A 115343-nucleotide genomic window follows, 5' to 3' on the forward strand; every position below is an offset into this window, starting at 1 on the left:
CGTCATGCCACGAGCCTCCGCCGTTGCCGGAATCTGCTTTTCCACCAGCGGCGTCCAGACGTATCCGGGGCAGATGGCATTGACGGTGACACCCTGTTCGGCCAGTTCCAGTGCCAGTGTCTTGGTCAGACCGAGCAGCCCATGCTTGGCGGCAACATAAGCCGACTTGAAAGGCGAGGCCACCAGCCCGTGAGCCGAGGCAATATTGACGATTCTGCCCCACTGCTGTTGTTTCATGTGAGGCACTACCCCCTTGGCGGTATAGAAGGCCGCGGAGAGATTCAGGGACATGATGGCTTCCCATTTGTCATCCGGGAAATCCTCGACGGGCGAGACGAATTGCATGCCTGCGTTGTTGACCAGAATGTCCACCCCCCCGAAGGCCGAGGCAGCTGCATCCAGCATGCCACGAACTGCCGCAGGATCCATGAGATTGGCCGAACTGTAGATGACCTTGCCACCGGAGATACCTTCCAGACGAGTGCACAACTCCTGCACTTCATCAGCCGACTCCAGACCATTCAATACGATATTCATGCCCTTGGCAGCCAGTGCCTCGGCAATACCGAGCCCGATTCCGCTGGTTGAGCCGGTTACCAGCGCGGTCTTTGCATTACTCATGAAGTCATTCCTCGACGTAGATTGAAATTTCACGGAAGCCAGTGCTCTATTCTACCGGCAAACTGCCAGCGGGTAAGTGCCATGGCACCTTGTTCAGCCCCGGTTTACACTAGCGGTGTATCCACACCCCACACCGGCAGATCATGACAGGCAATCAGGCAACCGGCTCCGACCAGGACCTCGACATCATTCTCGGCACCATGACCTTCAGTGGTCAGGTCAATGCCGCCACGGCAACCGACATGATCACAGCCTTTCAACAGGCGGGGCACACGGCACTCGACACCGCTTATGTCTACAACAAGGGCGGTACGGAGACTTTGCTGGGCGAGCTCAATACCCAGGGTGTTCTGCAAGGGACTCATATGGCGGGCAAGGCCAACCCTGCCGAAGAAGGCGGGCTCTCGGCCGGTTCGGTACGGCGTCAGCTGGAAACCTCGCTGCAACGCCTGCGCATGGAGTCGCTGGATCTCTTCTATCTGCATTCACCAGATCTGAACGTCCCCATCCGTGAAACTTTGCAGGCGGTGGCGGATCTGCACCAGAAGGGTCGTTTCCAGCGCTTCGGCCTGAGCAACTACGCTGCCTGGCAAGTTGCCGAGATCAGCGAGATCTGCCGCGCCGAGGGCTGGATCATGCCCACTGTGTATCAGGGCATGTACAACGCACTGACGCGCGATGTGGAACGCGAGCTGTTTCCCTGCCTGCGCAACTACGGGATAGCCTTCTACGCCTATAACCCACTGGCAGGCGGTCTGCTCTCGGGCAAGCATCAGTCGGTGGATGAGATACCCCCCGGAGGCCGGTTTGCCGACTTTGCCGGTTATCAGAGTCGTTACTGGAAACCGGAATACTTCGAAGTCATCAATCGCCTGTCGGAGCAGTGCCGGGCCGAAGACATCGAACCGGCCGCAGCCGCACTTCGCTGGCTGTGCCACCATTCGGCATTGACTGGTCCTGCCACCGACTCGGCGGCAAGCAGCGACAGACGCACGCCACATGCACTGATCATCGGTGCCAGTTCCATGCGACATTTCGAGCAGAATCTGCAAGCCTGTGCCGCCGGTGCACTGCCATCAGCCCTGGTGAATGCGTTCGACGAGGGCTGGGAAGAAGTCAGACCTGCCTGCATCAAGTACTTTCGCCCGTGAGGAAGGCCAGAACTGCCAAGACCCGGACAAATTTCTGACGCCATCAGGACTGTCTTGCCGACAGGCGCTTCAGCTGGTAGCGCAGACGCAATCCCAGTAGCAGGGAGGCTACGCTCAACCCGGTTATCAGGCCATACCACAGGCCGAATGCCCCTAAATCCAGTACGTGGGCACAGAAAACGCCAAAGCCGAATGCCACGACCCAGTAGGAAAAGGCATTGATCAGCATCGGTACGCGCGTATCGTGCAGGCCGCGCAAGGCACCGATGAGCATGATCTGAGCGCCATCGGACAACTGGAATATGGCCCCGAGCAACAACAGACTACCCGCGAATTGCTGCAACTCGATGTCGGCCGTATAGATGCCGGCAATCTGATAGCGGAACAGGATCAGGGTCGACGCTGTGGTCAATGCCATGCCCAGCGTCAGTATGATGCCACTGGCCACACGCAGTCGAACCGGCGCGGCATGCCCCATCACCGACGCCCGACCGATACGCGCCGTCAAGGCGAAGGACATGCCCAGCGGCAGCATGAAACAGAATGCCGAGGCACTCAGGGCAATCTGATGCGCACCGGCTTCCAGCAAGCCGATGGTACCCATCTGTATCGAGGTTGCCACAAACAGACCTGCCTCGAACAACATGCCGAGAAAGATGGGGATGGACAATGACAGCATGGGTCCTATCTGATCCCAGCGCGGACGATCGAAGCGTGCGAACAATTCGAAACGCGCAAAACGCTTGCCACGCAGCAGTTGCAACAACATCAGAGCCATGCAGATGTTGACAATCGTGGTGGCGATACCGATACCGAAGACACCCAGTTGCGGCAGGCCGGCCAGACCGAGGCCCAACCCCATACTGCCGATGGCATTGATGAGCAGCCCCATGGCCGTGACCAACAGCACGGGACGTGTCACATTGGTTGCCTCGCAAACGTTGCGCGACGCCATCACGATGGCAAAGAACGGCAGACTCCAGCAGGCTCCCAACAGATAATCACGAATCAGCGGCGGCAGCTCGGGTTCAAAGGGAAAGCGGTGAACGTTTCCGGCAATCAGCAAGAGCAGTCCCAGAGCGACAGCGCCGGTAATCAGTCCCAGCCATAGACCCTGTCGGAACACCGCGCCGACAAATGCCCGACGACGCTGGCCGATCAATCCTGACAAGGTCGGCGACAAACCGGCCATCAATCCGATGCACGACAGAGAGACCACAAACCACAGGCTGCCGCCGATGCCGCCGGCTGCCAGCTCGCTGCGTCCGATCCGTCCGGCCACGATGGCATCGACCAGCCCGTTGCCGATCTGCAGCAATTGTGCGCCAATGAGTGGCAAGCCAAGTCGCAAGGTCCGCCGGAGATCGGCGCGCAGCGCAGGACTGCCCAACCAGAACAGGAATCCGGCAGATGAAGTCTCTTTGGGGTCTGGCAAGCTCAAGACGCTAGTCCCAGTCGATGATGTTGGCAGGAAACGGCACAGCGTGGACATGTAGCCGTCGCGCAGACGCGCCACGCTAGTGTATAGGCAAACTGCCCTGCCGTGGTCCGACTGTCTGGGCTTGCAACCTCCTCTGCCACTACGATGGCTTTCGACGCTCCAGCGCAAACTGCAATGGCGACACCGAGCAGGATCAGCCGGGGAGTGACCGGAAGAACACGACACATACCCTCAGCATTCCTGTGGAAATACGTGAAGATATCCTTACGCTGCTTGTGGGAAATACCGTGATTTTCAGCACTGCGTGCGCAGCGATGATTGAACATGCTCCCGATGTACTTGTGCAAACCGGGTTGATACCCACACATTTCGTACTGGATATGCCGCTGGAAAACCGCCTTTGGCAACTGGCTCGTTGGGAAACGGGTTCGGATACACAATGAGTGATACTGGATGACACTGGCCCTCTCGCTTCGTTTACCATTGCCGCATGAACTCGCCGATCAGCCAGGCCATGCCGGATAACAACAAGGACAACACTGTTCGCCGCATCGCTCTGCGCACCGTCACTGCGGGCATTGCGCTGAATCTGGCACTGGCCGTTGTCAAGGGAATCGCTGGTGTTGTCGGCAACTCCTATGCTTTGGTTGCCGATGCCATCGAATCGGCCACCGATGCCGTCTCCTCGCTGTTATTGCTGTTCGGTCTGCGCTTTGCCCTGCGGCCTGCAGATGACAACCACCCCTACGGTCACGGCCGCGCCGAGGCTCTGCTCACCTTTGTCATCGTCGCCTTGCTGGTCACAGCAGCCGCCGTCATTGCGGTCGAGAGCATCGACCATATCCGCACGCCACACGATACCCCGCACGCCTGGACACTGATCGTGCTGGCAGCCGTCATCGTCATCAAGGAACTCGCCTTCCGCCATGTGTCACACCAGGGTGACACCACCCGCAGCACCACGCTCAAGGCAGACGCCTGGCATCATCGCAGCGATGCCATCACTTCTCTGGCGGCCTTCATCGGTATCGCCATGGCGGTACTGTTGGGCGATGGCTGGGAAGCCGCCGATGACTGGGCGGCGCTGGTTGCTGCCGTTGTCATCATCATCAATGCCTGGCTGATTTTCCGGCCGGCACTGGGAGAATTGATGGACGAGCAGTTTCATCACGATCTGGTCGAGGAAATACGCGAAATTGCCGCACATCACAGCAGCGTGATCGACACCGAAAAATGTTTCGTGCGCAAGTGCGGCGTGGAGCACTTCGTGGATCTTCACCTGGTGGTCAATGGTGAACTGAGCGTACGCAAGGGGCATGACATTGCCCATCAGGTGAAGGAAGAACTGATGACTCGCTTACCCGAGTTGTCCGATGTGCTGATTCATGTGGAGCCTTCCGAACCCGAGGACGCATCGTTCGACTGACAGCTGCCGTAGATCGATGGTTCGCGTTGCGACCGTGGCCGCGCTTGCTGATGGCAGCCAGTCAATCGCGCCTCTGCTCACATCAGTTATCTTCTCCGAAATTCGCATTTTCGGCTTGATAGTTCATCTATAAAGCGTATGCTTGTCGGTCGCCTTTCCCGGACGCAGCGATAATTGCGCCCTCCGGGTATTGCATCCTCGGTTGATGTCGCACCGAACTCCCAACACTCCGGAGCATTGACGATGAACGGATTCTCAGACACGAAAACCACGACCTCGTATTCCATCATTCTCGTGGTCGCCGGCGCCCACCTGATCAACGACCTGATCCAGTTTCTGGTTCCAGCCCTGTACCCGCTGTTCAAGGACAATTTCGATCTGACCTATCTGCAGCTCGGTCTGATTACGCTGGCGCAGCAGATCACAGCTTGCGTCCTGCAGCCTGTCATGGGACTGTACGGTGACATGCGGCCAAAACCGCTGACATTGGCCGTTTCACTGGTCATCGTGGCAGCGGGTGTTCTACTTCTCGCCACTGCCAGTTCATTCACTCTGTTACTCGCAGCTGCAGCTGTCCTGGGCATGGGCTCGGCCCTGTTTCACCCGGAGGCGTCTCGTGTGTCCCGCATGGCATCGGGCGGCAAACTGGGTTTTGCCCAATCCACCTTTCAGGTTGGTGGTAATACAGGCACCGCATTGGGCCCGCTGGCCGTCGTGTTGCTGGTATTACCCATGGGCCAGTCCAGCATCCTGTGGTTCGGTCTGTTGGCAGCCCTGGGCGTCATCATGCTGGTCTGGGTGGCGCGTTGGTACGCCAACCACCAACGCAAGCTCAAGGCGATGGGACCTGTAGCGAAAATACGTTCGGAATTTCCACGCGAGACTCTGATCATCGCCTTCGCGGTGATTGGCGCCTTGTTGCTGAGTAAATTCGTCTACATAGAAACGTTCAAGAGTTACTACAACTTCTTCCTGATCGAAAAATTCGGTCTGGAAATCGGGGAAGCGCAAACCTGTCTGTTCATCTTCCTCAGTGCCGTGGCCGTCGGCACCTTCTTCGGCGGACCCGTGGGCGATCGCCTGGGTCATCTGAAAGTCATCTGGGTATCGATTCTCGGTGCCCTGCCATTTGCGCTGATTCTGCCGCATGTGGGCCTGACGGCCACCGTGATACTGAGCATACTGGTTGGTCTGATTCTGTCTTCGGCGTTTTCCGCCATTGTGGTGTTTGCCCAGGAATTGTTGCCGCAGAAAGTGGGCATGGTGGCAGGATTCGTATTCGGCTTTGCCTTCGGCATAGGAGCGTTGGGCGCAGCCGCACTGGGCGCGCTGGCTGACCATATCGGTATCCAGCAGGTATTCAGCTATTTTTCATTGCTGCTGTTGCTCGGATTCCTGACCGCCTTTCTACCAAAGTCCAGACGCCTGACAGGCAATTCCGCTGCCCCGGCAGTTCCGGGAACAGCAGAACCCAGTCAGGCTTGATGGTTTGCAGGTAGCCGTTTGCATTGAATGCTGCAATCCCCGTCATTCAGTGATATGGACATACACCGCGGACAGGCTATTCGGACGCGATGACAGGTTTGCTCACGGGCCTTCCGTCATCGCTGAAGAACGCGCTGGGCTTCTGCTTGCCCTGCAGTTTCCACAGCAGCAGTTGTCCGACAAGCCGCAACGTGACACCAAGCGGAAATTTCGCCGAGTGCTTCGGGTAATCGGGAGCGCCCTTGGCGTATTGCGTTTGCACCACAGCCTTGACAGGACCAAGCACCTTGTCCCTGTCCGCCTCGTCGATGAATGTGTGGATGACACCGACAAACGGCATCTTTGCATTTACCGTATTGCCGACCACCGTATTGCAACAACTCGTGTACCAGCGAAGCAGACCCTTTTCTGTCAATCGCATGGACTGCAGCTTGTCATGCCCTTGCTGAATGGTCAGTTGTGACTGGGGCATCTGGAAGAGTTCTGTTCCACCGAAAGCATCCAGCACCTCGTCCTCTCGGCCCAGAAAACGTGCAAAGGCCTGACAATCACAGCAGCAACAGATCACACGATTACCACTTGACGGACTGACATTCGTGGCAAGCGCGGTGACTTCACCGCAGCGGCATTTCAGAGGCAGATTTGTCACAGGCTATGGCCGTTGAGCTAGCGAGATCAGCAGTATGCCGTACTCGCGAAATAGGTCCAGCACTTTCGCACCTGTTCCCTTTTGATGGAGGTTGCCATGCATTGGCTCTCATTGCATCTGGCTTCGCGCGTCAATCCTCCTTCGACAGTTGTGAGAGGTCTTTTGCATTCTGCTACTTTGCAGCCAAAGCTTTCTCGAGTGCATGAAGCAAATCTTCACGCCCGATGGGCTTCATCAGGCGAATGTCATGTGGCTGTAGTCCACTGCCATGAACAGTGGCCTCCTTGGCGTACCCAGACATGTACACGACGGGCAGGCCTGGCCTCTTGATCCTGATTTTTTTGGCCAATGTGGTTCCCAGCAATTCACCGGGCATGACAATGTCGGTCAGGAGCAGATCAATCGTTGGCATCTGATCGAACTGGCTGAACGCATCATCCCCGGATATCGATGTGATGACATCATAGCCGGCTGCAACCAGAATTTGATAGAAGACGGCTAGAACATCAGGGTGGTTTTCAACGAGTAGAATTCTCGCACTCGCCTCACCGGGGGACTTTACGGCACTGGGCAATTTCGGTGACTTCTTGATCGCCTGGTCCTTGGCAGCAACAAAATAGAGTTTGATCGTGGTTCCAACACCGACTTCCGAATAGACGCGAACCAAGCCACCTGATTGCTTCATGAAGCCCATCAACATCGGGAGTCCAAGCCCCGAGCCGACATCCGCCTTCTTGGTGCTGTAAAAGGGTTCGAAAATCTGTTCCAGGTTTTCACGGGGAATCCCTATGCCCGTGTCACTCACAGCCAGCAACACATAGCGCCCGGGAGGGATATTCTCATCAAGCTGCCCGAGGTAATCTTCATCGATGCGTACATTGCATGTCTCTATCGTGAGTTTTCCACCTGCCGGCATCGCCTCCCGTGCGTTGAGAATCAGATTCAGCAGTACACTCTCAGCCGAGCTTGCGTCCAATTCCGTTACCCAAAGACCTGCCAGCAAAGAGGTTTCCACTTCGATTTGTGACGGGAGTGTGCGTCCTATCCAGGTACTCAAATGACGGGTAAGATTGTTCAGATCAATCAACGTCGGCGCCAGCGGTGCGCGCTGCGCAAAGCTCAGCATATTGCGAGTCAATTCAGACCCGCTCAGCACCGACCGAATGCTGGCGTGAATCAATGTCTTCTGATCGGTGTCACTGATCTTCTCATCCAGTAATTCAAGATTGCCGAGAACCACGGCCAGCAGATTATTGAAGTCGTGGGCGATGCCACCGGTCAGATTGCCGATTGCATCCATTTTCTGAACCTGAAACAACTTGTTTTGTGCGAGCCGAGTCTCTGTAACATCCTGGCAAATGACTAGATACTCTCCATTGAACGATCCGGACAGGCTCGCTTCGGAGAACGCTTTACGCAGATACCGAGTTTCACCGCCTGGCATGGAGTATCGGAGCTCACAGACCACAGACTCCTTCGACAACAGGCGTTGCCTGACCTTCATCGCGGCTTCCCGATCATTCTCGTGAATCAGCTCCTCGACTATCTCCTTGATTGTATCCAGGGCCATGAGACCAGCCACTGTGCGTCCATGCATATCGGCATAGCTGGTGTCGCATTCCACAAGTTTGCCCGTGTCCATATTCATCATGGCGTATCCCAGTTTGGCCAGGTTCGCCGATTCGGCGTAATGCCATTGCGATCGGCTCAGTTCCTCATTACGCTCGTTCAGCATGGTAATAGCAGCCAGGTAATGGCGATGGAGCAAACCGACGACAAGGATTCCGACTCCTGAGGCGGCCGCCACACTGAAAATCTGATCTCCCCAGAGGAATGCGCTTGAACCTGTATCCAGTGATACCCGCTTGCAGAACGGCTTCGTTGTCAATCGTGAACCAGGCTGCTGCCATGAGAACCGCAACACAGGCGACAAGCATTGCAAGCGCGGTGCGTATGCCTTCAATGGCACTGACCATAACCGGAATGACGGCGAGGAAGACAAATGTCGGTGATTCAAGCCCTGCGCGAAAGACATCTGATACAGCAGCCAGGCTGAACAGGCCTAGAACGGCAACGGCACGGTGTTGAAGAGAGATGGAATGTGTCACGCGTGACAGTAGAACGATCGTGCACAAGGCAATGCCTTGTATCAGGATAATAGCGCTATGGCCCTCATGGAACCCCGAGTACAGGACAATTCCCAGAATGGGCACGCTGATAACTGTGCTGGCGGTGAGAAGCTGCTCGAGAAGTGCAGACCTCGTGGATGCCGTTTTTTCCAGATAGCGACCCTCATTGGGGGGCGATGACAGATTCACGGGAGCACTCCATCAACAACAGTCATGTCAAGGATCTGCTTCAAGCGGCATGGTTGGGTCGCCCCTACTATAGCTGTAGCCCACCGGAAACGTGCGAGATGTCGATAAAATGACTCCGGTGAACCACCTGATCGGTCCATCAGATCCAGAGTGCCAGCATCCTATTCCATGGTGAAAACGCCGGCGAATCAATGAACATCAGTTTGATCGAGCACTTGTCCGTGGTATTCATCTGAGCTTGCCCTGCCGCCGACACGCTCCTCTCCGACTCCCCCTCCTGGAAGATTGCCTACCGACTCGGGCTCGTGAATCAGAAACCCTTGCGCATAGTCAATACCCATCGCCCGTACACACTGCAAGATTTCCGGACTGCTCACGTATTCCGCAATGGTTTTCAGCCCCATGACTCTAGCCACATCGATGAAGCACTTTACTGCAATATCATCCAAAGGGTCGCTCATCATGTTTTGAATGAATTGCCCATCAATTTTGAGAAAATCAACTGGTAACGATTTCAGGTATCCGAATGAGGAGGCACCAGCACCAAAATCATCGAGTGCTACTCGCACGCCCAGCGCTCGTACCTGTTCAATGAACGTTGCGGCCTTCGCCATATTCTTGACCGCCGCAGTTTCAGTGATTTCAAGGCACAAACGTTGACATATACGACGTCCTGACGATTTCAACAATGCCAGTGCGTCCTGATGAAACTCCGGATCCCCCACTGATTGCCCGGAGAGGTTCACGCAGAACAGCTCGACTGCAGTGTGATCAAGAAAGCTTCTCAGGGTTGAGAGCGCCTGTGCCAGAACCCGACGATCCATTCTCGTCACGAGGTTAAAGCGCTCAGCCGCAGGCATAAACAGCTCTGGCGGGATCACAATCCCGTCAGGGGTTCTCAAGCGAATCAGTATTTCGGCATGAATTCCTTGCCCTACGTGCGTCAGCGGCTTGATGTGCTGAGCATGGAGTTCAAAATGATCTTCGTCGAATGCCTGCTCCAGACGTCTCGCCCATTGCATATCCTCCTGTCGCAATTGCATGTCCTCATCGCTATCAAACCAGATATGCACACGGTTTTTCCCCGCCTCCTTTGCCGCATGGCAGGCGGTATCTGCCGCTTGAATCGCTGATGAGGTATCAGACCAACGCCTGTCCAACGGTACCAGTCCAATACTACTCCCGATTCGAAATGGCTGATCGTTGAACACAAAGCGGTACGCATCCACCTGGTAGCAGATCTGTTGCGCTATTCGGCTTGCCTGATCACCCCGACGGTGTTCGAGGATGATTCCAAACTCATCACCACCGAGACGCGCCAGCGTGTCGCCAGGGCGCAGCATGCTGCAAAGCAGGTTTGCTATTTTGACCAGAAGTTGATCTCCGGCCACGTGCCCCCCTGCATCGTTGATCAGCTTGAATCGATCGAGGTTCAAAAAGAGCAGTGAATGCTCACTGTCACCGTCGCCTTCATGGTTCATCAAACGCCCCAGGCGTGTTTCAAATTCCGTACGATTCAAAAGGCCGGTGAGCGCATCATGCGAGGCAAGGTATTTCATCTCGGCCGCCATGCGACGTTGTTCGGTAACATCGTGAAAAACAATCATTGCGCCCAGAATCGAACCTTGCTGGTCAAGAATGGGCGAGGCGGAGTTCTCGATACCGTACTCATGCCCATTACGAGAGATCAGCACCGTGCGACGGGTCAGTCCGACGATGTTGCCAAACTCCAGGCAAGTGGATATCGGACTGACGGCCATTTCCCGCGTGTTTTCATCGATGAGTGGCAAGACATGACTCAAGGGCTGACCAATGGCATCCTGCGAGAGCCATCCCGTAAGTTGTTCGGCGACGGGGTTTTGCCATGTCACCAACCCCATCGCGTCGGTCGTGATTACCGCCTCTCCGATGGTTTGCAACGTCACTCGTAACGATTCGGCCTGTGCGCTCAGCGTGCTATTCAGCTTGCGCAAGGTCGTGATATCCCAGCCGACTCCCAACAGTCGTATCGCCTGGTTATTCTCATCACGCACCACATGGGCAGCAACACGCAGGTGGTGAATATACTGGTCTGCCCAACGAATGCGGAACTCGATATCCAGATCGCCCTCCCCCTCGATCACCCCTTGTATTGTTCTCGCAACATACTCCCTGTCCTTTGTATATACATGATCAATCCACACGTCATAGGGCATATCACCCTGCTCAGCTGACAGACCATGGAGCGCAAACATGCGCTCCGACCACCTAATCCTGCCTTCATCAATATGCCACTCCCATACACCGATCTCACCACTGTCGGTCGCAATGGCAATCCGCTCATGCGCCTCGGCCAGGTGATGACGTTGCTGCACATGATCGGTAATGCTCTGCATTGCACCAAGCAAACGGACAGGCTTGCCGTCGCAATGTTCAACGTGCCCGACAACCCTGACCCAGATCGTTTCACCCATGCTCCTGACGACACGCAGTTCCAGATCCCAACCCTGTCCGGTATCAATGGCATCATCGATTGCTGCCTGAATCGTGGGGCGACCTTCGGGAAGATAGAAACTGAGCGCCTCGTGCAGATTCGGCTGATAGCCCGGACGCATGCCATGAAGAAGGCAGTATTGATCGGACCATCGAAGTTGGTCCGAACCGATGTCATACTCGAAACCGCCAACATCGGCCAGAACTCCGGTTTCATTCAAAAGCCTCTCATTTTGAAGCAGCGCGCTCTCTTGCTCTTTACGATGGCTGATGTCCTGAAGCGTACCGAACATCCATTCCGGTTGACCCGCAGCTGTCCGAGTGAGTATGCGCCCATGATCAGAAAGCCACACCCAACGCCCATCGCCGTGCCACATGCGTGCCTCGTACTCAAAGGCCTCCAACTCTCCGGCGATATGCCGGTTCATCATCGTCGTCATACGCTCGATGTCATCCGGGTGTCGCCGCTCTTTCCAGACTTCCCTGGTCGAGGATGTCGTGTCTTCCGGGCTCACTCCCAGCAGTTCCCACCATCGGGCATCACCGCGCATTTCGTCCGTCTGAAGATTCCACTCCCAGCACCCGACCCCGGTGCCCTTGATAACGGCCTCAAGGCGCCGATGCTCATCCTGCAGTGCCCGGTGGGCCTGCACGCGTTCACTGACATCTTCCACGGAGCCGATATGGCCTGATACCTCCCCGTTGTCCGTCAGAACGGGTCGTGAAACCCCCCGTACAGTCAGCACATCGCCGTTGTCATGCCGAAGTCGAAACTCCATATCAAAACAAGTCCTTTGGGACGTGTTTGCCTGCCATCGATTGACGATCTCCTCCCGGTCATCAGGGTGAATTGCACCACACCATCCGCTTCCCAGAGCATCCTGCTCTTCGATGCCGAAAATCGACTGCCAACGCTCGTTTACGTACGTGCAATCACCCTGACCGTTGGTGGAGAACACCTCAAGCGGCGACAAGTCACTCAGTGCCTGGTATCGACTTTGACTCTGGACAAGCTCATACGCAGCTCGCCTGGCGTTGAGCGCAAGTACGACTGCTCTGGACAGGTGCTGCAGAATGTGTTTCTGTCGGGAGCTCAGTTGCCGGGGTGCGTGATCAATCACGCATAACGTACCGACGCGAGCTCCATCATCCATTGTCAGGGGAACCCCCGCATAGAAGCGTATATGAGGTTGCCCAGTGACCAATGGACTGTTGGAGAACCGGGGATCCTGCGTGGCGTCGACCACCTCGAGAATGCCATCGCCGAGAATCGTGTGATTGCAGAACGCAGTGTCACGTGAGGTTTCGCTGATCTCGTGCAACCCTACACTGGCCTTGAACCATTGACGATCGGCATCAATCAAGGAAACAACGGAGACAGGTACATCGCAGAGCAAGGCCGCTGCCTGAACAAGTTCATCAAATGCCGGTTCAGGTGAGGTGTCGAGCACATCAAGGCTCTCCAGTGCGGCGATCCGTTCTACCTCACCCTGGGGAGACTGCCTCATGGAACGCACCCTGATTTCAACGTTTCTGGCCTGTACTCCTCATGCCAACGACCAAGCAAGCTGCAATGCGAGAGTCCGGCCATAGGGCTCATGGCGAATGGTCCGCTGCGACAGGCCAGGAGAAGGTCAGGGAATCACACTTGATGATCACGCTATAGGGATCGCGGTGCAGCCTGAACACTGACTGAAATGCCCGATCTCTGTGCGCTATTTTCCATCAGAATTGGCTGTTTTTCCTATCCTTGTCTCATCATACCCACAAGGTGTTCGGAACATCATTGCCACAGGTTATAAAGAGGGTGACAGCCTCAATCTCGCCATCGGGATGGCGAGCAGGCTCTAGCAAATATTCATGCTTGCCTTGATTATCCATAATTGTATTATCAGAGTGTGCATGCATGACCCTGTCAATAAATCATCGGGTCATGACGAGTCGATACTGAACAGTCGTCAATCGACAGTGCCATCACCAATAGGTCAGAAAAAGGCAGGCATTTTACCGGTCATATCCAACACGACACGATGACACGTATGCTTGTAACGGCTGGGAAGCCTCATGCTGATCAATTCCATTTCACCCAGCCGCATCCCGTCAACGCAAGGTCACTACAGGCTGTTCGGCAAATAACAATCATGTGGCAGAAACCTCTCGCTTCTAGCCACAGCAAATAGCGTGGATGCACTCTCGGAAATCGCACTGGCAGCGATCGAGCATGAATTTCACGACAATGGATTGGAGGGGTGCAACGCGAGACAATGGTGTCGCAATCATTTTCCGGCAAGGAATGTCAATGAGATTTAGTGCATCATGAATAGGCGCACTGTTTGCTACCTTCGAATCACGGCTCAAGCCGGCGATCTGCATTTTTCTGTTTTCTGTACCCGGCACAGTCTGGAATGTCGACGTATGGAGGTTTTCCGGTGGATAGAACGCCTGGCAGGTCAACTGCATTGGAGAACCTATGAACTCACCATCAGCGGCGCCTCCAGCATGGAAGCAAACGAGCGAAAGCACGCATTGTTCGAAAACCGCTACCCGGCCAGCTGACAGGGGATTGGGAGTCCAGCATTCCCAATGGTCTTCAGCGAAGTACACGATGCAATGGCATGACAGGGCACAGCCGTACACTCGGCTCTCTCTTCCCGCTACTCGAACTGGACGGTTTCACCGAAAGAGAGGCTTGAACAATCCGGATCATGATGTCATGGGCACAGTGAGCAGTGCACCTCAGGCGACTTTTTCCAATGGGTCGACAGGGGCTTGATTGATCGTGAACTGTGAGACCAGGGTATGCATCGATCCCGCCATGCTTTTCAACCTCGAAGCGCGCTCTTGTGAACGAACCGTTCCGGCCAGGGAGTGTTCTGAGACAGCGGATATTGTCGCCAGGTTCTCGATGATGTCAGCGGCACGTGTATCGGTTTGAACCGCTGATTGGCTGATGCCCTGTGTTGCCTGCTTCTGTTCCTGAATGCCCGCAGCGATCTGTCCCTGCAAGCAGCTGATGCTGACGATGATTTCACTGATCTCGGTGATTGCGGCCACCGCGCCATCACTGTCCTGCTGAATGGTATTGATTCTACGCCTTATCTCATCGGTTGCGTTAGCCGTTTCCTTGGCGAGCTCCTTCACTTCATTGGCGACAACCGCAAAGCCCTTCCCTGCATCGCCTGCCCGAGCCGCCTCGATGGTGGCGTTGAGTGCCAACAGGTTGGTCTGTTCCGCGATCGAGGTGATCACCTTGATCATGGCCCCGATGCCCTCCGAGGAGGCGCTCAGCTGACGCATCAGCTTGTCAGCCGATTGCGCAATGTTCACCGCATCGTCTGCCACAACAGTCGCTTGTTCCGAGTTCCTGGCAATCTCACGAATGGAGGCGTCCATCTGCGTCACAGCCACAGTGACACTGCTGATGTTGCTGCTGATCTCGTGGGACGCGCTCGACACCTCTCCGATCTGTTGAAAGGAATCCTTGGCCAGGTCATGCATTTGTGTGTTCAGAACGTCAAAGTCTTCAGAAAAATCAGTCAGCTCGTTCGCATTGATCGATATCTCACGAACGTTGTCGGCCAAAGAGGTAAAAAAGCGATCCAGTGCTGATCCGATCAGGTTCATCGCTTCATTGCCCTGGCTTGCAACCCGCTGGGTCAGATCACCCTTGAGCGCCGCATCTACCACACGCAACAGATCATTGGCACCAGCGCGAAGCTGCTCGGCCTGAACGAGTTCCCGTGCATTGGCTTCCTGGAGCTGCGCTTCTTTCGTCTTCTGTTGAGTGAGGTCTATCCACTCGAATACCAACCCGATCTGCTGATCGTTGCCGTCGTAGACGGGACTGATGATCTGAAGCAGTGACCACTTGCCCAGTTGCAATTCGGACTGGCTGATCTTGGGCGAAGTCAGAAGATCTGCCAGCGTCAGATCGTTCAGCAGCATCGCCAGATTCAGCCCATCATGACTTTCCGACACTTTCGAGAGCGGTAGTTTTGGCAGATGATCGGCAAGATCGTCCAACAAGCCCTTCATCGACTGGTTGACAAAGATGGCATCACCGTTCTCATCGGTGACGAGCAAATTGGTATTGGCGCTGCCTAATGCATGCCTGATGCGTTCACTGTTCTTCGCGGCATGGCTGGCCTCTTCAAGCTGTCTCTTTTCCTGCAATTGTTCTTTGAGATGCTCAACGGCCAGGGCCATGACACCGACCTCATCAAGATTGTGCGGGCCGCTGATGGGCACTTCGTAGTCGCCTTTTGCCAGACGGCCGATGATATGGGACAGTTTCTTCATCGGTACGACGATGGTCCTTCCAAACAGCAAGCCAACCAGCAGCGATGCCACGAAGGCAAACACGGACACACCGATTACGGTAATCAATGCTTTCTGCTTCAGAGCGATGGCCGTCTCTTCCAGTGTGTAGAGGTTGTCAGTGACAATGCGCTCAAGCTCGATGGCGCGTTGCAACAGATCATCATATGCCGGATAACTGCTGATCAACACGTTGGTTGATATGTAGGGATTGGACTCGATGACTTCAGCGGTCTTCATGAAGACCTTGCTGTATTCATCAAAGCTGTTTCGAAGGACACCGATCGCCTCTGTGCCATTGTCCTGAAACTCAGACTCGATAGCAGAAAGTGCCTGGTTGATGCGGTCAATATTGGCAACAAGACCAGCCATACCGCCTAGAGAGTCATCGATTTCCGTGCCCGTTTGCATCCAGCTGCTGTATCTGCCCAACAGTGCCTGTGTCAATTCAATCTGAGCCGACAGTTCACGGACACGTCCATCGTGTGCCAGCACCGTTGCGACAGCATCCGCCTTGTCTTCTGCCGTCTTGTAACTGGAATAGAAAACGGCAACCACCAGAGCGATCATGAAGCTCGAAAACAGGGGAGCCAGCAGGGCTTTTACCGATATGGACAGGTGCTTGAACATGTAAGGTTTATGTGAACTGGCGAAGCGTTAGTGTATCCACGGCCAGAGCCAACAAATCGATAGCCCGGCCCATGGAATGAGCGTTCATTATCTCGGTAGCGTCAACTCTGGAACGATCATTAGATGATTGTAATTTCTACCTGAAAATCGCTGGTCTCAGCAGGTTGAAACCTCTCACAATTGTCGATCGAATCATCGACTCGCAAATGATCCTTACACCGAATCAAGGGCTCTACCAAGACACGCCACTTTGGACCAATTTCACTGCAGAAAGCCGAATTGAATGATCTCTACCAATCTCAGAACAGCGTGCCTGTGCAACCCTCCCCAATACTGCTGGGCTCATAAGTAAATTTCTTGCACATTTGTCGCCGGAGGATTCGATGCGCAAGTTTCGACTTGCTCTCAGGCTGATCATGACAATCCTCAAGCAGAACGAAGAAGGCAGCACGGTGCCTGAGCTGCATTGTACGTGCTGTGACATTCTGTAAGTGACGATCCTGGCCAAGAGCAGACTCAAGGGGAGCAGCACACGATCGCCTTCATTCAGCTGGCTCAGCTCGTAGTGGTGGACAAGACCAGGGACATTACCGAGTGAGCAAGATACGAACAGCTCATGGTAGTAACTTGACGCCGACCTCCGCGAAGTTTGCATTTGCAGCTATGCCGTCGGCAAATTCAGTGCCTTCAAACCAGTTCACTTTCAGCCAATTGTACTTTTCCGTTAACAGTGGCTCGTTGGTCGCAGCTATCAGCTGACGAAACCGCTCGGGTTCTACTCGATAGCGCACCATGAAGCCAAGGAAGTAGTGCTCCGGGTCCCTGCAATCCAGGAACTGCAAGATGTCTATGTTGACGGCAACACCCGACCCGGGACACATCAGCATGGCATTTGAGTTGAACCCGGGCTGGCCGTTCAATACTTCAGTTTGAAAGATGGCCTTCCACTGATTGAACACATCATTGTTTTCACGGAAGCAATTGGCGAAGATCGAGTGCCCCACTTCCTGCAAGACGTGTCCTTCACGCCCCCCCATCCGAACGGAATGGTTCGTAACCGAGCCACCACCGCTTCCGGATGCTCCTAGCAACACGAATCGGTGGTTGCCCGCCAAACACGGCTTTGATCCGTTCCAGATCCACGTCGGGAACATCGCTGTACCTATGCCTTTCTCGGTAAACCACTTGTAGTTTTCCCACGGTGCACCAGAAGGCATTGTCGTGTTGCCAAGGCTTCGAGCTATTTGAACGGAAGCGTTTTCGGAGAACGCGACCACTGCGGGTATCAGCTTGTCTACATCATCGGGTTTGTCTGTGAAGGCGCTCAATCGCTGTCCGCTGGTGCTGCCAATCAACGGTAGTTGAGATTCTGATCCAAAGTTACTGAGATGAATGGTTGATCGCTCGAATCTGGAGCCATTCGAGAATGCAACATACACGTTCTGTTTGTGTTGTTGATTTTTCGGCTGGTCGTTGACAAAGGTCACGATGTCGTCAAGCCCGTCTGCATTCAGATCACCGATTCGTGGAACTTCCCCTTTCAGCGAGAAGAACGTATGCCAGACACGACTACCGCTGAATTGCCTGCCATCGGACAGGGACACCCAAACGGGTGCATTGCCGAGTATGGAGCCATCGGACTTGTTTTGGCGCTTCTGTACAAACGTTGCGATATCGTCTCTGTCATCTCCGTTGAAGTCACCAATGAGCGGAATTTCTCCCTTGAGTGAAAAGAACCTGTGCCAAACGCGGCTGTTCAGGAATTTCGTGCCATCGGACAATGCTACCCAGACAGGTGCCGGGCCGATCGGTGTACCGGCTGCATCCTTCTGTGCTGATTGAACAAAGGTTGCGATGTCGTCCTTGCCGTCGCCGTTGAAGTCCCCCACCATGGGTGTTTCCCCTTCAAGGGAGAAGAACTTGTGCCAGACACGGCTGCGTCCGAACTGAGATCCGTCAGATAGCGATACCCAGACAGGGGCAGGACCGATGGGCGTGCCATCCGCGTTCTTCTGCGCAGACTGCACGAATGTCACAATGTCATCCTTCCCATCGCCATTGAAATCCCCAACCAGGGGTATTTCACCCTTGAGTGAAAAGAAGCGGTGCCATCGTTGCGGGGCTGAGAACACGCTCGCGGCAGTAGCGGAAGCAACATGGACGGGTGCTGGACCATCCTGATCGTTGATCTTTTCCTGGGAAAACTTGATTAAGTCATCCATACCATCCCCGGTAACGTCACCAAGAAGTGGAATCTCGCCTGATTCTGGCAGGAATGGGTGTTGGCTTGGTCCCACCTTGAAGTTGGCAAAGCCACCAGGTATTGCCGCTGATATTCCGGCGCCAGATTCGCCCCAAAGTAGCCGGATACCGAGGCGTGAAACAAGGAAATTCTTCATCGCGGCACGACTGAAATTCATGATGTGACTCGAGTCCGTTGTTCCTGCATCATCGCTCGGCTCTCGAATACCGGCCAGGTAGATATCGCTATTGAAGGAAACAGTATCGATGCTTCTGAAACCGCTTGTTCGGTCAACGAGCCGCCCGGCTTGCAGCCACCTGTCAGCCAATGCGGCACCCGTCAGTTCATTACCGCGTGAATTAGGGTCCTTGCGGGAATACCGCACCCTCCCATCTTCGCCAACACCGATGACAAAAATGTTGTCGTTTACAAAGGCAATCTCGGGGCGTCCGCGTGCGACGATGGTGGTGTCGGAAAAACTCGCCCAACTCGACGGTTGGCCAAATTGCGAGCGCGCAACCGTGTAGAACAGTCTGGTCGGTCCACCACCGGCGTCATGGCGAGCCGCAACATGAAACCGCTGATTGAACACGATGACATCGAAATCGTCATCTTTGACTGACACCAGTGGCATGACGGTTTGTGATATTTCGAATTGTGGTGTCGGATCGGTGCGGATGATGCTGTGCTTCAACAGGCCACTGCGGCTGTGGACATAAAATACATTCAGTGAAACCCCATCCCAGATCAACTGTGGCCGCCCTCTTGCGGTCTCGATGCTCAGAACAGTGCCAGTCCAGCTATCTGTTGATGGTGAGAATACCTGGAGGCCAATGCGCTGAGACTGCAGGTCTCTCCACGCCATGGCAACATTCCCACCCTCTGCCTGCGCGAGGGATGGAGCGGATGCGGCGACGACGCCGGAATCGATCCATTGACCTCCCCAATTGCTGTTGTTGGATGTAGTGACGTCCCTGGAGGTAAATTGAAGTGTGTTGGTCGCATCTCTGGCAGCAACGAATATGGTCGTCGCGCCAAGCCCCTCGCCCACAACCGACACCGCTGGTTGTTCGGATCGAAGATCGGGGCCGGGGACAGTTCGCCATCCCGACTGTAGCGACCTTGCGTTATCGACAGTGTTCTGTGGCAGGTTTCGTCTGCTTGGAATGAGCTTGAAGCGAAGCTTCCTGTCGGTATCAAAGACTTGAAAAACCCACAGTGAATTGTTGATGTGTCCATAGTCACCGACGGTCGGCGACGTCATCGAACTTTCGAGAACACCGGCCAGGACGGGACCGGAGCCCCGCCCGCTCGTCATCTGTCGAAACGTGGTGAAAGGCAGATTGATGCGAAAATCCCAACCGTTGAGGTTAGGCAGGAACTCGGAGTGCTTGCGCAAATCCTCGGGAATTCCATCGCCAGCACGTTCGTTCCATGCGGCAAAAATTGCCTGACCACCCGTTGCGGCATGCCCGTTATCCCTGGATGTGCCCTGTGCCATGACCGCATTGGTGAACAATAGGGTAACAAGGCTCACTAGCGCCAGAATTGGATTCCGCATGAGTAAAGAGTCCCCGTTGAAGTGGTACCTATCCAGTCCATGGCCTAACCTGAGGCATCAGTTGGAAGCAGGTATACTCCGTAGAAAAACTGAGACGCTCGAAACTTCTGACTGTTCATTGCTCGGCGATCAGGCCAGAAACGATGATCAGTATGCGCCAACTCTTTGTTGCGTGCGATGAGACAAAAGTCGTGTCTGGCGCTTGTGCAGGGGAAGCTCAGACAGTGAAATGCGGCCAAACATGACGAGCTTTATCAGCAAGCCGCAGCTGTCAATCCGCCGGAGCGCAGGAGTTTCCACCCATTATCATTGCCCCTGACGCCCACAATCCCCACCCAGTCTTACCCGCCATGACAGACACCGACTTCCTCTTCCAGCAATCCGCTCACACCGGCGTCATCACCTTCAACCGCCCTCATGCCCGCAATGCACTGACTTATGGCATGTATGAAGCATTGGCGGAAGTCTGCGGAAGAATCCACGACAGCACCCTACCCCTGAGATCGCTGATCATCACGGGCGCGGGGGACAAGGCGTTTGCTGCTGGCACGGACATCTCGCAATTCCGCAAGCTCGGCTCTGCCGATGACGCCCTGGAGTACGAACGCACCATGGATCGCGTCATGGGCGCACTGGAGTCTCTACCCATCCCGACGGTAGCCGCCATCAGAGGCGCGTGTACCGGAGGTGGTGCAGCCATCGCGGCCTGTTGTGATCTGCGCATCGCCAGTGATGATATTCGCTATGGCTTTCCCATTGCCCGTACGCTGGGCAATTGCCTGTCCAGTGACAACCTGTCACGTCAGGTGGAGTTGCTGGGAGCCGCTCGTACCCGTGAACTGCTGCTGACTGCCCGCCTGATCGAGCACGAAGAGGCCTTGTCCATCGGTCTGGTGAGCGAAATCTCTGCGGACCCTATCAAGCGCGCGCATGAACTGTGTGAGCGCATGAATGAACATGCACCACTGACCCTGGCTGCGTCCAAGGAGGGTCTGCGCCGCTTGCGTGAACAGGCGGCCAACGTTGAAAGTGATGACCTGATTGTCGCCTGCTATACCAGTGATGACTTTCGTGAAGGCATCGAAGCCTTTCTGGGCAAGCGCAAGCCGCAGTGGAACGGACACTGACAGCCCCTCGCCAGCCCTGTTTCAGCCGCGTCGAGCAGCAGACACGTCAGGCCGACAACAACACCGGCCCGCGCTCCCGGAAATGCACACTGACCTCGGTGCCGGCAGCATGCACGGTGTCCACGTCATCACTGGTGGCAAACCATTCGCCCTGCGCCAGACGAACCACGTACTCCATGTGATTGCCCACATAGGTGCTCTTGAGGACCTTGCCCGGCAAGCCACCTGTTGCCTCAGGGCCTTTCAGTTGCAGACGATTCGGTCGTACCGCCAGCCTGGCAGGCCCCGCGGCCATGCCGCGAGAGGGCAATGAGATGCTCACTCCGGCCAGACTGACCCGAGCAGTGCCGGCTGCTGTGTCCACCTGTTCTATGTTCACATCCACCAGATTGGCTTCGCCAATGAAATCCGCAACAAAACTGTCCGCAGGTTCTTCATAGAGTTCCCTGGGGGTGCCAGCCTGAGCGATGCCGGCATTGCGCATGACAATGATGCGATCGGACACGGCGAGGGCCTCTTCCTGGTCGTGAGTCACGTAGACCACGGTCAGGCCCAGCGATTGTTGCAGTTCGCGAATCTCCTCACGCACCTGTCGACGCAACTTGGCATCGAGATTGGACAGGGGTTCATCGAACAACAGGACTTGTGGTTCCAGCACCAGTGCCCGTGCCACCGCCACCCGCTGCTGCTGGCCTCCCGAGAGTTCGCTGGGCAGACGATCTCCATAGCCGGTCAACCCCACCAGCTCCAGACCGTTCAGAGCTCGCACACGCACCTCCGGCTTCTTCATGCCGGACACCTTCAGACCATAGGCGACATTTTCCAGCACGGTCATGTGCGGAAACAGGGCATAGGACTGGAAGACCATGGAGACGTCGCGATCGGTTGCCGGCAACAGGGTCACATCGGCACCACCGATCAGGATACTGCCACTGCTGGCCATCTCCAGACCGGCTATCATGCGCAGCGTGGTGGTCTTGCCGCAGCCCGACGGGCCAAGCAAGGTCACCAGTTCCCCTGCCTCGACCTTCAGCGACACATCATCCACGGCGGTCACCGTTTCACCGTAGACCTTGCTGACGTTCCTGAACTCGACCGAAGCCGCCTTGCTGTGAATGGAGGTGGTTTGCATGCAGAGACCTGTCAACTGGAATGGGCTGGCTTGCCAAAAAGCAAGGACTGGCGCGTCATGGACAAGAGCACAGGCGGTCCGTCCACTAGCGAACCGCGACCGCATCGGGTGTGGCTGGAACCACCCCACCCTGTGTGCTTCGACGACTGGTTTTCGCCTTGCCGACCATCAACTGCATGATGGCGACAACGCTGAGCATGACGACGATCAGCACCGTGCTGTAGGCGATGGCAATGCCGTAGTCATTGTTCTCCACCCGGCCGATGATGTAGCTGGTTGCCATGTTGTGCTCGGCGCTCACCAGGAAAATCACCGCACTGATGGCCGTCATGGCACGCACGAAACTGAACACCAGAGCCGCCAGAATGGCCGGACGCATCAGCGGCAGGATGATCTGCCGAAAGGTGCGCCAGGTATTCGCACCCAGGGTCAGCGAGGCCTCATCCAGACTCTTGTCCAGCTGGGACATGGAGGCAATACCGGCCCGCACCCCGACCGGCATGTTGCGGAAGATGAAGCTGATCACCAGAATCACGCCGGTTCCGGTGAGCTCCAGAGGCGGCACATTGAACGCCAGAATGTAGGCCACCCCGATGACGGTTCCCGGAATGGCAAAGCTGAGCATGGTACCGAACTCGAAAGTACTCTTGCCCTTGAAGTTCTGTCGCACCAGCAGATAAGCCGTTACCAACCCCAGAGCCGCCGTCAGTGGCGCTGCCGTGGCCGCGATTCGCAAGGTGGTCCAGAAGGAATCCCAGGCAGAACCGCGCCAGTGAATGCCATGTTCGGTCATCGCCACGTCGAAGGCCGTGATGTAGTGCTTGAAGGTGAGGGTATGATCCAGACCCCACAGCTCCACGAAACCGCCGTAGACGATCATGCCGTAAACCACCAGCGTGAACGTGCCCCAGATCGCCACCAGCACATAGCAGGGATACAGCACACGCCGGGGCATCTGTGTCGGCACGCCACCATCGCCCTTGCCGGTACGTGTGGTGTAGGATTTCCTGCCCAACCAGCGACGCTGGGCGTAGAAGGCTGTGAGTGTGAATATCAGCAATACGATGGCCAGCACGGCAGCCTTGCCCTGATCATTCTGGGCGCCGACGATGGCAAAGAAGATCTCGGTGGACAGCACATCGAAATTACCGCCCAACACCAGTGGGTTGCCGAAGTCCGCCATGCTCTCGATGAACCCCAGCAGAAAGGCATTGGCAAGCCCGGGCCGCATCAGCGGCAGGGACACGGTGGTGAAGGTCTGCCAGCGGCTGGCACGCAGGGTCTGGGATGCCTCTTCCATGGAGGGAGACACCCCTTCCACGACGCCGATCAGCACCAGAAAGGCGATGGGCGTGAATGACAGCAGCTGTGCGATGAGAATACCCGGCATGCCATAGACCCAGCGACTGGGCTGCAGACCGAACAGATCAGCGACAAACTGCGTCACGGTACCGGACAGCCCGAACAGCAGAATGATGGCAAGACCGATGACGAAAGGCGGTGTGATGATGGGCAGCACGGTCAGGGGTCGCAACAGGTGCGCCTGTCGCAGGCCCGAACGAGTGGCCACCAGCGCGAACACCAGCCCCAGCAAGGTGGTCAGAGCCCCGACCAGCAAGGCCAGCGACAGCGAATTCCAGGCGACACCACAGCCCCGCGACGACACCAGACAATGCAGGCCCCAGATCTTGTCATCGAGGAATTTGGACAGAAAGACCACCAGGGAATACTGTCCCTGATCATCCTGCAGTGCACTGGCAAGCATCTGCAACACCGGCAGGAAGATGAACAGACCGACCATCGCGATCACGAGGCCAATGGAACCCACGACGAAGACATCGCCGTTGACCACGCCACGTGCCGCAATGCCGGTGGTCAGATAGAACAGGAAACAGGTGCCCAGCAGCATGGCACCATAACCGAATCCGAATTGCCGATCGTCCAGCTCACCCAGCAACGATGCCAGCAGCTCACTGTTCCATCCACGAATGCCGATGGCAAATCCCTGGGTCAACAGGTAGAACAGACCCAGGCCACCTGCCAGACACAGGACCTTGCTGAACAGAGGATCGCTCTTGTCGCGGAAGATCACCAGCACCGGCGCCAACAGAAGCAGCGGCAGCGGGCTCAACCAGAGCTTCTCGCCCTGCAGCAAAAGGAACGCGGCTGGTGCGTAGTCGGTGTCTGTCGGGTAACCATCGAAGAGCCACTCGAAGCTCCACAGCCCCTCTTCCAGCACATACCAGGGTAGCAGGCAGAAACCTGCCACCCCGACCATCAGCCACAGCAGAACAACACGATTCACGAATACCAGCCTCCGTTGAACTGCAACTCCGGACATTCAGGCATGAACGGATTACTGCGGCAGTACGGAGACCTCGTCGTCCCACTTCTTCAACAGACGTTTGCGCTCATCGGAAGAACCGTATTTGGAAAAGTCGTAATCGATCAGCGTCAGGCTATCCAGGTCGGGAGCCAGAGGCGAGCTTTCCGCGGCCTTGTTGGACATCACCTGAAATGCCTTGACTTCCAGCGATCGAGACTGCACGTCTGCCTGCAGAGCCCAGTCGTAGAATTTCTTCGCACTCTCCGGGTTACGTGCGCCCTTGATGATACTCATGCCTCCAATCTCGTAACCGGTGCCTTCACAGGGAGCCACCACCTTGATCGGAAAGCCCGAAGCGGCCTGAGCCACGGCGTCATGCATGAAGACAATGCCGATGGTGTTCTCGCCACGCGCTGCCGCCTTGATCGGTGCAGAACCGGACTTGGTGTATTGATTGATGTTGCTGTGCAAGCCCTTCATGAATTCGAACCCTTCCTCTTCACCGAACAACTGCACGATGGTGGCAAGCGTGGTGTAGGCCGTACCGGATGAATTCGGGTTGGCCATCTGCACATGTCCCTTGTACTCGGGCTTGAGAAGATCCTTCCAGCAGCCGGGTACCGGCAGTCCATTGGCTTCCAGCACTTCCTCGTTGTAGCCATAACCCAGGGCACCGGAATAGATGCCGATGGTGGCGTTGCCGCCGGACTCCGCCTGCTTGATGGCCCAATCGTACAGTTCACCGCGCATCGGAGACTCATAGGGCTCGGTGAGCCCTTCTTCGGCCGCTTGCAGATGCGGGTCACCGGTGCCACCCCACCAGATGTCACCCTTGGGGTTGTCGGCTTCGGCCTTGATCTGCGCCATGGTCTCACCCGAGGACTTGCGCGTCATGTTGACCTTGATGCCCGTGGCCTCCTCGAAGCCATTGGCCATCAGCTGACACCAGTCCTCTTGTGCACTGCAATAATAAGTCAGCTTGTCGGCAGCGTTTGCACTGCCGGACAGCGCGGCAATCAATGCAATCGTGGTACTTCCCAATGTGGTAAACGTGGCTTTCATGCGGTGTATTCCTCCAGTGGTACCGAACCCTTTTCAGGTGGTAGGCAACGCTTCGTTGTGGTGATGAAACGCTGTGCCTTCCCGCATCATGCCAGATCTGTCAGGCAGCCACCACATCCGAAGGAGACAGCGACGCCTCATCGCATGCCTGAGCCCCTGTCCCGATCACGATTGCTGACGCACGATGACCTCGACCCGCCGATTGCGCCGATGATCTTCGGCCTGATCGCCACTGTAGCGAAGCTCGGTTTCCCCACGCCCCTGAAACTGCAGTTCGGCAGTGCTGGCAGATTCTGCCTTCAGCAAGCCTGCCAATACATCGGCAACGACCTCTGCACGAGCGCGACTCAGATTCATGTTGTACGTTGCAGAGCCCCGTGAATCCGTGTGTCCGATCACCAGGACAGTATCATCCCTGTCGAGCTCCAGGCGGACCAGTGCCGCGGCCAGCTGCTCGATCGTGGCATGACTCTCGTCTGACAGCTCGGCGCTATCGAACTTGAACAGTACGGGAATGTTGAGTCGGGCTTCGCGAGGCTCCTGTTCCACCTTGCCGATCGCCTGTAGCTGCTGCGTACTCGGCTCCTCGCCAACCAGTGCCTCCGCCGAACGGAAGAACTCGACGCTCAGATCATTCGGGGACATCACCGGGTCTCCACTGTAATCCGACAGAAGGGCGAGCGTCTGGCCGACCGTTCCCGCACTCTCCACCGGTTCCAGCAGACGCGGATTGACACCGATTCCACGGCTGGCACGATCCTGCTGTATCTCGATGGAGCGCACCATGACATCGGCATCGGTCTGACTGATCGCATCGTCGATTCTGGCCTGCAGCTGTACCAGGCGCCGGGGAATGGGCAGGTCCAGGGCAGTAAAGGCAGCCACTGCCTCCTCTGTCGCCACCAGAGCCATCGCCAGCTCGCCACTGGCACGGTAGGCTTCCCCCAAACGCGCGTTGCCTATTGCCCTGCGCAGCAGCTGATCCGGCGTGACGGCGTTGCCGGCTCCAGGCTGGAAGTCGACAGCGTGTTCGAACGCATACACGGCGTCGAAGGGGTTCTCCAGCTGCATCTGCAACTGGCCCAATTCCAGCCAGACGGGGTAGGTGGAGCACTCATCAACCGAGCGTTTCAGCAACAGCAGTCGTACCGTGTCGTTGTCACTTGCAGCGGCCTTGCCTGCCAGATCCCGCGATATCAGCAGCGACTCTTCCGAACAGGCGGCATGCGCAAGCTGGCTGCCAATGATCAGTAACCAGGCGGCAAACACGACACGCAGGCCGAATGATCGGGCAACAGGACGGGCTCCGACGCGGCCGCTCATTGTGATGCTGGCAGCGGATTCGACCATCTGTTCTGAGTCTGTCTGTGGCATGTTCAACTTGATTTTCCGAGGTTCTACAGCTCGTGATGGCCCGGGTGCAACCAGCCTGCCAGACCCTGCCGGACAGCTTGGTTACGGTTCGGCGAATGATCCACAACGCAGCTTTGGCAGCGTCCGGGCCGAACACCGCCTTCAGGTCAGCAGTGCAGGCAACTCCAGGAAGGAATCGAGCACGGTGTCAGGCGCGTCCGCTGCATCCAGGCCGTCAATCGCCTGACCATGATTGTAACCGTAGCTCAGACCGACACAGTAGAATCCGGCTGCCGCTGCCGCCCTGAAATCGGAAATGGAGTCTCCGATGAGCAGACTGTGCTGCGGTTCGGCCGCACACAGGCGCGCGGCCACCAGCAAACCTTCCGGGTCGGGCTTCTTTGCACTGATGTCATCACCGCCAACCAGGTGCCTGAAGTAGTGCCGGATACCCAGTTGCTGCAACAGCGCGTTGGCAAATACCGAGTCCTTGTTGGTCACGACCACCAAAGGCACGGCCAGACTCGCCATCCAGTCCAGTCCTTTCAACACCCCCGGGTACAGACGGGAGTAGTGGCCAACCATGTTCCCGTACGCCTGCCGGAACGCTGCACTTGCACGCTCGAACAGCTCGGCGTCGGCATCGGCCTGCATGTCTGCCGTCAGAGCGCGGTGCACCAGCCGATCGATGCCATTGCCAACCCAGCCCAGCACCTCTGCCTCGGATGCCAGTGGCAGCGACAGGCCGGACTGCATGCGATTCACCGCCTGATGCAAGTCCTTGACCGAATCCACCAGAGTGCCATCCAGATCAATGGCAATCAGTTGCAGCGGTGCAGAGGTGCCCGGCACCCTGCCTCGAGTACGCTGCGGCAGGCGTCTTCCCTGCACGCGATCTGGGACACGCCCTGGCGGTCCTTCAATCCACATTGGCCAGCTCGGCCCGCATCGCATCGATCACCTGTCGATAATCCGGCTGATTGAAAATGGCACTGCCCGCCACGAAGGTATCGGCTCCGGCGGAGGCGACCTGCGCAATGTTGTCGACCTTGATACCACCATCCACCTCCAGACGGATATCACGACCACTGGCATCAATCAGCTTGCGCGTCTGTTCTATCTTGCGCAGCGTGTGATCGATGAAGCTCTGGCCACCAAAGCCCGGGTTGACACTCATCAGCAGGATGATGTCGAGCTTGTCGATGGTCCACTCCAGAATATCCAGAGGTACGGCCGGATTCAGTACCAGTCCGGCCTGACAGCCGGCATCACGTATCAGTTGCAACGTCCTGTCGACATGTCGTTCGGCATCCGGATGAAACGTGATCACATCGGCCCCTGCCTCGGCAAAAGCCAGGGCCAGACTATCCACCGGCTGCACCATCAGATGTACATCCAGGGGAATGGCCTTGCCATCGGCGCTGACACAATGCGGCTTGATGGCCGCGGCTACCGCCGGACCAATCGTCAGATTGGGGACATAGTGATTGTCCATGACATCGAAATGGATCCAGTCTGCACCTGCCGCAATGACCTGGTGAACCTCCTCCCCCAGCGCGGCGAAATCGGCTGACAGGATGGAGGGGGCAATTGTGTACATGGGACAATCCTCGGCAAGACAATGGCGCCTACTATATCGGACTTGACCCTCGACAGGAGCCGGCAGAGCCTCGAGCACTGACCCACGAACAGCCAGAACACAGTACTGCAACAGTGACTTCGGCGGACCTGCCGGCAATGACGCCCGTCGGCTTTGTCGTTACACTGACCGCACTATCACGCAGCATTCACCGGGACTTCATCCATGGCCAAGGCTATCCATTCCATGATCCGCGTGCTCGATGAGCAGCGATCCGTCGACTTCTATCAGCAGGCATTTGCGCTGTCCATCGCCGATCGACTGGACTTCGAGACCTTTACCCTGGTCTATCTGAGCAATGCGGAAAACAGTTTCGAACTGGAGCTGACCATCAACAAGGACACCACCGAGGCCTACGACCTGGGCAATGGTTATGGACATCTGGCTGTCTGTGTGGAGGATCTGGATGGCGAACACCAACGCTTCGAGCAGCTCGGATACGAGCCTCGCGACATCGTGGAGTTCGAACGTGACGGACAACTGTTCGCGCGTTTCTTCTTCGTCAAGGACCCCGATGGCTATTCCATAGAGGTACTGCAGAAACTCGGACGATTCCAATGATGATCAATTCAAGAACCAAAGTGGGCAAGTCGACACTGAACATTCCGGCGCTGTGTTTCGGCACCTCGGGGCTGGGCGACATGCCCGCGACCTATGGCTACAGTACGCCAGAGGAACGCGCCTTCGACACCATCAGACATATTCTCGACAGTGATTTTCCGTTTCTGGACAGCTCGCGCAATTACGGCGATGGCCGCAGCGAGGAACGCATCGGCAAGGTCATTGCCCAACTGGGAGGCCTGCCCGAAGGAGCCCTGTTATCCACCAAGCTGGATCGCGACATGCAGACCGGCAAGTTCGACGCGGCCCGAGCCCGGGAGTCTCTGGAACAGAGCCTGAAGGCGATGAACGTCGACCAGGTTGACCTGCTGCATCTGCACGATCCGGAACACGCAGCGTCTCTTGACGAGGTCTCCGCCAGTGACGGCCCCCTTGCCGAACTGATGAAGATGAAGGAAGAAGGACTGTGCAAGGCAGTGGGACTGGCCGCCGGCAAGGTCGACATCATGATGCCCCTGCTCCGGAACTGGGACTTCGATGCCTTGATCACCCATAACCGTTTTACCCTGGTCAATCGCAATGCCGAGGCCATGATCGAACTGGCACGTTCTCGCGATATCAGTGTGCTCAATGCCGCGCCCTATGCCGGCGGCGTGCTGGCCAAGGGTACGACCGAGCATCCGCGCTATGTCTACCAGGAAGCCAGTGACAGCATGCTGGACCCGGTGCGACACATCGAGACCCTGTGCGCCCGTCACGAGGTGCCGGTTGGTGCGGCTGCCCTGCAATTCTCGATGCGCGATCCGCGCATTGCCGCCACCATCTGCGGTGTGACGCGACCGGAACGTGTCGAGCAGACACTGGCCTGGGCCACCACGGAGATCCCGGAAGCCCTGTGGCAGGAACTCGATGCACTGACGCCCTCCAGCGATGACCCGGAGGCCAGCAGGGTGTATAAACCAGGTTAGCCCCGATGCAATCAGGGCTGCGCACGACACGCGACAACGACTCGACTCTGTCGTGTACAGCCCCGACCGGGCTTTCTCTGCGAGGAGCACGCACCCCATGATGGCAAGCCTGATCACTCCAACCATCCCGTTCGATGTCGACGGGGTCCATCACGGGTTTCTCAGGCTGCCCTTCAGTCGCGATGATTCTGCCTGGGGCAATGTAATGATCCCGATCAGTATCGTACGCAACGGAAACGGGCCGGTCGCACTGCTCACCGGCGCCAATCACGGTGATGAATACGAAGGGCCGATCGTGCTGCACGAGCTGGCTGCATCGCTCGACCCTGACAATATTCGCGGCACGGTCATCATCGTTCCCGCCTTCAACTACCCGGCCTTTCGTGCCGGCACCCGCACCTCACCCATCGACAAGGGCAACATGAACCGGCTGTTTCCGGGCAAGCCGGATGGCACGGTGTCCGAAAAGGTGGCCGACTACTTCCAGCGCACCCTGATACCGATGGCCGATGTGGTGCTGGATTTTCATTCCGGTGGCAAGACCCTGGATTTCCTGCCGTTCGCCTGTGCCCATGCACTGGATGATCCGCGACAGGAAGCTGCCTGCATGGCTGCCATGCAGGCCTTCAATGCGCCCTATTCCATGAAACTGCTGGAGATCGACAATGTCGGCATGTACGACACCGCCGTGGAAGAATCCGGCAAGGTATTCGTCTCCACAGAACTTGGCGGCGGTGGCACATCCACGGCGCGTTCCGTGGGTATCGCCAGAAAGGGGGTGCGTAACTTTCTGCAGCACGCCGGCATTCTCGATGGCGAACCGGTACTGCAGGACAGCGTGCAACTGGATATGCCCGACAGTGACTGCTATGTGTTCAGCGAACACGATGGCCTGCTGGAGCCCACGGTCGATCTGGGCGAGCGCGTCAACCGTGGCGACCTCATTGCCCGAGTCTGGTCAATCCAGCGTAACGGCCAGCCGCCGGTCGACTACCATGCCAGACGCAGTGGCATTCTGAGCGCTCGTCATTTTCCGGGGCTGGTGCAGACGGGAGATTGCGTGGCGGTCGTTGCCGTCGTGGTGGATGATCTGTTCCCAACGTGAATCGTATCGTCCCATGTCTCTGGACACCGGATGATGATGATGATGATGCGTTCCGCTCAGCTGTCTGATCGGGTATCAGCGATGCCGATTGACGATGTCACGCCGGCTCGTTTCTGGCAACGCGCCCGAGCTTGCGCTGGTACATGTCCTGGTCAGCTGCCTTGATCAGCGACTCCACGTCGTAACCGTCTTCGGGGCACAGGGCCAGTCCGATGGTGCCTCCCTGCGTCAGCTCCCATGCCGACTGCCCATCGAGCTCCGGCAATTCCAATGGCAACTTCAGGGCCACTTCGAACCGCTCTCGTGATTGCATGGCATCGTTTCTGCCGGACACTTCCTCGAGCAGCACCAGGAATTCATCGCCGCCATATCGTGCGGCCATGCCAGCCTGTTCAAGATTGTCATGCAGACGTCTGGCGAATTCGATCAACACCCGATCACCCACCTCATGCCCCCATCGATCATTGATGGCCTTGAAACCGTTCAGATCGACGAAAAGCACGGCAAAGGGATGGCTGTCACCACGTCGACGATGCTCGAGAATACGATCTTCGACTCGTCGCACGACGGCCTCGCGATTCGGAATGCCGGTCAGTCGATCCGTCAGCAGACGCTTCTGCATCGTGGCGATGGATCGAGCCAGTTCACCGATTTCGTCCTTCCGGTATGACGGCATGCTCAGGTCCATGATGCCGTCCCCCACTGATGTGGTTATCCGTGCCAGACGCCTCAAGTCTCGTGTGATCAGACTGAGCACGACAAAACCGATCAGCGCTATCAGGACACTGGCCAGCAGGCCCAGGAACACCGTGCGCTTGACATTGCGATTGACCTGAAACATGAAATCGCTTCTGGGCACGGCCACTGCGATGATCCAGTCCAGTCCCGCCGCATCCTGCAAACGGTAATAACCCGTCTGTACGATCTCACCGTCGGGTCCCTCGAAAGAACTGGTCAGAGGCCCCATCGTGTTGCCGGCATGCGCCGTCAGGTCGCGTACGGAGCGGTACGTGGCCGCAATCAGCGGATCGGTACTCTGCATGACATTGAGGCGGGTATTGTCATCCCCTACACCCTTGCGAATGTGAGGTCCACGGGACGTTGCCACCATGTTGCCATCGGGCTCGACGATGAATGCGAATCCATTGGCAGTCAGCGTCAGCCCCTTGAGAAACTCGTTCAGGAGTTGCAGTGACAGGTCCGTCGCCACAACGCCCTGGAATTCCCCGAGCGCATTGTTGACCCGGCGCGCACGGGTACTGACCAGCTGCAAGGTCTTGAAGTCGATGTAGATAGCCGTCCATGTCTGATTGCTGGTGCCCTGACCTGCCTTGTACCAGGGGCGTTCCCTGGGCTCGAATATCCGTTGCTCCAACACGGCCGGTCCCAGTTCGCCATTGATACGGGCATACTGGTGAATGGAACGTGGCGATTCACCGTCGGTGCGCAGGCGCAGTTCCGCTTCGGTCTCCGAGAAGCGGTAGATACCGAAGAACTGACCATGGCGATCACCATAGTAGGCATAATTGTTGGGATCGCGGTGGATGGAAGTGGCCAGCCAGAACCGTGTGCGTAGTTCATCCAGCTCGTCGGCGACTGACAGCGGAGCCGGTACATCGGGAGGAAACGCCGTTTCCAGCACGGCTTCCGAGCCCGCCACATGCTTGTCCACGGCCTGCGAGATTCGACTGACGGTTTCGTTCAGCACATGGTTGGACAGCGTATCCACGGCATCCCGACCCGCAGAATAGGACAGCAGGCCGATGACCGCCGCAGTGACGATGACCAGAACCACATAAGGCAGGGTCAGCATCTGTCGCAGGGAAGCGTCGGGGAGTCGTAACATGGTGGCCTTGATCAGCTGGACGAGTGGCGGTGCTCCAGACAGCATGTCATGTCAGAGCTGCTTCACCCCGTCAGCCAGGACACGCAATGTTCCATGGCATCGGGACGCGACGCATGACGTCGCCACGAGTATAGTTCGAATCCTGTAAAACGCCAGCCGCCCCCATGGACGCTCCAGCATTCGGGCAGCCGATTCTTCCGATACGTGACCGAACCGCCTGGCTTGCCATTGCAGGTACCGACAACCGGCCGGCAGCGAACTGACCCAGGCCTGTTCAGCTCTCGGCGTTGGCCGCCATCTGCCGTTCGATACGCTGACGTATGATGTCGTCTTCCACGCTGGACAACAATCTGTCACGCTTGTCTTCCCAGCCGGCTCGATCCAGCAGCAGTATGAGCGGCTGCAGCGCACTGGCCTTGAAGAACGGGTCGGTAATGCCACTGGCTGTCTTCATGCAGCTGTTGACGATGTGCTTGAACTGGCCGCGCTCGTAATCGTCGTCCAGTTGTTCCAGATAGAATTCGGCATAGTGACAGCGGGCCATGACCAGCTGCACTCGCTTGGCCTCCTCGATATTCGTCTCGGGTTCCACTCCCGGCATGTCCAGCAGTTCGCCATCCAGATCGGCCGCATCACTGGCCACCGGGTTGACCGCCGTTCGACTGCCAACGGCTGCCTGAGCCTTCAGAGCCGGGTTCGATGCCGCGGCTGGCGGCACTTCGCTCTGTGCCTGCAGCACATGCTCGAACTTCTGATACTGCTTCAGTTTACTGGCCAGCCAGATGATGGCGAACGCCTCGACAACCACGATGAAAATCAGTAAACCGTTACCCATAGCCCTATCCAGTATTGATCCTTGCCAAGCTGCGTCAGCAGACCGCCACAGTGTACGTCCATTGCAACCGAATCGCATCCCTGCGATGACGCTTCACCGGAAAAATGAGCGGTACACATGGCTCGAACAGCACTCTCGGGCAAAAATCGTACACCGATCCGGAATCACCTGCCCAGCTCTGTATCGCCAGGCAGGCTTCAGCCCGAGCATGAGGACGAGGCAGAGCCTCAGGCTTTCAGTCGTTCGTTCTGTGGAAACATGAAACGCAAGGCCTCGGCGTCCATTTCCTGCTTGAACTCGTGTTGCTGACTCAGTGCCAGTACCTTCTCGACAGCAGGACGTGCGTTGACGGCATCCAGTACGCGCTTGATATTCGGGTACTGTTCCCAGGGATTCTCGATCCCGAGTACATACGGCGCCATTCGAACCCAGCCCCACAGCGCCATGTCGACAATGCTGTAGTCCGCGCCCAGCATCCAGTCATGACTGGCCAGATGCTTGTCCAGTACCTCGTAGTGACGATGAGCTTCGAAGTCATAACGGTTCAGGGCGTAGTCCTTCGGCTCTGGAGCCGCATGCCGGAAGTGTACCGACTGCCCGGAAAATGGCCCCAGGCCACTGGCAATGAACATCAGCCAGGACAGCATCTGCCCACGGGTTGCATGATCGTCAGCAGGCGGCACGAACGAACCGGTCTTGTCGGCCAGATACAGGAGGATGGCATTGCTGTCGAATACGGTAGCTTCGCCATCTTCGATGACCGGAACCTTCGCATTGGGGTTGAGCGCCACGAATGCCTCGTTGAACTGATCTCCCTTGCGGGTATCAACGGGTATGGCTTCGAATTCCAGCCCACTTTCGAACAGAAAAAGGGCGACCTTCAAGGGGTTCGGAGCCGGGCTGTAGTGAAACTTGATCATGGTTGAACGCTATGGTCGATAAGAGAGGTAGTCGATGGACTGCGATGATACGCGATGGTTCCCGTCAGACGCTCGATATCGACAGACCGATGCGGTCAGCTGTCCGCTCGCAACGGACAGTTGACCGACTTGCCTTGCAGATCGGTCTATTTCTGCAGACGGTTTCCGCGATAGTCCATGTCCATGACGGACTGTCCGGCACTACGCTTGCGACCCGCCTGTTTGGCGGAAGGCATTGGCAGATCATTGACCGCCAACACATTGATGGCATAGGCCATGGCATCAGCCATCTCATCCAGCCCCTGATCATTGATGTTGTCGATGGTGTCACAGGCCGCGTGATAGCAGGCGTCATAAGCTTCACCGGCAACTCCGCCAAAGATACCCGCTTCCTCTTCCGTCTTCACACCTTCGGCGCCCGTGAACAGTCCGCCAGCCGGTATGCCGTACTGAATGAACGGACCATAGTCCGACCGACCGTCGAAGGCCGTCGGTGCCGTGGCCAGCCCCTGCTCCATGAAGTAGTCGTTGAATAACCACTCGATGAAGGCCGAGCCTTCCGGACCTGCTTCGGCGCTTGCTGATCCATCACCGTCGTAGACGAAGCGTACGTAGTTGGGTGAGCCAACCATGTCGAAGTTCAGATTGGCAACGATCTGCTCGAACTCAGCATCGGACACGGTATTCACGTAGTACTCGGAACCAAGCAGGCCTGCCTCTTCGGCTCCCCACCAGGCAAACCGGACGCGATTTCTGACGCCGGTGTCCTCGTTATCCAGAAAGCCCAGCGCGCTCATCTGCAAGGCCACTTCCAGCAGCACAGCCGAACCACTGCCATTGTCGTTGATACCCGGTCCCTCATCGACCGAATCCAGGTGACCTCCCACTACCACGGTCTCGTCAGGATTGCCGATGGGTGTATCGGCAAGTACATTGGCACTGATGCGTTCTTCGGTCAGGGCATCGACCATGACGCGCGCCGTGGCCTCGCCACCTGCCAGTTCGGTGCCAACGACATAGGAGGTACCGACAACCGGAATGGAGACGCCCGGCCCGCCCAGTGTTGCCGACAAGGCGGCTGTTCTACCCGGCTGACCTTCGTTGAAAATGATGACCGCACTGGCACCTGCCTCTTCTGCATTGGCCGCCTTCAGAAAGAAAGAGCACGCGCCACGCTGCAGCAGAGCAATGTTGCCGGCCGTGAATTGCGCAAAGTCCTCTGCCTCGCAGCCACTGGTCGAGGTATTGGCATCGGCCGCTGCCGGTATCAGCAAGTCCACACCTTCCACCGTGGCGGTGACGTCCCCGGACCCCGAATAGGTGGCTTCGGCAAAACCCTCCTCATCATCAAGCACGTAATCCATCGGCACGGGTGACACCTGAGCGAATTCGGCCGGTGAATTGTTCTCGAACACCAGATAGGGAAACAACTGGACATCGACCTCATAGCCCGCCAGCGCCATCAAGCGTCCGACATAGGCCACCGAATCGAAATAGCCATCAGACGACGCTTCCCGCGTGCCGCCATTGTCGTCGGCAATCTGCTGGAAAACTTCCAGGTGCGACCTGACACCTTCCAGTGTCACAGCCTCGTTCAATGCCGAAGTATCCACCCCGACGCCGGCCAGAGCCGGAGCGCCGCACATCACGGCCAGCGCCGTTCCACATGAGAGATGCCGGGCGGTGTTTACCATGGAAGAAAGGTCACGTGTCGTCATCGTTACTCCTTTTGATGGGGGTTACTTGAACCTCATCGTAAACTTTTGTGACTCACTTCATGGTTACATTGAGGACTAAATAGACACCCACTTATGAACAACAATCACAGCCCGCTGCTCCCTGATGGACAATAGCCAAGCGATCAGCCAATTGCCGAACGCTATACCCTGCGAAGCTCCACCACCAGACGCTCGAGTGCATCGTCAAGCAACTCGACCGGCTGTGCATAGCACAAGCGCAAGTAGCCTTCACCAGCAGTGCCGAAAGCGATGCCGGGGGCCAGCCCCACGCGTGCCGTATGCAACAGTGATCTGGCAAACTCCAGACTGTCTCGCATGCCGTTCACGGCAAAGAAGCAATAGAAGGCGCCATCGGGCTGCACGAAGCGCACCCCGGGCAGACTATTCAAGGCGTCCTCCACCCTTTCATAACCCGCCTGCAAGCGCTGTCTGAGCAGAGCAACTTCCGGTTCACCGGCGATGATCATGCGCTCACCAGCGTGCTGGATGAAGCCCGGTGGCCCGGCAATATTGAATTCCGTCAGCATGGCAAAGGTCGATTCGAGTTCGGCAGGCGCCGTGATCCAACCCAGTCGCCAGCCGGTCATGGACCAGGTCTTGGAGAAACTGTTGACCGACACCAGTCGATCCTCCGGTGTTGCCAATGCCAGCCACCCTGGCGCGACATCGCCATGGCGGTACAGGCGCGAGTAGACGTCATCTGCCACGATCCAGGTACCTGTTCGCCGACAGTGTTCGAGAAGCGCCTTCTGATCCTCTGCCGGCATGACCCAGCCGGTCGGGTTTGACGGTGAATTGATGATCACCACCTTGACGGCAGACGTGACGGCATCAATCAGGCGGTTCATGTCCAGCGACCACCTGTCATCAACCACCTCCAGTGCCAATCGTTTCATGGACGCACCGGCGATCTGGAAACACTCGGCCATGTTCGGCCAGGCCGGATCGATACAAACCACTTCATCGCCCGGGTCGATCAATGCCTGAGCAGTCAGGGCAAGCCCTTGCATGCCGGATGCTGTCACCGTGATTCTCGTCCGTTCGAAGGTCTGACCATGGCATCGGGCCAGATACTGACACAGGGCATCCCTGAGACTGCTCTTGCCACTATTGGGCTGGTAGAAGTGATCGCCCTGCTGCAACGCACTGACCGCAGCTTCCACCGCCATGGTGCTGCTGGGCCAGGCACTTTCGCCGAACCATAGGGGCGTGACACCAGGCAATGTCATGCCCAGTTCGGACACGGCCCTGATCTGGCTCGGCGCCAGTCTGGCAGCGCGTGCACTACTGAATGGTGTGCTTGTCATGGTCGAAGCCGTACTTGTCGAGGGCGCTAGAATGCCCGCGAACCAGATCTCTGACAAGCAACTCCGAATCGATCATGTCGCACCGGGTCAGGACTCGCATCAGGACTCGCATCAGGACTCGCATCAGGTCATGCGTCAGGTCATCCGTCAGGTCATCCGTCAGGTCATCCGTCAGGTCATCCGTCAGGTCATCCGTCAGGTCAGCATGCGGTACACCAGCAGCGCCAGGGCCCCCAGCAGCAGGACGTGGATCAGCCCCCCCACGGTGAACTTGACGACTACGGCTACCAGCCATACCAGCATCAATATGACGATCAGTGTCCACAACATGGCATTACTCCGAGGCTCGTTCAAAAACAACGATGGTTGCACGAGTCAGCCACAGGAACCCGGAGCTTGTAATTTGGCACCTGCCGCGATCAATCCGGAACCCTGGCGACACTTGCATTGGCGTTGTTACAACGAGCCATGCACGACGCACTGCTGTCGGATACTCAACCTCGATGAGACATGAAACCACGACTAAAAATCGCTGTTCCGGTTCGCGTCTTCGTGTCTCATCGAGGTCAATACCACGCCGATCTCCCATCGGCCTTACCACACCTGGAGTCAATGTCATGAGTCAACAATCGGACAAACCTGTAGAAGGCGATACCTATCATTGCGAAGAGTGCGAAATGAGCCTCCTGATCACGACCAGTTGCAACTGCGACACCGACGACGGCGCATTCTTTACATGCTGCGGTCAGCAGATGAAGAAATCTCCGAAAAAGAGCTGAAGGTCCGCTTCACGCTCACGGCAATGGCCAGTCTGCCACTGACAGGTTCGACAGCGACAGCTCGGCATAATCATTCACCATGGATTGCAAGGCCCGTTTTCTCGAAGCGCCGCCGCAACGGTAACGTCTGACGGATTCTGTCTGCCAGTTGGCACCGGTGCGGCGGGCGGTGATGCGTCGTTCGATGCAATTCATGTAGCGCCGGCGGTCCTCGTCCGCCACCCCTGCAGTTTCGAGCCCTCTATCTGCGGTGGGCAACAGCTCCCGGACAATATCAATCAGCGGATATGACTCCAGGCGTCGTGTGGTCCGCGATGGCCACAGCAGACTCGCCTCCAGACCATCGCGCGCTGCCTGCTGCAGGTTTCTCTCGAGAGAGGCATAGGGAATGGCGTGCAGCAGGGTTTCGATATTGTCCATGAACCCTTCTGCCAGGCCCAGCGCAAAGGCGGTGTTCGCCAGCATGTCGATCGCGCTTGGACCCGCCGGTAGTGCGCGCAGCTCGACACGCACATGCCCCTGTTCCTGCGAGTCATACACAGCGCGGTTCCAGGGCCAGGTCGTACCCATTTGCAAGGCCAGCTCTTCGAGATCTGGCACCTGCCCTGCAGCCAACGCTGCCAGCGGCTCTTCGTCCGAACAGACGGGCAGCAGTGGTTCGAACAGGTGAACGGACTCGGCGAACAATTCCAGGGCGCTCCTTCGCAGCCAGCCGTGGCCGAAATTCACGCGCGCCGGCAGTCCAAGCCTGCGCCGGCGTCGACTGCGACCGTCGATCGATTGACGGAACAGCTCGATCCGCGTCTCCTGCCATATTTCACGCCCGAGTACATAGGGCGAATTGACCGCCAGCCCCAGCACCAGCGGGGTGACCAGCTGGATGGCATTGTAGAGATCGACAAAACGATCGGGATGAGCGCGGTAGTGCACCTGCAATGAGGTGTTGGCGCCTTCCGGTGTCACACTGTCGGTACCGAAGGCTACCCGCTCGCTACCGCGCAGCCGAATGCGAAATTTCTCGCCTCTGCGTGTCCTCAACTCCCTGCTCAGCGCCTGATAGCGCTTGTCCGGCGTCATCATCTCCTGGGTGAGATCACGCGGTCTCAGTGTTGGCAGAATTCCTATCGGCACGACCCTTGCCCCCTGTGATTCGGCCAGGGCATTCAAGGAGGTGAGAATTTCTACCATCTCGTCCTCGATTCGTCTCAGGGAGGCTCCCCGCATGGGACCAGGACTGAGATTCGCCTCGAGATTGTATTGATTGATCTCCAGGGTCAGCCGATCATCATCGGCAGTATCGACAAGACGCTTGCTGATCGGCAGCGGCTTGCCACGTTCATCGATGATGTACAGCTCCAGCTCCGCGCCAATGGAAGGCTCACCCTGGCCGAAGTCGGGAGTGGCCAGCATCTTTTCCAGGGCAAGAAGGCTCTCGTCCAACCGGGTATTGAACTGTTGTATGTCATCCCGGGTGAAACGGGTACTGTCAATGCTCTTGCCCATGCGCTGCTGCTCGAAGGTCTCGGACTGACTGCCGACCGGCCCCATATTCTCACACCGGAATGGTCATCAAGCAGAGTTTGCAAACAGAGCAGGCATTGCGCTGCCACCCGTCGAAGAGCGATCGACTCGGTACAAGCTACATGGACTTGCGCCCACTATTGCCCTGCCGCAGGATGTTGGCCAGCTTTTCCGGCCTATTCTTGGCGATCTTCACATAGGCATCCAGCGTCACATCCCAGTTGGCACCGCCGTGCTCACGCAATCGAGCCAGAGCCACCAGCAACAGTTTTGCCGCTGCCCGCACCTCCTTGTCATCACCCCCCTCATAATGCCTGCACAGATCGAGATAGAGTGCATCCACTCGCTCGGTTGGACTCAATCTCCTGCTGGAAGAGATTCCCATTTCATTTCCCCGGTATCGAACTGCTGCGCAAATAGCGCTCGTTGACATGGTTCTGGATCAGATCGGCAAGTTCGCCATGGAATGAACGCAGCCAGAACCTCGGCTCCAGAAAACTGCGCCGACGCGAGCGCACCTTTTCAGTCACCTCGAACCATGTCGGTGCCAGCCGATGATCGATGACCAACGGAGCCTGACTGGCTTTTCCCAGAACATAGTTGGCCAGTATCACCCCGGTTCGATGGTTTCCCTCAAGAAACAACTGTGGCGGCCCGATCGTGTGCAGATAGACTCCCGCCGCCAGGTCCCAGACCACCTGATCACGACTTCTGGAATACCAGTCGAGCAAATCACCAATACCCGAACCGGTAACGCCGTAGAAATGCCTTTCGCTGGCCTTCAAGGCCTTGCAGTAATCGGGATTGCCCGAGTTCTCCATACCGAAGAGGACGCAGTGGTTGACCGCCAGTACACTGCGTGATTGCCCCATGGACAACAGGGGCAGGCCTTCCGTGAGATGGTGATCGATCATGCTGTATGCCTGCACGATCTGGTTGACGGAATCCCTGTCCAGCGCCTGATGATGATTATCCAGGCGCCGATTGACCTGCCCCATGTGACGGCGAAGACCGTGCAGGGCCTCGGCTATCGCCCCCAGATCGAAGCGGTCACCAGTCACGCAGTTGGATGTGATCGCCATTGCAGTATCCGGCTCCATGCCCATGAAAGACTGACTCCTGAAAAGGACCCGCAGCGATCAGGAAGAGCGGTTCGAAGTGTTCAACTGAACTCGCCGGCGACGTATTGCCGGGTCAATTGCTCACGCGGATGGTTGAAGATCTGATCCGTATCGCCCATCTCTACCAGATAACCGGTTCTGCCACCTGCCGACATGTCGACCCCGAAGAACGCCGTCTTGTCCGCAACCCGTGTCGCCTGTTGCATATTGTGCGTTACCAGTGCCACGGCGTAATTCTCCTTCAATTCGAGCATCAGCTCTTCCACCTGGCGAGTTGCAATGGGGTCCAGAGCAGAACAGGGCTCATCCATCAACAGCACTTCCGGCTCGGTGGCAATGGCACGCGCAATGCACAGCCGCTGTTGCTGTCCACCGGACAACGACAGGCCACTGTTCTTCAACTTGCCCTTGACCTCGTCCCACAAGGCAGCACCCCGCAGGGCCTTTTCGACCTTTTCGTGAGTATCACCCTTGAAACGATTGAGCTTCAGTCCGAAGGCAACATTGTCGAAGATGCTCATGGAAAACGGGTTCGGCTGCTGAAAGACCATACCGATGTAGCGCCGTACCACGACTGGATCAACGTCCCGTGCATAGATATCCTTGCCATGATAGGACACCTGCCCATCGAAACGGAAGGCATCGATCAGATCATTCATGCGATTCAGGCTTCGCAGCACGGTACTTTTGCCACAGCCCGAAGGACCGATGAAACCGGTAATCTGCTTGCGGGCAATGGGCACATCGCTGTCGCGAACTGCCAGGAAGTCTCCGTAGTGTATCTTGCGAACCTTGCAGTCCAGAACAACATCGTCAGTGGCTGTCTTTGTCACAGGTGCGGTTTCTTGAATGGTGACCCTTTTGGGGGGCATGGTTGCGTTCATAGTGAAATCTCCCGGCATATCCGTTGCATCAGACCTTCGGCTGACCGATCAGCCTGGCGAGGATGTTGATAATCAGAACCATGAAAACCAGAACCAGAGAAGCTGCCCAGGCGAGCGAAATCTGGTTGTCGAAGGGCATGGCTGAAAAGTTGTAGATCAGGATGGACAGTGAGGCCGTTGGCTCGACGACTTCACTGACGTAATAGTTGCTGAACAGGGCCGTGAACAGCAACGGTGCGGACTCCCCAGCTGCACCGGCGACTGCCAGCATCACGCCAGTGAGTATGCCGGGCAGCCCCGTTGGCAGCACCACTTTCCAGATGACCTGACTACGCGTGCATCCCATGCCGTAAGCGGCATCCTTCATGCGTTGCGGCACTTCCTTCATCGCCTCTTCAGCCGTCAACACCACGGTAGGCAGCATCAACATGCCAAGTGCAACCCCTCCGGCAATGGCAGAGTAACTACCCATCCACAACACGACAGCGGCATAGGCGAAAACGCCTGCCAGTATCGAGGGCAGCCCTGTCAGTACCTTGGCCAGAAAACGTGACACACGGGCTACCCGGGTGTGTGCACCCAGTATCGACAGGTAGATGGCTGCGATGATACCCAGTGGCACGGCGATGGCTGATGCGATTCCCACCATCAGCAGGGTTCCAACGATGGCGTTGCCGAAGCCCCCGCCCTGTTCGAATCCTGCCGGCGGCAAGGCCGTCAAGGCTTCCAGGTCGATGCGTGCGCCACCCTCGACAATCAGCATGTACAGCACCGAAACCAGTGGTACCGCTGCCAGCAACGCAGCCGCCCAGGTCAGTGTCGTGAGCAATCCGCTTTTCAGAGCCCGCGATTCGAACGCCTGGCGTTCCAGTCTTGGAATGGCTCTTGCCGCCGTGACGGCAGCATCATCATCGATCATGCTGGCTACCGGAATCATCGTTTTCCCTCGAATTTTCTGACCGTGTATTGCTGAATCGCCAGTCCACCCACGTTCACCAGGAACGTAATGGCCAGCAATACCAGAGCGGCATACATCAAGGCCTGTACCTCGACGACTCCTGCTTCCGGAAAGCTCGATGCCAGCAGCGATGCCAGAGTGTTGGCCGGCGCGAACAGCGACAGATTGATCTGATTGCTGTTACCGATCAGCATGGCCAGGGCCATGGTCTCGCCCAGGGCGCGTCCGAACCCCAGTACCAGCGCAGCAAGAATGCCCGAGGATGCGGTTGGCAGCATCACCTTGAGTATCGCCTCCCAGCGGGTCGTACCCATGCCATAAGCCGCTTCCTTGACCTTGTAGGGGATACGGCGCAAGGCATCTACCGAAATGGCCGCCACGGTTGGCAGGATCATGATGGCCAGCACCAGTGCAGCCGGCGCCAGACCGGGTCCTGCCAGATCGGTTGAAAACAGCGGAAACCAGCCAAGCCAGGCATGCAGAAACTCGGATATCGGCCGCAGCATCGGAATGACCACGTAGATGCCCCACAGCCCGTACACCACCGAAGGAATGGCCGCCAGCATCTCGACAATCGTGCGAAAAACCGCTGCAAGGCGCGGACTGATGAATTCCTGAGTCAGGAAGATCGCGATGGCAACCCCGAAAGTGCCACCGATGATCAATGCCAGAAAGGAACTGTACAGCGTCCCCCAGATCTCCGGCAATACACCGAACGACTCGCGCGAGACATCCCAGGTGGTGCCGAAGATGAATCCCAAGCCGTGTTGCCGGATGGCAGGAATCGCCTGGGCACCGATCTTGAACAGCAACCAGGCAGTCAGAACGATGATGAAGGCGGCGCAGATCCAGGCGAAGCCTCGGAAAAGAGAGTCGACGGTCAGCTCACGAGAGCTGGGCGGAGCACTGACGCTGCCACTGGTTCTGCTGATGTTGAATTGATGTCGGGCCATGCCGGCTCCTGTCAGATAGGCGAGAATTGCAGGCGCTTCCGAGCGCCTCGGGTATCGTTCGATCAGTTCTCAGACAGCCAGAGGCTGTGCGCCGGATGACGGCGCACAGCCTGCTGTCGAATCGTGAATGTCTACTGAATGAACGTTGCGGCTTCGCGAACACGCTCGACCACGTTCTCGGGCAGAGGGATATAACCCAGTTCGTCAGAACTCTTCTGGCCTTCGGTAATCGCGTATTCAACGAAATCACGGATGACCGCGGCTTTTTCGTCTTCCTGCTCCTGATAGGCCAGCAACCAGGTGAAACTGGCGATCGGATAGGCCTCTTCACCTGCCGGATCATATATCCAGGAAATCAGATCGGGAACCTCGCTCTCGGGCAGAGTCGAGTCACTGAACTCGGCACTGGCCAGAGCCGCTGCACCCGCTTCGGCACCGGCAGAAACGAAATTGCCTGCCGCATTCTCAAGCCTCGCGGTAGTGGCGCCAGTCAGCTTGGCGTAGCCGTATTCGATATAGCCGATGGCGCCCGGAGTCTGCTTGATGGTCGCCGTGATGCCATCGTTCTTGGGTGCCTTGATGAATGATTGAGTCTGTGGCCACTGTGGTGATTTACCCTGACCGATGGCCGAATTGAACGACTCGTTGATTTCACTCAGATGTCCGGTGAATACATGCGTGGTACCGGAGGAATCGGAACGAACGACGACGGTAATCTGTTCATCCGGCAGTTCCACACCCGGGTTGGCGGCCACGATGGCCTCATCGTTCCACTGAGTGATCTCACCCGTGAAGATCTGCGGATAGACATCGCGTGGCAGATTGAGCTCGTCGACGCCGTCCAGATTGTAGGCCAGCACGACCTCCCCGGCAGTCAGTGGCAGAAGAACCACTCCCTTGTCCACCTTGCCCATTTCCTCGGCATTCATGGCTGCGTCACTGGCTGCGAAATCGACCGTACCGTTGACCAGATCCTGAATGCCGGCGCCAGAACCCTTGGCCTGGTAGTCGACACGCACACCGTCGGACGCCTGGCTGAAGTCCTTGAACCACTTGGAGTAGATGGGAAAGGGGAAGCTGGCACCAGAACCGATCAGCTTGGTATCGGCATTGGCCAGCGAACTGCCGATGACGAGAGAAGCGCCGACTGTGGCAATTGCGAACGATCTGAATATTGAGCTGGACATGGAATCCCTGTGCGCCGTGTTGAACATGAATGAAGAACTTGAATTCAGATTCGTAGCGTAGCGGCACAATATGACAGCCGAGTGTCACGGCATGGGAAACAGATCCGGCTCAGCGTTGCCAGATGCGCTTCAGGGCTTCGTAATAGCGGCGACCGGTTTCGCGACTTGCAGCTGCGCCGAAATGAACACAGGAGCTGGAACCGCAGGGATAGGACGGTGGCACGAGATCATCGTTGTTGACCCAGTCCGCGTATGGCAACAAGGCATCAATGCTCCTGTGCACGGCATCCACCTGATGCTTTGTCGATGCCCACAGGGAATAGTCACCCCGATCGTCAGCGCCCCGGGACTGTGTGGCGGCAATGAAGGGTATCGGAGCCTGTGAGCCTCGAGCCGCGTCTCCGCGTATATCCTGTGGAGCCTCGCGACGAATGCGCTCGACCATCAGCTTCAGATTCTCGGCATAGGCATCAGCGCAAGCCTGGTCGTTGGAGTCGGCACCTCCCTGATGCCACAGTACGCCTCTCAGTATGCCACCGGTCTCACGCAGGGTAATACGCAGGCGAGTCAGCGCACGCTCCAGCAATCCTGTTCCCCCCAGAGAAGCATTGTCAGAGCTGCCGGCATTCCAGGCCAGCTCGTTGCCGGCCACGCGGCAGAAGCCACTGGCCCCCCAGGCGGCGGGCACCAGATAGATTCTCTGCGTGGTATCGGCCAGCGCAGCCTTGGCAAACGAGAGCCCCGGGCCGATCGTGGTACCGCCCTTGAACGCCACTACCGGATTGCGCGGATCGTGCAGGGGGTCCTCTGCCTCGATGAAGTGGGGCTCGATCAGCGTGCCGGACTCGTTCTGGAAATCTGCCAGTCCGCTGAAGATCTGCGTGTTGTTGGGCGCCACATTCAGTTGCCAGATGCGCCCGTTGCGTTCATCCAGACCGCCAGCCCAGACCTGTTTGGCACCCGGTTCGCTGGAACCGACCATATTGCTCTGTCCAATCAGCAAGTAGACGTCCGGTGCTGCCACTGGCGTGACATCCAGCACGAGTTCGGCAATGCGCACTTCCTCGCCGCTGCTTGCCACGATGTTGAGCCGGCGCTCCTGTGGCTGGATGGGCCGCATGCCGACCGGTAGATGCAGATTGAGTTCGGCGCTCAGCTGTTCCCCTTGCAGGAACTCGCGATCCAGTTCCAGGACAATATCGGCCATATCACCCGGATTCTGCCCCTGAACCTGTAACTGGATTGCTTCATTGCCCTGTGGCATCGCGTTGATGCGGACTACGGCGCCTACGTCCTTGCCCTCTTCCAGTGTCACCCTGGTCTGCCCCAGGGATAGCTCGAAGTCGTAGACCGGCGGCGGTATGTCGATCTGTGCATTGATCAGAATGTCCGCAGGCAGGCTGAGCAGGCCATTGCCGTCCAACGTGGACACCGTCAGGGTGTACTCACGCCCCGCCTGCAGCGATTCGATAAAGAAACTCCGGGAACTCACCCTACCCAGCTCATTGCCGTCCAGAGTGACCACATATCGCGCGGTGTCGGCATCAACACCCTCCGGCTGTTCCCAGAACAGCTCTGCAGCGGTGTCCGAGTAGCGACTCGAGCGCAGGTTCAATGGCGCCGGCGGCAATGGCTGCGACGAATCATCGTCACTGGGCAGCTCGGGTGTGTTGACGCCCGGTGTTGCGACATCACCGCCCGAAACTGGTGCATCGGGTGCATCGGGTGCATCGGGTGCATCGGGTGCATCGGGTGCATCGGGTGCGTCGGGTGCGTCGGGAGCTGCCGGGCTGTCGCTGTCGCTGTCGCTGTCGCTGTCTACATCATTGTCGTCAGATCCGTCTGACGAGGTATCGGGATCATTACCTTGCTCTGTCGGATCGCCAGCGGCCTCAACCGTAACGCCGGACCCGCCGCCGCAGGCGCTCAGCAGCAGTACCGAAAGGAGCACAGGGAGTAGAGTCTTTATCATGTCGTTGACAGCGCGTGAACACGTGAAGAAGCATCAGACTGGAAGAAGGCATCCCTGTTCGCAGCATCAACATCATCCGCGAGTCCATTCAGCAGTCGCTCAGTCTACCAAAGCGGCCCCTCGGCAGGTGCGCAGGTTTTGGCGGCCACCGTCCCTTGCTGGCATCCACTGCCTGGCGCACTACCTTCCTTGACTGTAGAGGCCCGTAGTGAAACCATCACTGTGTTTCGCAAACCTGCACACCTGACATGCCTTCCAGACCGACCCTGATTCTCGATGTACACTGGCGAAAGATTGACGAATTGTTTTCGGCTGAAGATCTGAACCTGCTGAAGCAACACTTCGAGCTGATCTGGGCTCAGGATGAACCGATTCCATCCGCCGTACTCGATGAAGCCCTGCCCAGAGCTGACGTTCTGGTCGCCGCCTCCCCTCAGGTGGATGCCGACACACTGGCACGGGCAACCAGGCTGCATACCGTGGTCGAAGTGTCAGGAGCCTTTCCGGACACCATCGACTATGCGCTGTGCGCGCAACGCGGCGTTCAGGTACTGAGCTGCGCACCGGGATTTCGCGAATCCGTTGCCGAGATGGCTCTGGCAATGACGCTCGCCGCTGCCCGCGGTCTGGTCACGGAGCACGAGCATTTTCGCACTGGCACCGAACACTGGCTCAATGACAATACTGAAACCGATTTCACCGTTTTCAATGCAACGGTGGGCTTCATCGGCTACGGATCGATCGCTCGCGCAACCCACGACGTCCTGCGACCATTCAATGTGACCGTCAAGGCCTTTGACCCCTGGCTGGATCAAGCCACCGCGCAGCGTGATGGTATCGAACTGGTCGATCTGGAAACTCTCATGAGCAGCTGCCGGGTCGTGTATGTCACCGCTGCCCCGACCCGATCCAATCACCGCATGGTCGACAGACAGGCCATTGCAAGCATGGCAAGAGGCTCGCTGTTCGTGGTCATCAGCCGTGCCCACCTGATCGACTTCGACGCTGTCGTCGATGCCGCTGCCGAGGGACGCATCAAGCTGGCCATCGATGTCTTTCCGGAAGAACCTCTGGCCATATCGCATCCTCTCAGAACCCTGCCTGAAGTCATCCTCTCACCTCATAGAGCTGCTGCCGTGGAAGGCGGGCGTCAACTCATCGGCAGAATGCTGGTCAGTGACTTGCTGAACAAGCTGCAAGGCAAGCCAGACAGACAATTGCAGATTGCGCAGTTGCAACATGTCGAAGAACGATCCAGTGTCGATGACGCCCACAAGGTGGCAGAGATTGCCCGGGAAAGGAACTGACACGACAGTGACCAGAATTGCCGTATTCGACGATTGCCATGAGTCATTGATTGATGCACTTCGCTCCCTGGGCGACATCAGTCGTATCAGCAACCGCTCCAGTCTGCACCCCAGTCTGCACGATGTGCTGATCGTTGACGGGCGCTCGCAAGAGCTGGAACAAGCCACGAGTTCGATGCCGATCACCCGCAATGTGCCGGTGATTCTCATCGTCAATCCGCATCAGAACATCCCCGAGAACCTGACGAGCAGACATGTCACCGACCTGATCACACCGGATGAAATCGGCACCAGGGCTCTCGCCTGGCGACTGGACCAGATCGTCAGGCGCTTTCAGTCCCCTCTGGGGCTCGACACCCCGAAATCTCCTGAAATACAGCTCCTGCACCAGGTTGTCGACCTGCTGAACGACTGGGTAGTCATCAAGGATCACGAACACCGCTACCTGGAAGTCAGTGAATCCTTCGCCCAGACCGTCGGCATGGCAAAGGACAGGATCATCGGCAAGAACGATCTGGAGGTGGGGATAGACCGCGAGGTTGTACTGGGCAATCCGAGGACCGGCTGGAGCGGAACCTGGTTTCAGGATGATCACGCCATTCAGACCGGTGAATCCACAACGAATGAGGAGCTGGACTGGCGGGCGTTTGCCGTCAATCGCCGCTACAAGCGTGTTGCCAGACGGCCATTGCGCAACTCCCAGGGCAATATCTATGCACTGCTGATTGTCACAACCGATATCACGGATCGAGTTCTGGCGGAGCGCAACCTGCAGGCTCGCAACCTGATGCTGCGTCAGGTCACCCAGGAAAAACTCAATGCCGACAAGCATCGACAGATTGCCGAACAGGCCATTCGTGCCAAGAACAAGTTTCTGGTGTCCGCCAGTCACGACCTCAGGCAACCCCTGCATGCACTGGGCCTGTTTCTGGCGGTGCTCGAAGGTCGTCTGCAAGACAGCGACGACAGGGATGTTCTGCAGAAGATCCGTCATTCCAGCGAATCGCTGAACGCGTTGTTCAACAGTCTGCTGGATATCTCTCGACTGGATGCCGGCGTGGTTGAAGTCTCCTTGAAGACATTCTCCATTCGCAGTCTGCTGAACAGCATCCGTGATGAATTCGTTCAGCTAGGCAAGACCAAGTCGATCCCGGTGTCCGTGGAACTCACCGACTCGATCGTGCACACCGATCCGGTACTGTTCGCCCGGATCATCAGAAATCTGCTGCAGAATGCCATCACGCATACCCTCTCCGGCAGCGTGCTTCTGCGCAGCGTGGAAAGAGACGGCAAGTTGCAGATCGATGTGATCGACACCGGCCCCGGCATTCCGCCACAGCATCATGAGGAGATCTTTTCCGAATATTTCCAGCTGGACAATGATCAGCAGAAAACCACGCGAGGACTCGGATTGGGCCTGGCCATTGTCCGGAAAATGGCACAACTTCTGGATATCGATATCACCCTGAAAAGCGCGACCAACGAAGGAAGCACCTTCACGGTGACCGTGCCCCTGGGCAAGTCGACTGATCTGAACAAGTCCAACACGCCTTCACGATTTTTCAGGCTCGCCGGTATGAAAATACTCTTCATTGACGACGAACCGGATATTCGGGAAGGCCAGCAACTGATACTGGAAGCCTTCGACTGTCAGACACTGGCAGCCGAATCCACCGGACAGGCACTGAGTCTGCTGCAGGAACAGGACATGCAACCGGACATTCTGGTTGTGGATTATCAGCTCAAGAACGAACTGACCGGCACTGCTGCCATCAATGCCGTGAGAGCTCATTTCGAACGACGGATTCCGGCGATCATCGTGACCGGCGATACCTCCAAGAAACGACTCCGTGAAGCACAGCAAACCGGCTGTCGTCTGTTGCACAAACCAGTCGACGCCAAGGATCTCGTGAAGACCATTGCCTCGGTGCTGGAAGAGGAACTGGAATCTTCCTGAACGCCCGAGTGCCCGAGTGCCCGAGTGCCCGAGAATCCGGGAATCCGGGAATCCGGGAATCCGAGAATCCGGGAATCCGGGAATCCGAGAATCCGGGAACCCGAAAACTCAAGAACTCAAGAAGAATTCAAAAACCCGAAAGACCCGGATGCCTCTCACCCCCTCGCTCATCAAGCGTCGGGGCGAGTCAAGCCGAAGGAAAGCACATTAAAGACTACCTTCCTTCATCATCCTTGATCGACTTCTCCTGACCGCTCGAATCGCTGTTACCGACCTTGGACGAGCTGTCGGGTGACGAGCCGGACAAGCGGGCCAGTTGCTGCCTGAGTTCCTCATTCTGATGCTGACGATCCTCGAGCGACTGCTTCAAGGCGCTGATTTCACCTGAAGGTTCGGTAGCGCTGCGAGCTGTTTCCAGTGTCCTCTGCTGGGCCTGGACACGGACCTGCAATTCGGCAATGCGATTCCTGGCACTGGCGCGATCTGCACATACCGACTCCAGCTCACTGCGTATGCGTCGCAGCTCCAGCGAGTTCTGCCTCGCATGTTCAGCCTGTTTCTCGACTCGTCTGAGTTCACGGGCCAATTCCTTCTTGCTGATCTGATTCTTGCGCCGAATCACCTCCGTGACACTGGTCGACTCGTCATCGATGTATTGCAACTTCGCAGGCTGCTTCGGAGATTCTTGTTGCTGCTGCAGTTGCGCACGCAATTCGCTCAACTCCTGCTCTTTCCTGCCGGTTTTCTCCTGAGCCTCTGCCAGCTGCTGTTCGAGCAAGGCAATACTTTGCGCGCGTGTCCGATAATGCGCGAGCGCCGCATCACTCCTGGCACAGGCCTGCTTGAGCATTTCCATTTCCCGGCCCTTGTCGAACAGCTTCTTCTTGAGTTTTTCCACCTCTTCCATCGCGTGTCTGTTACGAGCCAGAATACGCTCACGCTGCTGCAGCAAGTCGGTCAGTCTATCGACCTCAGACTGCATGCCTTCGTTGTCCGCCTGCGCAGGTTGCCTGGCAGTTTCTTCGACATCTACCTGCGCCCGCGGCGGCAGACCTGAAGAGCTGGACGCTGTCGGCGCAGGGTTGTCCGAGCCTGCAGAGGTTTCGTTGACAGCGCTCTGCAGTTGCGTCGATTCGATGTCCGGCTTGCCTCTTTCAATGCTTCGCTGGAACCACCGGCCCGACAGTGTTCGATCATCCATGCGTCGTTGTGGATGAGACGGTGTCTTGCCATTGCCCTGGGACTGCGAATGCAACAGGAAACGACTGCGAATCAGCCAGAGAACCACCAGCAAGGCAACGATTGCGATCAGTATGCGTGAATCCATGATTTACCCCGGAATCTGTTGATTGCCCGGCCTGACGGCAACGCCTGCAGACGAGGTCCTGTAGAGAACTCACGACAGCGGCACATTCAGACCGGGACAAGCAGAATTTGCAGAAATTCACGCTACTGCATGAACCGACACGCGACAAGTAACCACGTAACCTGTGAGATGGACTCGATCCATGTCCATCCTGCATTTCCCGCAACTCTGCGTCAAAGGCGCAGATACTCTTCACCCTTGTTTTTCAGTCATTTCCTGCAGTCGAATGCTTTCTGAAACAGCGCTGCAGGCCATGAGCTGCAGCGGATTGCATGAAGGATCCGGAGGGTTATTCGCCAGCGCCACACACAGCAATGAGGTCACTGGTGTAACGGGGTCGTGTCTCACATGGCCTGAGCCAGTCCCACGTCGGGATTCTGCAGGGCGGCAACGATATGCTCGGCGACCACACGGATTCGCCTTGACTCACTCAGATCGGCATGCACGACAAGCCATACCGGTTGCTGTATATCCGGGCTGATCGGCAATTTCTCGAGACAGGCATCGGCTGCCACGAACACCGGCAGCACTGCCAGGCCGATGCCGGCGATGGCGGCCTGCACTTGAGCTGTCAGAGTTGTAGTACGAAGAACCGGCTCCTTACCCTGCATACAGGCATCGAGCCACTGCGCAGCCGGTAGATGAGCACAGGCGTCCGACCAGCCGATGAATCGATCATGCAGCAGCGACAATGTCTCGGCTGATTGCGGGCGTGAGTTCATGTAGGTCTTGCTGCCATACAGGCCATATTCCAGACTGCCGATTCGGCGAATCTTCAGGTTTCCGCGCTCTGGACGCGTCATGCGCACAGCCAGATCGGCATCATGGCCATGCAGATTGACCGTGGAGATATCGCTTGACACCTCGACCGTCAGATCAGGATATCTTGCCAGCAGTGGCGCCAGGGCCGGAATGATGACGATATTGGCCAGCGTTTCGGCGGTTGCCAACCGCACATGCCCTCTGACCTCATCAGCCGGCAAGGCCTGCTTCCGGAAACCGATCATGGCCGACTCCAGCTGTTCGGCCCGATGCAGCAGATCCTCGCCTTCGCTGGTCAGCCGATAGCCGGACTGATGACGCAGGAACAATGTACTTCCCAGCGCCCTTTCCAGTCTTTCGATCCGCCTGGACACTGTCGCCACGCCAACGCCCAGCACTTGCGCCGCGGCGCTGAGTGTTCCCTGCCTGGCAATGGCGAGAAACACGGGCGCATCATCCCAATGCAGCCTGCAGCCGCTGGTGTTTTCCATTAATGAAATACGACTTTCTGTTTACAAGGGTCGTACTATCGCAATCGGAAAGCCATACTGCAAGCCTTCAAGTACTTGAGGACGCAGACATGCAACGACGTCAACTTGGCAATCTCGATGTATCCGCCATCGGCCTGGGGTGCATGGGCATGAGCGAATTCTATGGCCCCCACGACGATGCGGAGTCCATGCAGGTACTGCATCGGGCCGTAGAGCTGGGCATCAGCTTTCTGGACACCGCGGACATCTATGGCCCGCATCATAACGAAGAGCTGATCGGCCGCTTCCTGAAGCAATGCTCGGAACCGCTGGAAATTGCCACAAAGTTCGGCATTGTCAGGAAGCCGGGCGAATACGCACGCACCATCGACAACAGCCCCGAATACGCGCGGGCCTCCTGCGAGGCCTCTCTCGGCAGACTCGGCATCGATTGCATCGACCTTTATCATGTTCATCGAGTGAATGCGCAGCAGCCCATCGAAGAGCTGATGCAGGCACTGGCCGACCTGGTGAAGGCAGGAAAGATTCGGCATATCGGACTTTGCGAAGTGAGCGCCGACACGCTGCGACGAGCCCATGCCGTACACCCCGTCACAGCGGTACAGACCGAATATTCACTGTGGACGCGTGACGTGGAAGAACAGATCCTGCCCACCTGCCGTGAACTGAATATCGGCTTCGTCCCCTATTCACCTCTGGGGCGAGGGTTCCTCACGGGTAGCTTCACGGCATCCACCCGTTTTGAAGAAGGCGATTTCAGGGCGATGCTGCCACGTTTCAACGAGCAGAATGCCAATCACAACCGAATTCTGGTGGAACGTGTGCAAGCCATGGCGACGAGGCTCGGTTGCACGGCGGCTCAGGTATCACTGGCCTGGCTGCTGGCCAAGGGCGACAACATCGTTCCCATTCCGGGGACGCGTCGTCTGCACTATCTGGAACAGAATGCAGCCGCCATCGATGTAGCGCTCAGCGCTACCGATCTGAGCGATCTGGAAAGCGCGATTGCCGATCTGGAAGTGGCCGGTGAACGCTACACGGCTGAAGGCATGAAGGGCCTGAATGCCTGAATGCCTGAATGCCTGAATGCCTGAATGCCTGAATGCCTGAACGCCTGAACGCCTGAATGCCTGAACGCCTGAACGCCTGAACGCCTGAACGCCTGAACGCCTGAACGCCTGAACGCCTGAACGGCGAAGTGAATCCAGCTTGTCGCAGCCTGATAACAACGCGTTAGAGTGGCTCCGTACTCGCTGTCTCTTCAAGCTGCTGCAGTGCCTGTTTCAGCAACTGCAATTCGGCGCTGAGCTGATGAACCGAGTCCATCATCAGGCTGGCTGCCATTTTCAGGCGCTCTTCGGGGTTGCGGTTCTGCACGGCCAGCTCGAAGGAGTCCAGTGTTTGGCGCCCGTTCCGGGCGTTCTCCGGCGTCTGCCGCATGAGTTCGATCATGAGTGTCGCCTGCCGTCGCGCTTCGAACTCCTCGGGGTTCTCCACATAGAGACCGGCCCAGTCATCGAAATCGAAATCGTCAGTTGAATTCTGTTGCATCGGGTTGCCCCCCGGCATGACGAGTCTGTCAGAGCCCCATTCTGCATATTGTCATCATGAACAATGTGCTCTGGCCCACAGTAGCGGCTCCCCATTCAGCCAGCTGTCCTGCCAGCCCCTGTTTTCGTGAGCCAACAGACTGGATGAACCCGTTCCTGCAAAGTGTTTCTCACGTTCTGCCAGGCTGCACAGCATATCCGGATTTCATGCTGCAGCCCTTCCCGGCCAACCGGGCAGCCTGCATGCGAGCCGGAACAGGCGTCGGAGACGATCGCCACAAGCGGTAGGAGGCCTCCACCATTGACTGCCCGAATTCATCATCCGGCCCGGTTTGAGGCTATGCTCTGACTCCGACCCGCTTGCCAGCCACCCTGTGTTTCGCCAGCCATCACATCACCATGCTCCGGCCAGCACATTCACCACCCGTACAGGATCCTCCAGCATGTCCATCCCCTTTACTCCGTTGGTACAAGCCCTGCCCGCCAGTGTTCCCTTCACCGGACCCGAAACGCTTGAACGTCGGCTGGGCGCACCCTTCAGAGCCCGCCTGGGTGCCAACGAAAGTGCCTTCGGCCTGTCGGAACTGGCCATTCAGGCAATGCATGATCAGATCGGCATCTCGGGATGCAGCTGGTATGGGGACCCCGAAAATCACCAGCTGCGCTCACGCCTGAGCCGAATACACGGTATCGGCATGGAGAATATTTGCGTAGACGCCGGTATCGATGCTCTGCTGGGTCTGACGGTACGCATGCTGATACAACCTGGCGATGCCGTCGTGACGTCATTGGGTGCCTATCCCACCTTCAATTACCATGTCAATGGTTTTGGCGGACAGCTGCATACCGTACCTTATGCCGATCACCATGAGGATCCGGAAGCCTTGCTCGAGAGCGCCGCCCGGCACAAGGCGCGGCTGGTCTATCTGTCGAACCCGGACAACCCCATGGGCACCAGCCTTTCGGCCGACACCGTACAGTCCATGATCGAGCGACTGCCGGCAGGCTGCATCTTGCTGCTCGATGAAGCCTATGCCGAATTCATGACGGACCAGCATCCGGCGCCACTGAATATGGATAATCCGCAGGTTCTGCGTTTTCGCACATTCTCCAAGGCATATGGCATGGCGGGCATGCGCATCGGCTATGTGATGGGACATGTCGATGTCATTTCCGGATTCAACCGGATTCGCAATCATTTTGCCGTCAACCGTCTGGCCCAGATTGCCGCCGATGCATCACTGCAGGACGACGAGATGCTGCCCCGCGTCAGTCAGCTGGTGAGCGACGGGCGACAACGCATCTACGATCTGGCCGAGAAGCTGCAGTTGCCCTGCCTGCCTTCCTCAACCAATTTCGTTGCCGTGGATCTGGGCTCGGCAGAGCTGGCCAATCACCTGCTTCAGCGACTCGAACAGGCCGGCGTCTTCCTGCGCAAGCCCATGGTGCCTCCGCACGATCGCTTTCTGCGCGTGGGGGTTGGCACCAGCGATGAACATGATCTGTTTGTCCGGGAATTCCAGACTGGCCTCGAACAGAGTGTTCGATAAGCATGTGTTGAGGAGAACGTATTGAACGCCGGGAGGCGCAATCATGGACAGTCACCGTAGAAGCTGGAATCCGGCACCCGGCACCCGGCACCCGGCACCTGGCACCTGGCACCTGGCACCTGGTAGCCGGTAGCCGGTAGCCGGTAGCCGGTAGCCGGTAGCTAACCAGCCTGCAGCCGCTGCGACTGTTGCCGCCCTTCACGCTCCAGCAGACGGGTTATCTCCGGACCGGCCAGCGGACGGCTGATGAGGTAGCCCTGTACTTCGTTACAACCAAGTGCATCCAGCGTGGTCAGTTGCTCATTGGTCTCCACGCCTTCTGCCACCACCAGCAGGCGTAACGTATGAGCCATGTTGATGACCGATTCGACAATGGCACGACTGCGCTCACTGCTCTGCATGGCAACGATGAAGGAGCGATCGATCTTGACAGAGTCCAGAGGCAGCTCGGCCAGCAGTCCCAGAGAGGTATACCCCGTTCCGAAATCATCCATGGAGATCGATACACCGGCATCATGCAACTGACCGAGCGCGATTCGGGCACGCTGTGGTGACTGGATGATGGAGGTTTCCGTCAACTCGATCTCCAGCCTTGGCGGTGCAAGATCGGCACGCTTCAGCGATTTCAGCACATCGGAGACCAGGTCGGCATCACGCAGCTGTGAGGCCGACAAATTGACCGATACGCTGATCTTGTCGAGCCCCATGCGATCCCACTCGAGCAGCTGTGCCAGCGCAGCATCAAGCACCTGATGGAAGATCTGACCGATCAGGCCATTGGTTTCGGCGATCGGTATGAAGTCCGCCGGTGAGACATTGCCGCGAGTCGGATGAGTCCAGCGCACCAGAGCCTCGACACTGCCAATCGTGCGCGTTGCCAGATCGAACTTGGGCTGAAAATGGACCTCGAACTGGTGTTCGGCAACCGCCTGATACAAGTCTGCCTCCAGTTGCAGGTATTCGCGGGACATCTTCTCCATGTCTGCCGATGCGAAATGATACGCCACCTTCTCCGGCAGCCTCGCCGCCTCGAGTCTGGCGCCTATCGCGGATTCAAGCAGTTCATTGGCCAGGTCCCCGCAATCCGGATACAAAGCCACTCCGATATTGAAACCCGGATAGATGGTCTCACCCTCACACTCGACCGGGTCCTTCAGCACGCGACGTATGCGCGTGATGATGGGCAGCGCCTGATCCGGCTCCTTCAGATCCGACAACAGCACACCGTACTCGTTGTCAGCCAGATGAGAGATGCTGTGCGCCTCGTTGATGCGTGTCACCACATCGCTGGCGCGAAGCTCATCCTGAACTCTGTCCAACACCGTCTTGATCATGACTTCGCACTGCTGATGACCGAGACTGGACAAGAGTCGCTGCAGGTCCCTGACCTCGATGGATACGATAGCCAGCGAGCGATCCATGCGTTCGGCGCGCAACAGCTCGTTTTCGACCGCATGCATGAACAATTGCCGACGTGGCAGGCGAGTCGTGTGGTCGTGGCTTTTCAGCATCGCCACTTCTTTCTTGTGACGATGCACTATGGCCTGAACAGCATCAGCATCACGCGCGAGGCGGGTTTCATCCGATCCGTCGGCAGCCTCAGGCTCCGTCGAATCCGACTCTGCAGCGCGTGAGATCCGCTCCGCCGGGGTTGCGGTTTCCTGCCCATTGTCCTGGAGCGCTGATGCGTCCCTTTTCTGTCGTTCATCATGGGCAGCCTTGTTGGCCGCCAGCATTGTCAGCGTGTCAGGCTCGTGCACGACAACACGGTTGCGGCCCGATTCCTTGGCCGCATAAAGAGCCTTGTCTGCTCGTTCCAGCATGGCATTGACACTATCCTGTGACCGATCCTCGCGCGTCAACTCGCTCAGGCCCAGACTGGCCGTGATGCGAGGCACAGGTACAGTCACATCGTTTGCCAGTTGCTCCACGGCCTCGCGTAGCGCTTCAGCCATTTCGGTACCACGTTCCAGCGTCGTATCCGGCAGAACCAGGACAAATTCCTCACCACCGTAGCGACCTGCAATGTCCTTCGCCTCGCCAACCAGTTTCAGTTGCCCGGCTACCGCACAGATGACCTCGTCTCCCGCTGCATGACCGTAGTTGTCGTTGATTGCCTTGAAGAAGTCGATATCCAGCATCACACAGACCAGAGGCTGTCCATTTTCGAGGGCATGGTCGACCAGTTCCTTGAAACTGTCCATCAGCTTGCGTCTGTTGAGCAGGCCGGTCAAGGGGTCGAGCCAGGCGAGCGCTTCCAGCTCACGGTTCTTCTCGGAGATATGCTCCTGGGTCTTCTTGAGCTGGTGAAGCGTCACCGACAGCTCCCGGTTCTTCTTCTGCATGGCACTCATGTCGTTGAGAGTCACCATGACGCCGCTACGGGAGGGGTCCTCATCACCAACGAGGGTACAGCTGACCACGATCAGTCTCTGACCGTCGTGACCATCGAGATAGAGGTTCTGATCCGATACCCCCAGGCCTGTATTGAACGCAGTCTTCCAGGGTGATTGCCAGGCCTCATCCTTCATCCAGGGCCAGTCGTCCAGCAGCTTGCCGATGAGTTGCTCTGGCGCCTGACCTGTCATGCGCGCCGCCGACTGATTGCCCAGCATGATACGCAGATTCGAATCCAGAATGACGACACCTTCGGTAAACAGATTGAATGCCGAATTGACTCGACCTGGAACCGCCTGACTCGGATCGATCTGCAACAGGGCGCGTCGCAGAAACACGATGAACATCAGGAATGCCCCAACTACCAGAAAGCCGAAATACCTGGCATCGTCGGCCAGACGACTGATATGTTCATAGGCGACGCGCACATGCCCCCAGGTGGATTCACCGTCGAAAATGGGGACGACCATATGAGTTGCTGATGATCGGCGATCATCGGGCCTCAGCAGACTGCCATTGCCGTATTCCGCCAGCACCTCTCCCGAGGACTGTGTCAATGAAGCAGCCAGCACATCATCACTGCGACGCACGAATTCCATCAGGGCGTGCTGTACCGCGCGATCGTCTGCCAGACCGATCATCGTCGACAACTGGACGGCCAGGCTCTCCGCCACCACCTTGCGAGACATCTGCCTCTCGGCAAAGGGATTGCCACGCAGGGAGAACAGATCAGCCAGAAACAGCATGCACAGCACCAGCATGGCCAGACTGGTGGCCAGCTTGATGGCGTGAGAGCGTCGCAACAGTTGCCTGAGTCTCTCCATCAGCGTCACCTCAGAGCACCTGTCACTGCGGACACCGGTTTGCTTTTCACTGTTCTACAGTGTCGCTGGAGGTGTGCAGTCCGGATGCCGGGTCGATGCTGACAGTACACTTCTGACCAGCGATCAGCTGCCCATCGGCATTGTCCAGCAACAGACGAATCCCGAAAGTGCCACTGCTGGCATCCAGCAGGGGATCGACCACATCCACCACGGCAATGACCTCGGGGCCACCCAGCTCCGGTTTCACCCTTGCAGTATCACCCTGCCGATACTTGCCGAACTCACTCAGTGGCAGCACCACTTCCACTCGCAAGGGGTCGAGCTGGGCTATGGTCATGATGGGGTTGTCCTGAACGAACTCGCCGGCAAAGCTGCTGTGCTCAACCACCACCCCATCCACCGGGCTGCGAACGATCCTCTGCTCCAGCAAAGCTTCAGCGCGGAGCATTTCCAGTTCCAGCTGTCCTGCATTGTCCTGGGCCTGCTCCAGCGCTGCCTGTGCCACCCGGTACTGGGCGCGAGCCTCATCCAGTTCCTGCGACGAGATCAGCGATTTTCCATGCAGCCCGGTGGAGCGATCCAGCACGATACTGGCCAGTTCCAGATCGGCTTCACGGGCCGTTATCTCGCCGCGCATTCCGGCCCGCTTGCGCGCCTGTTCGACGCGACGGCGCTCGACAGTGGATTTCAATCGCGCCACCACGTCCCCCGCCGCAACACGCTCTCCCCGGTCCACCTCAAGTACCTCGATAAGCCCCTGCGTCTCGCTGCCAAGTTCCAGCACCACCATGGGCTCCATCAGACACTCATGTGTGTTCACTGACGCAGACGCAGCAGATGCGACAGTCTCTTGCGCCCATGCGCCGGTTGCAGGCAGCAGCAGACAGATCACGACAAGGTAATTCGGCATGCGAGATACAACACGCATTGGCAAGGTACTCCATGACCTGTTGATTGCACTATTCACTCCGACCTCCAACAGCCAGTATGCGTTGAAGTTGCGTCTGCCCTCTGGCAACGGCAATTCTCTGCTGCCGATGACGGCTTTCCACTCGACGCTGTGCCCTGCGGATCAGGGCTGCGACCAGGCTTGAGTTGCTCGTTGTCGAGCCTGCGGTTGCCATTGACAGCAAACGCTTTGCCAGGGCGCCGGATTCCAATTTCAGTACATCGTCATCCACGCACAGGATATCCTGACAGGAACCGGGTTGACCCTGGCGAGCGGCCCGCCCCTGCAGTTGCCTGTCCACACGCCTGGAGTCATTGATCTCGAGGTTAAGTACATGCAACCCTCCCGCCTCGACAACAGCGGCCTCCGGCTTGATATCCGTACCGCGTCCGGCCATGTTGGTTGCAACCGTTACCTGGCCGCTACGGCCGGCTGCGGCCACGACCAGAGCCTCTGCACTGTCCTGACGGGCGTTGAGTACTTCGTGGTCGATGCCATGCGCACTGAGAAGCCTGCTGACCTCGTCGGACAGTCTGACCGTTCTCGTGCCAACCAGGATGGCGCGACCACGAGAGCGCAGCAACTGCACCTGCTGCAGCAGCATCTCCAGTTGTATCGTTCGCGAAGCGGCAATCTGAAGTGGCAGCATGCGGCGGCGCGACGGCCGCACGGGCGGAACGGACAGCACGTGCGGGCCATACACCCGTCGCAGTTCGCCACTGGCTTCCTTCAGGGTGCCGCTCATGCCGCAAAGCCGATGATATCGAGCAAAGAATCGCTGGTAGCTCAGGGAGGCGATCGGATTGGACTCATCACTGACGGAACAACGCTCCTTGACCTCGAGCAGACGGTGCAAGCCGTGCTGCAGTCGGCGCTGCGGCGTGGGTCTACCGGTTGCCTGATCGATCAGTTCGACTCTATCCTGCTGTACCAGGTAGTCGACATCTCGCTGATGAAGATGCAGTGCAGCCAGAGCCTGACACACTCTTTCCTGGCGATAGCGCTCGAACTGCCAGGAACCGGATAACTGCGCCGTTCGTTCGCGCACCAGACGCAGGCCCGAGTCCGTCAGGCGCGCCTGTCGGATCTCTCGTTTCAGCAGATAGTCCCCGTTTTCCTGCAGACTCCTGGCAATGGCCAGCGCTACCGCGGCTTCACTCATTGACAGCCCCTCGCCAGCACTCGTCTCGGACAGAATCAGCGGCGTACGCGCATCATCGATGAGCACGCTGTCGGCTTCGTCCACGATGGCAAAGCACAACCCTCTCTGCACGGGCAGGCCGGGTTGCTCCTCCAGCAGATCGCGCAGACTGGCGGCCAGACCGTGACGATCATGCTTGAGTATCTGAGTGTCACGCAGATAATCGAACACCACTTGCTGATGCGTGCAGTAGGTGATATCGCAACCATAGCCCTGACGTTTCTGTGCCTCATCCTGCTCCGCCAGCACCAGACCCAGCGACAGGCCGAACCAGCGATAGACGGGCTCCAGCTCCGCCGAGTCTCGCGAGACCAGATATTCGTTGGCACTGATGACATGTACCGGCACTGCCGCCATGGCCATGACAATCGCAGGCAGAGCCGCAGTTACGGTCTTGCCCTCACCCGTGTTCATTTCAACGAAGTGGCCGGCCAACAGACACCAGCCGGCATACAACTGCTCATCGTGCAGGCGTATCCCCAGACTCTGTTCGACGGCCACCCGGATCATTGCGAAGGCCTGCACCAGATCCAGCTTGCGCAACTGCCTGGCAGCCAGTCGCTTCTTCAGGTCCAGCAGCACGCAATTGCGGGCAAGCAGGTCCAGTTGTACGAAGTGCGTCTCGGCCTCGGCAATCGCCTTCAATCGTTTGCCGAAGCGGCGCAGACTGCGCAACTCGGAATCGACCCGGTGCGCAAGCAGCTTCTGAAAGAATTCATCCACACCATCGCGATCCGCCGATGCTATCACCTCAGGTCGAGGCCCCAGCCGGATGCCGGGACGCGCTATGTCCATCGCTGCGATCATGCCGACTCCCTTTCCAGCCACAGCTGTCTGATGAAGACGTTCAGCCGGTTGAGCAAGGTGGCCGACCCATGATCAAAGCGCACTCGTACCCGCGATCCGATTGCCTGACTGCTGGCATTCTCGGGCCAGGCCAGCTCCAGATCGAATACCGCATCCTGTACCCTGACACCTTCCTCCAGGGCCTCTGCTGGCAGATCTCCCCCTCCCAGCGTCGTCAGCGCCGCTGTTGCCACACGATGACTGGCCTTGGGTGTCTGCCGTGTGATCCGACTGCTGTACGCCTGCCGGGATGAGTCAGCACCATCGAGCAGGACATCCACCTTCACCGTATTGTCTCGCAACCAGACATGGTCTTCCTGCTCCAGCGCCAGTCGTATGGTGCGATTGTCTCCGGGGACGACATAGCCTGCGACTGCATTGGCCGCCAGATAGCGTCCTTCGAGTTCGACACTGCCTTCCACCAGAAAGCGCCCGGCTACCCCGGCCCTGACCTGCATCTGCTGCAGACGATCCACGGCCAGATCGTAAGCAGTCTGGATCGAACGACGTTCGAATACCAGGTTCTGATGCTCGACCGGGTCGCTCAGCAGCAGGCCGGCACGTTGCGCGTCGAGGCGTCGCAGGTCGGCCTCTAGCAAAAGCACGTCGGCACGGCGCTGATCATCGATGCAATCGAACAGTCGGGCACCAGCCAGCACCTCGCTACCGGGGGTGACATACAGCCGCGTGACCTCACAGGGCTGTGCAATACGCAGCACTGCCTGCTCCGGTAGCCACACGATGCCATCGGCAACCGTGACCTTGGGCAATGGCAGGGCAACGGCAAGGCTGGTTGACAGACACAGCAATACGGCGACGATGAACACCACGCGCCGACGAATGTCCTGCGCCTGCCTGCCAATGAAGCGGACCGCTTTCCAGGCAGGCAAGGCAAGCGATACCACAAAGACATGCAAGGCCAGCAGAACACCGAAAAAATGGTATTGCCCTGAAATCATCCAGGCAATGAAGAACATCAAGGCCACCCGGTAAACGGAAGACAGCAAGCCGTAGGCGATCAACCACCAGCGCTCGCGCGAGTCCGACAAGGTGATCGGAGAATCATCACTTGCCCCCAGCATCGTGGCCAGTCTACCCAGCAGATACTGCCGTGAACGAGCCGCCAGATTGGGAATCTCCAGCCAGTCCGCCAGCAGATAGTAGCCATCGAACTTCAACAGTGGGTTGCCATTGAACAGCAAGGTCGACACCAGGCCGATGAGCATGACTGACAAGGCGGCATCCTGTACCAGCCCTGTCGAATTCAGCCAGACCAGCGCCGCCATGGCCGCCAGGGAAATCTCGACAAGAATGCCCGCTGCACTCACCAGCATCCGTTGATATTTGCTGGCAAACATGTTGGCGGCACTGGCGTCCACATAGGGATTCGGTACCAGAACCAGCAGAGCCAGACCACATTCGCGCACCTCACCGCCATAGCGCTTGACGACAAGGGCATGTGCCAGCTCGTGCATGACTTTCAGGACGGGATACAACACGGCCAACAGCAGAACATTGACCGGGTTGAAGTATCGGTTCTCACCCAGATGGGCACTGAGTTCATCCCAGTGAGGCAGCAGCGAATACAGGGCAAACACCCACAACAGCCCGGTGGCAGAAGCCAGATAGACAAAACAGTGGCGAGGTATCAGCCGATCGATTCGACTGACGAGACGATCCGGATCCAGCAGGCGCAGCCGCAGATACAAAGGGTTCATGAACCGCTGGCCGCTGTCGCGCTTGCGCATGCGGTCTCGTCGCCCCAGAATTTCCTCGGCATCCAGCCGTGCGTCCACGACCAGCAGATCCGCTTCATGCAACTGCCCCAAGAGAGTAATCAGTTCACCCTGACTGGCGGCTGCCTCACCCTGACTGGCAAGGCCCGCCTCCCAGATCTCCTCCACCGTTCGACGACCGTTGAACTGCGCCAGCAGCTCGTAGGCCGACAGACCGATACGGTGCCAACTGCGTGTCGAGGCCCGACGCAGGATATAGCTCGGTTGCAAGCGGTACACATGACGTACCACCCTGACATCGGGCGCCAGTGCCGGCATCAGCCCCTTGACGCGATACCAGTGCTCACTGAACAGGCTCGAGTCAGTCATCCGAACCACTCCCAGCGCTTGTGCCTGAACCAGTCACCGAATTCATGCGTCCAGGTCCACAGCAGCGAGGCCGAGCCGACGTCGATCTTGCCGATGCCTGTCTGGCCCGGCAGCAGCACCGCCTCCGGCTGTACCAACGCGGCTTCGACACGAAAACGGTTCATGCCGTTCTCGGGCAATCCGACGGGATGTATGGCAGTAATCGTGAAATCGATCGCGTCTCCCGGCAACGCCTTCAACGACAGACGGCCCTGGTCTCCCATCGAGACGTTGCTGATGTCCTTCTCGTCCACCATCAGATGCACGGCGTAGCCATCGGGCGGGGCCAGCTCCATCAGTGTCTCACCCCGCTTCACCGGGGCACCGACCATCTGCGACAGATCGCCGCTGACGATGACACCGGAGACGGGCGCTCGCACGGCAGAGCGTGACAGTTCCGACTCCAGCAACGCCAACTGGGCCCGGTGTTTATCGGCATCAGCCTTCAGCATGGCCATCTTGCGACGGTCGCCGGCGGCCATTGCCGAACGCAACTCCGTCGCTGTACTGGCCAGCTCACTCTGCCAGCGGGACTGCTCGACCAGCAGTTCGTCGGTATCCAGTTGCATGAGAGCGTCACCGATACGGACCAGATCACCTGCGCCACTATCCACAGACTGGATATAACCGTCGCGAGGAGCGGATATCACACGCCTCTCCAGCGGTACCAGCTCGGCGCTGGCCTTGACCCTGAAAGGCACCTCGACCACGGCAGCCGTGAGCAGCATAGCGATGGTCAACAGTGCGATCAGCTTCAGTTTCATGTATCGAGGCGCAACACCCGCCCCGAAGACACGCATCATGCTCTCCCGGGCATGTCGTACCAGGCTGCGTTCCGCAGCCAGACGCACAGCGATCAGTGGCGCGAGAACACTGGCGATATGACTGATCAATTGCAGCGTCAGAGGGGCAATATCAATGGCAGAATCACGCTCCAGACACAGCACAGCCACGCATCGTCTCTCATGACACAGCGGCACCGTCACCACCTGCCGTTCCTGTCGACCGGCAGCCAGCAGGCGATGTGCCTGCAGGCCGGTGTCGGCGGAGGGCGACGCGGACAGGTTCAACAGCTCATCACGTTTGCTGGATTCCAGCAAAGCGGCTCGCAACAGCTCGGTCTCACTGGTCCGCTCCTCGATGGTGGCCTGCTGTGAAATCGCAGCGACTTCCATGACACGACCGCGTCTCAGGCCGAACGACACGCGGGTGCATTGCAACTGATTCTTGATGGTGTTGGCAGTCGCCATCAGTGCCCGATCAAGACGCGCTTCGGAACTGAAGTCGGCCAGAAGCTGCAACACGATGGCCTGACGCCGAGCAAACAGCGCCGTTTTCGACTCGACGATCAATCGGCGATGCCTGGATGCAGACGACACCTGTCCGCCACCCGCATCATTGGCTGCGGGTTTCAGGCGCGCATCAACTCCCGGCGCAGAAGAACGCCGGGCAGATGCCAGATCTGGTTGAGGTGACAGGCTCATGGAGTGGCGAGTAGTGAGATCTACAGCTCATATGTGGACGGTCTCTCACTGAATAGCGGCAGGGCTGCGGCGATCTGAATTCACCTGCGTAACGACTGCCATCATCTGCCATGCGCCCGCCATGACGGGCGATCGCCCGGCCATGGACTACTCATCCGGCAGGCGGATCACGCCTGCCAGACCATGCTGCGGGTCAACGACTCTCGGTTTGACCCAGTTCCGGCAACACCGGGGCAGCGAAGACCTCATCCAGCGTGATCGACTGGCACAGCGCCAGATCAGAGCGTAACTCCTCACTCAATCGCAGCTCGAGATCCTGCGGGTGAATGCCGATACGGACGGTGCCGTTCAGGGCCGCCATTCGGCGATTGGCACGATTCCATGCACTCAGAACGCGGCTGCGCAGCACCGTGTCCGCCTCATAACCCAGCAGAGGACCCAGCTTCCACTGACCCGCATGAAGATCAACGACTCCCCTGACCGTCTCGACAAGCCCGAAGCCGGTGCTTCGCAGCTGTGGCTGATCGATGCGTCCAAGCGCCCAGGCTGGAGGGACGTACAAGTCGGGCGATGGCAGCTGGTGCAAGGCAAACCACTGGCGGCAGCGATTCATCATGGTGACAATCCCCCCGGCATCCAGTGCCAGATGCTCGGCCACATTGCGTGACATCAGCATCGAATGCAGCCGATGATATGGACGATCGATGTTGTCACAGTGGTGCAACCAGCCATGCCCTGCCAGCAGACAGCCTTCACTGACCCAGTGTCGCAGTTGCTGCAACTGCGATGCGGACCAGCGTCGACCCGGCACCACCAGTAAATGGACGTTCCGAACGTCATGGCGGTAACACTCGTCGAGACAACGTTGAACCGGGTCCATTGTCTCCGGCATGACATCGTGAATACTGACAACGGCCGCCTGGCCGGGGCGTAGCCTGTTCATGCGACCAATACATTCGTCAGGGTGGAAGGGGCGTTCGCCTGCACGCGTTGCAGGGTCTGCATCCAGGAGCTGATATTCCAGGAATTCAGATCCACCGCTCGTTGTCGAGCCTGCGTTGCCAATGCCTGCCTGAACTCCGGACTCAGGCCACACAGTCGCTGCAGTGTGCGTGAAGGGGTCTCGTCATCGGCCACGATGAACAGCGAATCGGCCAGTTGCGGCCATTCCGAGATACCACAGGTAGCCGTGACAATGACCAACCGGCCCCGCGCCATGCCCTCCAGCGCAACCGTACCGAAGGACTCCACCTTCGAAGGCAGCAACAGCACATCATGCTGATCCATCAGGCTCAGCAGATCGGTTCGGGCCACCCATCCCAGATAGTCCAGATTGGGCAGTTCCCCTGCAGCCTGTTCGACGACGCTACGCATCGGGCCATCACCGGCAATCGTGAACCGGATATGAGGATGGCGCCTGGCCGCGTCCAGCACGTCCGGCAGGTTCTTCTCACCGGCCAGGCGTCCCGCGAACAGTACCGCGTCGACCGAGCGATTCAGCGGCATTGCCGGCAGTCGCACGAACTCGTCGGGCACTGACGTCCCCATCAGATTGGCTGCTCGCGCTCCGCCGGTCATCGCCTGACGCAGCATGTCTGGCGAATTGGCCAGCACGGCAGCACCGTGCCGAAACAACAGACGGTTACACCAGTTCAGGTAGCGTTGGCAGACAAAACCGAAACGATTCTGCCAATACAGGGTAGCCAGTGCTTCATAGTGCGTATGGAATCCGACGATCAGCGGAATGCCCAGCTTTCTGGCAATCAGCAGGCCCGCCAGACCAAACGGCCCCGGTGTCGGCACGATGATGACCGTCGGTCTGGACTGGCTGATCGCCCGCCACAGATGGGTTGGCCGCGGAACCGAGATCCTCTGGGTATGATCCCCCGGCAATGGTGCGCTCAGGTAGCGATAGCCCGGTGACGCCTGATTGCCTGGATGAAACAATACAGCACTGTCGACATGCCCTCGCAGTTGAACCACGAGATCCGCGTAATAGGAACCCACGCCGTTTCTGTCGGGCTCCGCATCGCTCAGCACCACAACGCGCATCGAAGGCCTTGCAAGGCTACTCGCCAGTGGATACGGTTGCTCAGCGGTCGAAGCCGTCATGCGGCGCTGTCCGCACCTGCCCTCTTCCGACGACACTCTGTCATCGCCATTTGTTATCGCTGCCCGCGATTCAGGCAGCTCCGCGACCGAGGGCCATCGCTCAACCGTTTTACCCTTGCGTGGGCCTGATTCCGTGGATTCGCTCATGGTGCTTCGCTGCTGGTGTGCCAAGGTGTCTGGTTTCACAGTCGATTCTCCGGGGCATGTCGCCAGGCCTGAAAGCGATCGAATCGAGCCTGCGCATCGGGGGATTCCTGCCGTGCTGGTTCGATGGTTCCCGGCCGTAGCGGCTCACGGGCTTCCAGTGCAGACAAGGCCTGATCCAGCGCGTCAGGGGAACCGAGCAGGAGTTGCTCATGGATGTGTTGCATGGCCTGTCGCGGCTCTCGAGACAGACGTGCAAGTGCAATGCTGGCACAACGCTCCGCTGGCAGAGCCTGTTTCAGACGATCCAGATTGCGGTAGTAGAAATGCAGCGTATCGAGCAAACGACGCTCGAAGTCGGGACAGACGCTGTCGGTAAACAGTTGTCGCCGGGCATCGGCAAGGCTGCGCAATTGTGAGCGCACGGCCATCGGAGCATCACGCTCGCAGACGATGAAAACGCTATCCGGAAACGCCTCCGCCAGACTCAGCGCCAGACCTGCAAACGATGCGTTCTTGGACAACATCTGACAGTGCTGCCCATGAAAATACACATGTCTCTGCAGCAGCCTTCGGTAGCGCTTCACGACCTGCCTTGCCTGCTGCCTGTCATCCTTGTCGTCTGCTTGCGCCAGTTGCCACAGCCAGTGGCATTCGGGAAACGCCAGCACCAGCAGAAAACAATCCAGCGTCGACATCAGCAGCAGAAAATCCTCCTCCGGGGAGCGCAGCCCTGTGGGGTGGACCGAATCCAGTGAGCTTTGCAACCGTTGCTCGAGCTTGACGAGGAATCGCGCAAGGTATCCACCACAGCGCGCATCCAGCCGGGCCACCCACCCGAGAAGGTGGCGTTGGCTGATACTGGGAGCAAACAGGGCCTCCCACAGCTGTACCGTCGTGTATCGCGGATCGGATGACAACAGATGATGGGTATGCGTAGTGCCACTGCGCGGCACACCGAGAATGAAAACCGGCCGACGCAGGCGAACTTCCCGGTAACGTCGGAACAGAATCTCGTCGAGCAGGAGACCTGCCGCATTCAGCAACTGCACGGCAAACAACAGTGCCAGGACCGGGATTCCCAGCGCGCAACGCATCAGATGGATCTTGCCACCCGGGAACACACCGGGAAATGCCAACTGTCTCAACAGGCTGCCCCAGCGACAAATCGATGAAGCGCATGCTTTCAGGCACAGCATGACAACTGCAGCAATGGTCAGAACCCTGGCCTCTGCAGTGCTGCTGCTTCCTCCAAGCCCGGATACCTGCGCATCCGTTGATTCTGCCTGCCCGCTATCAGTCACCGTGCAAGGCTGACACCATCATGTGACAGTTGTCTTTCAGAAAAATGACGGTTGCATGAAACGTCCTGACGGACGGCAATCAACTACCAGAGCCAACTCGAAAAGCGATGCCCCGGATGCAATCGCTGCTGCAGCTGCTTCAAAGTAGCGACTTCCTCCAGAAACCGACGATAGGCACGCTGGCGTTGCTGCAGATGCAGGACATGCCTGCTGATCCGGGCATCCACCACGGCAGCATCTGGATCATGGAAGCGGTGATAGGCCATGAAGTGCAGAAAGGACTTGTCAGGCAATGCAGCCATTTGCTTGTGCAGCCCCCTGAGCTGTTGTCGCAACACGCCTTCCAGCTGCCTTTCGTCAGCCGCTGTCAGCTGCTCCTTTGTTTGCGCATGGCGCTCGTGCAGTTGCATCAATGTGATCAGGTCATGATCACGACGCGCCTGCAACAGTCTCGTCATCAACACATGCTTGTCGTCGCGCTTCTGTTCATCGAGCTCCTTGTCCGGATGCAAGGCCGCAGCCGTTTGCTGAAACAGCCTCTTGAACACGGAGCCGTCCAGGCCGCCCGACACTTTCCGCGCAGCGGCCTCATCATGATCAAGATGCCATCCTGCGACACTGTCCGCCGGCCGTGACACGTCCGTGTCTACCAACTGCCGGTCGGCATCGGCATCGGCATCGGCAAGGTACTCGGTTTCACCGGGGAATTCCCATTCAAGACACGCCTCCTGTGCTGCCTGCCGCTCCAGCCATGCCTCCAGCTGATGCCAATCGCCACAAGCACAGTCAGGGTCCAGCGAAACATTCAGGACGCTTGCGTGATGACGGGCAATGCGATCACGTAATGTGTCCTCCACAAATCCGACATCCAGCAGCAGATCCAGCAGCTCGTCTATCCAGGGGGTCAGTGCCATGCGCCGCTTCTTGCCCAGCGTCTTCCGTTCCGAGAACATCAGGAGGCGTCCCAGTGTCTGCCGACACACCTCCGCCACTGCCTGCTCGACCGGCAGTACTTCGGATTCCAGTCTCGTGACCAGTTGGTCCAGCGTGGATTCGAGCCGCGCCTTCTCTGCGCTCATGGTCTCGACCTTCAACCACAGCCGCCGGAAGCGCGATTCACGTGTGTGCCCGGTTTGCCGGCACAAGACAATTTCCCTGTCATTCATGCCGCGAGTATTGCAGGGCATTGTCGCCTCGCAACACCGGCCGACACCGACTACTGGCTATACAATCAGATGCCGGTTTTCACGGGATGGCTGGCGAGCAGGTCCCGCTGGGCGTCGGAAACCTGCAGGCTGGTACTCGAATGACAAACCCTCTCGGTGGGCTCAACCGGATCAGGCGTGTTCTCGCAGATGCTCGATGAACTCGTCGGTCAGACGATTGTTCACCGGCATGTGGTTCTGCTTCTTGTAGGCACGCACGGCTGCGAATGTCAGGCTGCCTGCCAGACCGTCGATCGTCCCACGGTAGTAGCCGGCAACCTTCATGCTTTCCTGAATCATCATGATGTCGTGCGTCGGGGCGGTCGGTGCCCCTCTGTCATTGACCGCCATTCACGGGTTCCTGTCACGAGTGTCGACAGGGACAATACAGCCTACTGGCGGAGCAAGGCAAGATTGGCATTGTCCCAGCCAACCTGAACGGCGTCGCCGACGGAACCGATGGCGAGCTCGGCATCCACATAGGCGCGTAACTGGACGTCCGGTGCAGCGTCGATACTGGCGGTAACCGCGGTACGGCTCCCCATGAACACCTTGTTGGTGATGTGCGCCGCAATGGCTGTATCGGTGCCCGGATGGCCTGGCGAGCATGACAGCTTTTCCAGACGCAGCGAGCAGGTCACCTCCGAGCCTTCGATGGGCCGCAGTCCGCCGGCTCTCGCCCGGATGTGACTGCCATGCCAGTCGATGACCACTTCCTCGCCTTCCATACCCAGGCACTGGCCGCTCAGCAGATTGGTTTCACCGATGAACTCGGCAACAAAGCGACTGGCAGGACGCAGATACAGGTCTTCCGGTGTACCGTCCTGTTCCACCTTGCCCTGGTTCATCACCACGATTCGGTCGGACATGGTCAAGGCCTCGTCCTGATCATGCGTCACGAAGAAGAAGGTGGTATTGGTGCGCCGCTGGATGGCCTTGAGCTCCTGTTGCACCTGGGAACGCAGTTTGGCATCCAGCGCACCCAACGGTTCATCGAGCAACAGCAGGGCCGGATCGGGAGCCAGGGCCCGGGCCAGTGCCACACGCTGACGCTGCCCTCCGGAGAGTTGGTCCGGGTAGCGGGAACCGAACTCATCCAGTTCCAGAAACGACATGACTTCCTGACGGCGGGCTTCGATCTGCGATACCGTCATGCCCTTGAGCTCCAGTCCGAAATCGATGTTCTGCGCGACACTCATGTGCGGAAACAGGGCGTAGTCCTGAAACACCATGTTCACCTTGCGCTTGTTGGGAGGCAGGTGAGTCACATCCTCGCCGTCCAGAATCACCCGTCCGTTGTCCGGCTTCTCGAAACCGCCCAGAATTCGCAGCGTGGTGGACTTGCCACACCCCGAAGGCCCCAGAAAGGTCACGAACTCACCGGCCTTGATATCGATATCCAGATCGTCCAGTGCAATGACGGATCCGAAGCGTTTGGACACGCCCTGCAGCTGGACGAGGGTCTCTGCGTTCTGGCTCATGCTTGTTGCTGCATCCTGATTGATGTTGGGGTTTTCTCTCATCACCGGCCGGCTCCGTTCATGCGTCGCATGGAACGCTCGGCCCAGACGCCCAGGACGGCTGTCAGGACGATGACGATGGTTGAAATGGCATTGATTTCCGGCGACATGCCCGATCGCAGCTTGGAGAAGATCAATACGGGCAGGGTTGGCTGATAGCCTCCCAGGAAATAGGAACGGACAAAATCATCAAAACTGAGCAGCAGACAGAAGATGCCTGCCCCGATCATGGCTGGACGCAGGTACGGCAGTGTCACCCGAGTGAATGCCACCAGAGGATCGGCTCCGAGATCACGAGCTGCTTCGATGTAGTTGGTCGGCATGGTGCTCAGCCTGGCAACGATAACCAGAACGACGAACGGCACATTGTGTACCGCATGCGCCCAGATGACGGCCATCATGCCGGGCTCGATCCCCAGCAGGCGTGCGTAGATGCGAAAGGCAATGGCCGAGATGATGCCCGGCACCACTGCCGGCAGTATGGTCAGACTGAATATCAGCGCTCTGCCGAAGAATTTTCTGCCGGAGAGCAGGACGGCAATCCAGGTTCCGATCATCAGGGAGACCAGGGTCGAGCCGATGGCGATCAGCACCGAATAACCGAAAACGCTCATGACTTCGGTGTCCTGAAACACACGGCCATACCAGTCCAGAGTCCAGCTCTTGATGGGAAAGCCGATGAACTTGGAATCCTTGAAACCCATGATGATCATCATGGTCAGTGGCACGAAGACATACACCACGAAGGCCGCATAGATCAGCGACATCAGTATTCGGGTTTTACCGGTCATCGTTGTCCCCTGCTGGACAGTCGTCCCATGAATTTCATGAACAGTGCGGTAATGATGAGTGAGGTCAGAAATAGGATGCAGGCGAAGGCGGCCCCGGTTGGCCAGCGGTCACCGGCAACGTGGAAGAAGCCGGCAATGGTCTCGGCAAAGACCGTCGTGCCTGGACCACCCAGCAGCACCGGAGCGGCATAGAAGCCGGTGGACATCAGAAATACCAGCGTACAACCCGATGCAATACCTTCGTAGGACAGCGGCAGGGTAACCCGTCGAAAACGGGTCCAGGCACCGGCCCCCAGATCGGCCGCTGCTTCCGAATAGCTGCCCGGTATCTTCTCCAGAGCCGAATACAGCGGCAACAGCATGTACAGGGACGTCAGGTAGATGACCCCGAAACCGACTGAAAATCCGGTGTACATGAACGGGATGGGGCGGTCGATGAAGCCGAGTGATTTCAACAGCAGATTGACGGCACCGTTGTTGCCCAACAGGATCATGATGGCAAAGGTTCTGACGATCTCGCCTACCCAGAAGGGGATCAGCAACAGCAGCAGGAACGCCAGCTGATTCTGACGCTTGACATGCCGGGCCAGAAAGTAGGCCACCGGGTAGACGATGACCAACGTGGCAAAAGTCAGCACAAAGGAAAAGGCCAGGGTGCGCAGAAACGGCATCCGGTATACGGCTTCCTCGAAGAACAGCAGATAATGCTTCAGCGTCAGCTGCGTTTCCGCACCCACCGCCACTGGATAGGCATCCAGAAAACTGACGTACAGCATCTGCAGAACAGGCCCCAGGTGCTGGGTCAGCACCCATATGAAGGGAATGCCCGCGAGCAGCGCGAATTGTCGACGCTCCGATCCGAACAGAAAGTCCACCAGCAACTGGTAGCCCTTCTGCCCGGACAGGGTTCCCCAGAAGGGAACCTTGTCACCCGGACCCTGGCCTGCATTTCCCGACCCGACAGGCAGGGAAGCGACAGGACTTTCCTTTGATTGATTCTGCACGTCAGTTATCACACTAGGCCGCCTTGATCTGCTCCACGGCCGGGTCAACCAGACTGTATTTCATCTCGTTGGCTTCGGCGCGGAAGAACTTCAGACCGGCCAGTTCTTCTTCGGTAAAGGCGGTGGATTTTCTTTCCAGCTCGCTCAGGTGCTGCGCGGCGTCCTTGTAGGTGGAGATGAAGCCGGTCTCGCGGGTCATGGACGCCCCGATCTCGGAAGAGGCCAGCAGGGCATTCAGAAAGGTGTAGGCATTGTCGCTGTTGGGCGCATTGTTCGCGATGTTCAGCGTGTAGACAAAACCGTAGCTGCCTTCCTTGGGAATGGTCATGTCGACCGGGAAGCCGTCGTTGATGAGTTTGGCAATCGGACCGTTCCAGGCATGGCCCAGCGCGATATCCTGATTGATGAACATCTGCTGTACCTCTGCCCCGCCATCGTAGTACTTGCGCACGAGATCCTTCTTGTCGATCAGGAAATCACGGGCCTCGGCAACAATCGCAGCAGCCTTCTCGGGATCATCCAGATACTCGACCATATTGCCGTCATAGCCCTTGTACAGCATGACGATGGACATCATGTCCTGAATGATGTAGGCAGTCTGCTGCTTGTATTTTTCCGAGAACATGACATCCCAGCTGCGCGCTTCATCGGCGGAGACCAGTTCGGTGTTGTAGGCCAGTATTTCGGCCCCGGACAGGATGGGAGCTCCCCACTTGTGTCCGTTGATGGTGGCCCAGTCGCTTTCGGTATAGATGGGGTTCAGATTTCCCCAGTTGCTGAGCCGTTCGCTATCCATCGGTGCCAGCAATTCCGAGTCGATGAACTGCAGAAAACGGTGTCCGGCAACCGTCACGATATCCACTGTGGGCTCTGGCGCTTCCGCTGCCAGAAGATTGAACTGCTTGCCCTGGTCGTCGACCAGACGAATGTTGACCTTGATGCCGGTATCCTTTTCGAACTGCTTGCGAAACGATTCCGGTACGAAGCTGTCGTACGTCCAGATATTCACTTCGCCCGAATCGGCATAGGCTGTACGGATATAGGGCGTGGCTGCGAACACCGTACTGGCGGCAGCAGCAGTGCCCAGAAACTTGCGACGGCTGGTATTGATGGGTTTCATATTCATGTTCTCCGGTAATGTTGGCATTCGATACCTTGAAGAGGCATCATCGAACCTACTACATGTGGCTGTCTATTGACACCGTCCGAACGAAACAGGATCGGACCTTGCCAGGCAGAACAGAATTATCGAGCGGCATGCAGAATGCCGCTACAGGCAGCATCTCGCAGCTGCTCGAGAGCAACGTTCTCCAGTTGCAGAGCGGCCAGCAGATCGTTCTCGGCCGCAAAGTCTCTTTCGTACATGGCCGAAAACAGTGCAACTCCGGCCTCATGCAGAACAGCTGGCTTGCCGACCAGTCGACCCAGCGCTGCTGTCACGACCAGGCCATAGGGGACATCCTCGGTCACGTAGCGACTATCGGCGGTTGCTGGCCCTGTACCGCCGTTCCCCTGTTCATGCATCTGCTGATTCATCTCGGAGATGGATGCAATCGGAACATGGAAAGACAGATGGAAATGCTCGAATATGGTGCGTACCTTCAATCCCAGGGCTTCGGCAATCGCGAGCCTTTCCAGATCGAGGGCTTCCAGCAAGGCACCGATCTTCGGTGTCAGGTTCTGCCCCTGACTCCAGGTCTCGCCTCTTTCCATTCTGCTCATGTTGCCCATTGCAATTCCCATGTGATTCTGAGGATTGAGATTGGACAATGAAATTGCCAGCAGCCCGTCACGTTGCACGAAGCGCTCTCCAAACAGGGATTGACACAGAGCCAGTGCCGCCTGGTTGGCGCTGCTGGGCACGGCGCAGAAATCCACCTGGGCCCGTATTGTATTGACCATGACCGAGTTCATGCTCTGTTGTCGTCCGGTGACAATGGTCGTCCCCCAGGCAATGATCGGCACACTGATATCTCTTTCCTGCAAACGTGCAGCCAGATACAAGGCGCCCAGAGAGGCATGCGATGAAATGATGATGGTGTGATGCGCCTGAACATGCGGCACCAGAGCATCCATCACGGCCTTGTGTCCATAACCCGGCAAAACCAGCATGAGCACATCGTTTTCGGCAGCCAACTGAGCGGCATCCTCCGCCACCGCCGGATGAAAGTCTCCTTCGATGGCATTGCTGGCGCTCAGGGCAGTTCCGCCTTTCAGCGCCCGGGTACGCTCACCGGAAGGTGACCACAACATGGGCTGGTGAGCGTTCTGGCAAAGCAGCGCAGCCGTGCCAAAGGCAATGGACCCGGCACCAGCCAGACCGACACGAACCGATTCGACGCTCATGCTGTTTCTCCACGTCGAACCGGATCGCCCAATACGTGCATCAGCCGATTGGCCCAGCCGAACAGAGAAGAGGACAGCACCAGATCGAGTATTTCAAGTTCGGTCAGACCGGCCTCGCGCAGCGCTTGCACATGGCTCGCACTGGCCCCGGAAGGGGTCTTGGCCAGTTCCCGCGCGAAATCGAAGATGGCCTGATCGCGCGGCCCAAGCTCTGCAGACTCACCGGCACTGAACAGCAGATCGGTTACCGAATCATCCTTGGTCAGCTGCGCGTGACGCGAGGCATGCACGGCAGCGCAGTAAATGCAGCGATTGACCACGGATGCCGCCAATGCACCAATTTCGCGCTCTGCCCGACTGAGCCCACCCTTGTCATACATGATGGCATTGAACAAGGGTGAGCGAACCTTCAGTGTCTCGACATCATGGGCCAGCACCAGCACATAATCCGATACCCTGGTATTCGAGGGAGTTACCTGCAGGGCTTCCAGCTGATCCGCCGTGGCCTCCTCCAGTACAACCGGCTTGACTCGTGGCCGCCATTCCGGCACCCGCTTGGTGAACTTGTGGATGATCTCGCTCATGCCGGCATCTCACTCAGCAGATTGAGCCCCGCCACCAGACGCACCTGATAGGCCATGAAGGCATTCAATTCCGTCAGCCTGACGATATCGGCATCGCTGACACCGTGTTGCTGCAATGCGCTGATATCCGCATCAACGACATCACGCGGACTGACCGCGACACTGTCCATGTACTTGACCACATGGGCCAGGTGCTGCTCACTGCCGTCACCATCAGTGTTGGCGATGGCCAGACAGTCATCTTCCGACATCAATGCCATGTAATGTTCGGCCAGCTCGGGAAGAGCGTTGTTCAGTGCGATTCTGGCGGCGAGCGCGGCTCGCAGGGAATGTGACCAGGCCCCGCAATCCACCGGTTTCAACACCGCATCTTCGGCCTGCTGCGTCATCTGCAGGACATTGCTGCGCGTCTGCAACGCATCCATTATCGGGGATTTGTCGGGAATGCCACTGTAGCGAACAGCAGTCGAACTTTCCATTGCCATAGAGTTGTCTTGGTGTGGTTGTGACACGTCAAGCGTTGTCTTGATGTGCTTGGGACAAGTCGAGAATAGACTTCATGTGAGTGCGACAGGTCAGATGACCTTGCGGGTCATCGATGATTCGGGGAGCTCCGACGGCGTCCATTCGTCACCCTGCAATTCAGGCTTGGAGTAATCCAGCATATGCTGCCAGTGAATGGCAATGTCTTCTTCGTAGAGCCTGGCGGAGAGCGACTTCGCCAACCAGCGAGCACCCTCGGAAATTCCGGGTATGTCGCCACTGACCTTTCCCAGGCTGGCCGTCGCGCCGTAGTTGAAACAATGGACATGCTTCAGCCAGGGTGTCCTGCCCGCCTGCTTTTCCCGGAACGAGAAATCCTCGGCCAGATAGGGAAAGCGCCCCAGGTCTGCATTTTCCTCATCCGCAGGAGGCGTGTAGGCGTCCTCCCACAAGCGTATATTGGCCGCAGCGTCACCCAGCTCGCGACGCGCCAGTGGATCGGTACTGAAGCCGGTACCCAGAATGAGAAAGTCGGTTTCCAGCTGACTGCCGTCGGCAAAGTCGATGAGCAGCCCCCCGCTCGACTCACGCACGGCACTGACCGACTTGCCAAAGTGGAACCAGGCATTCTCATGCCGACTGACGCGTAGCGTAGACCCTCTCGGAGACGGTGTTTGGGTGGCAAAGGAGTACTGCATGAACCGCCAGCGCCATTCATCGGACAGTTCCGCGTAACCCGCAACAAAGCCATAACTGCCGATTCCCATCATCTTGTTGATGGTCGGCATCTCGGTTCGACGGATGAGATGCCGCACTTCGCTGGCACCGGCTTCCAGCGCTTCCGCGGCATTGTCCACCGCTGACGCACCGACGCCCACCACGGCAACTCGCTTGCCCCGCAGGGAGGTGAAATCGATATCTTCGGAAGAGTGAGCCCAGAGTGATTTGTCCACGTCGCTGACGAAATCGGGAATATTGGCCTTGGCAATACCATCGCGCCCGGTGGCATAGATCAGCTTGCGCACGGTAATCGCTGACGCCTCTGCCCCCTCCAGAGTCAGTGCCAGCAGTTCGCCCCGAGACTCGACGTGCGCCAGGCGCACATTGTTCTCGACCGGCACTTGCAATGCCTGTCGATACCAGCGCAGGTATTCCATCCACTGTGGCCGTGGAATCTTGTCCAGCTCATCCCATTGAGCTGCGCCGAAGCGGGCACGGTACCAGGCCTGAAAGGTCAGCGAGGCCATGCCATAGGCAGGTCCCGTCAGCTGCTTGGGCGAGCGCAAGGTCTCCATGCGTGCATAGTTGACCCAGGGCCCTTCGCTACCGGCAGGGCTCTGGTCGATGATGCGCACATTGTGAATGCCAGCGGTGCGCAGCGCGAACCAGACCAGCAATCCGCACATGCCACCGCCGACGATGAGCACATCGGAATCCGCAGGGGTGTCGCGCTCGACATCGGCTACCCAGTTTACCGAGGGATAACACAGGCATTGCAGATCATCCTGCAATCGTCTTTCGAGAGCATCAAGACCGATATCGTCATAGGAAGAGGCAGATTGCGCTGCCGTTGTCGAATTACTCATACCTTTTCACTCATGGTCCCGTTGTCGATTGTTCTTCCCTCCGCTTGCCGCGTCACACGATAACAAGTAGTAAGGTTTCCTACAAATGCATCATTTCCAACGTGCGTACCGATAGCCGGAATCGACCAACGATTCCAGCACCCACAGTCGCTTCACCCCAGACGATCAGATCACGGTTGCCTATGGATTCCAGCGCAGATGCAGATCATCGATATGAAAGACATGCGTATGCTGCCGTTGCTCCCCCTGCGCTTCATGCGCCTTGAGGTGCGGATGGTCACGTGGCAGATCCGGGTGAGTATGGACTCTCTCAAGCGGATCCTCCATCGGCCAGACCCGCGAGGCCAGAATCGTGATCAGGAGGCAGACGCCGCCCAGCACACCCAGCGCCGTGGCCGGTGCCAGAATGGCTCCAAGCCACCCCGCCAGCGGGTAAGCCAGCAACCAACCCGCATGGGACATCGAGAACTGGGCAGCAAACACGGCGGGATGGTCTTCCTTCTCCGCCGAGCGCGTCAATACCAGGCCACCCGGCGTCAGCACCAGCGACGAGGCAACGCCAAACCCTCCCCACAACAGCATCACCATGGGCAAGGTCAACGGCAGAAAGATCAACAGAGACATCAGCCCGAAAGCCACACAGCCGCTGACCATCAGCGAACGCTCGCTGAACCGCTTCAGCAGCCCGGGTACCGACAAGGCACCCAGGGCCGCGCCAGTACCATAGGAAGCCATCAACCAGGTGTAGAAATCGCTGTCATCGAATTGCAAGCCTGCATAGACCACGGTATTGACCAGCACCCAGGCCAGAGCGCAGGAGAGAGCCAGATTCAGAATGAACAGGCCCCGCAGACGCGGCGTGCGAAAATAGATATTCAGACCACGAGTCAAGCGCTCGACAAACGGCCGCTTCTTCCCGGCCGAGGCTGATCTCGGCAAGCCGCTGAGGGCCAATGTCACAACGGACCCGGCCAGACACAAGGCGGCCAATGGGAACAGGCTGGACGAGACCACGAACAGCAGCGCCAACGCTGCCAGTATCGGGCTGACCATCGATTCGAAGGTGTAGGCCAGCCGAGACAGCATCAACGCCGAGGCATAGGTTTTCTCGTCAGGCAGGATGGCCGGAATCATGGCCTGGAACAACGGCGTGAACGCCGCAGAGGCCGTATAGAAGAAAAATGCAAGCATGGCGAATTGCCAGATATCACTGCTCATGCCGAACAACAGCAACAGCACGAAACGGAACACATCCAGCCCGATCAGGACTCGACGAGCCTCGAAGCGTGACAACACCACCTCTGCCAGCGGTGCCAGCAACACATACACCACCATTTTCAGGGCGAAAATGCCACCCAGCAGCTTGCCTGCTCCCGCTACACCACCCAGTTCGTAGGCCAGCAAGGCCAGTCCGACGGTCATGATGCCGATACCCAGCAGCGACAGGATCTGTGCTGCGAACAACCATCGGAAAACAGGATGTCGTAGGGGGTTCATCAAACGTTGCTCTCTCCTGCCAGTCGAGGATCACTCCGTTCCCATGAGGATACAGGGTGAAACTGAGCCGTCAGGGTATCAACGATGTAATGATCCCGATAGTCATTTGCGATGCGCGACAGTTTGTCCACCGCATCAATGACCGCATCCACCTTGTCATCACTCATCAGCGCAGACAGGTTCAGCCGCACCCAGCCGGGCTTGTCTATCTCGCTGCCTGAAGCCAGGGATGTCAGCAGATTCGCCGAATGACTCTCATCAAGGCCCAGCAATCGATGCGCATAGGAGCCGGCGCAAGCGCACCCTCCTCGTGCCTGAATGCCATGGACATCACTGAGCAGACGCGTGAAGTACTGGTGATGTACATGTCCTCCGGCGCCGTCTCGCACTCTGAAAGAGAAGATCGGCAGACTGTACTCGGCACTCGTCGACCCCATGAGATCGATGAAGGGATTCTTGCGCCAGACTCGCAGGGCTCTTTCGCGCAGCTCATCCTGACGCTGAGCGAGCCATCCTCTGCCAAGAGCCTGCTTCACCATCATGACCAGTGCCGCCCGGATATCTCCCACGACATTCGGCGTTCCAGCCTCTTCGCGGTGCACGAGGTCGTCAGCATAGACGTGCGTCCAGGGTGAGACAAAGGAGACGGTGCCACCACCCGGCCAGGTAGGTACCGAGCTCTGCACGATCGCATTGCGTACAACGGTGACGCCCGATGCACCGGGACCGCCTGGAAACTTGTGTGACGAATAGACGATGGCGTCTCTGGCCTCCTCGGTGCCGGCCTTGACGGACATCGGCAGATACGGAGCGGCGCAGGCGTAATCCCAGATCGACACGGCACCGTGACGCCGCATCAATCGACAGACCGCATCCACATCCGTGACGATTCCGGTGACATTGGACGCCGCCGAAAAGGCACCAACCACGCAGTCGGCCGTCGCGTGCTCCTGCAGTCGGCTCTCCAGCACGGCCAGATCAGGCCCACCCTGTGTGGATTCGGGCAATTCGATGATCTGCGCACCGCTTTCGCGCCAGGGCAGTAGATTGGAGTGGTGCTCATAGGGCCCCACCAGCACAACCACGCGCCGGCCTTCACGTACCAGTCGAGGCAGTCCCAGCAGATTCACCAGCCGGTTGATGCCAGCAGTCGCGCCGGAGCCTGTGAACAGCACACTGTATTCATCATCGGCGCCCAGCTCATCGGCCAGATACTGGCGGGCCGCCTGGCGCGTCCTTGTACAGAAACTGCCGCAATAGGAAGCCTGGGTATGACTGTTGGAGTAGTACGGCAGGATTCTCTCAAGCACGAAAGACTCGATCTGATGCAGCGCGCGACCGGATGCCACGTAATCGGCATAGATCAGGGGACGCGGCCCGAAGGGTCCATCCACCATCGCATGGTTACCGATCAGGCCGCTGCGCACACGCTCTTGCAGGTCTTCACCCGCCAGCTGCGCAGAAAATTCCGACAAGACCGATTCCGACATGACTGCAAACACGAAGTGTGGAGGACCCGAAAATACTATGTCATGCTGACCCCATATTTTTCACATAATTACCCCTGTATGGAATCAAATTCCTATCATATGATAGAAAAATGACCAATAAACTTGATAAAATCGATTTCCGCATACTCGAAGCGATGCAACGGGACTCCTCTCAGTCACAGCGCAGCCTGGCGGAAAAGGTGGGCTTGTCACAGAATGCCTGCTGGCGTCGCATCAAGGCACTGGAAGAAGCCGGTGTCATCAGACAGCACACGGTCATTCTCGATCGCAATCGCCTTGGCGCCGGCCTGGTGGTATTCGTCATGATCCGCACCCGTCATCATTCAACCGAGTGGCTCAACACCTTCAGCGATCACGTCTCCAGCATCCCGGAAGTGGTTGATTTCTTTCGTATCGGCGGGGAGTACGACTACATGCTGAAGGTCGTCACCCGGGACATGAACAGCTACGACACGGTTTACCGTCGCCTGATCGAGTCGGTGGAGCTCGAGACGGTCACATCCGTATTCGCCATGGAAGCCATCGAGGAACAACGCCCCATTGCACTGGGTCATCGATCAGCCTGACAAGGGCACCCGCCGCTGCAGGTAGTGATCGGCTGACGGTCAAGCCGAGCCCGGGGCCAGTCGATACACTCTCCGGTTTCATCGTCACGACGTTGATTCTGCATTGCACCTGCACCTGCACCTGCACCTGCACCTGCACCTGCACCTGCACCTGCACCTGCACCTGCACCTGCTTGTGCTTGTGCTTGTGCTTGTGCTTGTGCTTGTGCTTGTGCTTGTGCTTGTGCTTGTGCTTGTGCTTGTGCTTCTGCTTCTGCTTCTGCTTCTGCTTCTGCCCATGATCGTCGATCGATGTTCGGTCAAACGATTCAGGTGAAATAACACAGGCTCACTGCAGTGCAAGAAAACTACACAAACAACTTTCCCAGTGTAATCAATGCCTTGAAGGAACAAGTCTTATCCCGTTTTTGTGAAATTCACAGTGTGAATTTTCTTTTGTAAAATTCTAGTCCATTTTTCCCTACACTGCCGTTAAGCCTTGAGACAGGCACAAACCACTGCAAGCGTTTCCGGGAGCATATTCCATGGGCATGAATCAGCACTTTCGTACTACCGCCAGTTGGGATCAAGCCATCAACCTGCTGGACCACAGCTTTCCGCTGACCGAAGGCTCACATGGCAACGTGACTGCCTATCTGACCTATTTCGACCATCTGGTCGCGATTCAGGCAGACGGCACCAGCACTGGCCTTGCCCACCCTTCGCAATTCGTGGAAGCCAGTGGCCTGGAAGATGCTCCCAGTTGCATTCGTCTGGAACACAAGGGCTTGCAGGTTGAAATCGAACCCGGTCGCAGGCAGGCCGGTTCAGATCAGGACGTTCCTGAACATCGCATGCAGTTGCTGACCGATATCGCAACAGCCTGAAACAATACAACTCCAACCCACAATCAGATCTCAATCACCAACAAGAAGTCTATACCTGACCAGGACCTACCCATGAATCAGTACCGCACACTTTCATCCGCCGCCGCCGACACCATTGCACGCAATGGCAACAGCTGGTCTGCCATCAATCCCGAATCAGTTGCCCGCATGCAACTGCAGAACCGCTTTCGTACAGGACTGGACATCGCTCGCTACACCGCCGCGATCATGCGTCAGGACACGGCCGACTACGACAAGGATCCCAGCAAGTACACACAGTCACTGGGTTGCTGGCACGGTTTCATCGGACAGCAGAAACTGATTTCCATCAAGAAGCACTTCGGCACCACCAAGGGTCGTTATCTGTATCTCTCCGGCTGGATGATCGCCGCACTGCGTTCCGAATTCGGCCCTCTGCCCGATCAGTCCATTCACGAGAAGACATCGGTACCGGAGCTCATCGAGGAGCTGTACACCTTCCTCAAGCAGGCCGATGCCCGCGAACTGCGTCATCTGTTCACCGAACTGGACCAGGCGCGCGAAGCCGGCAACCAGGTGCTTGAAAAGTCCATCATGGACCAGATCGACAACTACCAGACGCATGTCGTGCCCATCATTGCCGACATCGATGCCGGCTTCGGCAATGAAGAAGCCACCTACCTGCTTGCCAAGAAGATGATCGAAGCGGGTGCCTGTTGCCTGCAGATCGAAAATCAGGTTTCCGATGTCAAGCAATGTGGCCATCAGGACGGCAAGGTCACGGTTCCTCACGAAGATTTTCTGGCCAAGATCAATGCCATCCGCTACGCCTTCCTCGAACTGGGTGTTGATGACGGCCTGATCGTTGCCCGCACCGATTCCCTGGGTGCCGGCCTCACGCAGAAGATTCCGGTATCGCGGGAAGCAGGCGATCTGGGCGACCAGTACAACGCCTTCATTGCCGGCGAAGAAATCGAATCCATGGATCAGGTGAATTCAGGCGACCTCGTCATTCGCCAGAGCGGCAAACTGATCAAGGCGGCACGCCTGCCCAACGGACTGGTTCAATTCAAGCCTGGCACCGGTGAGGATCGCTGCGTTCTGGATTGCATCACGGCACTGCGCAATGGAGCCGACCTGCTGTGGATCGAAACCGAAAAGCCTCATGTCGGTCAGATTGCCGGCATGGTGAACCGTATCCGTGAAGAGATCCCCAATGCCAAGCTGGTTTACAACAACAGCCCGTCATTCAACTGGACTCTGAACTTCCGCCAGCAGGTGTTCGACGCCTGGCAGGAAGAAGGACGGTCGCTGGACGAGTACGATCGTGACAACCTGATGAGTGTGGACTATGACGATTCCGAACTGGCACAGGAAGCCGATGCGCGCATCCAGGCCTTCCAGTCCGATGCTTCTGCTCATGCCGGCATCTTCCATCACCTGATCACCCTGCCGACTTATCACACGGCGGCGCAATCCACTGATGCCCTGGCGAAGGAGTACTTCGGCGAGCAAGGCATGCTGGCCTATGTACGGGATGTTCAGCGTCGTGAGATTCGTGACGGACTGGCCTGTGTCAAGCATCAGGACATGTCCGGCTCCAACATCGGTGACGATCACAAGGAGTACTTCTCAGGTGCCCAGGCGCTCAAGGCCTCTGGCAAGGACAACACGATGAATCAGTTCGGCTGATCGTTTCCAGCAGAACCGCGTTTCGATAAAGGAGGCCCTCTGGCGACAGAGGGCCTTTTTCGTTGGCAGGTCCACAATCACGAATTCCGAAGCAGTTCCGGGGAAGGCAACCTGTCAGACCTTGACACGCAGGGTCAGTCAGCCGATATTTTTCAGCAGACCCTGATTGAAGCTCTGCTCACAATGGACAGCGAGACCGCCGACATGCCCCCGGAGCCCCCCAGTACCGCACTGATTCTCGGCGGCGGCGGAGCGCGGGCTGCCTATCAGGTAGGAGTACTGGACGCCATTCGGCAGGTCATCTGCCAGACAAGAGGGAGCAGCTGCCCTCTGCCATTCAAGGTTCTGTGTGGCACATCTGCCGGTGCCATCACGGCCACCTCCCTGGCCAGTCATGCCGCATCCTTCGATACCGCAATGACCAGACTTCTGCAGGTCTGGAGTGACTTCCAACCGAATCAGGTCTACCGCACCGACGTCGGTGGAGCCCTGGCCAATGCCAGCCGCTGGTTGAGTGCGCTGTCCATGGGTTGGCTCATCAAGGAACCGCCACGCTCCCTGTTCGACAATCGCCCACTCAGGCAACTGCTGGAGCAGAACATCGACTTCAACAGTATCGATCACGCCATTGCCCGCGGCCATCTGGAGGCACTGGCCATCAGCACGTCCAGCTATTCATCCGGCCGACACATCGTCTTCTACCAGTCACACCATCCCATCACACCGTGGACCCGGTCGCGGCGCCTGGCATCACGCACGACCATCGGCGTGGATCACCTGATGGCCTCCAGCGCCATCCCGTTCGTTTTTCCGGCAGCCCGACTGCAGATCGACGGGAAAAGCGGTTTTTTCGGCGATGGTGCCATGCGGCAGAACGCGCCGATCAGTCCGGCCATTCATCTGGGAGCCACGCGTATCGTGGTCATCGGCGCCGGTCAGATCGAGGAAAACAGCGGAGAAGATGCCGATACGCCCCCCTCTCCGGATGCTGACGACCAGACGGACTATCCCGCTCTTGGCCAGATCGGTGGTCATGTCATGGCAAGCATCTTTCTCGATGGCATGGCCGCTGATGTGGAACGGCTGGAACGCATCAACCGGACACTGGACATCATGACGCCCGAACAGCAGCAACAAAGCGGACTGAAACCGCTCGACCTGTTGACCATCACTCCCAGCAAGCGACTCGACAGTCTGGCAGAACCCTTTGTCCGCAACCTGCCACGTACCACGCGCAGTGCCTTGCGGGTTCTGGGTGCCACCGGACCACGGGGTGTCGGACTGAGCTCCTACCTGCTGTTCGACAAGCAATATACTCAGACACTGATTGCTCTTGGAAGGCGTGATGGCCTGGCGCGCAGTGACGAGATAGCGGCCTTTTTCGAAGACCGTAATCCGGAGTGACTTTCCGAGCGGTCACACCACAACATGACTGCACGGCTTGTTGGCTGTGCGTAACACAAGAGATGAACATGAGCGCTTGGCAGACTTGCTGCCATACTCGACCATTCATCCAGCATGGAGACAATGAAACGTGAAGAATTTCCTGAAATTCCTGTTCGCTGTTGCGGCCATGGTCACTCTGGCCTCCTGTGCGGCAACCGAATCGAACCGGGTCATAGAAGCCCAGACAGTCAGCACTTACAACACCAGTTACCAGGGACCCCGTTACGCCCTGGTAATCGGTAATTTCCAGAATCGCTCCAGTTATCAGCGGGGCCTGTTCTCCGATGGTACCGATCGTCTGGGAAGCCAGGCCAGAACAATCCTGAAGACACATCTGCAGCAGACCAATCGCTTTGATGTCGTCGATCGGGACAATCTGCAGCAGATTGCCGAAGAGGCGCATCTGTCAGGCACCACTCAGGCTCTGGAAGGCGCGCAAGTCGCTGTCGGCGGCGATGTGACAGAGTTCGGTCGCAAGACCACGGGCGATCAGCAACTGTTCGGCATACTGGGCTCGGGCAAGAAGCAGATTGCCTATGCCAAGGTTGCATTGAACCTGGTGGACGTACGCACATCCCGAGTCGTCTATTCTGCACAGGGAGCCGGTGAATACGCCCTGTCCAACCGGGAAGTGGTCGGATTCGGCAGCACGGCGGGGTACGACGCAACGCTCAACGGCAAGGTTCTGAACCTGGCAATCACCGAAGCGGTCAACAATCTCGTGGAAGGTCTTGAACAAGGCGCCTGGTCTCCGGTTGAGCCATGAGCATGCGCAAGACGTCCCCGGTCAGGACTCGCCTGCAACTGGCCGGAACCAGCCTGCTGTTGGTAATGTTTCTCAGCGGCTGTGTCACACCCGAGCCACCTCTGTACCGTTGGGGAAACTACGAAGAACTGATCTACAACGGTTACAAGAACCCCGGCAGCTCAGACCCGGTGAACGATGCACTGGCCCTTGAAGAAGACCTGAGAAGAACCGAAGCCGAAGGCATGCAGATTCCCCCGGGCGTGCGTATTCATCTGGCTTACCTGTATGTCGAACAGGGCAAGACCGGCGAAGCCAGAGCCCTGCTGGAAAGCGAGCGCGAGCGTTTCCCCGAGTCTGCCGCATTTGTCGAGCGCCTGATGGCAAGCATGGAGCACGGGCAATGATGCACGGATTCAAACGCAGCGCAGCCATGACCGTGATAACGGCCAGTACATTGCTGGGCGCCTGTACGACCCTGCCTACGGAAGATCCGTACACACTGTATCGGCAGAACATGCCCTACTCGATACTGTTACTGCCACCAGCGAATGAGTCGCTGGATGTCAATGCTCCCTATTCCTGGCTGACTACCGCAACGATGCCGATTGCAGAACAAGGCTACTACGTGTTTCCAGTGGCCATTGTGGATGCGTTCATGAAGGAAAACGGTTTGCCGAACCCGGAAGACATGCATGCCGCGCCACTGGACAAGCTCGGTGAAGTATTCGGAGCGGACGCCGTGCTGTACGTCACCTTGACGGAATTCGGTCAGAAGTTCGAATTGCTCAGCTCGACCACCCGCGTCAATGCACGTGCGTCACTGGTCGATATCGATACGGGTCAGGAAATCTGGACAGGCGCACTGAATTACGCGGATAACAACAACAGCAGTGCGCAGGGAAGCCTGCTGGGCAGCCTCATCAATGCGGCAATAACGCAGGTCGGCGGCACCTTGAGTGACCGCACGCATGATGCCGCTGCCATCGCCAATGTCCAGCTGTTCACCAACTCGCGCAACGGGCTGCTGAAAGGACCACGCCACCCCGGCTTTGCGGAGCAGATGGCAGTTGCTGCGGAGGCTACGGATGCTGCGGATGCTGCGGATGCTGCGGATGCTGCGGATGCTGCGGATGCTGCGGATGCTGCGGATTAGAGCAGCTTGGCCGAGACGCTGGAACAAGCCAAGTCTGAACTAACCTTCTTCGCGGGCGATCCGGATCTTTTCGACAATTCGGCTGCGGTGCTCCTGCAGCCGTTCCAGATCATCAGTCTCGAACAGTTGCAGGCCTACCAAGGTGGACGCCTGAAAGAACAGACCGACTGGCACATCCATGTTGCCCTTCTCGATCTTCTGCAGCACGCCTCGGGCAATATCGGCCCGCACCGCCAGATCCGCTTCGCTCATGCCACGCTGTATGCGCGCCAGCTTGATCATCTGGCCCAGCAACAACACCGTTTCGGTTGTAAAAGCAGTATAGGTGGTCTCATGTGTCGGCATGCAGGCAGCCCCCGGCGAAGGTATCAGAAACGGACTTCACCCTTCCCAGCTGCACAGCCTGTGCCACAGTTCGGTCGCCCCCCCCTGGTCAAGGCTTGACTGTGCCCCTTCCGAACGACCGTTCGACCTGCTCTGACGGCTCTGACGGCTCTGACGGCTCTGACGGCTCTGACGGCTCGAACGGCTCGAACGGCTCGAACGGCTCGAACGGCTCGGGTCAGAGCGTATACGTTTCCTGCTGCGTCTGAAATTTCTCGATGGTATCCATATTGACTTCTATTCCCAGACCCGGCTTGCCCGGTATGTCGACTCGACCGTCGCGCATCTGCCAGGGTTCGGCAATCAGGTCCTGACGGAACGGATGGCTGGACACGTCGTACTCCAGAATCGGTTCAGCAGCATTCAGCGAGTGATGCGTCACGGGAATGGTGGCGATGAACTGCAGAGATGCCGCCTGAGCTATGGCCGTTCCCCAGACATGCGGGTTGAGCATGACACCGTTGGCCTGCGCCATGGTCAAGACATCACGCACTGCCGTGAAGCCGCCACAGGAACCGATATCGGGCTGTGCGACATCCACCGCATCTGCCCGGAACAGCGCGTTGTAACCGTAGAGCGAATGTTCGTTTTCACCCCCGGCAATCGGCATGTCCAGTGCCGCCCTGACCGCCGCATAGCCTTGCAGGTCCTCGGGTGCCACAGGCTCCTCATACCAGCGAAGCGCAAAATCGGACAGGCCTCGGCCCAGACGAATGGCATCACTGCGACCGTAGGCATGATTGGTGTCAATCATGAGTTCGATACTCGGGTCATCCAGAGCATCCCGTATCGAGTGCATGACCTGCAGATCATCACGGACTCCGAATCCCAGTTTGATCTTCATGGCCCGAAACCCCGATTCACGATGGCGCAGGGCTTCCTCGGTCAGTCGGGCGGTCTCCCCCTGCCCTGCCAACCTGTAGAAACCGGTGGCATACGGCTGTACTGATGTGCGACAAGCTCCCCCCAGCAAGGCTGAAACCGGTGCCTTGTAATGCTTGCCCGCAATATCCCACAATGCAATGTCGATGGCGCTGATGGCCGACATCACGGACCCTTTACGTCCAAAATCCCGTGTACGGTTGTACATCGCATGCCACAGCACCACCGGGCTCAACGCATCCTGTCCCAGTATCAATGGCGCCAGGGCATTGCCGATGGCAGCAGCAGCAATCTCGGGCGGCTCCAGTCCCTGGGTAAAGGCCTCTCCCCAGCCTTGCAGGCCCGATTCACTGGTAAGGCGTACCAGGGTTGCCGCACGCTGATGAACCCATCCCTGCGAAAACGCAAACGGGACATCCAGTGGTGCCTTGACTACAAAGACTTCAACTCGGGTGATTTTCATGCGATTTCCTGAGGGTAGTCCAGGTGATGGGGATCGGACGCCGGCATGACTCCTGCGACCTCCCGGTTGGTTCAATGAAATTCCTGCAATACGCTATCATAGCGATTGCTCCACTACAGGCTCCAGAGACATGAGGCCCCAACGCAGCGACGAAGGTAAACGTCGAGCTGACGATATCGTCAAGGAGGTAGAACAACGCATTCTCGATGGCCGCCTGGCTGTGGGTGCAATCCTGCCATCCGAAAGAGTTCTCATGGATGAATTCGGTGCCAGTCGCACAGTCATCCGCGAAGCCATCACGGCGCTCTCCAACCGGGGATTGCTTGACTGCAAGCCCCGGTTCCGTCCCACCATCCGCAAACCCGGAATGGAAACGGCGCTGGATATCACGACGCCCATTGTCCAGCAGCTGCTCGCCAACCGGGGAGGCGTGGAAAACCTCTACCGGATGCGTGTGTTCATCGAGACAGGCCTGGTCAGACATGCTGCCACCAATGCCGACAAGGACGGCATCAGTCAGCTGCGGCAAGCGCTCCAGGCCAATGAAGCCGCCATCAATGACTCGGACAGCTTCTACCGGACCGACACGGCCTTTCACGCGGTGCTGTACGAGCTGGCCGACAACCCGATACTGCCCGCGGTACATGCCGGCTTCACCGCATGGCTGGCCCCTCACTGGGACTGCATGCCACGCCTGCCGGAGCGCAATCAGCAGAATTACCTGGCTCATGAGCGCATCTTCAACTGCATTCTCGACCGTGACCCGGATGCTGCCGAAGCCGCACTGAAACAGCACCTGGACAGGGCCTGGGAGCTGGTGCGCGGAACCTTCAAGGATTCCTGATCCGAACCCGCACCGGTTTTCTCCACAGCTTCTGACACCATCCGCCTGTCAATTGCCTGTTTCTCAGCCATTGCCTTGAGCGCTGACCGATTGGCTACCAGTTGGTTACCGAGCCATCGGCACGACGAAGGTGTTGCATCTCGACATGCAGCGGAGTGGATGCCCGGATGGCCTCCTCGTTGACCTCGACGCCCAGCCCCGGCGCATCCGGTACGACATAGACAGGCCCTTCCATGGCGACCTGCACTGGAAACAGCTCAGGATCATGAAAACCGAGATCCTCCACGCAGGATTGTCGCGTTTCCTGCCAACTCAGGTTGGGAACCGCTGCGGACATGTGGACGGTCGCCGCCGTGCAGACCGGTCCCAGCGGGTTATGTGGCATGAGGTCGATGTAGTGACGCTCGCTCCAGCCAGCCACCTTCATGGCTTCCGTGAAGCCCCCGATATTGCAGATATCCAGGCGCATGTACTGCGTCAGCCCCTGTTCCAGGTAGGGAGCTGCCTGCCACTTGGACGCAAATTCTTCTCCGATGGCAAAGGGAATGTCCGTCATGCTGCGTAGCGCCGCGTAGGACTCCGGCGTCTCGCAGCGAATCGGCTCTTCCAGAAAATCCAGTGTTCCCGGTGGCAAGGAATTGCAGAAACTGGCCGCTTCCGCCACTGAGAGCCGGTGGTGATAATCAATGCCCAGACACAGTTCTTCGCCGAACTCGCGGCGGACGGCCTGCAGTTCACGTGCAGTGCGCGCTATCGACAAGCGCGGATTGAAAACCGGCGTGTCATCGAAATAGGCAGGTACCACACGAACGCAATCCCACCCCTGGTCCACCAGCGTGTGAACCTCCTTGAGCATGTCCTCCAGATTGTCTGCCGTCGAACTGGCAAAAGTGGGAATACACTCACGTTGCCGACCACCCAGCAGTTGATGAACCGGCACCCCGAGGCGTTTTCCCAAGGCATCGTACAGAGCAATATCGATGGCAGACATGGCCGCCGTGAGTACGCGTCCTCCCTCGAAGTACTGACTTCGATAGGTTTCCTGCCAGATTCGGCCAATCTGCCGGGAATCCTGACCCAACAGAAAGCGGCAGAAATGTTCAACGGTAGCGGCAACCGCGCCCTCTCGCCCGGACAGACCGGATTCCCCCCAGCCCACGATACCGTCTTCGGTTGTCAGCTTGACCAGTAGCTGATTGCGTTTTCCCACTCTGGCGAGCAGCGGCTCAATAGCAGTAATCCTGGACATGATTTTCCGACTCAAGGGGTTCTTGACCAGAATCGTACTACATTATTTTTAATTTAGTACATTATTTCAATGATTTTATCGTTTACTTTGTTTGATCCGTGTTACCAGGTTGCTCTCGACGAACATGTTCAGACCCCTTCCCGAGCAACAGACTCGCGGTAACGGTCAGCAGGACAACAAGCATTTGCACGATGTAGCAACGAGTCCGGCAGGCGGGTTTCAACAAGCCGCTCAGCAGCCGCTTGCCAGGGCGGAGCGAATTCAACTCCACGGCAATGCATCTCCTGCAGACATGGTCAGACAGGAAGTGAAGGAGAAGGAGAAGGACGGAAGAAAGGAAGACTGGGAGACTGGGAGACTGGGAGACTGGGAGACTGGGAGACTGGGAGACTGGGAGACTGGGAGACTGGGAGACTGGGTGAACGGGTGAACGGGTGAACGGGTGAACGGGTGAACATGCTTTGCCATGCATGACCCCGATGTTCACCCTGCCTTGCCAATCAGGCTTTATCGACAGCACACAGACGATCTGATCGCCTTTTCAGTCGGATCCGCCCGAGGCAGGATACCGACGCGAAACAATCTCCCAGCGCCGAGCCGCTGATGCGACCTCTACATCATGCAGATCAGTACGCCATGTATACGGTGCGCTTCTGCAGATAACCTTCCAGGCCGTGCACGCCATCCTCACCACCCAGACCACTGAGTTTGTGGCCATTATGGTATCCGTTCACGTAGCCGACGATACCCTTGTTGAGGAAGATCGTACCGGTCTCCAGTCGCCTGATGGCGTCCATGTAGATGGACGGATTGCGTGTCCACAAATAGGCCGAGAGTCCGTCCGGGCGCGCATTCGTGATACTCAGGGCCTCCTCATAACCTTCGATTCGCACCACCGGCAATACCGGTCCGAAAAGCTCGTCTCGAACCGCTTCCGACTCCGCTCTGGCGTTCAACAGTACCGTTGGCTCATACCAGTGCCCCCGACCGAATTGATAGCCCTCCCCACGCTTGCCGCCCATTGCCAGTTCGGCTCCCTCGCTCAGACTGCGTGACACCATCGACTCTATGCGTTGCAAGGAAGATGCAGTGCTTACCGGCCCCATGCCGCTGTTGCTCATGGGGTCGGCCAGTCTGACCTGAGCCGCTCTTGCCAGCAATTTCTCCGTGAATTCATCCGCGACAGCTTCTGCCACCAGTACACTTTCGTTACAGATGCAGACCTGACCCGCATTGGCAAATCGCGCAACCACCGCAGCTTCGACAGCCGCATCGATATCGGCATCGTCCAGCACGATGAAAGGCGCATTGCCACCGAGCTCCAGTGACAGTGCGGCCAGGTTTGCGGAGGCCGCAGCGGCGATGGCCTGGCCTGCCCGAATCGATCCCGTGACGCTGATCATTTTCGTGATCGGACTTTCCACCAGCTTTTGCCCCAGCTCAGGCCCGGTTCCTGTCACCAGGTTCACCACGCCGGCAGGCAAACCAGCCTGCTCCACCAGACGACAGAACTCACTGCCGGTCACCGGGGTGGACTCGTGTGGCTTGAGAATCATGACATTGCCAGCGATCAGCGCCGGACCCAGCTTTCGCCCGATCAGGGCCAGAGGATAGTTATAGGCACAAATGCCCAGTGTGACCCCATAAGGAACCCGATGGATGAACAACTGTTCATTGGGCGCATCTGCCGGCAGAATCTCTCCCTGTATGCGTCGAGCAGCCTCGGCAGCGTAGCGCATGTAGCGAATCGTATCGTCGACCTCGAATCCGGCTTCAGCCAGGGTCTTGCCCTGCTCCAGCACCAGCAATCTGGCGAAGTGGTCGCGCTCTGCCTGCAGACCGTCGCATATCCGGTACAGATAATTGGCACGTTCAACCGCCGGCAACAAGCCCCACGACACCCGCGCCTTCTCGGCAGACTGCAATGCGCGTTCGGCGTCCTCGGCCGAACACGCTGGCACCTCGGCAATGATTTCACCAGTAGCCGGATTGTCGATCGCCAGGCGCTCTCCACTGAGCGCATCGCACCACTGGTTGTCAATGTAGCATTGATAGTATTTCATCTGATTCTCCAAACGAGTCGAGCGTCAAGCCGTGGCCGACAGGCCGCCAGATTCCAACCGATCACCGGCAGGACTTGTCAGCAATACCGTTCAGGACAGGCGCTCGGCTTTCAGGCCAAGCAGCTCCCAATCGAACTCGACGCCGGTTCCCGGTACATCGGGGGCGACAGCTCGTGAATCCTCGAGCTGGAAAGGCCGCGTGGTATAGCGATCGATGGGAAAGGAATGCACTTCGATCCAACCGGCATTGGGCTGTGCTGATACCAGGCTGACGTGCAACTCCTGCATGCCATGACTGCAAACGGCCAGGCCCTTCTCGGCAGCCATTGCCGCCACTCTCAGCCAGCCCGTGATACCACCGCAATTGGACGCATCCGGCTGGATGAAACTGAGTGCAGCCTGATCCAGTGCATAACCGAATTCATGTTCGGTATGCAGATTCTCACCCATTGCCAACGGCATGCCGGTAGCGGCAGCGATGCGCGCATAACCGGCATAATCATCGGGAATGATCGGTTCTTCGAACCAGTAGATGTCATGGGGTTGAAACGCTCTGGCAGCGGCAATCGCCTGCTCGATGTTCATGGAATAGTTGGCATCCACCATGAAAGTGCAGTCTGGCCCGATCAGTTCGCGGATGGCCTTGACCCTTGCCACATCTTCTTCCAGTGTGGGCTGCCCTACCTTGATCTTGACGCCTCGATAACCACTGTCCAGATAGCCCTGCACCTCGGTCAGCAGACGTGGCAGAGAAAAATTCAGATCGATACCGCCCCGGTAGGCTCGACAGCTGCTGTCGGCAGCACCCGCCATTTTTCTCAACGATTCCCCGCGGCGCTTGCCTCGCAGATCCCATAGCGCGATATCCACCGCGGATATCGCAAACGAGGCAATGCCTCCACGGGCGACGTAATGCACATGCCATTGCATCTCGTCATGCAGGCTCTCGACATCGTCAGCCTCTCGCCCCAGCAGAAAGGGCTCGAGATCATGATTGAGCATGGCGGCGATGGCGTGCCCGCCCTTGCCTCCCGTGTAGGTGTAGCCGGTGCCGGTCAAGCCATCGTCGGTCTTCACGATGACAACGATCAGCTCGAAATCGGTGTGCGCCCCATGCTTGGCATCGACCAGCACTTCATCCAGTGGCACCTTGAGGTGTCTTGTCTCAATGCTGCTGATGATAGCCATCGATTGTCTCACCGGGTAGGAAAAATTCGAAGTTTGATCGTACAATAATTTCTTTACTCACACAACATCCATCCTTTATCAAGATATTTACTGCTAAAAAAGGAAAAATCGACATTTTTTGTATTATCAAAATGAACACTGCCAGCCAGGAGAGTTCACTGTAACCGATCTGTCATTTCCCGCGCCTAACATCGCCGATTTGTCCATGGAGAGCAAAACGGTGGCGATATCGGAAATTGAAGGAACAGGCCCCGGCCTGCTGGACCGGGAAAGACCGGGAACCTGGCAGCAATGGGTTGGTGTCGCGGCACTGGTGTACCTGCTGATCTGCGCGGTAGGCATGATCGGCTCGGGCTTCAAGGCCGCAGCAGGCGAGCATGCCGAGCAATTGTTCGCGTTTGCGGTCAACCCCTTTGCAGGTCTGGTTGTCGGCACGGTGGCCACCGCGCTGATTCAATCTTCCTCCACCGTCACCTCCATCATAGTCGGACTGGTTGCCGGCGGACTGCCGGTTGCCGTGGCCGTTCCCATGGTCATGGGTGCAAATATCGGCACATCGATCACCAATACACTCGTGTCACTGGGTCATGTTCGTGAAAAGAAGGAATTTGCGCGTGCGTTTTCCGCTGCAACCGTGCATGACTTCTTCAACCTGTTCTCGGTAATGATCTTCCTGCCTCTCGAAATCAGTTTCGGCCTACTCGAGCGCATCGGCAAGTTTCTCGCACAGCCATTCTATGGCGGTGCCGATGCTTCCATGAGCAGCTTCAATTTCGTCAAGGCAGCCACCGCACCGGTAGTCAATACCGCCAAGAACCTGATTCTGCCACTGGGTGACCCTCTCGGCGGTATCGTACTGGCTCTGTTCGGTATTGCACTGATCTTCCTGTCGATCACACTGGTCGGCCGCTTGCTGAAACTGCTGATGGTAGGCAAAGCGCGAGACATCATGCATACCGCCATCGGCAAGGGACCTCTGTCCGGGATCTTCTCCGGCACGCTGGTTACCACACTGGTTCAATCCTCTTCCACCACCACATCGCTGATGGTACCGCTGGCCGGCTCCGGCGCATTCACGCTCAAACAGATCTACCCGTTCACCCTCGGCGCCAACATCGGCACCTGCCTGACAGCCGTGCTCGCGGCAACCGCGGTTACCGGGAATGGTGAGGCCGCCTTGCAGATTGCCTTCATTCATCTGAGCTACAACGTGCTAGGTGTCGCCTTCATCTACGGCGTGCCCTTTCTCAGAGACCTGCCAGTCAAGGCAGCACAATGGCTGGGCGCAACCGCGTCGGAAAACAAACTGGCGGCGTTGGCCTATATTCTGAGCGTCTTCTTCATTGCACCGGGCCTGTGCCTCGGTATCTCCGCTCTGGCTTGAGGATAACGATGATGAATGAACTGAAGACTCTCAGTAACGACAATCTGCACGCACTGATAAACCAGACAGAAGATACGCTGGCAGAACTCAGGGGTGAACTGGAACTGCGTGATGCCCGAGCCCAGGAACGAGAACTGGACAATCTCGAGCATCACATGAAGAGTGCCGAATTGAACCTGAAATCCATTCAGGATTTCCTGCGTTACCTGATCGAAGAAGCACGCAGAAGCCGAAGCTGACTTGCGGGCTTGGAACAGCCGGCATCGCTCCACGGAGGGAGCCGGCTGACCTGCTACTCACTACTCTTTGCACGCACCACGCACAACGCAGCACGCAGCACAGCGCAATTGTGCAAACAATCGGGAATCGACTGAAATTGCCCTGCCATCTGCCGCCAAGGCTCGCAGGCGATATACACTTGATGGCCGATGCGACTCAAATACCAGCTATTTCTCGCCATGCTGCTTGGCAGCGGGCTGCTTATCGCCCTGATGTATGCGATCAACAGCTGGAGCTTCAACCGTGGCTTTCTGGGCTACATCAATAGTGTCGAGGTTGCCAGAATAGAACCGATCGTCGATGATCTGGCAGCCAATTATGTGGAACATGGCGGTTGGGAATGGATCGCCGCCAGCCGATCCCGTTGGGGCGCCATCATCGATCAGCATCTCGGCCTGCCTGCCAATCGTCGTGGCCGACCTGGCCCCGGACCAAAGCCGGATTTCCCACTGGAACATCCACCTGCCAGCGGAGAAGGACGTCCAGCCGCCGTCGGCAAACCCCCGCCCAGGGACAAACCGGAAAGAGGTCCGGGCAATCTGACGCTGGACCCGAGACTGTTGCTGGCCAATGCCGACAACGTCGTTCTGTACGGGTTCATGGGCGCTGACATCGATTCATCCGAGACCACCTGGCTTCCGATCAGCGTGGACGAGCATGTCGTCGGTTATCTGGGCTATCGGCTTCTGCAGCAACCGGCCGGCCAGCTCGATCAGGTCTTCGCTGATCAGCAGCGACGTGGTTTCGGCTACGCGGCACTGGCCATGATTGCACTGTCGGCACTTCTGGCAGCGGCATTGTCTGCACGAATCGTTGGCCCGATTCTGCATATTCGCAATTCGGTTCGCCGTATTCGCAAGGGCAAGTACGACCAGCATATCGACATGACGCGGCGAGACGAAATCGGGGATCTGGCCCGGGACATCAATCGCCTGGCAGCGGCACTCGACAAGAATCTCAGCGCACGCCAGCAATGGCTGGCGGAAATCTCTCACGAACTGCGCACCCCCGTGGCGATACTGCAAGGCGAGTTGGAGGCCATGCTCGATGGCGTCATGCCGATCGATGAGCCTGCCATTCGATCCCTGCATGACGAATCCCTGCGCTTGTCACGGCTGATCAATGATCTGCACAAACTGACTCTGTCGGACATCGGAGCCCTGGACTATCGATTTGAAGTGCTGGATCTGGTGGAACTGATCGGCGAACGCTGTCGACTGGCGCAGCCGCTGGCCAGCGCCCGCTCGCTGATCATCAGCACGGATTTCAGCACGCAGAACGCCTTCATGAAAGCCGATTGCGAACGGATGGCTCAACTCGCCGACAATCTGCTGCAGAATTCCATTCGCCATACCGATCCTGAAGGCACGATCATTGTCAGTATTGCCATCATCGACCAGAGCATTTCCCTGTGCTGCAAGGACAGCTCGCCAGGCGTGACCACGCAGCAGCTGCCGCATCTGTTTGAAGCACTTTATCGCACCGATGCCTCGCGCAACCGTGATACCGGCGGAGCCGGTCTGGGCCTTGCCATCGTCAGCAGGATCGTGGAGGCTCATGAAGGCAGCGTCGAGGCATCACATTCGGAACTGGGCGGTCTGGCCATCACCATTCGCTTTCCGCTGCATCGTTGAGTGCCCATGAAAATAGCCATCGTCGAAGACGAACCAAAACTTGCCAGAATTCTGCAAGGCTATCTGCAGAAGGAAGACTACGACACCGAGATATTCGATGACGGGCAGCTTGCGCTGGACGCCATACTGGCCTCCCCACCCGACCTTGTGCTGCTGGACCTCATGCTTCCCGGCCTCGATGGCATGAACGTATGCCGGGAAATCCGCCAGCAGCTGGACGTTGCCATCATCATGATGACAGCTCGAGTGGAGGAGGTCGATCGCCTGCTGGGCCTGGAAATCGGCGCCGATGATTACATCTGCAAACCCTTCAGTCCGCGAGAAGTGGTTGCCAGGGTCAAGGCCGTTCTTCGTCGCACGCAACCGCAGGCCGAATCATCGACTGTCGATCAGCACTTCGAACTGGACGAGGACAGAGCAGTCGTCAGACTCTGTGGAGACAGATGCTGCACACTGACTCTGGTTGAACTGCGCTTGCTGAAGACACTCAGTGACAAGCCCGGCCAGATCTTCAGCCGCGATCAGCTGATGCAGCGCATCTACATGGACAACCGGATTGTCAGTGATCGAACCATTGACAGTCATGTCAAGAAGATCCGGCACAAGCTGCACGACATCCATCCCGAAGCGGAATACGTGCATTCGGTCTATGGTATCGGCTACAAGTTCGAATTGCCGGAGCTCACTGACTGAGCTCGATCAGTACAACTGCGGATCTCGTCAGAGCCGCGGCAGTGCCAACTCAGTCAGGCACCAGTCTCATGCCTGCCAGAATTCGGACAGCTCTTCGGATTGCACGACATGACAGTAGATCATGTTGATGATCTCCAGCTCGTGCCGGTGCAGACGCTCGGTAGCTGCGGCACAGGCATCCTCGACCACCACAACCCCGAAGCTCTCATCGGCCAGACTGCGCACGGTTGAGGACACGCACTGATCCGTGAAGATACCGGCAACAACGACATCACGGATCCCCATGTTCTGCAGAATCAGACGCAGGTTGGTACCCGTCAGAGCCGAGTCTGTGGTCTTCAATACCGTGATCTCGTCACCTTGAGGCTCCAGCTGATCCACGATCTGGCTATCTTCGCGATCTTTGGGCAGTAGCAGGTAATTGAAACCCGGCTTCTTCTGACTCAATGAGCGGTCCCGACCATCATCCTTGAGACAGGCAATGCGGGCGAATATCACCTCCACACCACGGTCTCTGGCATCGGCAATCAGGCGGGCGGTATTGGGAATGACGATATTGTTCATGCGATCGAAGAACGGTTGCCAACGCGCAGCCTCTGTCTCGTCATCCGGTACTTCCAGATAGGTATTCTGAATATCGATGACCAGCAACGCAGTGGTCTCTGGTTGCAACACGATATCGTCAGGCGGATCCGCCTGTTCATAATAGAACGATCGATAGGCCGTTTTCCAGGACATCAACAGCATCTCCTCTTGAGTTTGATTGGTGGGTTCGTATCGGCCTGCTTCTCAGGCGGACCAGTGATTGTCGCCATGGTTCAGCAGTATCTGCTGCCGGGGCGCCGCGCCTACCGCATGCATGACGGACACCAGTTCATCCGTCGAGCGTTTGAAGGGTGTTCGCTGGTACTCAGGGTCCGGTATCGGCACGGCTGACAGAAGTCGCTGCGTATAGGCGTGTCGAGGATTGCCCAACACAGCCGCGGCGGGACCGGTCTCGACCACCTGGCCTGCATACAACACGGCCACCCGATCACTCACCTGCTCCACAACCGCCATGTCGTGCGAGATGAACAGATAACTCAGCCCTTCATCGTCCTGTAGTTCACGCAGCAACTCCAGCACCTGTGCCTGCACCGACACATCCAGTGCCGATACGCATTCATCCGCAACAATCACTTTCGGGTTCAAGGCCAGTGCCCGAGCAATGCAGACACGTTGTCGCTGCCCACCGGAAAATTCATGCGGATGGCGCCGCATGGCATCCAGCGGCAGGCCGACGCGCTGGAACAACCATGCGACTCTGTCGTCGAGTTCCATGCCATTCGCCAGTCCATGCACGAGCAGAGGTTCCGCCACCTGCTCATCTACCGTCATGCGCGGATCCAGAGAGGCGTAGGGGTCCTGAAAGATCATCTGTACATCGCGTCGAACGCTCTGCAGCGAGCGTCGATTCAGGCCACGGGTTGCGCGGCCGGCAATCCTGATTTCCCCGTCGAAAGGCAACAGAGACATCAGCGCCTTGCCGATGGTGCTCTTGCCACTGCCTGACTCACCCACCAGAGACAGTGTCTCACCGGCCTCGATGGAAAAAGAGACCTTTTCCACGGCATGCACATTCTGCTGCACGCGATTCAACAGTCCACCTCTGACCGGAAAGCGTACTGACAGATCATTGACTTCCACCACGGTAGCTCTACTTGCCATTTGCGCGACTGGTGTTGCAGCAGTCACGCTACCCAACCGAGGGACTGCAGCCAGCAACTCACGGGTGTATTCTGTCGAAGGGTTCGTGAACAGCTGCCTGACCGGTGATGTCTCCACCTGCTTTCCGGCCCGCATGACGATGACACGGTCGGCAATTTCGGCAACCACCCCCATGTCATGCGTGATCATGATGACCGCGGTACCGGCGCGTTTCTGCAATTTCGCGATCAAATCCAGAATTTCCGCCTGCACCGTCACGTCCAGCGCCGTTGTCGGTTCATCGGCAATCAGCACATCCGGCTGACAGGCCAGCGCGATGGCGATCACCACACGCTGACGCATGCCACCCGACAACTCGTGTGGGTACTGTTTCAGACGTCGCTCCGGTGCAGTCATGCGCACCTCCTTCAACAACTCGAGCGCCGCCCTGGATGCTGCGGCTGCCGTGATGTTCTGGTGCGCAATCAGTACCTCGGTGATCTGCTCACCGATGGTCATGACAGGATTCAGCGACGTCATGGGTTCCTGAAAGATCATTGCCACGCGCGTGGCTCTGATCCTGCGATACTCGGATTCCGGCAGATCGACCAGATCCTTGCCAGCAAGCAGAATCTGCCCACCCGTGATACGCGCTGCCGGCTTGGGCAACAAGCCCATGATGGCCATGGCAGTCAGGGATTTTCCGGAGCCCGATTCACCGGCAAGACAGAGAACCTCATTGGGCATCAGAGAAAAATCGATGCCATCCAGTACCGTCTTGCCGCCACTGGCCGTGGCTACCTGAATGGTCAGCCCCCTGACCTGCAGCAAGGGCTGCAGCGGCTCCCCGCTACCTGTCGGCTCGATCTCGTTTGCGCAGTTGGATGTACTCATCACATGTCATTCAAAGACGATACGCGGAAAGTAGAACGACACCACCCAATTGGGCTGATCGACGATCTCGGAAATACGCAGGTCACCACAGACCGAACACAGCAGGTAGGCATCCGTGGCTGACAGGCCACGGGTGGCACACAGCAGGTCGATCATTCCGGACAGAGCCGCTCTGGCCCCTTCCATCAGATCGCTACCGATCCCCGTGGTGACCTCATAACCGGCTGAGTCAAGATGATTGGTCACCGGACCGGGGGTCGTGAAACGCGGCATGGCCAGAGTCTGCTGCTTCATCAGATCCAGCTTGAGTGCAACCGACATGGGGCTTTCGATGGCTGTACCACAGACTTCGCCATCACCTTGTGCCGCATGCGTATCACCAATGGAGAACAGCGCGCCTGCCACTTCAACCGGCAGATAGAGCACGGAGCCTGCGGCCAGATCACGGATATCCAGATTGCCTCCTACCCTTCTGGGAGGAACCACCGAATGCAAGCCAGGCTCTGCCGGTGCAACGCCGATCGTTCCCGCGAAGGGCTTCAGCGGAACTCTGGCCTCATGATTGAACAAGGCCGGCTGCAGAGTATCAGCCTGATAGCTCCAGATCTTCAAGGCCGGCTCGGTGAACTGTTCTGCCAGCAAACCGAAACCGGGAATGTTCGCTGTCCAGCCAAACCCCGAAGGTTCATAGGACAGCAGTTCAACCCTCAGTACATCGCCTGGTTCGGCGCCATCCACGTATATGGGTCCGGTAACCGGATTGACCTTGCCGAAGTCCAGAGACGCAACATCCGCAACCGTGCTCTCCGGCGTCAACTGTCCGGCAGAGCTGTCAAGACACTCGAACTCCAGAGTAGTGCCGGGAGCCACACTCTGCACCGGCCTGATCGAATGATCCCACCCGAAATGATGATGGGCTCCGTGAATGGTGTACTGAGGGCTGTTGCACATGATGGTTATTGAGCCGCTGTTGAGTAGACGTAGTCATAATTGACCGGTACATGCACCGGGTCAACGAAGATGGCATCATCACCGCCGACGGCCGGCGAACGCATGGTAAAACGCTGCTCGTTGAACACGGGCACCCAGGGAGCATCTTCCATGATCGACAGGTAGATCTCACGCCACATCTGCTCACGTTCAGCCGTCTTCGCAGGATCGGTCATGGCATCTGCCGCGACAGCCTTGGCATCCAGCTCTTCATTGCAGTACCAGGCCCAGTTCCAGCCGCCGGGAACCGCACCGGCACAGCCAAGAATGGGGCCATAGAAGTTGGATGGATCCGGGAAGTCGGCAATCCAGGCCATGCCGCCTGACCAGATCATCGGTGCCTGATCGGGCTCACCACCGGCTGCGATGACATTGGCCTGTGCCAACGACTTGATGGAGGCATCGATGCCAATGGCCTTCAGGTCCTGCTGAATGGACTGTGCGATACGGGGGTTGGGGTCAGTGTTGTACACATACAACTCTGTCGTGAATCCATCCGCAAGACCAGCCTCGGCGAGCATTGCCTTGGCAGCATCCGGATCGTAGGCATAGCCTTCGTAATCCGGTGCATAACCGGGCATGGTCGGCGGCAAGGGCTGATTGGCAACCACAGCTCGACCATTGATGACTCGCACAATGCGTTCCTTGTTGATGGCCATGTTGACCGCCTGCCGCACCAATTTGTTGTCAAATGGTGGCATCTTCACGTTCATGGTGATGTAACCGGTCTGCAACTGCCCGCCTTCGATGATGAAGTCCTTGAACTGCTCGTCCTTGGAGACTTCCACGAACTTTGCCGGCGGAATGCCGTCTCCCGGTATGTCCACTTCGCCCTGTTGCAGACGCAGCAAGGCAACTACCGGCTCCTGTCCCACCTCGAAGGTGATCTGATCCAGATTCGGCAGTCCTTCTTTCCAGTAGTCCTCATTGCGGGAGAAGATCAGATGCTGACCCAATGTCCAGTCACTGAGCTCGAAGGCCCCGGTGCCCACCGGATTCTTGCCGAAGTCCGCTCCGAATTCCTCAACGACTTCCCTGGGAACCACGGAAGAGAAGTTGATGGCCATGACGTGCAGAAAAGTTGCATCCGGTCTGGACAAGGTGATGCTGATGGTCTGCGGATCCAGTACCGAGACACCTGTAAGGCTCTGCGCCTCTCCGGATGCCATCTCTTCATAACCGGCGATGGATGCAAAGAAGCCGGCACCTGGACTCTGTGTTTCCGGGTTGGTGACCCTGTCCAGGGAATACTTGACGTCCTCTGCCGTCATTGCACGTCCATTGTGAAAGGTCACGCCTTCGCGCAAAGTGAATGTGTAGGTCAGGCCATCGTCCGAGAGAGTGTGGCTTTCTGCCAGATCGTTGACCAACTCCGTTGTGCCTGGCTTGTAATCCATCAGTCCATCGAACAGGCTCTTGATCATCGACCAGTTCTGCCAGTCGTAACCGATGGCCGGATCCAGCGTCGATACATCATCCTTGTAGGTGACAATCATGCTTCCACCATTGGCAGCATCATCGGCAAGTAGAGGCACGGGGGATGCCAGGCCCAATACGGCAGCAGCCACTGGTGCGAGTACGTGTTTCTTCATTTGAATTCTCCGTCAGAAATCGGTTGGTTTGCGGTAGGAACTATCGGACTCGGATTCGTGGATCAACCAACGGCGCCACCAGGTCGGCCAGCAGGTTGCCAATGACAATGGCGCAGGCCGATACCAGTGTGACCCCCATGATGATGGGGATATCCACTCGCTGGATGGCCTGCCAGGCCAGCTGTCCGATTCCCGGCCAGCTGAACACACTTTCCACAACGACGATGCCACTCATGAACATGCCGATATCGATGCCGATCATGGCGATGATCGGCAGAATGGCATTGGGCATGACATGGCGAAAAAGAATACGACTACCGGACAGTCCCTTCGAACGTGCCGTACGCACATAATCCTTTTCCAGTACATCGATCATGCTGGAGCGCATCATCCGGGCATACCAGCCAGCGCCGAGTATTCCCAGGGTCAGCGCCGGCAGCACAAGATGGGCGAATGTCCCATAGCCGCCAATGGGCGCCCAATGCAGTTTCACGGCAAACACGTACAACAACAGTATGCCGATGACGAACTGCGGCGCCGATACCGATGTGAATGACACGACCGTCAGAACACGGTCGGTTCGGCTGTTGCGCCACAGGGCGGATATGACACCCAACGCCAATCCGATGATGAGTTCACACACGATCGCGCCTGCCATCAGCAGCAGGGTGGCTGGCAAACGAGCCGCAATCAGCTCCGACACTTCTGTCTTCTGCAAGTAGGAGCGCCCGAGATCTCCCTGCAGCAGATTGGTGAGGTAGTTCCAGTACTGCTGGTACAGCGGCAGATTCAAGCCCAACTGCTCACGGATGTTCTCGACCGTCTGTGCGGTGGCACTTCTGCCGGCTATCTGTCGGGCAGGATCTGCCGGCAGCAGGTACAACAGCAGAAAGGTCACGATGGAGATACCCAGCAGGATCAGCAGGGATTCCACGATGCGTTTCAGCAGATGAATACTCATGACAGGGACCACCCGACGTGTACCTGTCCCGGGCGAGGAGCAACTCTGACCCCGTATCCGTAGTTGATGCTCATCCGTGTCGCCCCTTCAGCGTCGGGTCCAGAATATCCCGCAGCGCATCTCCCACCAGATTGAATGCCAGCGCCATCAGCAGAATGGCAACCCCCGGGATGAACACCAGCCAGGGGGCTGACGAAAAGTAGGTCTGATTCTCGAAGATGATATTGCCCCAACTCGGCGTGGGAGGCTGCACGCCCACGCCGAGATAGCTCAACGTGGCCTCGAGCAATACGGTTGTCGAGATGCCCAAGGTACTGAACACCACGATGGAGGACAGCAGGTGCGGCAGCACATGTCGGAACAGCACCCTGAACGGCCCCGAACCCATGGATATCTGTGCCTGAATGAAGTCCCGCTCTGTCAGCGAGCGCGTCTCGGTGTACACCACTCTGGCCATCTGTACCCAGTTGACCATGGCGATCACCATCGCCACGATCCACAGGCTCGGCTCGAATATCGCCGCCAGGACGATGGCCAGCAGCAGGGCCGGAAACGCCATCATCAGATCGGTGAAGCGCATCAGCAGGACTGCGGTCAAGCCACCGAAGTAGCCTGCGGTCACCCCCACCAGCGTGCCCAGTACCGCCGACAGGCCATTGGCCACCACACCGATGATCAGGGATGTCTGTGCACCCACGATCAGGCGCGACAGCAGGTCCCTGCCCAACAGATCGGTTCCCATCCAGTGTTCGGTATTGGGCGCGATGGGTGCCCCTTCGATCGTCAGTCCATCGAAGGGCTGATCATTCGGGTCGTAGGGAGTGATGTAGCTGGCGGTCAAGGCGCAGAACACGATGACAGCAATCAGCGCCAGACCAAAGGCACTCCCGGGGCGCTTCAGCAGCTGCCCGAGTACTCCGGGTCTTCGATGAACCGGAATCGAATCCTGCGCGACCAGCACTTCGCCACTCACAGGACAAGCTCCAGGACCCGAGAAGAGCCAATGGCAATGCAACACGATACGGGTAGGACAATTGGGCACATGAGAATTCAGTCTTCCGGGTGAACGCCGATCTTGCGTCTGTGCATCCGGGCACTGAACTATCGACACAACCCATTACTGCACACGTTATGCCACGGGTTACATGAGATTATTCCCTTGTTTTACAACAACTTGAATTTTCACTTGTATATACAATGCACCTTTATTGTGCGCACATATCCGAAAGTGCACCGGAAGTTCGCAGGTAAAAACAGCCCCCGATTTCATCGAGAACAGCGGCGGTAACATAATGCAAACACCAGCAAACAGCGACGTCTTCAGCCGGCAACGCCCGGCTCGATCCCCTGGTTGATTCCGCACGAAGCGGCAAACCGTATATCATGCCCTCGCACGGATGCGTACGACACCAGCTCAGGACAGGCGTCGCCAATGGACATCTCTTGCCAGCCTCTGCTCCCGACCGACTCTCTACTTAACAGGCCCGACACGAAGCACTGACTTCCATGTATCGCTTATTGAGCCGCTCAAGTCACATTCTAGCCATGGGCATGGCCCTCGTCGGCGGACTGCTGTTGATCGGCATTACCGCCCTGACTTGCATTTCCATCATCGGACGCGCCTTGCTGCCACTGGATCTCGGAATCGGGCCCATACAGGGCATCTATGACATCACCGAGATGGGAATGGCTGCTGCCGTCTTTGCTTTCCTCCCCTGGTGCCAGCTGCAGCGCAAGCATGCCACGGTCGATCTGTTCGCACCGCTGTATCCGGCCATCATGAATCGCAGCATCAATCTGCTGGTAGACGTGGCTATGTGCGTGGTTGCCTCTGTCGGTGCCTGGCGCATGTACCTGGGCATGCTGGACAAGATGCGCTACAACGAAACCACATTGATTCTGCAGGCCCCGGTGTGGATCGGATACCTGGCCGGCGTACTGGGTCTGGGTGCGTTTGCACTGGTGGCCGCTTTCTGTGTACTTCGATCCGTCCGGGACTTGAGACGAAAACAGTCCGCCGGAGGACTGGCATGAGCAGTCTGGAACTTGCACTCTGGTCGTTTCCGTTGCTGCTTGGCCTCATCTTTCTGAGAGTACCCATTGCACTGGCCATGATCCTTGTCGGGTTCGGCGGCACCTGCCTGGTCATCGGTACCCCGATGATGCCTCTCAACCAGCTCAAGACACTGACCTACGGCACCTTTTCCAACTACTCCTTTTCCATCATTCCTCTGTTTCTGCTGATGGGCCAGTTCGCCACACTGTCGGGCATGTCAGCCTCGCTGTTCCGTGCCGCCGAAAGCTTTCTGGGACACAAGCGCGGTGGCGTGGCCATGTCGGCCATTGGAGCCTGCGCAGGCTTCGGTGCCATTTGCGGTTCATCCCTTGCCACGGCGGCCACCATGGGCCAGGTCGCCCTGCCGGAACTGCGTCGCTACGGGTATCCCGGATCACTGGCCACCGGCGCTCTGGCCGCTGGCGGCACCCTGGGCATACTCATCCCCCCGTCGGTCATTCTGGTGATCTACGCCATTCTGGCCGAGCAGAACATCGAGAAGCTGTTCATCGCGGCACTGGTCCCGGGACTGCTGGCCGCCGCGGGCTATCTGCTGGCCATATCGATCTGGGTTCGCCTGTCGCCCAATGCTGCCGTCGTGCGCGAACGCTCATCCTGGGCTGAGCGCCTGCTGGCACTGGCATCGGTCTGGCCAGTGGTGCTCATATTCTCTCTGGTAGTGGGCGGTATCTATCTGGGCGTCTTCACCCCGACCGAGGCAGCCGCTGTCGGCGCTGCAGGTACCGGCATTCTGGCCCTGGCATCCGGCCAGATGGACAGGCTCAAATTGCGTAATGCAATTCTGGCGACGGCCACCTCGTCCGCCATGATCTTCCTGATCATCTTCGGTGCCGGCATCTACAACAATTTTCTCGCCCTGACCCAGTTGCCCCAGATCGCAGCAGCCTGGGTCGGTGATCAGGGCTTCTCGCCATGGATGATTCTCACTGCCATCCTGATCATGTATCTGCTGTTCGGCTGCCTCATGGATTCCCTGTCGATGGTGCTGCTGACGGTACCCATCATCTACCCCATTGTCACCGCGCTCGACTTCGGCCTTGCGCCCCAGGATTTCGGTCTGTGGTTCGGCATTCTGATACTGATCGTGGTGGAGGTTGGACTCATCACGCCGCCCGTGGGCATGAACCTGTTCATCATCAACAATCTGGCGAAGGATATTCCCATCGCCCAGACCTACCGGGGTGCACTACCCTTCGTTATCACGGATATGGTTCGAGTGGTACTGCTGGCCGTATTTCCTTCCATCACGCTGTGGCTGGTCTGGTGGTTCGATTCCTTCTGAGGGCACTCGGCAAACGCTCCGCCGCCATGCCATCAGGCAAGCAGCATCAGGGAAACAAGACTGAACAAGCCCGTCCAGACCATGACCTGCGCAATGGTCTCTGTTCTGACGTTGTAGAGTATTGCCAGGCTGAGAGACATCGCCACTGATGGCCCGGCGGCGCTAAGCACATAGATCGGCGCATCGCTCTCCCGATAGGACACCAGATTGATGGCTGCCCAGACACAGGCGGGAAACAGGATCAGCTTGACACCGACAAACAGCGCCACCACGACATCGCGGCGGAAAGTGGTTTCCGATAACACCACACCCAGCGCAAAGAGCGCAACCGGTGCGGCCGCCGCACCGTTGAAATCGACAAAGGTGGTCACAGGCTGCGGCAGGACCAGTCCACTGGCAGCAAACGCGATGCCCGCCATCAAGGCCAGGATGATGGGTGAACGAATGATTGCAAGTCCGAGCACTCGCCAGGAAATTCTGCCATGCCGCACGAACTCCAGAGCAAGAATGACAGCGCTGAAACCGATCAAGCCATCGACGGTCGTGATGGCCACAAACGGTTGCGCCCCCTGTGGCCCATACAGAGCAAGCGCAATCGGCAGTACATAGAAGGCGTTGTTGGCAACAACCCCGCTCATTCCCAGCAGCAGAGATTCCGAGGCGTCTCTGTGCAAGACATGAAAGGCCAGAGTGAAGCCAATCATGAACACGATGAACTCCACCGCCAGATAGGTGCCGATCGGCAGCAGAGTGAAACGCGCGATGTCCACCTGCGAACTGACACCGAACAGGAAAATCGGTAGAAACACGCTCAACGTGAAACGATTGATGACACGCGCCTCGGACACGGTGATCCATCCCGTGCGCCCGAGGATGAAGCCGAGTGCCATGATCGTGAATATCGGCAGAATCGTATTGCCGAAAACCGTCAGCAGTTCCAGAGTGGTTCCACTCCTGTATGGATCTCGATGGTCATGTCGCGAACTGTCGTCATGGCAGGCTCAACGCATGGCCTGCGGTAGAAACGTGACAATCTGCGGAAAAACGGTAATCAGGGTAACCAGCATCAATATACCGATGAAAAAGGGCATCACACCCACGATCACTTCCGTGATGGCGCCCCGGTTGCGCACTCCCTGCACGATATACAGATTCATCCCCACTGGCGGCGTCAACAGGGCCAGTTCGCACATGATCACCACGAAGATACCGAACCACACCGGATCATACCCCACGGCGATGACCACGGGAAACAGCACCGGAATGGTGGTGATCATCATCGCCAGCGCATCCAGGAAGCAGCCCAGCACGAGATAGAGCAACACAAGGCACAGAATCAGGGTGACCGGAGACACCTCGAGAGATGAGATGAACGAGGCCACCTGATCAGGCACACCCAGAACCCCCATGCTGAAATTCAGAAAGAAGGCCCCGACGAGTACGAACACGATCATCGCCGTGATGCGTACCGTTGCCAACAGGCTTTCATGCAGCATGGCCAGGCTCAGCTTGCGGTAGTAGGCGGCAAGTGCCAGCGAGGCAACAACGCCCACGGCTGCCGCCTCTGTTGGCGTGGCCCAGCCACCATAAATGCTGCCGATGATGGCAATGAAGATGATCGATGGACCAAGCAGATCGATCAGGCGACCCAGGCGCCCTTCCAGCTCACTGTCATCCACCGCTTGCCCGCAGATACCCGGCCAGAAGAACGCGGCAATGGCAATGATGATCACGAAGAACAGCGCCAGCATCAAGCCCGGCACGATACCGGCAATGAACAGATCACCGATGGATGTATCGGTAATCGCTCCGTAGATGATCAGGTTGATCGAAGGCGGAATGAGAATTCCCAGTGTGGCACCACTGGCGATGGATCCTGCCACCCAGCGCTCATCGTAACGGTGATCGCGGAATGTCGGGAAAGCCACGGTGCTGATCGTAGCCGCCGTGGCCACTGACGACCCCGATATTGCCGAGAACATTGCCGAGGAGGCAATATTGGAATGCAGCAGCCGTCCTGGAAGCCATTGCACCCAATCCGACAATGACCGGTACATGCGCTCCGCAATCTGACTCTTGACCAGTATCTCGCCCATCAGGATATACAGAGGAATGGCTGTCAGCACAAAGCTGTTCATCTGCCCCCACATCAGGTTGCCTGCGGAGTTCAGCATCATGGGGCCGATGCCCCAGATCACACCGATCAGTGCAGTGATCACCATGACCGTACCAACGTGCAAGCCCAGCAACAACAGGGCCATGACACAGACGAAGCCTATCGCGATGATATCCATGCCAACCATCAGTCAGTCCTCCCTTGCGCTTCACCTTCGAACCCGGCTGACAGCAATTCCTGCTGCTCCGACGATTGAGCCTGCAGCAAGGCTTCCACGCCTTCGTGGTCCCCATGCCGAAGACGTGCAACACAGCGCAACAGGGTGACCAGCGACACCAGCACGAACATCACCATGCCGAACACCCATACGCCCTGTGGAATCCACAAGGGTGTCTGCAGAGGTGTGGTAGCCGTTGATCCGAGACGAATGGAAGCTCGCAGGGATCTGACGGCAAACCACAGCATGCCCGATGACACGACCAGCAACACCAGGCTGGCGAGCAGGTGCAGAACCGATCGCAGCGCCATCGTTGCATGCTTCAGGGCAAAATCGACTCTCGTATGCGCATGAGTGACCACGGCATAGCCGAAGCCGACGCTGGCAGAGATTGCCAGAACATACCCACCCAGCTCATCCACTCCCTGCAGGGAGTGGTTGAACAGCTTGCGAGAAACAATCTCGACCGCAGTGAGGATAGCCTGAAGCAGCAGCGCATACCCCGCCAGCAGCGCAACGTAACGCATGAAACGTTCTTCGAGTCTCATTGAATCAGGCCTCCCTTGCTGTCAGTTCTGCGGATCAGTTGCCGAGCGCAGTCATGCCACGAGCTTCACCGACCGTGTCATTCCAGACGGTGGTGCAACCAGGGTAAGTAGCCTCGCAACGCTCGATCCAGTCAGGCAGGACGACTTCCGCCGCAGCCTTCTGGACTCGGGCAATATCTGCCTCCGCGACCGGAACCATTTTCATCGAGAACTTCTCGCCTTCCGAACAGCTGTCCTGCCCGGTATTGCACGCCAGAGCATCATCGTTGATGGTACTTGCCAGCGCCCACTGGGCATCCTCCAGGGTTGCATAAGTCGTCTGTACCTGCTCGCGCTCCTCGTCAGTCAGGCTGTCCCACCAATCGAGATTGGCAAAGATGCCCTGCACTGAGCCCGATACGGACAATGGAATCTGATGCGTTGTCACCTCGGGCCATTTGCCCGAATTGCCAGACGTGGGAGATGTCACACCACAGTCGGCCACTCCTCGTTGCAGCGCTGGATACACTTCACCGAAGTTCAGGGTAACGGGACTGGCACCCAGGTATTCGAGCAGTTCGGACATCGACGGTGTAAAGCTGCGAATCTTCAGATTGGCCAGATCATCCACACTGCCGACATCGGCATTGCAATAGAACACCTGTGGTCCGAAGGGCCACAGGGCAAGAACTGTCGCTCCGAAACGCTCCCGAAGCCGTTCGTCGAACACCTCTCGGTAAGAGTCTACCGCGGCCTTCAGGCTTGGCATATCGGTGGAAACACCAATCAGATCGAGACCTTCGAAGAAGGCATCATCTCGAGCGGCCGTACCGATCTGCACAGATGCAATGTTGAACGCATTGTCCGACACCAACCGCAACCCATCCGCCGTGCTCAGACCCAGACCATCGTAGTTGTTGTACTGAACCTTGAACCCCGCTGCCGTCAGTGTGTCGATGGCCGCGGCTTCGTTGGGGTACTGCTTGGCCGTTGACAGGATCTGGCTCAGCACGCGTACCGACGTATCGGCGACGGCTGGACCGGCGGAAAGAGCAGACATCGTCAGAGCGGCGACCATGGCTTTCTTCAACATGCGTTTTATCTCCGGTTAGGCTGATTGTAGAATTGCATACAATCCGACTTCATACAATTATATTCCTCAGCCTGAATCGCTCGATCACAGGTACAGTATTCTTCGGGAACTGACTGCGAACCTTGACAGTGCGGACAGTCTCCTTTTGGTGCACGCCAAGGGTCAGGGTTTTATTAATGACAATGAACAAGATGAACGCGATAAATCGTAATCCCTTGCACGCGCAAGTTGCCGCAACAATGCGCGACCGAATCATGCAAGGTGAACTGCGGCCGGCGGACAGGCTGAACGAGATTGCGCTATGCGAGGAACTCGACATTTCCCGCACCCCCTTGAGAGAAGCCATAAAGCTGCTGGAAGCCGAAGGGCTGGTGACAATCCGTCCTCACAAGGGAGCCATCGTGGCCGAGATCAGCATGCAGGAAATCAGCGAGGTATTCGATCTGTTGGCGCCGCTCGAAGCTCTGGGCATTCGTCTGGCGATGACGCGCATGTCGGCTGAAGAGAAATCCCGGATCATCGCCCTGCACGACCGCATGATCGCGTTTTACGAGTCAAACGATCGCGAAGGTTGCTTCCTGACGGACTACGAATTTCACAACACCTTGATCGCTGCTGCGCGGCATGACGTCCTGCAATCGACTCACCAGAGTCTGAGCAACCGATCGCAACGAGGCCGCTATCTGGCTCCTCGCTTCGATCAGCAGAAACTGGATATCGCCATGGCTGCCCACCAGGAACTGATTGTCGCCGTGAAGGATGACGAGATCGAGACGGCTGCCCGGCTCATGCACGATCACGTGTTGCTGACGGGCAAGTTCGTCATCGACACACTGAGGGCAAGTGGCGTGGCTAGGGAGTGACTCGGCGACTGGCAGATCAACGCGATTCATCCGTCTTTCAGCTGACGCTCTCCTGGCCGAAGTCCGGCCTCAGGGGGAGAACACTGCCACACAAGAGGGCAGAATGCATCCTGCCGTTGGCACGCAAAACACTCGCACCATGAAATCCAGTCATCGGACTTGTTCCCTTGCGTTCACTGCGTAAACGTGGCGGTCTGGATCCTCAGCGACCATGCAAGGCAGAACCCGCTGGCTCGCGACTCATGTGTTTCAGCAATCAGGCGCTCTACTGACTCTGTCTCTTTTGTCTGACATGGTGTCGAACAATCGAGAACAAGGCGCCAGCGACCAGAACGACATTGATGGCAATCAGTACACTGGACACGGGGCGATCCAGAAAGATGCCGTAACCATTGTCCGAGATGAGCAGACTTCTACGCAGATTGTTCTCCAGCAGAGGCCCGAGAATGATGCCGATCACGATGGGCGCCAGCGGAATCTGCGACATCCGGAACAGGATTCCCAACAGTCCAAACCCCAACATCACCCACAGGTCGAATACCGAGGCCTGCAATGCATAGGTACCGACCACACAGAGCAGCAATATCAGAGGCACCAGATGCACCTTGCGCAAGCGCAGGACGAATACGAACAAGGGAACAGTCAGTATCCCGACAACCAGCAGGAACACGTTCGACGCCAGGTACACTGCAAAGATACCGCCGACGATCTCCGGCTGCTGTTCGAACAGGGTCGGACCGGGAAAGAAGCCCAGTATCAGCAGCGCACCGATCAACACGGCGGCGGACGCATCACCCGGTATCCCCAGCGCCAGCGAAGGAACAAGCGAACCACCCACAGTGGCATTGTTGGCACTCTCGGTGGCGACCACGCCACCTTCCGCCCCTTCCCCATAGCGCTCGTCAGGTCGCGCAAGACTCTTCGCCACGGCATAGGCCGTGAAGGAGCTGATGACGCCTCCGGCTCCCGGCAAGGCACCGAAACCGGCCCCCAGCATGGAGGAGCGAAA

At 57.7% G+C, this 115343-nt stretch carries 97 protein-coding genes (2 of these 97 cut by a window edge); 30 read left to right on the forward strand and 67 right to left on the reverse strand.

From position 1 onward, the window contains the following. Positions 1 to 621, reverse strand: the 5' portion of a protein-coding gene (locus ACUNV4_RS23745; protein WP_430881126.1) for a 3-hydroxybutyrate dehydrogenase. Its footprint begins 162 nt before the window's first position; 621 of the gene's 783 nt are visible here — the first part of the coding sequence; the start codon lies at positions 619 to 621; the stop codon falls past the left edge of the window. A 143-nt stretch (positions 622 to 764) separates the two neighbouring features. Between ACUNV4_RS23745 and ACUNV4_RS23750 the strand changes: the two genes are divergently transcribed. Beyond that, complete coding sequence (locus tag ACUNV4_RS23750) at positions 765 to 1772, forward strand: aldo/keto reductase family protein (RefSeq protein WP_430881127.1); 1008 nt, start codon at positions 765 to 767, stop codon at positions 1770 to 1772. Positions 1773 to 1815: 43 nt separating this feature from the next. On the opposite strand, the gene ACUNV4_RS23755 is transcribed toward ACUNV4_RS23750, so the two are convergent. After that, positions 1816 to 3213 carry an MATE family efflux transporter gene (locus tag ACUNV4_RS23755; RefSeq protein WP_430881128.1) on the reverse strand — a complete coding sequence of 466 codons (1398 nt, stop codon included), beginning with the start codon at positions 3211 to 3213 and terminating at the stop codon, positions 1816 to 1818. Between the two features lie 490 nt (positions 3214 to 3703). On the opposite strand from ACUNV4_RS23755, the gene ACUNV4_RS23760 reads away from it, so the two are divergent. Both ACUNV4_RS23760 and ACUNV4_RS23765 read left to right on the forward strand, forming a co-directional pair. Next, entirely contained in the window at positions 3704 to 4639 is a 936-nt protein-coding gene (locus tag ACUNV4_RS23760; protein ID WP_430881129.1) for a cation diffusion facilitator family transporter, read from the forward strand. A 243-nt stretch (positions 4640 to 4882) separates the two neighbouring features. Next, positions 4883 to 6124 (forward strand): MFS transporter, encoded by a 1242-nt coding sequence (locus ACUNV4_RS23765; RefSeq protein WP_430881130.1) that lies wholly within the window; start codon positions 4883 to 4885, stop codon positions 6122 to 6124. Between the two features lie 76 nt (positions 6125 to 6200). On the opposite strand, the gene ACUNV4_RS23770 is transcribed toward ACUNV4_RS23765, so the two are convergent. Both ACUNV4_RS23770 and ACUNV4_RS23775 read right to left on the reverse strand, forming a co-directional pair. Continuing rightward, positions 6201 to 6773 (reverse strand): DUF6151 family protein, encoded by a 573-nt coding sequence (locus ACUNV4_RS23770; protein WP_430881131.1) that lies wholly within the window; start codon positions 6771 to 6773, stop codon positions 6201 to 6203. A 172-nt stretch (positions 6774 to 6945) separates the two neighbouring features. Continuing rightward, positions 6946 to 8277 (reverse strand): ATP-binding protein, encoded by a 1332-nt coding sequence (locus ACUNV4_RS23775; protein WP_430881132.1) that lies wholly within the window; start codon positions 8275 to 8277, stop codon positions 6946 to 6948. Positions 8278 to 8298: 21 nt separating this feature from the next. Here ACUNV4_RS23775 and ACUNV4_RS23780 point away from each other — a divergent pair, with 21 nt between their 5' ends. Then, positions 8299 to 8568 carry a hypothetical protein gene (locus ACUNV4_RS23780; RefSeq protein WP_430881296.1) on the forward strand — a complete coding sequence of 90 codons (270 nt, stop codon included), beginning with the start codon at positions 8299 to 8301 and terminating at the stop codon, positions 8566 to 8568. Here the strand turns inward: ACUNV4_RS23780 and ACUNV4_RS23785 are convergent. Continuing rightward, complete coding sequence (locus ACUNV4_RS23785) at positions 8492 to 9091, reverse strand: hypothetical protein (protein ID WP_430881133.1); 600 nt, start codon at positions 9089 to 9091, stop codon at positions 8492 to 8494. The two genes, ACUNV4_RS23780 and ACUNV4_RS23785, sit on opposite strands and share 77 nt — an antisense overlap. Positions 9092 to 9279: 188 nt before the next feature. After that, complete coding sequence (locus tag ACUNV4_RS23790) at positions 9280 to 13071, reverse strand: PAS domain-containing protein (RefSeq protein ID WP_430881134.1); 3792 nt, start codon at positions 13069 to 13071, stop codon at positions 9280 to 9282. Between the two features lie 808 nt (positions 13072 to 13879). On the opposite strand from ACUNV4_RS23790, the gene ACUNV4_RS23795 reads away from it, so the two are divergent. Continuing rightward, a complete protein-coding gene (locus ACUNV4_RS23795; RefSeq protein ID WP_430881135.1) occupies positions 13880 to 14119 on the forward strand; it encodes a hypothetical protein in 240 nt (79 codons plus the stop codon). 180 nt (positions 14120 to 14299) lie between these two features. Here the strand turns inward: ACUNV4_RS23795 and ACUNV4_RS23800 are convergent, their stop codons facing one another. Together ACUNV4_RS23800 and ACUNV4_RS23805 are read right to left on the reverse strand one after the other, a co-directional pair. Continuing rightward, the gene (locus tag ACUNV4_RS23800; protein ID WP_430881136.1) at positions 14300 to 16510 is read right to left on the reverse strand and encodes a methyl-accepting chemotaxis protein; all 2211 of its coding nucleotides are present in this window, start codon (positions 16508 to 16510) and stop codon (positions 14300 to 14302) included. 614 nt (positions 16511 to 17124) lie between these two features. Further along, positions 17125 to 20313, reverse strand: a complete 3189-nt coding sequence (locus tag ACUNV4_RS23805) for an FG-GAP and VCBS repeat-containing protein (RefSeq protein ID WP_430881137.1) — start codon at positions 20311 to 20313, stop codon at positions 17125 to 17127. 350 nt (positions 20314 to 20663) lie between these two features. Here ACUNV4_RS23805 and ACUNV4_RS23810 point away from each other — a divergent pair, with 350 nt between their 5' ends. Further along, positions 20664 to 21440, forward strand: a complete 777-nt coding sequence (locus tag ACUNV4_RS23810) for an enoyl-CoA hydratase/isomerase family protein (RefSeq protein ID WP_430881138.1) — start codon at positions 20664 to 20666, stop codon at positions 21438 to 21440. A 46-nt stretch (positions 21441 to 21486) separates the two neighbouring features. On the opposite strand, the gene ACUNV4_RS23815 is transcribed toward ACUNV4_RS23810, so the two are convergent. The 6 genes from ACUNV4_RS23815 to rpe form a co-directional block, all read right to left on the reverse strand. Next, positions 21487 to 22572, reverse strand: coding sequence for an ABC transporter ATP-binding protein (locus ACUNV4_RS23815; RefSeq protein ID WP_430881139.1), 1086 nt, complete (start codon positions 22570 to 22572; stop codon positions 21487 to 21489). Between the two features lie 85 nt (positions 22573 to 22657). Beyond that, positions 22658 to 24877 carry an ABC transporter permease gene (locus ACUNV4_RS23820; protein WP_430881140.1) on the reverse strand — a complete coding sequence of 740 codons (2220 nt, stop codon included), beginning with the start codon at positions 24875 to 24877 and terminating at the stop codon, positions 22658 to 22660. Between the two features lie 51 nt (positions 24878 to 24928). Then, positions 24929 to 25960 (reverse strand): ABC transporter substrate-binding protein, encoded by a 1032-nt coding sequence (locus ACUNV4_RS23825; RefSeq protein WP_430881141.1) that lies wholly within the window; start codon positions 25958 to 25960, stop codon positions 24929 to 24931. 165 nt (positions 25961 to 26125) lie between these two features. Then, entirely contained in the window at positions 26126 to 27334 is a 1209-nt protein-coding gene (locus ACUNV4_RS23830) for an OmpA family protein (RefSeq protein WP_430881142.1), read from the reverse strand. 141 nt (positions 27335 to 27475) lie between these two features. Beyond that, complete coding sequence (locus ACUNV4_RS23835; protein ID WP_430881143.1) at positions 27476 to 28204, reverse strand: phosphoglycolate phosphatase; 729 nt, start codon at positions 28202 to 28204, stop codon at positions 27476 to 27478. Positions 28205 to 28232: 28 nt separating this feature from the next. Then, positions 28233 to 28913 carry a ribulose-phosphate 3-epimerase gene (gene rpe, locus ACUNV4_RS23840; protein ID WP_430881144.1) on the reverse strand — a complete coding sequence of 227 codons (681 nt, stop codon included), beginning with the start codon at positions 28911 to 28913 and terminating at the stop codon, positions 28233 to 28235. Between the two features lie 204 nt (positions 28914 to 29117). On the opposite strand from rpe, the gene ACUNV4_RS23845 reads away from it, so the two are divergent. From ACUNV4_RS23845 to doeB, 3 genes are all read left to right on the forward strand, one after another. Next, positions 29118 to 29513, forward strand: a complete 396-nt coding sequence (locus tag ACUNV4_RS23845) for a VOC family protein (RefSeq protein WP_430881145.1) — start codon at positions 29118 to 29120, stop codon at positions 29511 to 29513. Beyond that, a complete protein-coding gene (locus ACUNV4_RS23850) occupies positions 29513 to 30481 on the forward strand; it encodes an aldo/keto reductase (protein ID WP_430881146.1) in 969 nt (322 codons plus the stop codon). The genes ACUNV4_RS23845 and ACUNV4_RS23850 overlap by 1 nt, the downstream gene beginning before the upstream one ends. Positions 30482 to 30578: 97 nt before the next feature. Then, a complete protein-coding gene (gene doeB / locus ACUNV4_RS23855; protein ID WP_430881147.1) occupies positions 30579 to 31586 on the forward strand; it encodes a N(2)-acetyl-L-2,4-diaminobutanoate deacetylase DoeB in 1008 nt (335 codons plus the stop codon). Positions 31587 to 31683: 97 nt separating this feature from the next. Here the strand turns inward: doeB and ACUNV4_RS23860 are convergent, their stop codons facing one another. The 6 genes from ACUNV4_RS23860 to ACUNV4_RS23885 form a co-directional block, all read right to left on the reverse strand. Continuing rightward, complete coding sequence (locus ACUNV4_RS23860) at positions 31684 to 33477, reverse strand: sensor domain-containing diguanylate cyclase (RefSeq protein ID WP_430881148.1); 1794 nt, start codon at positions 33475 to 33477, stop codon at positions 31684 to 31686. A gap of 229 nt (positions 33478 to 33706) precedes the next feature. Beyond that, positions 33707 to 34267: a hypothetical protein gene (locus ACUNV4_RS23865; protein WP_430881149.1), complete on the reverse strand. Its 561-nt coding sequence runs from the start codon at positions 34265 to 34267 to the stop codon at positions 33707 to 33709. Positions 34268 to 34494: 227 nt separating this feature from the next. Beyond that, positions 34495 to 35187: a glutathione S-transferase family protein gene (locus ACUNV4_RS23870; protein WP_430881150.1), complete on the reverse strand. Its 693-nt coding sequence runs from the start codon at positions 35185 to 35187 to the stop codon at positions 34495 to 34497. 146 nt (positions 35188 to 35333) lie between these two features. After that, the gene (locus ACUNV4_RS23875) at positions 35334 to 36905 is read right to left on the reverse strand and encodes a M28 family peptidase (RefSeq protein ID WP_430881151.1); all 1572 of its coding nucleotides are present in this window, start codon (positions 36903 to 36905) and stop codon (positions 35334 to 35336) included. Between the two features lie 161 nt (positions 36906 to 37066). Further along, positions 37067 to 38233 (reverse strand): pyridoxal phosphate-dependent aminotransferase, encoded by a 1167-nt coding sequence (locus ACUNV4_RS23880; RefSeq protein ID WP_430881152.1) that lies wholly within the window; start codon positions 38231 to 38233, stop codon positions 37067 to 37069. Positions 38234 to 38428: 195 nt separating this feature from the next. Continuing rightward, positions 38429 to 38563, reverse strand: a complete 135-nt coding sequence (locus tag ACUNV4_RS23885; protein ID WP_430881153.1) for a lmo0937 family membrane protein — start codon at positions 38561 to 38563, stop codon at positions 38429 to 38431. A gap of 287 nt (positions 38564 to 38850) precedes the next feature. Here ACUNV4_RS23885 and ACUNV4_RS23890 point away from each other — a divergent pair, with 287 nt between their 5' ends. Beyond that, positions 38851 to 39012 (forward strand): hypothetical protein, encoded by a 162-nt coding sequence (locus ACUNV4_RS23890; RefSeq protein WP_430881154.1) that lies wholly within the window; start codon positions 38851 to 38853, stop codon positions 39010 to 39012. Positions 39013 to 39027: 15 nt separating this feature from the next. On the opposite strand, the gene ACUNV4_RS23895 is transcribed toward ACUNV4_RS23890, so the two are convergent. The 8 genes from ACUNV4_RS23895 to ACUNV4_RS23930 form a co-directional block, all read right to left on the reverse strand. Then, positions 39028 to 40560, reverse strand: a complete 1533-nt coding sequence (locus tag ACUNV4_RS23895) for a glutamate-cysteine ligase family protein (protein ID WP_430881155.1) — start codon at positions 40558 to 40560, stop codon at positions 39028 to 39030. 91 nt (positions 40561 to 40651) lie between these two features. Next, the gene (locus ACUNV4_RS23900) at positions 40652 to 40918 is read right to left on the reverse strand and encodes a hypothetical protein (protein ID WP_430881156.1); all 267 of its coding nucleotides are present in this window, start codon (positions 40916 to 40918) and stop codon (positions 40652 to 40654) included. A 1-nt stretch (position 40919) separates the two neighbouring features. Beyond that, positions 40920 to 41615: a hypothetical protein gene (locus ACUNV4_RS23905; RefSeq protein WP_430881157.1), complete on the reverse strand. Its 696-nt coding sequence runs from the start codon at positions 41613 to 41615 to the stop codon at positions 40920 to 40922. An 80-nt stretch (positions 41616 to 41695) separates the two neighbouring features. Next, positions 41696 to 42487: a phosphate ABC transporter ATP-binding protein PstB gene (gene pstB, locus ACUNV4_RS23910; protein WP_430881158.1), complete on the reverse strand. Its 792-nt coding sequence runs from the start codon at positions 42485 to 42487 to the stop codon at positions 41696 to 41698. A gap of 79 nt (positions 42488 to 42566) precedes the next feature. Further along, a complete protein-coding gene (pstA, locus tag ACUNV4_RS23915) occupies positions 42567 to 43475 on the reverse strand; it encodes a phosphate ABC transporter permease PstA (RefSeq protein WP_430881159.1) in 909 nt (302 codons plus the stop codon). Beyond that, on the reverse strand, positions 43472 to 44449 hold the full coding sequence (gene pstC / locus ACUNV4_RS23920; protein ID WP_430881160.1) for a phosphate ABC transporter permease subunit PstC: 978 nt from the start codon (positions 44447 to 44449) through the stop codon (positions 43472 to 43474). Before pstC ends, pstA begins: the two co-directional genes overlap by 4 nt. 131 nt (positions 44450 to 44580) lie before the next feature. Next, positions 44581 to 45636: a phosphate ABC transporter substrate-binding protein PstS gene (pstS, locus tag ACUNV4_RS23925; RefSeq protein WP_430881161.1), complete on the reverse strand. Its 1056-nt coding sequence runs from the start codon at positions 45634 to 45636 to the stop codon at positions 44581 to 44583. 109 nt (positions 45637 to 45745) lie between these two features. Next, complete coding sequence (locus ACUNV4_RS23930; RefSeq protein WP_430881162.1) at positions 45746 to 47608, reverse strand: sialate O-acetylesterase; 1863 nt, start codon at positions 47606 to 47608, stop codon at positions 45746 to 45748. Between the two features lie 248 nt (positions 47609 to 47856). Here ACUNV4_RS23930 and ACUNV4_RS23935 point away from each other — a divergent pair, with 248 nt between their 5' ends. Further along, entirely contained in the window at positions 47857 to 48915 is a 1059-nt protein-coding gene (locus ACUNV4_RS23935; protein ID WP_430881163.1) for an NAD(P)-dependent oxidoreductase, read from the forward strand. 7 nt (positions 48916 to 48922) lie between these two features. Next, entirely contained in the window at positions 48923 to 50872 is a 1950-nt protein-coding gene (locus ACUNV4_RS23940; protein ID WP_430881164.1) for a PAS domain-containing hybrid sensor histidine kinase/response regulator, read from the forward strand. Between the two features lie 214 nt (positions 50873 to 51086). On the opposite strand, the gene ACUNV4_RS23945 is transcribed toward ACUNV4_RS23940, so the two are convergent. Both ACUNV4_RS23945 and ACUNV4_RS23950 read right to left on the reverse strand, forming a co-directional pair. Continuing rightward, positions 51087 to 52199, reverse strand: a complete 1113-nt coding sequence (locus ACUNV4_RS23945; protein ID WP_430881165.1) for a hypothetical protein — start codon at positions 52197 to 52199, stop codon at positions 51087 to 51089. Between the two features lie 383 nt (positions 52200 to 52582). Next, complete coding sequence (locus ACUNV4_RS23950) at positions 52583 to 53491, reverse strand: LysR family transcriptional regulator (protein WP_430881166.1); 909 nt, start codon at positions 53489 to 53491, stop codon at positions 52583 to 52585. 89 nt (positions 53492 to 53580) lie between these two features. Between ACUNV4_RS23950 and ACUNV4_RS23955 the strand changes: the two genes are divergently transcribed. Continuing rightward, complete coding sequence (locus ACUNV4_RS23955) at positions 53581 to 54561, forward strand: aldo/keto reductase (RefSeq protein WP_430881167.1); 981 nt, start codon at positions 53581 to 53583, stop codon at positions 54559 to 54561. 163 nt (positions 54562 to 54724) lie between these two features. Here ACUNV4_RS23955 and ACUNV4_RS23960 read toward each other — a convergent pair whose 3' ends face one another. Beyond that, positions 54725 to 55042, reverse strand: a complete 318-nt coding sequence (locus ACUNV4_RS23960) for a DUF3135 domain-containing protein (RefSeq protein WP_430881168.1) — start codon at positions 55040 to 55042, stop codon at positions 54725 to 54727. Positions 55043 to 55484: 442 nt separating this feature from the next. Between ACUNV4_RS23960 and ACUNV4_RS23965 the strand changes: the two genes are divergently transcribed. Continuing rightward, complete coding sequence (locus ACUNV4_RS23965) at positions 55485 to 56591, forward strand: aminotransferase class I/II-fold pyridoxal phosphate-dependent enzyme (RefSeq protein WP_430881169.1); 1107 nt, start codon at positions 55485 to 55487, stop codon at positions 56589 to 56591. Between the two features lie 161 nt (positions 56592 to 56752). Here ACUNV4_RS23965 and ACUNV4_RS23970 read toward each other — a convergent pair whose 3' ends face one another. The 20 genes from ACUNV4_RS23970 to ACUNV4_RS24065 form a co-directional block, all read right to left on the reverse strand. Next, positions 56753 to 59812 carry an EAL domain-containing protein gene (locus tag ACUNV4_RS23970; RefSeq protein ID WP_430881170.1) on the reverse strand — a complete coding sequence of 1020 codons (3060 nt, stop codon included), beginning with the start codon at positions 59810 to 59812 and terminating at the stop codon, positions 56753 to 56755. A 46-nt stretch (positions 59813 to 59858) separates the two neighbouring features. Continuing rightward, positions 59859 to 60740: an efflux RND transporter periplasmic adaptor subunit gene (locus tag ACUNV4_RS23975; protein ID WP_430881171.1), complete on the reverse strand. Its 882-nt coding sequence runs from the start codon at positions 60738 to 60740 to the stop codon at positions 59859 to 59861. 31 nt (positions 60741 to 60771) lie between these two features. Further along, positions 60772 to 62769 carry a preprotein translocase subunit SecA gene (locus tag ACUNV4_RS23980; protein ID WP_430881172.1) on the reverse strand — a complete coding sequence of 666 codons (1998 nt, stop codon included), beginning with the start codon at positions 62767 to 62769 and terminating at the stop codon, positions 60772 to 60774. Beyond that, entirely contained in the window at positions 62766 to 64913 is a 2148-nt protein-coding gene (locus ACUNV4_RS23985; RefSeq protein WP_430881173.1) for a hypothetical protein, read from the reverse strand. Before ACUNV4_RS23985 ends, ACUNV4_RS23980 begins: the two co-directional genes overlap by 4 nt. Then, complete coding sequence (locus ACUNV4_RS23990) at positions 64910 to 66436, reverse strand: efflux RND transporter periplasmic adaptor subunit (protein ID WP_430881174.1); 1527 nt, start codon at positions 66434 to 66436, stop codon at positions 64910 to 64912. Before ACUNV4_RS23990 ends, ACUNV4_RS23985 begins: the two co-directional genes overlap by 4 nt. Before the next feature lie 193 nt (positions 66437 to 66629). Continuing rightward, positions 66630 to 67379, reverse strand: a complete 750-nt coding sequence (locus tag ACUNV4_RS23995) for a polysaccharide deacetylase family protein (RefSeq protein ID WP_430881175.1) — start codon at positions 67377 to 67379, stop codon at positions 66630 to 66632. Further along, positions 67376 to 68548 carry a glycosyltransferase gene (locus tag ACUNV4_RS24000; protein ID WP_430881176.1) on the reverse strand — a complete coding sequence of 391 codons (1173 nt, stop codon included), beginning with the start codon at positions 68546 to 68548 and terminating at the stop codon, positions 67376 to 67378. The genes ACUNV4_RS23995 and ACUNV4_RS24000 overlap by 4 nt, the downstream gene beginning before the upstream one ends. 182 nt (positions 68549 to 68730) lie before the next feature. Continuing rightward, complete coding sequence (locus tag ACUNV4_RS24005) at positions 68731 to 69840, reverse strand: sulfotransferase (RefSeq protein ID WP_430881177.1); 1110 nt, start codon at positions 69838 to 69840, stop codon at positions 68731 to 68733. Between the two features lie 239 nt (positions 69841 to 70079). Beyond that, positions 70080 to 71162, reverse strand: a complete 1083-nt coding sequence (locus ACUNV4_RS24010; RefSeq protein ID WP_430881178.1) for a hypothetical protein — start codon at positions 71160 to 71162, stop codon at positions 70080 to 70082. A 171-nt stretch (positions 71163 to 71333) separates the two neighbouring features. Beyond that, entirely contained in the window at positions 71334 to 71552 is a 219-nt protein-coding gene (locus ACUNV4_RS24015; RefSeq protein ID WP_430881179.1) for a peptidoglycan-binding domain-containing protein, read from the reverse strand. A gap of 41 nt (positions 71553 to 71593) precedes the next feature. After that, positions 71594 to 72682, reverse strand: a complete 1089-nt coding sequence (locus ACUNV4_RS24020; protein WP_430881180.1) for an ABC transporter ATP-binding protein — start codon at positions 72680 to 72682, stop codon at positions 71594 to 71596. Between the two features lie 41 nt (positions 72683 to 72723). Next, positions 72724 to 73512 carry an ABC transporter permease gene (locus ACUNV4_RS24025; RefSeq protein ID WP_430881181.1) on the reverse strand — a complete coding sequence of 263 codons (789 nt, stop codon included), beginning with the start codon at positions 73510 to 73512 and terminating at the stop codon, positions 72724 to 72726. Then, on the reverse strand, positions 73509 to 74516 hold the full coding sequence (locus ACUNV4_RS24030; protein ID WP_430881182.1) for an ABC transporter permease: 1008 nt from the start codon (positions 74514 to 74516) through the stop codon (positions 73509 to 73511). The genes ACUNV4_RS24025 and ACUNV4_RS24030 overlap by 4 nt, the downstream gene beginning before the upstream one ends. A gap of 13 nt (positions 74517 to 74529) precedes the next feature. Next, positions 74530 to 75642, reverse strand: a complete 1113-nt coding sequence (locus ACUNV4_RS24035) for an ABC transporter substrate-binding protein (RefSeq protein WP_430881183.1) — start codon at positions 75640 to 75642, stop codon at positions 74530 to 74532. A 119-nt stretch (positions 75643 to 75761) separates the two neighbouring features. Next, positions 75762 to 76862 (reverse strand): NAD/NADP octopine/nopaline dehydrogenase family protein, encoded by a 1101-nt coding sequence (locus ACUNV4_RS24040; RefSeq protein WP_430881184.1) that lies wholly within the window; start codon positions 76860 to 76862, stop codon positions 75762 to 75764. Continuing rightward, positions 76859 to 77446, reverse strand: a complete 588-nt coding sequence (locus ACUNV4_RS24045) for a peroxidase-related enzyme (RefSeq protein ID WP_430881185.1) — start codon at positions 77444 to 77446, stop codon at positions 76859 to 76861. Before ACUNV4_RS24045 ends, ACUNV4_RS24040 begins: the two co-directional genes overlap by 4 nt. Then, positions 77443 to 77925: a hypothetical protein gene (locus ACUNV4_RS24050; protein WP_430881186.1), complete on the reverse strand. Its 483-nt coding sequence runs from the start codon at positions 77923 to 77925 to the stop codon at positions 77443 to 77445. The genes ACUNV4_RS24045 and ACUNV4_RS24050 overlap by 4 nt, the downstream gene beginning before the upstream one ends. Before the next feature lie 96 nt (positions 77926 to 78021). Then, entirely contained in the window at positions 78022 to 79515 is a 1494-nt protein-coding gene (locus ACUNV4_RS24055; protein ID WP_430881187.1) for an NAD(P)-binding domain-containing protein, read from the reverse strand. A 180-nt stretch (positions 79516 to 79695) separates the two neighbouring features. After that, positions 79696 to 81012, reverse strand: coding sequence for an MFS transporter (locus ACUNV4_RS24060; protein ID WP_430881188.1), 1317 nt, complete (start codon positions 81010 to 81012; stop codon positions 79696 to 79698). Continuing rightward, positions 81012 to 82487: an aminotransferase class V-fold PLP-dependent enzyme gene (locus ACUNV4_RS24065; RefSeq protein ID WP_430881189.1), complete on the reverse strand. Its 1476-nt coding sequence runs from the start codon at positions 82485 to 82487 to the stop codon at positions 81012 to 81014. The genes ACUNV4_RS24060 and ACUNV4_RS24065 overlap by 1 nt, the downstream gene beginning before the upstream one ends. A gap of 125 nt (positions 82488 to 82612) precedes the next feature. Here ACUNV4_RS24065 and ACUNV4_RS24070 point away from each other — a divergent pair, with 125 nt between their 5' ends. From ACUNV4_RS24070 to ACUNV4_RS24100, 7 genes are all read left to right on the forward strand, one after another. After that, positions 82613 to 83089 (forward strand): Lrp/AsnC family transcriptional regulator, encoded by a 477-nt coding sequence (locus ACUNV4_RS24070; protein WP_430881190.1) that lies wholly within the window; start codon positions 82613 to 82615, stop codon positions 83087 to 83089. 524 nt (positions 83090 to 83613) lie between these two features. After that, positions 83614 to 83955, forward strand: coding sequence for a hypothetical protein (locus ACUNV4_RS24075; protein ID WP_430881191.1), 342 nt, complete (start codon positions 83614 to 83616; stop codon positions 83953 to 83955). Between the two features lie 72 nt (positions 83956 to 84027). Beyond that, positions 84028 to 85626: an isocitrate lyase gene (locus tag ACUNV4_RS24080; protein WP_430881192.1), complete on the forward strand. Its 1599-nt coding sequence runs from the start codon at positions 84028 to 84030 to the stop codon at positions 85624 to 85626. A 183-nt stretch (positions 85627 to 85809) separates the two neighbouring features. Continuing rightward, complete coding sequence (locus ACUNV4_RS24085; protein ID WP_430881193.1) at positions 85810 to 87030, forward strand: patatin-like phospholipase family protein; 1221 nt, start codon at positions 85810 to 85812, stop codon at positions 87028 to 87030. Between the two features lie 130 nt (positions 87031 to 87160). Continuing rightward, positions 87161 to 87838, forward strand: coding sequence for a CsgG/HfaB family protein (locus ACUNV4_RS24090; protein ID WP_430881194.1), 678 nt, complete (start codon positions 87161 to 87163; stop codon positions 87836 to 87838). A gap of 2 nt (positions 87839 to 87840) precedes the next feature. After that, positions 87841 to 88224, forward strand: coding sequence for a DUF4810 domain-containing protein (locus ACUNV4_RS24095; protein ID WP_430881195.1), 384 nt, complete (start codon positions 87841 to 87843; stop codon positions 88222 to 88224). After that, positions 88221 to 88973: a DUF799 domain-containing protein gene (locus ACUNV4_RS24100; RefSeq protein ID WP_430881196.1), complete on the forward strand. Its 753-nt coding sequence runs from the start codon at positions 88221 to 88223 to the stop codon at positions 88971 to 88973. Before ACUNV4_RS24095 ends, ACUNV4_RS24100 begins: the two co-directional genes overlap by 4 nt. A gap of 39 nt (positions 88974 to 89012) precedes the next feature. On the opposite strand, the gene ACUNV4_RS24105 is transcribed toward ACUNV4_RS24100, so the two are convergent. Further along, positions 89013 to 89318 carry a helix-turn-helix domain-containing protein gene (locus tag ACUNV4_RS24105; protein WP_430881197.1) on the reverse strand — a complete coding sequence of 102 codons (306 nt, stop codon included), beginning with the start codon at positions 89316 to 89318 and terminating at the stop codon, positions 89013 to 89015. A gap of 217 nt (positions 89319 to 89535) precedes the next feature. After that, complete coding sequence (locus ACUNV4_RS24110) at positions 89536 to 90702, reverse strand: mandelate racemase/muconate lactonizing enzyme family protein (RefSeq protein WP_430881198.1); 1167 nt, start codon at positions 90700 to 90702, stop codon at positions 89536 to 89538. A gap of 130 nt (positions 90703 to 90832) precedes the next feature. On the opposite strand from ACUNV4_RS24110, the gene ACUNV4_RS24115 reads away from it, so the two are divergent. Next, on the forward strand, positions 90833 to 91546 hold the full coding sequence (locus ACUNV4_RS24115) for an FCD domain-containing protein (RefSeq protein ID WP_430881199.1): 714 nt from the start codon (positions 90833 to 90835) through the stop codon (positions 91544 to 91546). A gap of 94 nt (positions 91547 to 91640) precedes the next feature. On the opposite strand, the gene ACUNV4_RS24120 is transcribed toward ACUNV4_RS24115, so the two are convergent. Next, complete coding sequence (locus tag ACUNV4_RS24120) at positions 91641 to 92795, reverse strand: mandelate racemase/muconate lactonizing enzyme family protein (RefSeq protein ID WP_430881200.1); 1155 nt, start codon at positions 92793 to 92795, stop codon at positions 91641 to 91643. A 124-nt stretch (positions 92796 to 92919) separates the two neighbouring features. On the opposite strand from ACUNV4_RS24120, the gene ACUNV4_RS24125 reads away from it, so the two are divergent. After that, positions 92920 to 93225: a hypothetical protein gene (locus tag ACUNV4_RS24125; protein ID WP_430881201.1), complete on the forward strand. Its 306-nt coding sequence runs from the start codon at positions 92920 to 92922 to the stop codon at positions 93223 to 93225. Positions 93226 to 93421: 196 nt separating this feature from the next. Here ACUNV4_RS24125 and ACUNV4_RS24130 read toward each other — a convergent pair whose 3' ends face one another. After that, positions 93422 to 94858, reverse strand: coding sequence for an aldehyde dehydrogenase family protein (locus tag ACUNV4_RS24130; protein WP_430881202.1), 1437 nt, complete (start codon positions 94856 to 94858; stop codon positions 93422 to 93424). A 90-nt stretch (positions 94859 to 94948) separates the two neighbouring features. Further along, positions 94949 to 96046, reverse strand: a complete 1098-nt coding sequence (locus tag ACUNV4_RS24135) for a mandelate racemase/muconate lactonizing enzyme family protein (protein WP_430881203.1) — start codon at positions 96044 to 96046, stop codon at positions 94949 to 94951. A 220-nt stretch (positions 96047 to 96266) separates the two neighbouring features. Here ACUNV4_RS24135 and ACUNV4_RS24140 point away from each other — a divergent pair, with 220 nt between their 5' ends. From ACUNV4_RS24140 to ACUNV4_RS24155, 4 genes are all read left to right on the forward strand, one after another. Further along, positions 96267 to 97430, forward strand: coding sequence for a Na/Pi symporter (locus ACUNV4_RS24140; protein WP_430881204.1), 1164 nt, complete (start codon positions 96267 to 96269; stop codon positions 97428 to 97430). An 11-nt stretch (positions 97431 to 97441) separates the two neighbouring features. Next, positions 97442 to 97669 carry a hypothetical protein gene (locus ACUNV4_RS24145; protein WP_430881205.1) on the forward strand — a complete coding sequence of 76 codons (228 nt, stop codon included), beginning with the start codon at positions 97442 to 97444 and terminating at the stop codon, positions 97667 to 97669. Positions 97670 to 97858: 189 nt separating this feature from the next. Next, positions 97859 to 99343 (forward strand): ATP-binding protein, encoded by a 1485-nt coding sequence (locus ACUNV4_RS24150; RefSeq protein ID WP_430881206.1) that lies wholly within the window; start codon positions 97859 to 97861, stop codon positions 99341 to 99343. A 6-nt stretch (positions 99344 to 99349) separates the two neighbouring features. Next, positions 99350 to 100036: a response regulator gene (locus ACUNV4_RS24155; RefSeq protein WP_430881207.1), complete on the forward strand. Its 687-nt coding sequence runs from the start codon at positions 99350 to 99352 to the stop codon at positions 100034 to 100036. A 66-nt stretch (positions 100037 to 100102) separates the two neighbouring features. Here the strand turns inward: ACUNV4_RS24155 and ACUNV4_RS24160 are convergent, their stop codons facing one another. The 6 genes from ACUNV4_RS24160 to ACUNV4_RS24185 form a co-directional block, all read right to left on the reverse strand. After that, the gene (locus ACUNV4_RS24160) at positions 100103 to 100774 is read right to left on the reverse strand and encodes a cysteine hydrolase family protein (RefSeq protein WP_430881208.1); all 672 of its coding nucleotides are present in this window, start codon (positions 100772 to 100774) and stop codon (positions 100103 to 100105) included. A gap of 51 nt (positions 100775 to 100825) precedes the next feature. Next, positions 100826 to 102553, reverse strand: a complete 1728-nt coding sequence (locus tag ACUNV4_RS24165; RefSeq protein ID WP_430881293.1) for an ABC transporter ATP-binding protein — start codon at positions 102551 to 102553, stop codon at positions 100826 to 100828. A 69-nt stretch (positions 102554 to 102622) separates the two neighbouring features. Then, on the reverse strand, positions 102623 to 103567 hold the full coding sequence (locus tag ACUNV4_RS24170) for an acetamidase/formamidase family protein (protein ID WP_430881209.1): 945 nt from the start codon (positions 103565 to 103567) through the stop codon (positions 102623 to 102625). A gap of 5 nt (positions 103568 to 103572) precedes the next feature. Further along, positions 103573 to 105198 (reverse strand): ABC transporter substrate-binding protein, encoded by a 1626-nt coding sequence (locus ACUNV4_RS24175; RefSeq protein WP_430881210.1) that lies wholly within the window; start codon positions 105196 to 105198, stop codon positions 103573 to 103575. A gap of 40 nt (positions 105199 to 105238) precedes the next feature. Next, positions 105239 to 106159, reverse strand: coding sequence for an ABC transporter permease (locus ACUNV4_RS24180; RefSeq protein WP_430881211.1), 921 nt, complete (start codon positions 106157 to 106159; stop codon positions 105239 to 105241). A gap of 70 nt (positions 106160 to 106229) precedes the next feature. Next, on the reverse strand, positions 106230 to 107132 hold the full coding sequence (locus tag ACUNV4_RS24185; RefSeq protein ID WP_430881212.1) for an ABC transporter permease: 903 nt from the start codon (positions 107130 to 107132) through the stop codon (positions 106230 to 106232). Positions 107133 to 107704: 572 nt separating this feature from the next. Here ACUNV4_RS24185 and ACUNV4_RS24190 point away from each other — a divergent pair. Further along, positions 107705 to 108193 carry a TRAP transporter small permease gene (locus ACUNV4_RS24190; protein ID WP_430881213.1) on the forward strand — a complete coding sequence of 163 codons (489 nt, stop codon included), beginning with the start codon at positions 107705 to 107707 and terminating at the stop codon, positions 108191 to 108193. Next, entirely contained in the window at positions 108190 to 109518 is a 1329-nt protein-coding gene (locus ACUNV4_RS24195) for a TRAP transporter large permease (protein ID WP_430881214.1), read from the forward strand. Before ACUNV4_RS24190 ends, ACUNV4_RS24195 begins: the two co-directional genes overlap by 4 nt. Positions 109519 to 109550: 32 nt before the next feature. Here ACUNV4_RS24195 and ACUNV4_RS24200 read toward each other — a convergent pair whose 3' ends face one another. The 4 genes from ACUNV4_RS24200 to ACUNV4_RS24215 are packed head-to-tail and all read right to left on the reverse strand — an operon-like array spanning position 109551 to position 113471. Next, on the reverse strand, positions 109551 to 110459 hold the full coding sequence (locus tag ACUNV4_RS24200) for an AEC family transporter (RefSeq protein ID WP_430881294.1): 909 nt from the start codon (positions 110457 to 110459) through the stop codon (positions 109551 to 109553). A gap of 60 nt (positions 110460 to 110519) precedes the next feature. After that, positions 110520 to 111821, reverse strand: coding sequence for a TRAP transporter large permease (locus tag ACUNV4_RS24205; protein WP_430881215.1), 1302 nt, complete (start codon positions 111819 to 111821; stop codon positions 110520 to 110522). Further along, entirely contained in the window at positions 111821 to 112399 is a 579-nt protein-coding gene (locus tag ACUNV4_RS24210) for a TRAP transporter small permease subunit (protein ID WP_430881216.1), read from the reverse strand. Before ACUNV4_RS24210 ends, ACUNV4_RS24205 begins: the two co-directional genes overlap by 1 nt. Before the next feature lie 34 nt (positions 112400 to 112433). Continuing rightward, positions 112434 to 113471, reverse strand: a complete 1038-nt coding sequence (locus tag ACUNV4_RS24215; protein WP_430881217.1) for a TRAP transporter substrate-binding protein — start codon at positions 113469 to 113471, stop codon at positions 112434 to 112436. Between the two features lie 191 nt (positions 113472 to 113662). Between ACUNV4_RS24215 and ACUNV4_RS24220 the strand changes: the two genes are divergently transcribed. Beyond that, complete coding sequence (locus tag ACUNV4_RS24220) at positions 113663 to 114334, forward strand: GntR family transcriptional regulator (RefSeq protein ID WP_430881218.1); 672 nt, start codon at positions 113663 to 113665, stop codon at positions 114332 to 114334. Between the two features lie 265 nt (positions 114335 to 114599). Here ACUNV4_RS24220 and ACUNV4_RS24225 read toward each other — a convergent pair whose 3' ends face one another. After that, positions 114600 to 115343, reverse strand: partial view of a tripartite tricarboxylate transporter permease gene (locus ACUNV4_RS24225; protein ID WP_430881219.1) — the 3' portion only. 756 nt of this gene lie beyond the right edge of the window; the window shows 744 of its 1500 coding nt (coding positions 757-1500); its start codon lies off the right edge, out of view; it ends in the stop codon at positions 114600 to 114602.

It is taken from the genome of Granulosicoccus sp. 3-233, assembly GCF_052681095.1.

What these genes read in the sequence shown, in the direction of transcription:
- ACUNV4_RS23750 (WP_430881127.1), top strand. Translation starts at nt 765, where the DNA reads ATGACAGGCAATCAGGCAACCGGCTCCGACCAGGACCTCGACATCATT.
- ACUNV4_RS23760 (WP_430881129.1), top strand. Translation starts at nt 3,704, where the DNA reads ATGAACTCGCCGATCAGCCAGGCCATGCCGGATAACAACAAGGACAAC.
- ACUNV4_RS23765 (WP_430881130.1), top strand. Translation starts at nt 4,883, where the DNA reads ATGAACGGATTCTCAGACACGAAAACCACGACCTCGTATTCCATCATT.
- ACUNV4_RS23775 (WP_430881132.1), bottom strand. Translation starts at nt 8,277, where the DNA reads ATGAAGGTCAGGCAACGCCTGTTGTCGAAGGAGTCTGTGGTCTGTGAG.
- ACUNV4_RS23790 (WP_430881134.1), bottom strand. Translation starts at nt 13,071, where the DNA reads ATGAGGCAGTCTCCCCAGGGTGAGGTAGAACGGATCGCCGCACTGGAG.
- ACUNV4_RS23795 (WP_430881135.1), top strand. Translation starts at nt 13,880, where the DNA reads ATGAATAGGCGCACTGTTTGCTACCTTCGAATCACGGCTCAAGCCGGC.
- ACUNV4_RS23800 (WP_430881136.1), bottom strand. Translation starts at nt 16,510, where the DNA reads ATGTTCAAGCACCTGTCCATATCGGTAAAAGCCCTGCTGGCTCCCCTG.
- ACUNV4_RS23805 (WP_430881137.1), bottom strand. Translation starts at nt 20,313, where the DNA reads ATGCGGAATCCAATTCTGGCGCTAGTGAGCCTTGTTACCCTATTGTTC.
- ACUNV4_RS23810 (WP_430881138.1), top strand. Translation starts at nt 20,664, where the DNA reads ATGACAGACACCGACTTCCTCTTCCAGCAATCCGCTCACACCGGCGTC.
- ACUNV4_RS23815 (WP_430881139.1), bottom strand. Translation starts at nt 22,572, where the DNA reads ATGCAAACCACCTCCATTCACAGCAAGGCGGCTTCGGTCGAGTTCAGG.
- ACUNV4_RS23825 (WP_430881141.1), bottom strand. Translation starts at nt 25,960, where the DNA reads ATGAAAGCCACGTTTACCACATTGGGAAGTACCACGATTGCATTGATT.
- ACUNV4_RS23830 (WP_430881142.1), bottom strand. Translation starts at nt 27,334, where the DNA reads ATGCCACAGACAGACTCAGAACAGATGGTCGAATCCGCTGCCAGCATC.
- rpe (WP_430881144.1), bottom strand. Translation starts at nt 28,913, where the DNA reads ATGTACACAATTGCCCCCTCCATCCTGTCAGCCGATTTCGCCGCGCTG.
- ACUNV4_RS23845 (WP_430881145.1), top strand. Translation starts at nt 29,118, where the DNA reads ATGGCCAAGGCTATCCATTCCATGATCCGCGTGCTCGATGAGCAGCGA.
- ACUNV4_RS23850 (WP_430881146.1), top strand. Translation starts at nt 29,513, where the DNA reads ATGATCAATTCAAGAACCAAAGTGGGCAAGTCGACACTGAACATTCCG.
- doeB (WP_430881147.1), top strand. Translation starts at nt 30,579, where the DNA reads ATGATGGCAAGCCTGATCACTCCAACCATCCCGTTCGATGTCGACGGG.
- ACUNV4_RS23860 (WP_430881148.1), bottom strand. Translation starts at nt 33,477, where the DNA reads ATGCTGTCTGGAGCACCGCCACTCGTCCAGCTGATCAAGGCCACCATG.
- ACUNV4_RS23865 (WP_430881149.1), bottom strand. Translation starts at nt 34,267, where the DNA reads ATGGGTAACGGTTTACTGATTTTCATCGTGGTTGTCGAGGCGTTCGCC.
- ACUNV4_RS23870 (WP_430881150.1), bottom strand. Translation starts at nt 35,187, where the DNA reads ATGATCAAGTTTCACTACAGCCCGGCTCCGAACCCCTTGAAGGTCGCC.
- ACUNV4_RS23875 (WP_430881151.1), bottom strand. Translation starts at nt 36,905, where the DNA reads ATGACGACACGTGACCTTTCTTCCATGGTAAACACCGCCCGGCATCTC.
- ACUNV4_RS23880 (WP_430881152.1), bottom strand. Translation starts at nt 38,233, where the DNA reads ATGACAAGCACACCATTCAGTAGTGCACGCGCTGCCAGACTGGCGCCG.
- ACUNV4_RS23885 (WP_430881153.1), bottom strand. Translation starts at nt 38,563, where the DNA reads ATGTTGTGGACACTGATCGTCATATTGATGCTGGTATGGCTGGTAGCC.
- ACUNV4_RS23890 (WP_430881154.1), top strand. Translation starts at nt 38,851, where the DNA reads ATGAGTCAACAATCGGACAAACCTGTAGAAGGCGATACCTATCATTGC.
- ACUNV4_RS23895 (WP_430881155.1), bottom strand. Translation starts at nt 40,560, where the DNA reads ATGGGGCCGGTCGGCAGTCAGTCCGAGACCTTCGAGCAGCAGCGCATG.
- ACUNV4_RS23900 (WP_430881156.1), bottom strand. Translation starts at nt 40,918, where the DNA reads ATGGGAATCTCTTCCAGCAGGAGATTGAGTCCAACCGAGCGAGTGGAT.
- ACUNV4_RS23905 (WP_430881157.1), bottom strand. Translation starts at nt 41,615, where the DNA reads ATGGCGATCACATCCAACTGCGTGACTGGTGACCGCTTCGATCTGGGG.
- pstA (WP_430881159.1), bottom strand. Translation starts at nt 43,475, where the DNA reads ATGATTCCGGTAGCCAGCATGATCGATGATGATGCTGCCGTCACGGCG.
- pstC (WP_430881160.1), bottom strand. Translation starts at nt 44,449, where the DNA reads ATGGCCCGACATCAATTCAACATCAGCAGAACCAGTGGCAGCGTCAGT.
- pstS (WP_430881161.1), bottom strand. Translation starts at nt 45,636, where the DNA reads ATGTCCAGCTCAATATTCAGATCGTTCGCAATTGCCACAGTCGGCGCT.
- ACUNV4_RS23930 (WP_430881162.1), bottom strand. Translation starts at nt 47,608, where the DNA reads ATGATAAAGACTCTACTCCCTGTGCTCCTTTCGGTACTGCTGCTGAGC.
- ACUNV4_RS23935 (WP_430881163.1), top strand. Translation starts at nt 47,857, where the DNA reads ATGCCTTCCAGACCGACCCTGATTCTCGATGTACACTGGCGAAAGATT.
- ACUNV4_RS23945 (WP_430881165.1), bottom strand. Translation starts at nt 52,199, where the DNA reads ATGGATTCACGCATACTGATCGCAATCGTTGCCTTGCTGGTGGTTCTC.
- ACUNV4_RS23950 (WP_430881166.1), bottom strand. Translation starts at nt 53,491, where the DNA reads ATGGAAAACACCAGCGGCTGCAGGCTGCATTGGGATGATGCGCCCGTG.
- ACUNV4_RS23955 (WP_430881167.1), top strand. Translation starts at nt 53,581, where the DNA reads ATGCAACGACGTCAACTTGGCAATCTCGATGTATCCGCCATCGGCCTG.
- ACUNV4_RS23960 (WP_430881168.1), bottom strand. Translation starts at nt 55,042, where the DNA reads ATGCAACAGAATTCAACTGACGATTTCGATTTCGATGACTGGGCCGGT.
- ACUNV4_RS23965 (WP_430881169.1), top strand. Translation starts at nt 55,485, where the DNA reads ATGTCCATCCCCTTTACTCCGTTGGTACAAGCCCTGCCCGCCAGTGTT.
- ACUNV4_RS23970 (WP_430881170.1), bottom strand. Translation starts at nt 59,812, where the DNA reads ATGGAGAGACTCAGGCAACTGTTGCGACGCTCTCACGCCATCAAGCTG.
- ACUNV4_RS23975 (WP_430881171.1), bottom strand. Translation starts at nt 60,740, where the DNA reads ATGCGTGTTGTATCTCGCATGCCGAATTACCTTGTCGTGATCTGTCTG.
- ACUNV4_RS23980 (WP_430881172.1), bottom strand. Translation starts at nt 62,769, where the DNA reads ATGATCGCAGCGATGGACATAGCGCGTCCCGGCATCCGGCTGGGGCCT.
- ACUNV4_RS23985 (WP_430881173.1), bottom strand. Translation starts at nt 64,913, where the DNA reads ATGACTGACTCGAGCCTGTTCAGTGAGCACTGGTATCGCGTCAAGGGG.
- ACUNV4_RS23990 (WP_430881174.1), bottom strand. Translation starts at nt 66,436, where the DNA reads ATGAGCCTGTCACCTCAACCAGATCTGGCATCTGCCCGGCGTTCTTCT.
- ACUNV4_RS23995 (WP_430881175.1), bottom strand. Translation starts at nt 67,379, where the DNA reads ATGAACAGGCTACGCCCCGGCCAGGCGGCCGTTGTCAGTATTCACGAT.
- ACUNV4_RS24000 (WP_430881176.1), bottom strand. Translation starts at nt 68,548, where the DNA reads ATGACGGCTTCGACCGCTGAGCAACCGTATCCACTGGCGAGTAGCCTT.
- ACUNV4_RS24010 (WP_430881178.1), bottom strand. Translation starts at nt 71,162, where the DNA reads ATGAATGACAGGGAAATTGTCTTGTGCCGGCAAACCGGGCACACACGT.
- ACUNV4_RS24015 (WP_430881179.1), bottom strand. Translation starts at nt 71,552, where the DNA reads ATGGCGGTCAATGACAGAGGGGCACCGACCGCCCCGACGCACGACATC.
- ACUNV4_RS24020 (WP_430881180.1), bottom strand. Translation starts at nt 72,682, where the DNA reads ATGAGCCAGAACGCAGAGACCCTCGTCCAGCTGCAGGGCGTGTCCAAA.
- ACUNV4_RS24025 (WP_430881181.1), bottom strand. Translation starts at nt 73,512, where the DNA reads ATGACCGGTAAAACCCGAATACTGATGTCGCTGATCTATGCGGCCTTC.
- ACUNV4_RS24035 (WP_430881183.1), bottom strand. Translation starts at nt 75,642, where the DNA reads ATGAATATGAAACCCATCAATACCAGCCGTCGCAAGTTTCTGGGCACT.
- ACUNV4_RS24040 (WP_430881184.1), bottom strand. Translation starts at nt 76,862, where the DNA reads ATGAGCGTCGAATCGGTTCGTGTCGGTCTGGCTGGTGCCGGGTCCATT.
- ACUNV4_RS24045 (WP_430881185.1), bottom strand. Translation starts at nt 77,446, where the DNA reads ATGAGCGAGATCATCCACAAGTTCACCAAGCGGGTGCCGGAATGGCGG.
- ACUNV4_RS24050 (WP_430881186.1), bottom strand. Translation starts at nt 77,925, where the DNA reads ATGGAAAGTTCGACTGCTGTTCGCTACAGTGGCATTCCCGACAAATCC.
- ACUNV4_RS24055 (WP_430881187.1), bottom strand. Translation starts at nt 79,515, where the DNA reads ATGAGTAATTCGACAACGGCAGCGCAATCTGCCTCTTCCTATGACGAT.
- ACUNV4_RS24060 (WP_430881188.1), bottom strand. Translation starts at nt 81,012, where the DNA reads ATGAACCCCCTACGACATCCTGTTTTCCGATGGTTGTTCGCAGCACAG.
- ACUNV4_RS24070 (WP_430881190.1), top strand. Translation starts at nt 82,613, where the DNA reads ATGACCAATAAACTTGATAAAATCGATTTCCGCATACTCGAAGCGATG.
- ACUNV4_RS24075 (WP_430881191.1), top strand. Translation starts at nt 83,614, where the DNA reads ATGGGCATGAATCAGCACTTTCGTACTACCGCCAGTTGGGATCAAGCC.
- ACUNV4_RS24080 (WP_430881192.1), top strand. Translation starts at nt 84,028, where the DNA reads ATGAATCAGTACCGCACACTTTCATCCGCCGCCGCCGACACCATTGCA.
- ACUNV4_RS24085 (WP_430881193.1), top strand. Translation starts at nt 85,810, where the DNA reads ATGGACAGCGAGACCGCCGACATGCCCCCGGAGCCCCCCAGTACCGCA.
- ACUNV4_RS24095 (WP_430881195.1), top strand. Translation starts at nt 87,841, where the DNA reads ATGCGCAAGACGTCCCCGGTCAGGACTCGCCTGCAACTGGCCGGAACC.
- ACUNV4_RS24100 (WP_430881196.1), top strand. Translation starts at nt 88,221, where the DNA reads ATGATGCACGGATTCAAACGCAGCGCAGCCATGACCGTGATAACGGCC.
- ACUNV4_RS24105 (WP_430881197.1), bottom strand. Translation starts at nt 89,318, where the DNA reads ATGCCGACACATGAGACCACCTATACTGCTTTTACAACCGAAACGGTG.
- ACUNV4_RS24110 (WP_430881198.1), bottom strand. Translation starts at nt 90,702, where the DNA reads ATGAAAATCACCCGAGTTGAAGTCTTTGTAGTCAAGGCACCACTGGAT.
- ACUNV4_RS24115 (WP_430881199.1), top strand. Translation starts at nt 90,833, where the DNA reads ATGAGGCCCCAACGCAGCGACGAAGGTAAACGTCGAGCTGACGATATC.
- ACUNV4_RS24120 (WP_430881200.1), bottom strand. Translation starts at nt 92,795, where the DNA reads ATGTCCAGGATTACTGCTATTGAGCCGCTGCTCGCCAGAGTGGGAAAA.
- ACUNV4_RS24125 (WP_430881201.1), top strand. Translation starts at nt 92,920, where the DNA reads ATGTTCAGACCCCTTCCCGAGCAACAGACTCGCGGTAACGGTCAGCAG.
- ACUNV4_RS24130 (WP_430881202.1), bottom strand. Translation starts at nt 94,858, where the DNA reads ATGAAATACTATCAATGCTACATTGACAACCAGTGGTGCGATGCGCTC.
- ACUNV4_RS24135 (WP_430881203.1), bottom strand. Translation starts at nt 96,046, where the DNA reads ATGGCTATCATCAGCAGCATTGAGACAAGACACCTCAAGGTGCCACTG.
- ACUNV4_RS24145 (WP_430881205.1), top strand. Translation starts at nt 97,442, where the DNA reads ATGAATGAACTGAAGACTCTCAGTAACGACAATCTGCACGCACTGATA.
- ACUNV4_RS24150 (WP_430881206.1), top strand. Translation starts at nt 97,859, where the DNA reads ATGCGACTCAAATACCAGCTATTTCTCGCCATGCTGCTTGGCAGCGGG.
- ACUNV4_RS24155 (WP_430881207.1), top strand. Translation starts at nt 99,350, where the DNA reads ATGAAAATAGCCATCGTCGAAGACGAACCAAAACTTGCCAGAATTCTG.
- ACUNV4_RS24160 (WP_430881208.1), bottom strand. Translation starts at nt 100,774, where the DNA reads ATGTCCTGGAAAACGGCCTATCGATCGTTCTATTATGAACAGGCGGAT.
- ACUNV4_RS24170 (WP_430881209.1), bottom strand. Translation starts at nt 103,567, where the DNA reads ATGTGCAACAGCCCTCAGTACACCATTCACGGAGCCCATCATCATTTC.
- ACUNV4_RS24175 (WP_430881210.1), bottom strand. Translation starts at nt 105,198, where the DNA reads ATGAAGAAACACGTACTCGCACCAGTGGCTGCTGCCGTATTGGGCCTG.
- ACUNV4_RS24180 (WP_430881211.1), bottom strand. Translation starts at nt 106,159, where the DNA reads ATGAGTATTCATCTGCTGAAACGCATCGTGGAATCCCTGCTGATCCTG.
- ACUNV4_RS24190 (WP_430881213.1), top strand. Translation starts at nt 107,705, where the DNA reads ATGGGCATGGCCCTCGTCGGCGGACTGCTGTTGATCGGCATTACCGCC.
- ACUNV4_RS24195 (WP_430881214.1), top strand. Translation starts at nt 108,190, where the DNA reads ATGAGCAGTCTGGAACTTGCACTCTGGTCGTTTCCGTTGCTGCTTGGC.
- ACUNV4_RS24205 (WP_430881215.1), bottom strand. Translation starts at nt 111,821, where the DNA reads ATGGTTGGCATGGATATCATCGCGATAGGCTTCGTCTGTGTCATGGCC.
- ACUNV4_RS24210 (WP_430881216.1), bottom strand. Translation starts at nt 112,399, where the DNA reads ATGAGACTCGAAGAACGTTTCATGCGTTACGTTGCGCTGCTGGCGGGG.
- ACUNV4_RS24215 (WP_430881217.1), bottom strand. Translation starts at nt 113,471, where the DNA reads ATGTTGAAGAAAGCCATGGTCGCCGCTCTGACGATGTCTGCTCTTTCC.
- ACUNV4_RS24220 (WP_430881218.1), top strand. Translation starts at nt 113,663, where the DNA reads ATGAACGCGATAAATCGTAATCCCTTGCACGCGCAAGTTGCCGCAACA.